The 93,529-nt window shown below is 57.1% G+C and carries 90 protein-coding genes and 1 pseudogene; 30 read left to right on the forward strand and 61 right to left on the reverse strand.

The window, feature by feature from the left end:
- Positions 1-7: 7 nt before the first annotated feature.
- The 5 genes from hemG to SPL01S_RS19860 form a co-directional block, all read right to left on the reverse strand.
- Complete coding sequence (hemG, locus tag SPL01S_RS19840) at positions 8-541, reverse strand: menaquinone-dependent protoporphyrinogen IX dehydrogenase (protein WP_063202411.1); 534 nt, start codon at positions 539-541, stop codon at positions 8-10.
- Between the two features lie 22 nt (positions 542-563).
- Complete coding sequence (trkH, locus tag SPL01S_RS19845; RefSeq protein WP_004951050.1) at positions 564-2,015, reverse strand: Trk system potassium transporter TrkH; 1,452 nt, start codon at positions 2,013-2,015, stop codon at positions 564-566.
- 34 nt (positions 2,016-2,049) lie between these two features.
- Positions 2,050-2,664, reverse strand: a complete 615-nt coding sequence (locus SPL01S_RS19850) for an IMPACT family protein (protein ID WP_004951048.1) — start codon at positions 2,662-2,664, stop codon at positions 2,050-2,052.
- Positions 2,664-3,995, reverse strand: coding sequence for a Xaa-Pro dipeptidase (pepQ, locus tag SPL01S_RS19855; protein ID WP_006323112.1), 1,332 nt, complete (start codon positions 3,993-3,995; stop codon positions 2,664-2,666). The genes SPL01S_RS19850 and pepQ overlap by 1 nt, the downstream gene beginning before the upstream one ends.
- Positions 3,996-4,108: 113 nt before the next feature.
- Complete coding sequence (locus tag SPL01S_RS19860) at positions 4,109-5,305, reverse strand: MFS transporter (RefSeq protein WP_062869248.1); 1,197 nt, start codon at positions 5,303-5,305, stop codon at positions 4,109-4,111.
- A gap of 234 nt (positions 5,306-5,539) precedes the next feature.
- Between SPL01S_RS19860 and fadB the strand changes: the two genes are divergently transcribed.
- Positions 5,540-7,729 carry a fatty acid oxidation complex subunit alpha FadB gene (fadB, locus tag SPL01S_RS19865; protein WP_063202413.1) on the forward strand — a complete coding sequence of 730 codons (2,190 nt, stop codon included), beginning with the start codon at positions 5,540-5,542 and terminating at the stop codon, positions 7,727-7,729.
- A 10-nt stretch (positions 7,730-7,739) separates the two neighbouring features.
- Positions 7,740-8,903, forward strand: coding sequence for an acetyl-CoA C-acyltransferase FadA (fadA, locus tag SPL01S_RS19870; RefSeq protein ID WP_004951042.1), 1,164 nt, complete (start codon positions 7,740-7,742; stop codon positions 8,901-8,903).
- A gap of 172 nt (positions 8,904-9,075) precedes the next feature.
- Here the strand turns inward: fadA and fre are convergent, their stop codons facing one another.
- The 3 genes from fre to pepE all read right to left on the reverse strand — a co-directional run bounded on the left by fre (position 9,076) and on the right by pepE (position 12,137).
- Entirely contained in the window at positions 9,076-9,777 is a 702-nt protein-coding gene (fre, locus tag SPL01S_RS19875; protein WP_004951041.1) for an NAD(P)H-flavin reductase, read from the reverse strand.
- 49 nt (positions 9,778-9,826) lie between these two features.
- On the reverse strand, positions 9,827-11,323 hold the full coding sequence (ubiD, locus tag SPL01S_RS19880) for a 4-hydroxy-3-polyprenylbenzoate decarboxylase (RefSeq protein ID WP_111738389.1): 1,497 nt from the start codon (positions 11,321-11,323) through the stop codon (positions 9,827-9,829).
- Between the two features lie 88 nt (positions 11,324-11,411).
- On the reverse strand, positions 11,412-12,137 hold the full coding sequence (pepE, locus tag SPL01S_RS19885; protein ID WP_063202415.1) for a dipeptidase PepE: 726 nt from the start codon (positions 12,135-12,137) through the stop codon (positions 11,412-11,414).
- A 245-nt stretch (positions 12,138-12,382) separates the two neighbouring features.
- Between pepE and rfaH the strand changes: the two genes are divergently transcribed.
- Entirely contained in the window at positions 12,383-12,871 is a 489-nt protein-coding gene (rfaH, locus tag SPL01S_RS19890; protein ID WP_004951038.1) for a transcription/translation regulatory transformer protein RfaH, read from the forward strand.
- A 47-nt stretch (positions 12,872-12,918) separates the two neighbouring features.
- Here the strand turns inward: rfaH and hemB are convergent, their stop codons facing one another.
- The 12 genes from hemB to udp all read right to left on the reverse strand — a co-directional run bounded on the left by hemB (position 12,919) and on the right by udp (position 23,148).
- Positions 12,919-13,941 carry a porphobilinogen synthase gene (hemB, locus tag SPL01S_RS19895; RefSeq protein WP_062869245.1) on the reverse strand — a complete coding sequence of 341 codons (1,023 nt, stop codon included), beginning with the start codon at positions 13,939-13,941 and terminating at the stop codon, positions 12,919-12,921.
- Positions 13,942-13,955: 14 nt separating this feature from the next.
- On the reverse strand, positions 13,956-14,738 hold the full coding sequence (tatD, locus tag SPL01S_RS19900; protein WP_063202474.1) for a 3'-5' ssDNA/RNA exonuclease TatD: 783 nt from the start codon (positions 14,736-14,738) through the stop codon (positions 13,956-13,958).
- A gap of 204 nt (positions 14,739-14,942) precedes the next feature.
- The gene (gene tatC / locus SPL01S_RS19905; RefSeq protein WP_004951035.1) at positions 14,943-15,713 is read right to left on the reverse strand and encodes a Sec-independent protein translocase subunit TatC; all 771 of its coding nucleotides are present in this window, start codon (positions 15,711-15,713) and stop codon (positions 14,943-14,945) included.
- Between the two features lie 3 nt (positions 15,714-15,716).
- On the reverse strand, positions 15,717-16,295 hold the full coding sequence (gene tatB / locus SPL01S_RS19910; RefSeq protein WP_062790056.1) for a Sec-independent protein translocase protein TatB: 579 nt from the start codon (positions 16,293-16,295) through the stop codon (positions 15,717-15,719).
- A 3-nt stretch (positions 16,296-16,298) separates the two neighbouring features.
- Positions 16,299-16,562 (reverse strand): Sec-independent protein translocase subunit TatA, encoded by a 264-nt coding sequence (tatA, locus tag SPL01S_RS19915; RefSeq protein ID WP_006323098.1) that lies wholly within the window; start codon positions 16,560-16,562, stop codon positions 16,299-16,301.
- Positions 16,563-16,641: 79 nt separating this feature from the next.
- On the reverse strand, positions 16,642-18,273 hold the full coding sequence (ubiB, locus tag SPL01S_RS19920) for a ubiquinone biosynthesis regulatory protein kinase UbiB (protein ID WP_006323097.1): 1,632 nt from the start codon (positions 18,271-18,273) through the stop codon (positions 16,642-16,644).
- Positions 18,270-18,878, reverse strand: coding sequence for a ubiquinone biosynthesis protein UbiJ (ubiJ, locus tag SPL01S_RS19925; RefSeq protein WP_013811105.1), 609 nt, complete (start codon positions 18,876-18,878; stop codon positions 18,270-18,272). The genes ubiB and ubiJ overlap by 4 nt, the downstream gene beginning before the upstream one ends.
- 13 nt (positions 18,879-18,891) lie before the next feature.
- A complete protein-coding gene (gene ubiE, locus SPL01S_RS19930; protein ID WP_004951027.1) occupies positions 18,892-19,647 on the reverse strand; it encodes a bifunctional demethylmenaquinone methyltransferase/2-methoxy-6-polyprenyl-1,4-benzoquinol methylase UbiE in 756 nt (251 codons plus the stop codon).
- A gap of 79 nt (positions 19,648-19,726) precedes the next feature.
- Positions 19,727-21,274 (reverse strand): DNA recombination protein RmuC, encoded by a 1,548-nt coding sequence (gene rmuC, locus SPL01S_RS19935; RefSeq protein WP_062869244.1) that lies wholly within the window; start codon positions 21,272-21,274, stop codon positions 19,727-19,729.
- Between the two features lie 131 nt (positions 21,275-21,405).
- Positions 21,406-21,936: a DedA family protein gene (locus tag SPL01S_RS19940; RefSeq protein WP_063202418.1), complete on the reverse strand. Its 531-nt coding sequence runs from the start codon at positions 21,934-21,936 to the stop codon at positions 21,406-21,408.
- A gap of 96 nt (positions 21,937-22,032) precedes the next feature.
- Positions 22,033-22,176, reverse strand: a complete 144-nt coding sequence (locus SPL01S_RS25345; protein ID WP_155729012.1) for a hypothetical protein — start codon at positions 22,174-22,176, stop codon at positions 22,033-22,035.
- Positions 22,177-22,386: 210 nt separating this feature from the next.
- Positions 22,387-23,148 carry a uridine phosphorylase gene (gene udp / locus SPL01S_RS19945; protein WP_063202420.1) on the reverse strand — a complete coding sequence of 254 codons (762 nt, stop codon included), beginning with the start codon at positions 23,146-23,148 and terminating at the stop codon, positions 22,387-22,389.
- Between the two features lie 510 nt (positions 23,149-23,658).
- Between udp and SPL01S_RS19950 the strand changes: the two genes are divergently transcribed.
- Positions 23,659-24,495, forward strand: coding sequence for a dienelactone hydrolase family protein (locus SPL01S_RS19950; protein ID WP_004951018.1), 837 nt, complete (start codon positions 23,659-23,661; stop codon positions 24,493-24,495).
- 129 nt (positions 24,496-24,624) lie between these two features.
- On the opposite strand, the gene metE is transcribed toward SPL01S_RS19950, so the two are convergent.
- Positions 24,625-26,901 carry a 5-methyltetrahydropteroyltriglutamate--homocysteine S-methyltransferase gene (gene metE, locus SPL01S_RS19955; protein WP_063202422.1) on the reverse strand — a complete coding sequence of 759 codons (2,277 nt, stop codon included), beginning with the start codon at positions 26,899-26,901 and terminating at the stop codon, positions 24,625-24,627.
- A gap of 105 nt (positions 26,902-27,006) precedes the next feature.
- Between metE and metR the strand changes: the two genes are divergently transcribed.
- The gene (gene metR, locus SPL01S_RS19960) at positions 27,007-27,957 is read left to right on the forward strand and encodes an HTH-type transcriptional regulator MetR (protein ID WP_004951014.1); all 951 of its coding nucleotides are present in this window, start codon (positions 27,007-27,009) and stop codon (positions 27,955-27,957) included.
- Positions 27,958-27,993: 36 nt separating this feature from the next.
- Here metR and SPL01S_RS19965 read toward each other — a convergent pair whose 3' ends face one another.
- Positions 27,994-28,854, reverse strand: coding sequence for a carboxylate/amino acid/amine transporter (locus SPL01S_RS19965; protein WP_004951012.1), 861 nt, complete (start codon positions 28,852-28,854; stop codon positions 27,994-27,996).
- 237 nt (positions 28,855-29,091) lie between these two features.
- On the opposite strand from SPL01S_RS19965, the gene SPL01S_RS19970 reads away from it, so the two are divergent.
- From SPL01S_RS19970 to SPL01S_RS19985, 4 genes are all read left to right on the forward strand, one after another.
- On the forward strand, positions 29,092-29,937 hold the full coding sequence (locus SPL01S_RS19970) for a YPO3983 family protein (RefSeq protein WP_063202425.1): 846 nt from the start codon (positions 29,092-29,094) through the stop codon (positions 29,935-29,937).
- Positions 29,937-30,401: a DUF943 family protein gene (locus tag SPL01S_RS19975; RefSeq protein ID WP_062869240.1), complete on the forward strand. Its 465-nt coding sequence runs from the start codon at positions 29,937-29,939 to the stop codon at positions 30,399-30,401. Before SPL01S_RS19970 ends, SPL01S_RS19975 begins: the two co-directional genes overlap by 1 nt.
- Before the next feature lie 70 nt (positions 30,402-30,471).
- The gene (locus tag SPL01S_RS19980; protein WP_063202427.1) at positions 30,472-30,948 is read left to right on the forward strand and encodes a DUF943 family protein; all 477 of its coding nucleotides are present in this window, start codon (positions 30,472-30,474) and stop codon (positions 30,946-30,948) included.
- Between the two features lie 86 nt (positions 30,949-31,034).
- Complete coding sequence (locus tag SPL01S_RS19985; RefSeq protein WP_062790073.1) at positions 31,035-31,364, forward strand: hypothetical protein; 330 nt, start codon at positions 31,035-31,037, stop codon at positions 31,362-31,364.
- On the opposite strand, the gene SPL01S_RS25865 is transcribed toward SPL01S_RS19985, so the two are convergent.
- From SPL01S_RS25865 to SPL01S_RS20045, 12 genes are all read right to left on the reverse strand, one after another.
- Complete coding sequence (locus SPL01S_RS25865; RefSeq protein WP_063202429.1) at positions 31,345-31,530, reverse strand: hypothetical protein; 186 nt, start codon at positions 31,528-31,530, stop codon at positions 31,345-31,347. The two genes, SPL01S_RS19985 and SPL01S_RS25865, sit on opposite strands and share 20 nt — an antisense overlap.
- 103 nt (positions 31,531-31,633) lie before the next feature.
- Complete coding sequence (gene ugpQ, locus SPL01S_RS19995; RefSeq protein ID WP_063202431.1) at positions 31,634-32,380, reverse strand: glycerophosphodiester phosphodiesterase; 747 nt, start codon at positions 32,378-32,380, stop codon at positions 31,634-31,636.
- Positions 32,377-33,453 (reverse strand): sn-glycerol-3-phosphate import ATP-binding protein UgpC, encoded by a 1,077-nt coding sequence (locus SPL01S_RS20000; protein ID WP_063202433.1) that lies wholly within the window; start codon positions 33,451-33,453, stop codon positions 32,377-32,379. Before SPL01S_RS20000 ends, ugpQ begins: the two co-directional genes overlap by 4 nt.
- A 16-nt stretch (positions 33,454-33,469) precedes the next feature.
- Entirely contained in the window at positions 33,470-34,315 is an 846-nt protein-coding gene (gene ugpE / locus SPL01S_RS20005) for a sn-glycerol-3-phosphate ABC transporter permease UgpE (protein ID WP_006323078.1), read from the reverse strand.
- Entirely contained in the window at positions 34,312-35,199 is an 888-nt protein-coding gene (gene ugpA, locus SPL01S_RS20010; RefSeq protein ID WP_004950999.1) for a sn-glycerol-3-phosphate ABC transporter permease UgpA, read from the reverse strand. Before ugpA ends, ugpE begins: the two co-directional genes overlap by 4 nt.
- A 149-nt stretch (positions 35,200-35,348) precedes the next feature.
- Positions 35,349-36,668 carry a sn-glycerol-3-phosphate ABC transporter substrate-binding protein UgpB gene (ugpB, locus tag SPL01S_RS20015; RefSeq protein ID WP_063202435.1) on the reverse strand — a complete coding sequence of 440 codons (1,320 nt, stop codon included), beginning with the start codon at positions 36,666-36,668 and terminating at the stop codon, positions 35,349-35,351.
- A 190-nt stretch (positions 36,669-36,858) separates the two neighbouring features.
- On the reverse strand, positions 36,859-38,046 hold the full coding sequence (locus SPL01S_RS20020) for an aminotransferase-like domain-containing protein (RefSeq protein ID WP_004950993.1): 1,188 nt from the start codon (positions 38,044-38,046) through the stop codon (positions 36,859-36,861).
- Positions 38,047-38,180: 134 nt separating this feature from the next.
- A complete protein-coding gene (gene livF, locus SPL01S_RS20025) occupies positions 38,181-38,882 on the reverse strand; it encodes a high-affinity branched-chain amino acid ABC transporter ATP-binding protein LivF (RefSeq protein WP_004950991.1) in 702 nt (233 codons plus the stop codon).
- Between the two features lie 2 nt (positions 38,883-38,884).
- Positions 38,885-39,652 carry a high-affinity branched-chain amino acid ABC transporter ATP-binding protein LivG gene (gene livG / locus SPL01S_RS20030; RefSeq protein WP_004950989.1) on the reverse strand — a complete coding sequence of 256 codons (768 nt, stop codon included), beginning with the start codon at positions 39,650-39,652 and terminating at the stop codon, positions 38,885-38,887.
- Complete coding sequence (locus SPL01S_RS20035; protein WP_063202437.1) at positions 39,649-40,920, reverse strand: high-affinity branched-chain amino acid ABC transporter permease LivM; 1,272 nt, start codon at positions 40,918-40,920, stop codon at positions 39,649-39,651. Before SPL01S_RS20035 ends, livG begins: the two co-directional genes overlap by 4 nt.
- Positions 40,917-41,843, reverse strand: coding sequence for a high-affinity branched-chain amino acid ABC transporter permease LivH (gene livH, locus SPL01S_RS20040; protein WP_004950984.1), 927 nt, complete (start codon positions 41,841-41,843; stop codon positions 40,917-40,919). Before livH ends, SPL01S_RS20035 begins: the two co-directional genes overlap by 4 nt.
- Before the next feature lie 116 nt (positions 41,844-41,959).
- Positions 41,960-43,075 carry a branched-chain amino acid ABC transporter substrate-binding protein gene (locus SPL01S_RS20045; RefSeq protein ID WP_013811084.1) on the reverse strand — a complete coding sequence of 372 codons (1,116 nt, stop codon included), beginning with the start codon at positions 43,073-43,075 and terminating at the stop codon, positions 41,960-41,962.
- Between the two features lie 407 nt (positions 43,076-43,482).
- On the opposite strand from SPL01S_RS20045, the gene panM reads away from it, so the two are divergent.
- The 3 genes from panM to SPL01S_RS20060 are packed head-to-tail and all read left to right on the forward strand — an operon-like array spanning position 43,483 to position 47,157.
- Positions 43,483-43,875 (forward strand): aspartate 1-decarboxylase autocleavage activator PanM, encoded by a 393-nt coding sequence (gene panM / locus SPL01S_RS20050; protein WP_006323076.1) that lies wholly within the window; start codon positions 43,483-43,485, stop codon positions 43,873-43,875.
- Positions 43,872-45,089 (forward strand): DUF3142 domain-containing protein, encoded by a 1,218-nt coding sequence (locus SPL01S_RS20055; RefSeq protein WP_063202440.1) that lies wholly within the window; start codon positions 43,872-43,874, stop codon positions 45,087-45,089. The genes panM and SPL01S_RS20055 overlap by 4 nt, the downstream gene beginning before the upstream one ends.
- Positions 45,076-47,157, forward strand: coding sequence for a hypothetical protein (locus SPL01S_RS20060; RefSeq protein ID WP_063202442.1), 2,082 nt, complete (start codon positions 45,076-45,078; stop codon positions 47,155-47,157). The genes SPL01S_RS20055 and SPL01S_RS20060 overlap by 14 nt, the downstream gene beginning before the upstream one ends.
- 65 nt (positions 47,158-47,222) lie before the next feature.
- On the opposite strand, the gene rpoH is transcribed toward SPL01S_RS20060, so the two are convergent.
- From rpoH to ftsY, 4 genes are all read right to left on the reverse strand, one after another.
- Positions 47,223-48,080 carry an RNA polymerase sigma factor RpoH gene (gene rpoH, locus SPL01S_RS20065; protein WP_004950979.1) on the reverse strand — a complete coding sequence of 286 codons (858 nt, stop codon included), beginning with the start codon at positions 48,078-48,080 and terminating at the stop codon, positions 47,223-47,225.
- Positions 48,081-48,395: 315 nt separating this feature from the next.
- The gene (gene ftsX, locus SPL01S_RS20070) at positions 48,396-49,349 is read right to left on the reverse strand and encodes a permease-like cell division protein FtsX (RefSeq protein WP_006323072.1); all 954 of its coding nucleotides are present in this window, start codon (positions 49,347-49,349) and stop codon (positions 48,396-48,398) included.
- Positions 49,339-50,010: a cell division ATP-binding protein FtsE gene (gene ftsE, locus SPL01S_RS20075; RefSeq protein ID WP_004950974.1), complete on the reverse strand. Its 672-nt coding sequence runs from the start codon at positions 50,008-50,010 to the stop codon at positions 49,339-49,341. Before ftsE ends, ftsX begins: the two co-directional genes overlap by 11 nt.
- A gap of 5 nt (positions 50,011-50,015) precedes the next feature.
- A complete protein-coding gene (ftsY, locus tag SPL01S_RS20080) occupies positions 50,016-51,569 on the reverse strand; it encodes a signal recognition particle-docking protein FtsY (protein WP_063202444.1) in 1,554 nt (517 codons plus the stop codon).
- Positions 51,570-51,790: 221 nt separating this feature from the next.
- Here ftsY and rsmD point away from each other — a divergent pair, with 221 nt between their 5' ends.
- Complete coding sequence (gene rsmD, locus SPL01S_RS20085; protein ID WP_062791193.1) at positions 51,791-52,411, forward strand: 16S rRNA (guanine(966)-N(2))-methyltransferase; 621 nt, start codon at positions 51,791-51,793, stop codon at positions 52,409-52,411.
- A complete protein-coding gene (locus SPL01S_RS20090; protein WP_006323063.1) occupies positions 52,401-52,673 on the forward strand; it encodes a DUF1145 family protein in 273 nt (90 codons plus the stop codon). The genes rsmD and SPL01S_RS20090 overlap by 11 nt, the downstream gene beginning before the upstream one ends.
- A gap of 1 nt (position 52,674) precedes the next feature.
- Here the strand turns inward: SPL01S_RS20090 and SPL01S_RS20095 are convergent, their stop codons facing one another.
- Entirely contained in the window at positions 52,675-53,028 is a 354-nt protein-coding gene (locus tag SPL01S_RS20095) for a DUF2500 domain-containing protein (RefSeq protein ID WP_063202446.1), read from the reverse strand.
- Between the two features lie 161 nt (positions 53,029-53,189).
- On the opposite strand from SPL01S_RS20095, the gene SPL01S_RS20100 reads away from it, so the two are divergent.
- Positions 53,190-53,816 (forward strand): lysoplasmalogenase, encoded by a 627-nt coding sequence (locus SPL01S_RS20100; protein ID WP_006323060.1) that lies wholly within the window; start codon positions 53,190-53,192, stop codon positions 53,814-53,816.
- 37 nt (positions 53,817-53,853) lie between these two features.
- Here the strand turns inward: SPL01S_RS20100 and SPL01S_RS20105 are convergent, their stop codons facing one another.
- Both SPL01S_RS20105 and SPL01S_RS20110 read right to left on the reverse strand, forming a co-directional pair.
- A complete protein-coding gene (locus SPL01S_RS20105; RefSeq protein WP_063202448.1) occupies positions 53,854-54,231 on the reverse strand; it encodes an AprI/Inh family metalloprotease inhibitor in 378 nt (125 codons plus the stop codon).
- Positions 54,232-54,286: 55 nt separating this feature from the next.
- Positions 54,287-55,750 carry a serralysin family metalloprotease gene (locus SPL01S_RS20110; protein ID WP_062869227.1) on the reverse strand — a complete coding sequence of 488 codons (1,464 nt, stop codon included), beginning with the start codon at positions 55,748-55,750 and terminating at the stop codon, positions 54,287-54,289.
- A gap of 682 nt (positions 55,751-56,432) precedes the next feature.
- Here SPL01S_RS20110 and SPL01S_RS20115 point away from each other — a divergent pair.
- The gene (locus tag SPL01S_RS20115) at positions 56,433-58,748 is read left to right on the forward strand and encodes a zinc/cadmium/mercury/lead-transporting ATPase (RefSeq protein WP_063202476.1); all 2,316 of its coding nucleotides are present in this window, start codon (positions 56,433-56,435) and stop codon (positions 58,746-58,748) included.
- Positions 58,749-58,808: 60 nt separating this feature from the next.
- Here SPL01S_RS20115 and SPL01S_RS20120 read toward each other — a convergent pair whose 3' ends face one another.
- From SPL01S_RS20120 to tusA, 3 genes are read right to left on the reverse strand one after another with little or no spacing between them, the layout of a single operon-like run.
- The gene (locus SPL01S_RS20120; protein WP_063202450.1) at positions 58,809-59,084 is read right to left on the reverse strand and encodes a type II toxin-antitoxin system RelE/ParE family toxin; all 276 of its coding nucleotides are present in this window, start codon (positions 59,082-59,084) and stop codon (positions 58,809-58,811) included.
- Positions 59,085-59,282: a type II toxin-antitoxin system RelB family antitoxin gene (gene relB, locus SPL01S_RS20125; RefSeq protein ID WP_062869225.1), complete on the reverse strand. Its 198-nt coding sequence runs from the start codon at positions 59,280-59,282 to the stop codon at positions 59,085-59,087. It lies immediately after the preceding gene.
- 60 nt (positions 59,283-59,342) lie between these two features.
- Positions 59,343-59,588: a sulfurtransferase TusA gene (gene tusA, locus SPL01S_RS20130; RefSeq protein WP_004950955.1), complete on the reverse strand. Its 246-nt coding sequence runs from the start codon at positions 59,586-59,588 to the stop codon at positions 59,343-59,345.
- A 220-nt stretch (positions 59,589-59,808) separates the two neighbouring features.
- On the opposite strand from tusA, the gene SPL01S_RS20135 reads away from it, so the two are divergent.
- The 3 genes from SPL01S_RS20135 (at position 59,809) to SPL01S_RS20145 (ending at position 61,595) form a co-directional block, all read left to right on the forward strand.
- Positions 59,809-60,474: a 7-cyano-7-deazaguanine/7-aminomethyl-7-deazaguanine transporter gene (locus tag SPL01S_RS20135; RefSeq protein WP_006323048.1), complete on the forward strand. Its 666-nt coding sequence runs from the start codon at positions 59,809-59,811 to the stop codon at positions 60,472-60,474.
- A gap of 42 nt (positions 60,475-60,516) precedes the next feature.
- Entirely contained in the window at positions 60,517-60,951 is a 435-nt protein-coding gene (locus SPL01S_RS20140) for a GNAT family N-acetyltransferase (RefSeq protein WP_063202452.1), read from the forward strand.
- Between the two features lie 80 nt (positions 60,952-61,031).
- Positions 61,032-61,595: a DcrB family lipoprotein gene (locus SPL01S_RS20145; RefSeq protein ID WP_004950949.1), complete on the forward strand. Its 564-nt coding sequence runs from the start codon at positions 61,032-61,034 to the stop codon at positions 61,593-61,595.
- 48 nt (positions 61,596-61,643) lie between these two features.
- Here the strand turns inward: SPL01S_RS20145 and glpC are convergent, their stop codons facing one another.
- From glpC to glpA, 3 genes are read right to left on the reverse strand one after another with little or no spacing between them, the layout of a single operon-like run.
- A complete protein-coding gene (glpC, locus tag SPL01S_RS20150; protein WP_063202454.1) occupies positions 61,644-62,843 on the reverse strand; it encodes an anaerobic glycerol-3-phosphate dehydrogenase subunit GlpC in 1,200 nt (399 codons plus the stop codon).
- Positions 62,840-64,093: a glycerol-3-phosphate dehydrogenase subunit GlpB gene (gene glpB, locus SPL01S_RS20155; protein WP_063202456.1), complete on the reverse strand. Its 1,254-nt coding sequence runs from the start codon at positions 64,091-64,093 to the stop codon at positions 62,840-62,842. Before glpB ends, glpC begins: the two co-directional genes overlap by 4 nt.
- Positions 64,083-65,726 (reverse strand): anaerobic glycerol-3-phosphate dehydrogenase subunit A, encoded by a 1,644-nt coding sequence (gene glpA / locus SPL01S_RS20160; protein WP_063202458.1) that lies wholly within the window; start codon positions 65,724-65,726, stop codon positions 64,083-64,085. Before glpA ends, glpB begins: the two co-directional genes overlap by 11 nt.
- A gap of 362 nt (positions 65,727-66,088) precedes the next feature.
- Between glpA and glpT the strand changes: the two are divergent.
- Both glpT and glpQ read left to right on the forward strand, forming a co-directional pair.
- A pseudogene (gene glpT / locus SPL01S_RS20165) lies at positions 66,089-67,455 on the forward strand (glycerol-3-phosphate transporter).
- Positions 67,456-67,697: 242 nt separating this feature from the next.
- A complete protein-coding gene (gene glpQ / locus SPL01S_RS20170) occupies positions 67,698-68,777 on the forward strand; it encodes a glycerophosphodiester phosphodiesterase (RefSeq protein ID WP_062869220.1) in 1,080 nt (359 codons plus the stop codon).
- A 175-nt stretch (positions 68,778-68,952) separates the two neighbouring features.
- Here glpQ and yigL read toward each other — a convergent pair whose 3' ends face one another.
- Both yigL and pldB read right to left on the reverse strand, forming a co-directional pair.
- Positions 68,953-69,750 (reverse strand): sugar/pyridoxal phosphate phosphatase YigL, encoded by a 798-nt coding sequence (yigL, locus tag SPL01S_RS20175; protein WP_063202460.1) that lies wholly within the window; start codon positions 69,748-69,750, stop codon positions 68,953-68,955.
- Between the two features lie 11 nt (positions 69,751-69,761).
- On the reverse strand, positions 69,762-70,799 hold the full coding sequence (gene pldB / locus SPL01S_RS20180; protein ID WP_062869218.1) for a lysophospholipase L2: 1,038 nt from the start codon (positions 70,797-70,799) through the stop codon (positions 69,762-69,764).
- Positions 70,800-70,935: 136 nt separating this feature from the next.
- Here pldB and rhtB point away from each other — a divergent pair, with 136 nt between their 5' ends.
- Positions 70,936-71,556 (forward strand): homoserine/homoserine lactone efflux protein, encoded by a 621-nt coding sequence (gene rhtB / locus SPL01S_RS20185; protein WP_063202463.1) that lies wholly within the window; start codon positions 70,936-70,938, stop codon positions 71,554-71,556.
- A 50-nt stretch (positions 71,557-71,606) separates the two neighbouring features.
- Here rhtB and rhtC read toward each other — a convergent pair whose 3' ends face one another.
- From rhtC to pldA, 3 genes are read right to left on the reverse strand one after another with little or no spacing between them, the layout of a single operon-like run.
- On the reverse strand, positions 71,607-72,233 hold the full coding sequence (gene rhtC / locus SPL01S_RS20190; RefSeq protein WP_004950932.1) for a threonine export protein RhtC: 627 nt from the start codon (positions 72,231-72,233) through the stop codon (positions 71,607-71,609).
- Positions 72,234-72,245: 12 nt separating this feature from the next.
- On the reverse strand, positions 72,246-74,078 hold the full coding sequence (gene recQ / locus SPL01S_RS20195; protein ID WP_037433859.1) for an ATP-dependent DNA helicase RecQ: 1,833 nt from the start codon (positions 74,076-74,078) through the stop codon (positions 72,246-72,248).
- Positions 74,079-74,126: 48 nt separating this feature from the next.
- A complete protein-coding gene (gene pldA, locus SPL01S_RS20200; protein WP_004950930.1) occupies positions 74,127-75,005 on the reverse strand; it encodes a phospholipase A in 879 nt (292 codons plus the stop codon).
- 204 nt (positions 75,006-75,209) lie between these two features.
- Here pldA and SPL01S_RS20205 point away from each other — a divergent pair, with 204 nt between their 5' ends.
- Positions 75,210-75,680: a thioesterase family protein gene (locus SPL01S_RS20205; RefSeq protein WP_004950929.1), complete on the forward strand. Its 471-nt coding sequence runs from the start codon at positions 75,210-75,212 to the stop codon at positions 75,678-75,680.
- A gap of 64 nt (positions 75,681-75,744) precedes the next feature.
- Positions 75,745-76,632, forward strand: a complete 888-nt coding sequence (gene rarD / locus SPL01S_RS20210) for an EamA family transporter RarD (RefSeq protein WP_063202465.1) — start codon at positions 75,745-75,747, stop codon at positions 76,630-76,632.
- On the opposite strand, the gene SPL01S_RS20215 is transcribed toward rarD, so the two are convergent.
- Together SPL01S_RS20215 and corA are read right to left on the reverse strand one after the other, a co-directional pair.
- Positions 76,624-77,682, reverse strand: a complete 1,059-nt coding sequence (locus tag SPL01S_RS20215) for an AbrB family transcriptional regulator (RefSeq protein ID WP_020438293.1) — start codon at positions 77,680-77,682, stop codon at positions 76,624-76,626. The genes rarD and SPL01S_RS20215 overlap by 9 nt on opposite strands.
- 109 nt (positions 77,683-77,791) lie before the next feature.
- On the reverse strand, positions 77,792-78,742 hold the full coding sequence (gene corA / locus SPL01S_RS20220; protein ID WP_004950926.1) for a magnesium/cobalt transporter CorA: 951 nt from the start codon (positions 78,740-78,742) through the stop codon (positions 77,792-77,794).
- Positions 78,743-79,189: 447 nt separating this feature from the next.
- Between corA and SPL01S_RS20225 the strand changes: the two genes are divergently transcribed.
- Complete coding sequence (locus SPL01S_RS20225) at positions 79,190-79,663, forward strand: WbuC family cupin fold metalloprotein (protein ID WP_006323026.1); 474 nt, start codon at positions 79,190-79,192, stop codon at positions 79,661-79,663.
- Positions 79,664-79,705: 42 nt separating this feature from the next.
- Here SPL01S_RS20225 and uvrD read toward each other — a convergent pair whose 3' ends face one another.
- From uvrD to lptM, 6 genes are all read right to left on the reverse strand, one after another.
- Positions 79,706-81,868 (reverse strand): DNA helicase II, encoded by a 2,163-nt coding sequence (gene uvrD, locus SPL01S_RS20230; protein ID WP_006318315.1) that lies wholly within the window; start codon positions 81,866-81,868, stop codon positions 79,706-79,708.
- Between the two features lie 78 nt (positions 81,869-81,946).
- A complete protein-coding gene (gene yigB / locus SPL01S_RS20235; RefSeq protein ID WP_020438291.1) occupies positions 81,947-82,663 on the reverse strand; it encodes a 5-amino-6-(5-phospho-D-ribitylamino)uracil phosphatase YigB in 717 nt (238 codons plus the stop codon).
- The gene (gene xerC / locus SPL01S_RS20240; RefSeq protein ID WP_063202468.1) at positions 82,663-83,574 is read right to left on the reverse strand and encodes a tyrosine recombinase XerC; all 912 of its coding nucleotides are present in this window, start codon (positions 83,572-83,574) and stop codon (positions 82,663-82,665) included. The genes yigB and xerC overlap by 1 nt, the downstream gene beginning before the upstream one ends.
- Positions 83,571-84,275, reverse strand: coding sequence for a DUF484 domain-containing protein (locus SPL01S_RS20245; protein WP_004950917.1), 705 nt, complete (start codon positions 84,273-84,275; stop codon positions 83,571-83,573). Before SPL01S_RS20245 ends, xerC begins: the two co-directional genes overlap by 4 nt.
- On the reverse strand, positions 84,272-85,096 hold the full coding sequence (gene dapF / locus SPL01S_RS20250; RefSeq protein ID WP_004950915.1) for a diaminopimelate epimerase: 825 nt from the start codon (positions 85,094-85,096) through the stop codon (positions 84,272-84,274). Before dapF ends, SPL01S_RS20245 begins: the two co-directional genes overlap by 4 nt.
- Before the next feature lie 96 nt (positions 85,097-85,192).
- On the reverse strand, positions 85,193-85,372 hold the full coding sequence (gene lptM, locus SPL01S_RS20255) for an LPS translocon maturation chaperone LptM (protein WP_283936129.1): 180 nt from the start codon (positions 85,370-85,372) through the stop codon (positions 85,193-85,195).
- 78 nt (positions 85,373-85,450) lie between these two features.
- Between lptM and cyaY the strand changes: the two genes are divergently transcribed.
- On the forward strand, positions 85,451-85,771 hold the full coding sequence (gene cyaY / locus SPL01S_RS20260) for an iron donor protein CyaY (RefSeq protein WP_006318320.1): 321 nt from the start codon (positions 85,451-85,453) through the stop codon (positions 85,769-85,771).
- A 35-nt stretch (positions 85,772-85,806) separates the two neighbouring features.
- On the opposite strand, the gene SPL01S_RS20265 is transcribed toward cyaY, so the two are convergent.
- Positions 85,807-88,359 carry a class I adenylate cyclase gene (locus tag SPL01S_RS20265; RefSeq protein ID WP_063202470.1) on the reverse strand — a complete coding sequence of 851 codons (2,553 nt, stop codon included), beginning with the start codon at positions 88,357-88,359 and terminating at the stop codon, positions 85,807-85,809.
- A 315-nt stretch (positions 88,360-88,674) separates the two neighbouring features.
- Between SPL01S_RS20265 and hemC the strand changes: the two genes are divergently transcribed.
- Genes hemC through hemY form a run of 4 tightly spaced genes read left to right on the forward strand, consistent with a single transcriptional unit; the run spans position 88,675 to position 92,698 of the window.
- On the forward strand, positions 88,675-89,616 hold the full coding sequence (hemC, locus tag SPL01S_RS20270) for a hydroxymethylbilane synthase (protein WP_063202472.1): 942 nt from the start codon (positions 88,675-88,677) through the stop codon (positions 89,614-89,616).
- Positions 89,613-90,353, forward strand: a complete 741-nt coding sequence (gene hemD, locus SPL01S_RS20275; protein WP_004950904.1) for a uroporphyrinogen-III synthase — start codon at positions 89,613-89,615, stop codon at positions 90,351-90,353. The genes hemC and hemD overlap by 4 nt, the downstream gene beginning before the upstream one ends.
- Positions 90,354-90,376: 23 nt before the next feature.
- Positions 90,377-91,501: a uroporphyrinogen-III C-methyltransferase gene (gene hemX / locus SPL01S_RS20280; RefSeq protein ID WP_020438290.1), complete on the forward strand. Its 1,125-nt coding sequence runs from the start codon at positions 90,377-90,379 to the stop codon at positions 91,499-91,501.
- A 3-nt stretch (positions 91,502-91,504) separates the two neighbouring features.
- Positions 91,505-92,698, forward strand: a complete 1,194-nt coding sequence (hemY, locus tag SPL01S_RS20285; RefSeq protein ID WP_004950900.1) for a protoheme IX biogenesis protein HemY — start codon at positions 91,505-91,507, stop codon at positions 92,696-92,698.
- Positions 92,699-93,529 lie beyond the last annotated feature (831 nt).

Here is a 93,529-nt window from a genome sequence, read left to right on the forward strand (position 1 = left end):
ATTTCCGTCACTTTTCATACTGAATTTGACCAAACTCTTGAGTAAAACGGTCCACCTGATGCCAATCGGTATACTCCACTTCTTTACTGGTATCCGTTTCTCCTCCCGTCATACGCATAATAAATTGAATCATGACGCGATCAAACCAACGATAACGCGGGTAGCGCAGCGCGCCGGCAAACACCACGCACTGTTTTGGCTGCCACGGAGAGGAAAGCAGGAACTTACGGGTATAGGCATTGGTCTGCGGCGAACGTTTGTCCGCCTTGCGGGCGGTCAAGTTAACGGAAAAGAACGCACTCGGCATCCGGTTCAACTGGTCGGCATGCTGCTTAACGAACTTTTCCAGCACCGGATGGAAATGGCCGTAACGCACTGAAGCGCCAATCAACACCTGTTGATACTGGCTGAGATCGATATTCTCTGCCTGCAACAAGTCAATCACGTCACAACCCAATGTATCCTGCAATTTACTTGCTATATAAGAAGCGATAGAACGCGTTTGCCCATCACGGCTCGAATAAAGAATCAGTGCCTTCACGGCGTTACTCCTTCTATCAGGATCATTCACGCCAGAACGTTGGCGTAAAGAGAACCAGCAACGTAAAGACTTCCAGTCGTCCGAACAGCATGGTCAATACCAGAATCCACTTCGCCGCCGCAGGCATAGTCGTAAAGTTATCCGCTACCACGCCCAGTCCCGGCCCGAGGTTATTCAGCGTTGCCGTTACGGCGGCAAAGGCGGAGAAGTCATCAACGCCGGTGGCGATAATCGCCAACATGCTGACGATAAAGACCAGGGCGTAAGCCGAGAAGAACCCCCACACCGCCTCCAGGATCCTTTCCGGCAGAGCACGGTTACCCAGCTTAATGGTATAAACCGCATTAGGATGCACCAACCTTTTCAGCTCCCGCGAGCCTTGCAGATACAGCAACAGAATACGGATAACCTTCAGACCGCCGCCGGTCGAGCCTGCACAGCCGCCAATAAAAGCAGAACACAACAGCAACATAGGCAGGAATAGCGGCCACTTGGAAATGCTGTCAGTGGTAAAACCCGCCGTCGTCGCCATAGACACCACCTGGAAGAAAGCCTGATTAAGTGTCTCCATGCCGGTTTTATAGACACCATGGCCCCACAGGACCGCAGTACAGACCACAACCAGCGTAAATTGCACGGCAATGAACATGCGGAACTCAGGATCGCGCCAGTACACTTTCAGATTGCGACCGCTTAACAGGGCGAAGTGCAAGCCGTAGTTACAACCAGAGATCAACAGGAAAATAGCAATTATGGTGTTGATGGTCGGACTGGCGTAATAACCGATGCTGGCATCGTGGGTAGAGAAACCACCGATGGCGATGGTTGAGAAGCTGTGGCCAATAGCGTCAAAGACTGACATCCCCGCCCCCCATAACGCCAGCGCACAGGCAATCGTCAACAGAACATAGATCAGCCACAAGGTTTTGGCCGTTTCGGCAATACGCGGGCGCATTTTGTTATCTTTCAGCGGGCCGGGCATTTCCGCGCGATACAGCTGCATGCCGCCGACGCCGAGGATCGGCAATATTGCTACCGCCAACACGATGATCCCCATCCCGCCCATCCACTGCAGCATCTGCCGGTAGAACAAAATGGCTTTAGGCAACGAATCCAACCCCACCAGCGTCGTCGCGCCGGTGGTAGTCAAGCCGGAAAACGACTCAAAAAAAGCATCAGTAAGCGACAGATTAGGCCGCTCCGAGAACAAAAATGGCAGTGCCCCCACGCTACCCAGTACCGTCCAGAACAGCACTACAATCAGGAAACCTTCACGTGGCTTCAGCTCATGTTTTTGTTTGCGATTAGGCCACCACAGGATCAGGCCAATCGTCACCGCCACAAAGAAGGTCTGGCTGAAAGCCCTGCCTGCCCCATCGCGATATATCAACGCCACCAGACCAGGAATAAACATCGTCCCGGAGAATAAGATGACCAGCAAACCTACGATACGGGTTATGGCGCGAAAATGCATTTCAGCACGATCCTTAGCAATTCAGTTGGGGGAATTATTGCGAAACAGGGATCAATTGCAAATTACCGCGACTGAGATCACGTAATTTTTTCCCAAAGGTCTCAACGACGGTTACCGGCAAAGCCAAGTGCAGCATGACGCAAGCGCCATATTCACCCTGAACGATCCGCCCTTCAGTTTGCTGTAACAGATTCTCGACCAGCGCCAGCTGCGCATAGTCACATTGCAAAGTATATTCGGCCTGCGGAACCTTGTTGCTCACAATCAACTGCTTTAGCGCCTGCTGCACGCCGCTGCCATAGGCTCGCACCAAGCCACCGGTGCCCAGCTTGATGCCGCCGTAATAACGTACCACTACGGCGGTGATTTCACCTATGCCGCTGCCCATAAGCTGCGCGAGGATCGGTTTACCCGCGGTGCCGGAAGGCTCACCGTCGTCGGAGAAACCCAACTGCTGTGAATCATTCGGTGGCCCGGCGATAAACGCCCAACAATGATGCCGTGCCGCCGGGTGCTCATCACGGGTCTGTTGGATAAATGCCTTTGCTGCATCCGGCCCGCACGTCGGCGCCAACAAGGTGATAAAACGACTCTTCTTTATCTCCTCGCTGACGCTGACGGGCCCCGCAGGGATCGGATAAGGCTGCATCAGGCCAGATTCAGATCGCGCGTCATGTTCTCGATACGCTTCTCGTGGATCACGATATTGTCTTCAATACGCATTCCCCCATAAGGTTTCAGCGCATCAATGCGATCCCAGGCAAAGTGCTTGCTAAACTCACCACTACGCCACGGCGCCAACAATGACTCAATAAAATACAGGCCAGGTTCGATAGTCAGCACCATACCGGGCTGCAACACTCGGGTACAACGCAGGAACGGATATTTAGACGGCGCTGCCAGATGCGTACCCTGCTCGTCCTGCATAAAGCCGGCGGCATCGTGCACCTGCAAGCCCAGAGGATGGCCAAGGCCATGCGGCAGGAATGGGGTGGTGATCCCCTGTTCCACCATGGCTTCTTCACTGATACCGCTCACCAGCTTGTGGTTCTTGAGCAATTTGGCGATACGTTGATGCATCTGCACATGGTAGTCGGTGTAGCGCACTCCCGTTTTGATGGTACCCACCAGCGCCAACATCTCGGTATTGAGGTCCTTCACCAACTGTGCGAAATCACTGCCGCTCTGGCCTGCATAGGTACGCGTCAAATCGGCGGCATAGCCGTTGTATTCCGCACCGGCGTCAAGCAGGAAGCTCAGCGATTCGGCTGGCGGCTGATGGTTCAGCTTGGTGTAATGCAACACTGCCGCATGTTCATTCAGCGCCACAATATTGTCATAAGGCACATCGGTATCGCGGTGACCTGTAGCAGTGAGGTAGGCCTGATTGATGTCAAACTCGCTCATGCCGGACAGGAAGGCTTCATGGGCCGCACGGTGCCCCATAACGGCCGTCTTTTGCGCTTCGCGCATGCAGGCCTGCTCGTAACCGGTTTTGATTGAACGATGGAAATCCAGGTAGTTCAGCACCGCTTTCGGGTTCACGTTTTCCGCTGGGATACCGAGATCGCGGGCGCGTTGCTGCCCGTAACCGATATAGCCCACGCGCTCACGCTGAGCAGGAAGCTGCTGAGCGATATCATCCGCATTGGCCAGCGGCAACAGATCGATAGACTTGGTCCAGAAGCTGTCCGGCAGCGGCTCAACGCTGTGCCAGTAATCAACTGGCGAATAGAACCACAGCTTCGGTTTGTTAACGCCATCCACCCACAACCAGCAGTTCGGTACCGATGTGACGGGCACCCAAGCCTTGAAGTGCGCATTCACTTTGAACGGATAGCTATGGTCGTCCAGAAAAACCCGTTGCAGTTCTCCGGAGTGAATCAACAGAGCATCCAGTTTGTTGCGCGCCAATACCTCACGCGCCCGTTTTTGCAGCTCTGCCAGGTGGTCGTTATACAATGAAGCCAGCGTTTCCATCACAATACCCTTATACCCTTAAAACGGAATGCGCCATCTTAACACACCGCTCTGGCGCACCAACCCCATCACTTCTGGCATGCGGGGCAGTTCGCAAATCAGCGTAAACGTCGTTACATCCGCCGCTGAACCATCAACCAACCAAGTAAACCAAGCAGTGCAATTGCCACCGTCCACAGACCACCATGCTCCAACAAAACAGCACCGGCAGCGGCCACACCCGCCAGGCATTGCTGCAGAAAACCGCATAACGCCATAGCATAAGCACCCTGTTCTTTAGCGTCGCTGACCGCCATCGCCATGCTATTCGGGAACAGCACCGCCTGGCCAAAAATCGTCAGGCAATACAAGGTAATGAATATCGTCATGCCGGAAACTCCCACCAACATGCCGCTCCACCACAACAGCATAATCGCGACGGTCGCCAATGCGACCATGCTCGTTCCCACCTGCATCAGCCGTTTGCCGCCCAAACGGGCCACCGTGCGGTTCACCGCCATCGCTCCGGTAAAGTAAGCCACGCCGATCACCAGCCCCAACGCACCAAAGGCGGTAACGTTGAGGCCAAAGCCCTGCTGCATCACAAACGGGCTCACCTCCTGTAAGGTTACCGTCGTAGCAAACCCCACCCCGCCCACGCAGGCCGGCCAGAAAAAGCCCGGACGAAGCAGGATACGCCAATAGGTCGCCGCCATTGCAGGCCGTTGCCCCACCGCACGGCCCGCCTCCAACGGCAACGTCGCCATTAACAGCAGGATCGCCAGCCCGGTTAGCCCCATTAACACAAAACCCATTTGCCAGTGCGAATACCGGCTGAGCAGCCCGCCAATAAACTGCCCGCCGCCCAGTGCAGTGATGAAGGCTATCGACAGCACCGAGAGACGCCGCGCCAGCTCATCCCCGCTCCAGTTGTCGCGCACAATAATGCGCGCGATGATCGCCGCCCCACCGGCAGCAGCGCCCTGCAGAGTGCGCAGCACCAACAATTGGATGCCATTGTGACAAAACGCCAACAGCGCGCTGCAACCGATAAACAACACCAGGGAAAGCGTCAGCGGCAGACGGCGGCCAAAACGATCGGCCGCGGCCCCCCAGAACAGCACTGGCAATGCAGCGCCAATCACGAACAGGGATATGGAAAGCTCAGTGGCGCGGCGCGTCATCGCCAGTTCCTGCATCACCGTCGGCAAAGAAGGCAAATACACCGTTGTCGCCATCTGCGCCATAAAGACCAGCAAACACGACAGCGTCATGGTTCTGGCGGGAATACTCCAAAATCCGCTCTGTCTTGCACATATCGCTTTAGTCATCCAGCACCTCTGCGTGGGTAGCACTCTATCTCGGGCAAGTGTATTGAGCCTTTTGGCTCCCGGCAAATGACAAGAACGCCTAAAATATAATTTCATATAAAATCAATACCTTAAACTTAGCTCATGTGATCCGCTTTGCAAAAACGCAATCTCTGGTTTGCATATTGTTAACATAAAAACCACACTCCTCATCATCTGGTCATACCAGATCAAACGCTGATTCAGGAGATAGACATGCTCTACCAAGGCGAAACATTACAACTGCACTGGCTCGATAACGGCATCGCCGAGTTGGTGTTCAATGCCCCAGGCTCGATAAACAAGCTGGATACCCGCACCGTTGCCAGCCTGGGCGAAGCGCTCGACGTACTGGAAAAACAGACCGGGCTGAAAGGGCTGCTGGTGCGTTCCAGCAAGGCCGCATTTATTGTCGGTGCCGATATCACCGAATTCCTTTCGCTGTTCGCGGCTCCGGCTGAAAAACTGCACCAATGGCTGGCCTTCGCCAACGCGACCTTTAACCGACTGGAAGATCTGCCGGTACCGACCATTTCGGCCATTAACGGCTATGCGCTCGGTGGCGGCTGCGAATGCATTCTGGCAACCGACTTCAGGGTCGCCTCTCCCGATGCGCGCATTGGCCTGCCGGAAACCAAGCTGGGCATTATGCCGGGCTTCGGCGGTTCCGTTCGCTTGCCACGCCTGTTGGGTAACGACAGCGCGCTGGAGATTATCGCCGCCGGTAAAGACGTCAGCGCCAAAGACGCACTGAAGGTCGGTCTGGTGGATGCGGTGGTCGCACCGGAGAAATTGGTAGAAGCCGCGCTGAAAATGCTGCAACAGGCTATTGACGGTCACTTGGACTGGCGTGCCTATCGTCAACCGAAACTCGATCCGTTGAAACTCAGCCCAATCGAAGCGGCCATGAGCTTCACCACCGCCAAAGGCATGGTGCTGCAAACCGCAGGCAAACATTATCCAGCGCCGATGACCGCGGTTAAAACCATCGAAGCCGCCGCCAAATTGGGCCGCGATGAAGCCTTGAAATTGGAAACCGCCAGCTTTGTGCCGTTGGCGCGTTCCAACGAAGCGCGCGCACTGGTCGGTATCTTCCTCAACGATCAGTTTGTGAAAAGCCAGGCGAAAAAGCTGGCCAAAAACGCGGAAGCGCCGAAGCAGGCTGCGGTATTGGGCGCAGGCATTATGGGCGGCGGCATCGCTTACCAGTCAGCGCTGAAAGGCGTGCCGGTGATAATGAAAGACATCAGCGACAAATCCCTGGCGCTCGGCATGAACGAAGCCGCCAAACTGCTGAACAAACAGCTGGAGCGCGGCAAGCTGGACGGCATGAAGATGGCGCAGGTGCTGTCGACCATTCAGCCGACGCTGGATTATGCCGGTATCGAACGCGCACAGGTGATCGTTGAAGCCGTGGTCGAGAATCCGAAGATCAAAGCAGCAGTGTTGTCCGAGGTGGAAGGTCTGATCGGTGAAGACACAGTGCTGGCATCCAATACCTCGACCATTCCGATTAATCACCTGGCAAAATCACTGAAGCGCCCGCAAAACTTCTGTGGCATGCACTTCTTTAACCCGGTGCATCGCATGCCGCTGGTGGAAATCATCCGTGGCGAGCAGACCAGCGACAACACCATCGCCGCCGTAGTGGCCTACGCCACCCGCATGGGCAAAACGCCGATCGTGGTCAACGACTGCCCGGGGTTCTTCGTCAACCGCGTACTGTTCCCCTATTTTGCCGGCTTCAGCATGCTGCTGCGCGATGGGGTGGATTTCCGCCAAATCGATAAGGTAATGGAAAAACAGTTTGGCTGGCCAATGGGCCCGGCTTACCTGCTCGACGTGGTGGGGATCGATACCGCGCACCATGCCCAGGCGGTGATGGCTGCCGGTTTCCCGGAGCGTATGGGCAAAGATTACCGCGACGCCATTGACGTGATGTTCGACAACCAACGTTTTGGTCAGAAAAACCAGTTGGGCTTCTACCGTTACAGCCAGGACAACAAAGGCAAGCCGCGTAAAGATAACGATGAGCAGACCGATGCGCTGTTGGCCGCAGTCTCCCAGCCGCGCCAAACCATCAGCGATGAAGAAATTATCGCTCGAATGATGATCCCGATGATCAACGAAGTGGTGCGCTGCCTGGAAGAGAACATCATCGCCAGCCCGGCTGAAGCCGATATGGCGTTGGTTTACGGCATCGGGTTCCCTCCGTTCCACGGTGGGGCGTTCCGTTACCTGGATACGCTTGGCACCGCAAACTATGTCGAACTGGCCCAGCGTTACGCGCATCTTGGCGCTCTGTATCAAGTGCCCGCCGGCCTGCGCACCAAAGCTGAACGCAATGAAAGCTACTACCCGGTGGCGACGCCATTGTCCGATATCGCCACTGGCCAACCGGCATGAGGTCATAAAGATGGAAAACGTAGTTATTGTTGACGCCGTACGCACGCCGATGGGCCGCTCCAAGGGCGGCGCTTTCCGCCAGGTACGCGCTGAAGATCTTTCCGCTCACCTGATGCGTGCCGTGCTGAGCCGTAATCCGGCTCTGGACGCCGCCGAAATTGACGATATTTACTGGGGCTGCGTGCAACAAACGCTGGAACAGGGGTTTAACATTGCCCGTAATGCCTCGCTGCTGGCCGAAATCCCGCATAGCGTACCGGCCGTTACCGTCAACCGACTGTGCGGCTCGTCCATGCAGGCTCTGCACGACGCAGCACGCGCCATTATGGTCGGCGATGCGCAGGTTAGCCTGATTGGCGGCGTTGAACACATGGGCCACGTGCCGATGAATCACGGCGTCGATTTCCACCCTGGCCTGAGCCGCAGCGTAGCGAAAGCCGCCGGTATGATGGGTCTGACCGCCGAAATGCTGGCCAAGATGCACAATATCAGCCGCCAGATGCAGGATGAATTCGCGGCACGCTCGCACCAACGTGCGCACGCCGCCACCCTGGCCGGTTACTTCAAAAATGAAATCATCCCCACCACCGGCCATGACGCCGATGGCGTGCTCACCCGTTATGACTACGACGAAGTCATTCGCCCGGAAACCACCGTTGCCAGCCTGGCGGCGCTGCGCCCGGCGTTCGATCCGGTCAATGGCACCGTAACCGCCGGCACCTCTTCGGCCTTATCCGACGGCGCATCCGCCATGTTGCTGATGAGCGAGTCACGCGCCAAAGCGCTCGGCCTGAAAGCCCGTGCCCGCATTCGTTCTATGGCGGTGGTCGGTTGCGATCCGTCCATTATGGGTTATGGCCCGGTACCGGCCAGCAAACTGGCGCTGAAGCGCGCCGGCCTGAGCATACAGGACATCGATCTGTTTGAATTGAATGAAGCCTTTGCCGCCCAGTCACTGCCCTGCATCAAGGATCTGGGGCTGTTGGACAGCATCGACGATAAAATTAACCTGAACGGCGGCGCCATTGCCTTGGGCCACCCGCTGGGCTGCTCGGGTTCACGTATCTCCACCACGCTTTTGAACAACATGGAACGCCGTGACGTGCAATTTGGTCTGGCGACCATGTGTATCGGCCTGGGTCAGGGGATTGCCACCGTATTTGAACGCGTTTAGCTGTGTCTATCTTGGGATGACTGCGTAACTCATTCAAACCGCAGCATCCCGACAAGTTTAGTTGCCGTACTTCCCGCCTGTCAGGGGCGGGTTTTTTTATGCCTGAAATCTACAGGCGCCTCAATAAAAAAGGGCAGCCACCGGCTACCCCACTTTATGCCAACTTTACGCCTCAGATGAACGAGAAGGCGTCGCCAAACATATGCGCTTCCTGCGCACCGCGTTCAACGCAGAAACGCTCGCGGGCAATTTTGGCCATCTCGAACCGGCCGGCAATATAAATATCGTGTTCCGCCAGCGTGCCGAAATCCTGCAATACCGCACTGAGCACCGTGCCGCTGCGGCCACGCCACTCGTCTTCCGGCTGTTCGACCACCGGGATCACCTTCAGGTTCGGGTGCTGCAACGACAGCGCTTCCAGCTCACTCAAATCATACAGGTGCTTCAGTTCGCGCCCGCCCCAATAGATAGAGATATCGCGGTCCGGTTGTTGCTCCAGCGCAGTCAGCAGAATTGAGCGTGCATAGGAGAAACCGGTACCGCCGGCGATCAACACCAACGGACGGCTACCGTTTTCACGTAGCCAGGCATCGCCATGCGGAATATCAACGGTAATCGCCTGCTCTTTCAGGATGCGATCCATCACCGCCATAGCGTACAGATTCAGCTCCGAAGCACCGATATGCAGCTCGATATATTCTTGCTGTGAAGGCGTCGATGCCAGTGAGAAAGGACGCTTGTCGCGCTCATCCATCACCACCATCAGATACTGTCCTGCCTTGAAAGAAAACGGCGCTTCTGGCACCAAACGTACCCGATAAACCGTATCGGTAATGGCCTCTACGGAGGTCACTTTACAGCTCAATATTGTCATGCGTTCCCTCTGTCGGGTCATCAATGCAAAACTGAGAACAGAGCCTGCGCTACAGCGTCGGTTCTCTGTCACTGAAAATTGCGAGCTCATCCCAGATTTCATCGACGCGCGCACGCACCTTTTCATCCATCTGAATTGGACGGCCCCATTCGCGCTGGGTTTCACCCGGCCATTTATTGGTGGCATCCAGCCCCATCTTCGATCCCAATCCGGAAACCGGGGAAGCGAAGTCCAGATAATCGATCGGCGTGTTTTCCACCATTACGGTATCCCTTGCCGGATCCATTCTGGTGGTGATCGCCCAAATCACATCATTCCAGTCACGTGCGTTAATGTCATCATCACAGACGATAACAAACTTGGTGTACATAAACTGACGCAGGAACGACCAGACGCCCATCATCACGCGCTTGGCGTGACCGGCATACTGTTTCTTGATAGTCACCACCGCCAGGCGGTAAGAGCAGCCTTCTGGCGGCAGATAGAAATCTACGATTTCCGGGAACTGCTTTTGCAAGATGGGAACAAAGACTTCGTTCAGCGCCACACCCAAGACCGCCGGCTCATCCGGCGGACGGCCTGTGTAGGTCGAGTGATAAATTGCGTCGCGACGCTGGGTGATGTGGGTAATGGTGAATACCGGGAAGTGATCTATCTCGTTGTAGTAACCGGTGTGATCGCCATACGGACCTTCTGGCGCCATTTCACCCGGCTCAATGTAGCCTTCCAACACGATTTCCGCACTGGCGGGCACTTCCAGATCGCAGGAAATGCACTTGACCACTTCGGTTTTATTGCCGCGCAACAACCCGGCAAAGGCATATTCAGACAGGTTGTCCGGCACCGGCGTGACGGCACCGAGGATAGTGGCGGGATCTGCACCCAATGCGACCGCAACCGGGAAACGCTCACCGGGATGCGCCTGGCACCATTCCTGGTAATCCAACGCGCCGCCGCGGTGCGACAGCCAACGCATGATCACTTTATTCTTGCCCAGCACCTGCTGACGGTAAATGCCCAGGTTCTGCCGCTCTTTTTGCGGCCCGCGGGTAACGGTCAACCCCCAGGTGATGAGCGGTGCGGCGTCTTCAGGCCAGCAGTGCATCACCGGAATGCGGCCGAGATCGACGTCATCGCCCTGCCATACCTGCTCCTGGCAAGGTGCGGAGCCCAGCACCTTGGTCGGCATATTCAGCACTTGCTTGAACTTCGGCAGCTTGTCGAACAGATCGCGAAACCCCTTCGGCGGCTCCGGCTCTTTAAGAAACGCCAGCAGTTTGCCGACCTCGCGCAAGGAACTGACATCCTCCTGGCCCATGCCCATCGCCACGCGATTGGCCGTGCCGAACAGATTGCACAGTACCGGCATGTCATACCCTTTCGGGTTTTCGAACAGCAACGCCGGGCCGCCCGCACGTAAAGTACGATCGGCAATTTCTGTCATTTCCAGATAGGGATCAATCGGCTGGCTGATGCGTTTTAGTTCTCCTCTCTTTTCCAGCAACGAGAGGAAATCGCGTAAGTCACGGTATTTCATGCTGATCATTATAACGGCCAGTGAGGAGGGCATTATAAGCCCTCTTCACGGTTGTTGCTGCACTTTTGTTAAACACCGGTAAAGACATCGCCGGTTCTCAGTGGCACGTGAATGGCACCAGCGGGCGTAGCGCCTGCGTATTGTCATACTCCCGGGCCTCCACGCCGTGGCGGAACACCTTGAAGCCTTGATCTCTGGCGCTGAAATAGCGCAAATCATTGCCCTCAATGTGCAGCAGGCTGCCCTCGCGCAGCGCCACAACCGATTCGCTCGGATTGACCGCGCAGAACTCCGCCAAACGTTCATCGCGGGTTTCGCCCATGTGGCCGCTGATATGCGCATCAATATAGTGCGGGTTAATCTGTACCGGGAACAAACCCAATGCCGGCAACACTACGCTGTTGCGCACCGGCATATCATTAGTGGTGCGAATGCTTGGCGTAGCGACGTTGCAGCCGGCGCTCCAACCAACATAAGGTACACCACGTTCACGAACCGCCCGCTGGATGGGGACGATCAGGCCCTTTTCATGCAGCATCTGGTTCAGCATCCAGGTGTTGCCGCCGCTGACCAAAATGCATTGCGCCTGATCAATCGCCGCCGCCGGAGATTCGGCGTGATGAATGCTGGTCACCTGGATACCCAAGGTCTGCGCCAGTTCCTGCGCACGCTGATCGTAGTCAGTGCGGATCAAGGCATAAGGGACGAATACGGCAGACGTAATCCCGTGGCGCTCGATCATCGCCAGCAGTCGGCTTTTGGCATAACCCAACAATTCATCCTCGCCGGACAGCTTGCCGTTGCTCAACAGAAATAACTCCATGTCTTCCCCTCAATCAAAAACGATGAATAACGTCACATCAGGCCGTATCAGGCCAGGGCATACTTGCGACGGTAACAAATTTTCAGCCCTCTGTTATACCCAAGCCGTGCGAATAAGTGTGTGACTCTCCGCTAATTGCCGTCGATTCATGCAGATAGCGGCTGTTACAAGCGGAAACTTGCATCACTATGTATCCGTACCGGCTTTTGATATGCTTACCGGCTGACAGAAAGGCATGTGAAATTATGGAATCTTGGTACTTACTGTATTGCAAACGCGGCCAACTTTTACGGGCGCAGGAACATCTGGTGCGACAGGAAGTGAACTGCCTGAGCCCGATCATCACGCTGGAAAAAGTCGTGCGCGGCAAACGCATTGCGGTCAGCGAGCCTCTGTTCCCCAACTACCTGTTTGTGGAGTTCGACCCGGAGCGCATTCACACCACGACCATCAGTGCAACGCGTGGTGTCAGCCATTTCGTGCGCTTTGGCTCGCTGCCGACGACCATCCCGCAGAAGGTTATCGAAGAGCTGCAGACTCATACCTGTGAAACCTACTTCGACCCGGAAACCCCTCAGCCGGGCGATACCGTGCTGATCGTCGACGGCATGTTCGAAGGACTGAAAGCGATTTACACCGAGCCGGACGGGGAAGCGCGTTCGATGTTGCTGCTGAACCTGATTAACAAGCAGGTCAGCCAAAGCGTCGATAATCGGCAGTTCCAAAAGTTATAAAGCGAAAAGGCGCCCAAATGGCGCCTTTGTTATTGGATACTCACGCCTTAGCGCTGCATCGCTTCATCGTGCATCCACTGGGCTACCCGTTTGGCGAAGTAGGTCAGCACGCCATCAGCCCCGGCGCGCTTAAAGCACATCAGCGACTCCATCACCGCCGGTTGCTCCTGCAACCAACCGTTCTGAATCGCCGCCATGTGCATCGCATATTCACCAGAAACCTGATAGGCAAAAGTCGGCACGCCAAAGGTGTCTTTCACCCGACGCACCACATCGAGATAAGGCATACCGGGTTTCACCATCACCATATCCGCGCCTTCCTGGAGATCTTGCGCAATTTCCTGCAGCGCTTCGTCACTGTTGGCAGGGTCCATCTGATAGGTTTTCTTGTTGCCGCCTTTCAGATTGCCGCTGGAACCGAGCGCATCGCGGAACGGGCCATAGTAGCAGGAGGCATATTTGGCGGAGTACGCCATGATCTGGGTATTAATCAGCCCCTGATGCTCCAGACGATCGCGGATCGCGCCGATACGGCCGTCCATCATATCGCTCGGTGCCACGATTTCCGCTCCGGCTTCCGCATGGGATAACGCCTGACGCACCAGAATATCTTTGCTGATATCGTTAATGACGTAGCCGTGCTCATCAATCACGCCATCCTGGCCGTGAGTGGTGTAAGGATCCAGCGCCACGTCAGTCAGAACACCCAGCTCTGGCACCGCGTCTTTCAACGCACGCACCGTACGCTGCACCAAACCGTCCGGATTATAAGCTTCTTCCGCATGCAATGACTTCAGGCCAGGTTCAATCACCGGGAACAGGGAGATCACCGGCACGCCAAGCTTGGCGATGGCTTCCGCTTCCTTAATCAACAAATCGATGCTCATGCGCGATACGCCGGGCATGGATGCTACCGCTTCCTGACGGTTACTGCCTTCCATGACAAATACCGGATAAATCAGGTCGTTAACCGTCAGTTGATTCTCCGCCACCAGACGACGGCTGAAATCATGACGGCGCACACGGCGCATACGGCGGCCTGGAAAGGTGCCCGGAAATGCATAGCTCATAGTTTTCTCCTAACTCATACCAGCCGGAACAGCCGGCGGGCGTTCTCATCGGTTTTCTGTCCCAACCATTCAGGATCTTCTTGCCGCCAGGTGGCCACCTGCCGGACGATATGGGGCAAAAAACAGGGTTCGTTGCGGCGAGATGCGGGTTTAGGGTGTAAATCCCGGGGCAACAGATAGGGTGCGTCAGTTTCCAGCAATAAACGGTCCGCCGGGATCTGCGGCAACAGCGCTCGCAGCTCCAGGCCACGCCGTTCATCACAGACCCAACCGGTAATGCCGATCGAAAGACCCAGCGACAGACAGCTGTCTAATTCCTGGGCGGTGCCGGTAAAACAGTGCACCACAGCCGCAGGCAGTTTATCCAACCACGGCACCAACAGCGCGGCAAAACGTGCGTGCGCATCGCGGCAATGAAGAAATACCGGCATCCCCAGCTCTGCGGCCAGCGCCAACTGGGCGCTGAAAGCCTCTTCCTGCTGCGCCGGGGTGGAGAAATTGCGGTTGAAATCCAACCCGCATTCACCGATAGCGACCACCTCTGGCCGGGAGGCCAAGGCGTGAATTTGCTCCGCAACCCGGTCGTTCCAACTGCTGGCCTGATGCGGATGCACACCGGCAGTAGACCAACAGTAGCCGGCATGTGACTGCGCCAGTTCACTGGCGGCCTGGCTCTCCTGCAGGTCGGTACCGGTAATCAGCACCCCCTTCACCCCTGCGGCGCGTGCGCGCTCCACCACCGCTGGGCGGTCTTTGGCAAACTGTGAGCTGGTAAGATTAACACCGATATCAAACATGGTTTTTCCAAAGCAAAAGCCGCCCATCGGGCGGCTTGATACGGCCGACAAAGTCCTCTGCGCTTAAAAGTAATGATCTTGGTGCAATTAAAAACAAAGGATTATGTTTTACGGGTTACCCCAAACATCCGAAAACCACGTTTTTCGGGTGTTTGCCATCAATCTAAAGCCGCCCATCGGGCGGCTTTAGAGACACAACGCGGATTAAGCCGCCGGGGGTTCGTCACCCTCGTCTTCTTCTTCCGGTCGCGGGCGGCGTTTGCCGGTGTAGAACCGGGCAAAGAACACGCCCACTTCAAACAGCAGATACATCGGGATCGCCAGCAAGGTCTGCGAGAAGACATCCGGCGGCGTTAACAACATGCCAACCACAAAAGCCCCGACCAGGACGTAAGGACGTTTCTTTTTCAGGTCTTCCGGCGAAGTGACGCCACTCCAGCACAGCAGAATAATGGCAACCGGCACCTCAAACGCCACGCCAAACGCCATAAACAGCGCCATGACAAAATCGAGGTAGTTATTGATGTCGGTGGCTATCATGACCCCAGCCGGTGCGGTCTTGGCAAAAAAACCGAACGCCAGCGGGAACACGATAAAATAGGCAAACGCCATGCCGAGATAAAACAGCAGGCTGCTGGAGACCAGCAAAGGCATCATCAGGCGACGTTCATGCTTGTACAGCGCCGGGGCGATAAAGGCCCAGACCTGATACAGGATCACCGGCGCAGAAACAAACACCGAGACGATCATGGTCAGCTTGATGGGGGTAAAGAACGGTGACGCCACGTCGGTGGCGATCATGCTCGCCCCGGCAGGCAGCTGTTTGATCAGTGGCGCAGACACCAGTTGATAAATGTCGTTGGCGAAATAAACCAGCACCAGGAAGATCACCAGCACGCTGATAATCGAGTTTAACAACCGCTTACGCAGTTCTATCAGATGACTGATAAGGGGTTGGGTATCTTCAACAGCCATGTTTTAACGATCGCCACTAGGTTGGTGAGACGCTGGGGTTTTATCCGCAACAGGTTCTGGGGTTGCCTCCACGGTCACCGCAGCAGGTTGCTTAACCGGCTGCGCGGCCGGCGCTTGCACTGCCTGCGGCGTTGCCGCAACGACAGGCTCCGGCGCTACCGGTTTCGGTACGGCGGCCGGTGAAGCGGCGGTGGTCGCAGCCTCCGCCGGGGTCACACCGTCATGAATGGCTTCCGGGTCTGTGACCAGAGGGTTATGAATGGTGTGCGCAGGTTCGTCTTTGTCTTCGCCATGATAGGAGCGCTTCAGCGATTCCGCCGCGTCTTTCAGTTCATCCATTGACGCCTTCAACTCTGGCGACAAATTCTGCAGGCCCGCCTTCTCAACCTTTTTCAGGCTGTCTTGCAGTTCCTGCAGTTTCAGTTCCTGAGAGAGTTCATTCTGCACCGAAGCCGCCAACGAACGGAGGGCACGGATCCAACCCGAAACTGTTCTAACCGCTACCGGCAACCGTTCTGGCCCAAGTACCACCAGGCCAATGACCAGAACCAGCAACAGTTCACTAAACCCTATGTCAAACACGGTTTATACCTGCTCTTTGTTCTTCGACTCTTCCGTTTTCACTTCCGGCTGCTTATCGGTAATAGGCTTTGCCGTGAAGTCAGCGTCATCCAGGCTGCTTTTCTCAGCCGTGTTGGTCGGAGGCGTATTGTCGTCGCCGATCGCCTTTTTAAAACCCTTGATGGATGCGCCGAGATCGGAACCCAGCGTACGGAGTTTTTTGGTACCAAACAGCAGCACCACGATCACCGCGATGATCAACAATTGCGTAATACTAATACCGCCCATTGCAGTTACCTCTATTTTTACAGGGTTTTTCAAAATCTACCGCATTATACGGCAGTTTTTACCAGAGTTTTGAATCAATTCAGGTGGTTCGCTTCCAGCCAATCACCCAGGATACGATGCCGGCAGCCATCAGCCACGCGGGGAAAATCTCAACCTTCCCTAACAGCAAAATCGTACCGCTTACTAACAGTGTAGCGCCAACGCCGAACAAATAACGCGATTGCCCCTGACGAACACGCTGGCCCTGCATCTGATGGGTCAGCTTATCAACGCTTTGTTGCAACCGTTTATGCTGCTGCAAACTATCGTAAAATAATTCAGGCAGTTCAGGCAGTTTCTCCGCCCAAAACGGCGCTTTTTCCTTCAGGGCGCGAATCACCGCCGGTATGCCGACCTGATCGCGCATCCAACTTTCAAGAAACGGCTTGGCAGTGGTCCATAAATCCAACTTCGGATAGAGCTGCCGCCCCAAGCCTTCAACATACAGCAAGGTCTTCTGCAATAACACCAGTTGCGGCTGCACTTCCATATTGAAGCGGCGTGCGGTATTGAACAGGTTCAACAGCACGTTGCCAAACGAAATTTCCTCCAACGGCTTCTCGAAGATCGGCTCGCACACGGTGCGGATGGCGAACTCGAAGTCCTCTACGTTGGTATCACGCGGTACCCAGCCCGAATCGACGTGCAGCTCAGCCACTTTGCGGTAATCGCGGTTGAAGAAGGCGATAAAGTTTTCCGCCAGATAGCGTTTGTCGTCTTTGTTCAACGAGCCGACGATGCCGCAGTCAATGCCGATATAACAGGGATCTTCAGGGTGATCGTAGCTGACAAAAATATTACCGGGATGCATGTCCGCATGGAAAAAGCTGTCGCGAAATACCTGGGTAAAGAACACCTGCACCCCACGCTCCGCCAACAATTTCATGTTGGTGCCCTGTTTTTCCAGCGTAGCGATATCCGAAACCGGGATACCGTAGATGCGCTCCATCACCAGCACGCTTTCACGGCAGTAATCGGAGTAAACCTCCGGTACGTACAGCATCGGGCTGCCATCAAAATTACGGCGCAGCTGGATGGCATTTGCCGCTTCACGCAGCAGATTCAGTTCGTCCAGCAGGGTTTTTTCGTACTCGCGCACCACTTCACGCGGCCGCAAACGACGCCCATCCGGCATCAGTTTCGGCACCCAGCCGGCCAAACGATACATCAGGCGAACATCGGCCTTGATGATAGGCCCAATATCCGGCCGAATGACCTTCAGCACAATTTCCTGCCCGGTAGTTTTCAGGCGTGCAGTATGCACCTGTGCTATCGATGCAGATGCCAGCGCCTGCTGGTCAAAATCGTCGAACCAGGTTTCCAGCGGGCCACCCATCGCCAATTCGATGTGCTTGCGCGCCAACGCGCCGTCGAACGGCGCAACCCGATCCTGCAGCAAGGTCAGTTGATCGGCAATCTGCGGAGGGAACAGGTCGCGGCGAGTGGACATCATCTGGCCGAACTTGATCCATACCGGCCCCAGCTCTTGCAGAGCCAGGCGCAAACGCTCGCCCAGAGGCTTATCTGCATGGCGGTTTGGCATCCAAAACAGCAGACGGCGGCCAAAACGCAACGGCAACGTCAGGCGCATCTTGGGGATCAGCTCATCCAGGCCATAGCTGAGAAAAACGCGGACGATCAAATACAGGCGGCGTAGTTCGCCAGGGGTCATCGTTTACCCTCCAACTTGTCCATGCGGGCAATCAGCGCTTCGGCGCTGCGAACGGTGGCGTCAACTTCCTCGTTGAACCACACCACTTCCAGCGGCCCCGGCGCCACGCGCCACTCTTCGGTCAGGGTTTCCGCCACGTAATGCTGTTGACGCTGCAACCCCGATCTCAACAGGCTTGCGCCTTTACCGAGCACCTGGGTAATACCCTGCGCGGCGATATCACCGATATAGGGCGCCAGCCATTCCGCCGGATCCCACTCTGCCAGATCAAGCAGCCCCACCAGTTGCTGCACCACCTGAATATCGCCCTCGACGATCAACTCGCCGCTGCGCATCAATGGCGAAAGCTGCTGACGATCGCGCAACTTCAACAACACCGATACCCGACTGCGCACCGTGCAATCGGCGGTATCTTCAGACTGGCCAAGCACGTCCACCCGCTGTTCGCTGAATATCAACACCAGCGGCGAAGCAAGTTCCTGCAACTCAATACGCAGTATTTTCCCGGCCAACCGCAGACGGGCGGCCTTCATACTGCGATCGCGGAACAGCAGGCTATTGAGCGATGTCTCCAGCGCGCCGGTCAACAAGGGGGTTAGCAGCATCGGCATGTCCATATCAGAACTTGAAGCCACGATGCAGGGCCACGATACCGCCGGTCAGATTGAAATAGGTCACGTTGTCAAAACCGGCGGCTCCCATCATACCTTTCAGCGTTTCCTGATCGGGGTGCATACGGATCGACTCGGCCAGATAACGGTAGCTTTCCGGATCCTTCACCACCAGCTCGCCGATTTTCGGCAGCACGTGGAACGAATAGGCATCATAGGCTTTGCTCAGCGGGGCAAGCAGCGGTTTGGAGAACTCCAGCACCAGCAGGCGGCCGCCTGGCTTCAGCACGCGGAACATCGAACGCAGCGCTTTGTCTTTGTCGGTGACGTTGCGCAGGCCGAAGGAAATGGTGATGCAATCAAAATAGTTATCCGGGAACGGCAGCGCTTCGGCATTAGCCTGCACATAGCTGATGTTGCCGATAATGCCGCGATCGCGCAGCTTCTCGCGGCCCATCTTCAGCATGGAGTCGTTAATGTCCGCCAGCACTACCTGCCCTTGCTCACCGACCATGCGGGAGAACTTGGCGGCCAGATCGCCGGTGCCGCCGGCCAGATCCAGTACGCGCTGCCCACGGCGCACGCCGCTGCAGTCAATGGTAAACCGCTTCCAGATACGGTGGATGCCAAACGACATCAGGTCGTTCATCACGTCATACTTTGCCGCTACCGAATGAAAAACGTCTGCCACCATGGCCTGTTTTTCGTCTCTAGCTACGGTGCGAAAACCGAAATCTGTGGTTTCCTGCGATTGATCTGCCATTGTCCTGCCTGCTATTCAGTCAATTTTGTGTGGTCGAGTGTACCAGAACCCCACGGAATACCCCACCTCAAGGCGGCTGTCATGCCTGCGAAGCGGAGCGTGGTTCTTCGGCGGAATCATCGTCTTCCGCCTGCGGCAACGCGCTGACGTCATCGTCATCCGCTGCCTCATCTTCATCATAATGCTGCGCGCCGGCTTGCTGTGCCAGCAACGGATTGATCGGTCGTTTCACCTCAACCCCCAGCGCGCGGAACCCTTCGGTTTGGCCGATAAGATTACCACGGCCTTCGCTCAGTTTGTTCATCGCCTGGCGATAACTCCCCTGGGCCTTGTCCAGGCTCTGCCCCAGCGCCGACATGTCGTCGACAAACAGCCGCATCTTGTCATACAGCCGTGCCGCCCGGTCGGCAATGCGCTGAGCATTCTGGCTCTGGTGCTCATAGCGCCACAGGTTGGTGATGGTGCGAAGCGCCACCAACAGCGTGGTCGGGCTGACCAGCATAATATTGTGTTTAAGCGCTTCGCTTATCAATTCCGGCTCCCGGTCGATGGCCAGCAGGAAAGCCGGCTCCACCGGAATAAACATCAACACATAGTCCAGTGAACGCAGGCCGGGCAACTGTTGATAATCTTTGCGCCCCAGCAAGCGGATATGGCCGCGCAACGAGGCGATATGCTCGCTCAGCGCCGCCTCGCGTTCCGCGTCGTCTTCACTGTTGAAATAACGCTCGTAGGCGACCAGCGACATTTTCGCATCGATCACAACATCCTTGCCCTGCGGCAGACGCACAATAACGTCAGGCTGCATACGGCTTTGATGATCCAGCCGCACATTAACCTGAGTTTCATACTCGTGCCCCTCGCGCAAACCCGAGGCTTCCAGCACCCGACTCAGCACCACCTCCCCCCAATTGCCCTGGGTTTTATTGTCGCCTTTCAGTGCCTTGGTGAGGTTAATCGCCTCGCGCGCCATTTGTGCGTTGAGTTGCTGCAGGTTACGTATTTCATGGGTCAGAGTATGACGTTCGCGGGCTTCCTGGCCAAAGCTGTCCTGCACCTGACGGCGGAAACCGTCCAGTTGTTCGCGCAACGGCAGCAGCAGGCGATCCAGGCTTTGCTGGTTCTGTTCGTTCACCTTGCGCCCGCTGTGTTCGAAGATGCGGTTGGCCAGGTTTTCAAACTGGGTGGTGAGCCGTTGTTCGCTGTTGATCAGCAAACGCTGCTTCTCTTCCGCCGCCATGCGGGTCTCTTCCAGACGGATGGTCACTTCCCGCAGTTCGGCTTCCTGAGCGCTGTTGACCTCGCGTTGGGCGCGCAGCTCCTGATTAAGCAGTTCGCATTCGGTGCGCCAGTGATTGAGTTGTTGCAGCTTTTCGTGCCCGGCCGCCAATTGGCTGTGCAAATTGCGCAGTTCCAAATCGGTTTGCCGCATTTGCTGTTCATTGCGTTGCAGAACGTCCTGCCGGGCCGCCGTTTCCTGCTGTGCCTGCTGCAACGACTGTTCCAGCAGCCGCAGCTCGGTTTCATGCTGCGCATGGGCCTGCTGCATGCGCAGGCTGGCGATCAACCACCCCAACAGTATGCCGACCACTACCCCGCCCACACCGTAAACCAAACTGGTATCCACCCTGCCTCCTGTTAAGCCTTGCCGTTTATGCGCCCGTTGCACGTCACGTTAAGGGGATGCTGTATGGATGTCCAGTCTGATTTTGCACCGGCAACGCAATATTGCGAAACGCCGCGCAAGTCAGGCAAAAACTAGCCAAACCACTGGGTTAACCACTTGATGCCAAAGGCTCCCGGCGCAAGAATGCCGAACGCCCAGATCATCGCTGAAGTGATATTCGCCAGTTGGAAGTAACGTTGGGGCATGCCACAGATACCGCCGACCAGCGGCACCACCGCGCGCAGCGGCCCGAAGAAGCGGCCGATAAAAATGCCCAGCACGCCCCAGCGTTCAAAAAACGCATGGCCGCGGTCCAGCAATTGCGGATTACGCGATAACGGCCACATGTGCGCCACGCGGTCTTGATAGTGGTAACCGATCCAGTAAGAAAGCCAGTCGCCAAAAAATGCCCCTATGGCGGCGGCGGCCCAGATAGGCCAAAAAGCGATACCGCTCTCGCCAATCAATGCGCCCAACGCCAGCAGGATAACCGTGGCCGGCAACAGCAGGGACAAGAACGCCAGCGATTCGCCGAATGCCAGGAAGAAAATAATGGGGATGGCCCAGCCTTCGTGCTGACACACGGCATCGCTGACCCAGTTGATAATGTCGTTGAGGCTCAATACGGGCTCCTGATACGAGGTTTCCTGTGCCAAGGATACGCAATGCCGGCCGGGGCAGGTTAAACTCCGGCTAAACGCGTAGCGGTTTACTCGAGGTTAACGCCAGTTGCACTTCGCGCTGACGTCGACCCAGGCCGGATTGCGCTTCCAACCAGCGGCCGGTAAACCGTATTGATCGCGGACGTTAATGCCGCCATCAGGCAGAGTTTGTGAAGGAAGAAGCAGAATCTGGGCTGTCATAGACGTCCTCGCCGTTATTGTCTAAAAAATCGCCACCTGGGCAGCAAAGCCGAAATCAACAGGTAAAAAGGGGGCGCTGATAGCTAGATACACCCTGGCTTTCACGTTGCTGCCAACCGCAGTTTGAAAGACGACGGGTATCACCGTAACAGATTAGGGCTGAATGGAAAAACGGACCGCGTTGGCGGCCCGTTGAAGGGAGGAAGGCTACTACAGTAGGCGGCGCGCCGCTTCAACCACGATCTGCACCGCTTTGCTTTCGGTGTTTTTCATGGTTTCTGCGTTTGGAATTTCCTGCTGGGTGCGGTTGACGATCACGCCGGCAACCATACCGGCACGCAGGCCCTGGCTTGCACACATGGTCAGCAGAGTGGCGGATTCCATTTCATAGTTCATCACGCCCATCGCCTGCCATTCTGCCATCGAGCCCTTAAAACGACTGACGACGCGGCCGGAATAGGTATCGTAACGTTCCTGGCCCGGATAGAAGGTATCAGAAGACGCGGTCACGCCAATATGCGTGGTGGCGCCGCTGGCCTTGGCGGCCTCGACCAGTGCGGTGGTGCAGGCAAAGTCGGCCACGGCCGGGAATTCCATCGGCGCAAAGTGCAGGCTGGCGCCGTCAAGGCGAACCGCCGCGGTAGTGACCAGCACGTCGCCGACGCTGATGTTCGACTGAATAGCCCCGGTGGTGCCGATACGCAGGAAGGTACGGATCCCCAGTTGCGCCAATTCTTCAACGGCGATCGAGGTAGACGGGCCGCCGATGCCGGTGGAGCAGACGATCACCGCCTTGCCGTCCAGCTCTGCGCGCCAGGTAGTAAATTCACGATGGGAAGCCAGGTGCACCGGGTTTTCCATCAGCTTGGCAATTTTCTCTACGCGCTGCGGATCGCCCGGAACGATGGCAAGCTGGGCCCCTTGTAAATCGTTTTTAGTGAGGCCGAGATGAAAAACATCAGATTGAGACATACGAGACTCCTCATAGATCATGTTTATTGGGAGGAACAAAAAAGTACTCTACTGAAAATCGCCATCCAATTTCGTGATGGCCATCACCATGAATAAAGAAACAAAGATCAATCTACATAATTTTTGTGACAAAAGTCACATTAAATAACCCAAAGACGCCGTAAACGCCGCACTTGCCACAAGTCTAGCCGACAAAACAGCCCGCCGTTTACCGCCTTTCCTCTTGGCGACAGGCCCCCCTTTCCCACCACGAGGCCACTTATGTCGCCACCGAAAAATAGCCTTATTTTATCGGCGACTTAGCAACAAAAAATGGGGCTAACGTACCTTATGACGCTAATGCAGGCCAAAATGCGCAATATCCTGATAAAAAGATAACAAAAATGCACTAAAGCCAGATAATTAATCGTTTTTTACAGACTTGACCGAAAATGCTCAACCGGGTGCCAATAACGGGTAATCTTTCCTATAGTTATTCTCAGCGCTTTTTTCTATTGCACGGAGACCGCAATGAAAACCGACCATGTGATGACATTAAAACAGGCTCAGGGGGGATTCGCCCCGGCCGTAACGCCGTTGGCCGCTTCTACTGTATTTACCGACGAACAGGGCATTCATGCCGGGGAAACCACCATTCCCTCGCAGGGTGACAACCTGCCGGCCTATATTGCCAAACCAGCGAACCACAACGGCCCCTTCCCCGTGGTGCTGGTGGTACAAGAGATTTTTGGCGTTCACGAGCATATTCAGGATCTGTGCCGCCGCCTGGCGAAACAGGGCTACCTGGCGATAGCGCCAGAGTTGTACTTCCGACAGGGCGATGCCAAAGATTACCAGGAGATTGGCGACATCTTGCAAAAGCTGGTGAGCAAGGTGCCGGACCGTCAGGTGCTGGCCGATCTCGACCACGCAGCCCATTGGGCCAGCCGCCACGGCGGCGACGCCGGCAAGCTGGCGATTACCGGTTTTTGCTGGGGGGGCCGTATTACCTGGCTGTATGCCGCGCATAACCCGCAACTGAAGGCAGCGGTAGCCTGGTACGGCAAGTTAGTGGGCGAAAAAACGCTGAACTCGCCAAAACACCCGGTCGATGTGGCTACGCAGCTGTCTGCGCCGGTGCTGGGATTATACGGCGGCCAGGACAGCGGAATTCCACTGGAAACGGTGGAGACCATGCGCCAGGCGATTCGCGCAGCTAACGCCGATGCCGAGATCGTGGTCTACCCCGAAGCGGGTCATGCTTTCAATGCCGATTATCGCCCAAGTTACGATGCCGAAGCGGCGACGGACGGCTGGCAACGCATGCTGGCATGGTTCGCTCAACACGGCGTGGTCGGCGTCAAATAATCCCCTCTCACGGCTGCCTTCACTGGTGGCCGCCTGCAATGTAAAAAAGGGCGCCGAAGCGCCCAAAATAATCACACCAGAACCTTATTGATTGCACGCCGGCATCAATGGCCGGGCAACGCACTCCGGTCAGGCTTGCTGCTCGCGCAGGCGCTGAGCCGCCAACACCATGTTGGCCAGCGACTGACGGGTTTCCGGCCAGCCACGGGTTTTCAGACCGCAATCCGGGTTAACCCACAGGCGTTCCGCCGGGATGTTCTGCGCCGCTTTACGCAGCAGCGCTTCGATCCATTCCACGCTTGGCACGTTTGGCGAGTGGATGTCGTACACGCCAGGGCCAATTTCGTTTGGATACTCGAACTCTTTGAAGGCTTCCAGCAGATCCATATCGGAACGCGAGGTTTCGATGGTGATCACGTCGGCATCCAGCGCCGCGATGGAATCCATGATGTCGTTGAATTCGCAGTAACACATGTGAGTGTGGATCTGCGTATCGTCCTGCGCCACGGCGGCATTCAGTTTGAAGGCATCCACTGCCCAGTCCAGGTAAGCGGCCCAGTCGGATTGACGCAGCGGCAACCCTTCACGCAGTGCCGGTTCGTCAATCTGGATGATGCCGATACCGGCTTTTTCCAGATCTTCCACTTCGTCGCGCAGCGCCAGGGCGATCTGCCTGGCGATCACTTCACGGGTTACGTCTTCGCGCGGGAACGACCAGCAAAGGATGGTCACCGGCCCGGTCAACATGCCTTTTACCGGCTTGTCGGTCAGCGATTGCGCATACTTCGCCCACTCCACGGTAATGGCTTCAGGACGGCTGATGTCGCCAATAATGACCGGCGGTTTTACGCAGCGGGAACCGTAGCTCTGTACCCAGCCATTTTGGGTGAAGACGAAGCCGTCGAGGTTCTCGCCGAAGTATTCCACCATGTCATTACGCTCGGCTTCGCCGTGCACCAGCACGTCCAGGCCCAGACGTTCTTGTTCAACGATCGCCTGTTTGATGTGCTCGCTAATGCTGGTTCGGTAATTGTTGCCGTCCAGACGCCCCTGTTTGAAATCCAGGCGCAGGCCGCGGATTTCGGTGGTCTGCGGGAATGAGCCGATAGTGGTGGTCGGCCAGGCCGGCAGGTTGAAGCGATCGCGCTGCGCCTGAGCGCGCTGAGCGTAAGGGCTCTGGCGCTCGCTGTCTTGTGCGGTAATGGCGGCCAGACGTTGGCCTACCTGCGCATTATGTACGCGGCTGGACTGACGACGAGCGCGGATTGGCGCGCTGTATGCGTCCAGTTCTGCCTGCTTTTCTGCCCCTGGCGCGTTCAGCGCTGCGCTTAGCAAAGCCACTTCGGCGCATTTTTGCAGAGCGAAGGCGAACCAGCTCTTCACTTCTTCATCCAGGCGGGTTTCCACGCTCAGATCGATGGGGCTGTGCAGCAAGGAACAAGAGGTGCCAATCCACAATGAACGGCTGTTAACCAGCGGTTGCAGGCGGTCGAACCAACTGCTCAGGTCGGCACGCCAGACGTTACGGCCATTGATGACGCCCAGCGACAGCAGCCACTCTTTTGGCAATGCCTCGTGCAATACGGCGATATCGTCGTGACCGGCCACCAGATCGACATGCAGACCCTGTACCGGCAATGCGCGGATAGCGTCGAGGTTGTGACCAACGCTGTCGAAATAGGTGGTCAACAGCAGTTTTACCTGGCCCTGCAACGCGTCGTAAGCCGGTTTGAAAGCGTCGAGCCATGCCTGCGGCAGCTCCAGCACCAGTGCAGGTTCGTCGATCTGCACCCACTCTACGCCGCGCTTCGCCAGTTCGGCCAGAACCTGCCGGTAAACCGGCAGAATGTCCTTCAGCAACGACAGTCGATCAAACTGCTCGCCCTTCACTTTGCCCAACCACAGGTAAGTGACCGGCCCCAGCAGCACAGGCTTGATGTTGTGGCCCAGCGCCAGCGCTTCGTCAACTTCATCCAGCAATTGAGTCCAACCCAGTTTGAACTGCTGGCCCTTCTGGAATTCAGGCACCATGTAGTGGTAGTTGGTGTTAAACCACTTGGTCATTTCTGCCGCTGCCGCCGGTTCACCGGTCGGTGCGCGGCCACGGCCCAGACGGAACAGCTGGTCCAAATCGATTGAGCCATCCGCATTTTGATGACGTGCTGGCACGTTGCCCAGCAGCAAGCTGGTGGTCAAAACATGGTCGTACCAGGCGAAATCGCCGACCGGCACCAAATCCACCCCGGCCTGCTGTTGCTGTTGCCAATGGCGAGCGCGCAGCTCGCGGCCAACCGCCAGCAGTTCTTCCTGCGTTGAATTGCCTGCCCAGTAACTTTCCTGAGCTTTTTTCAGTTCACGTCGCAGCCCAACGCGTGGAAAACCCAGTGTGTGATTTAGAATTGCCATCGTCATATTCCCCATTTAGCCGTCCAGATGTTTACACATCCATAATCCGCAGGTACTGTATTAACCACAAGCGCAATTTATTCACTGTCACTGTGAAGGACTCTCATGATCGAACTGAAACACTTACGGACGCTGCAGGCTCTGCGCAACACCGGCTCTCTGGCGGCCGCCGCGGCCCAACTCCATCAGACGCAATCGGCCCTGTCGCATCAGTTCAGCGATCTGGAGCAGCGTCTGGGCTTCAAACTGTTCGTTCGAAAAAGCCAACCGCTGCGCTTTACCGTGCAGGGAGAAATCCTGTTACAGCTGGCAGAACAAGTACTGCCGCAAATCCAGCAGGCGTTGCAGGCGTGCCACGAACCGCATCAGGCCACGCTGCGCATCGCCATCGAATGCCACAGTTGCATTCAGTGGCTGACGCCCGCGTTGGACAACTTCCGCCAGAGCTTCCCGCAGGTGGTGATGGACTTTAAGTCCGGCGTCACTTTTGATCCGCAACCGGCGCTACAGCAGGGGGAATTGGATCTGGTGCTGACCTCAGACATTTTGCCGCGCAGCGGCCTGCACTATTCGCCGATGTTTGATTTCGAGGTGCGTCTGGTGCTGGCGCCGGATCACCCGCTGGCCGGCAAACTGCAGATTGAGCCGGAAGATTTGAGCGATGAGACGCTGATGATTTATCCGGTGCAACGCCAACGGCTGGATATATGGCGGAATTTCCTGCAACCGGCCGGCGTCAGCCCGGCGCTGAAAAACGTCGATAACACCTTGCTGCTGATCCAGATGGTGTCGGCACGGATGGGGATTGCGGCGCTGCCGCATTGGGTAGTCGAAAGTTTCGAACGCCAGGGGCTGGTGGTGACAAAAACCCTGGGCGATGGCCTGTGGAGCCGCCTGTATGCCGCGGTACGCGACGGCGAGCAGCGCCAGGCGGTGACCGAAGCCTTTATCCGCTCGGCGCGTCAACACGCCTGCAATCACCTGCCGTTCGTACGCGACGCTGCGCGCCCGGGCACCCTCGCCGCCAGCATCAAGCCGCTGTCTTCACAAGCCTGATTTTGCGGGCTGCCTGCGCTTGGGTAGCCCGTGGTCTCAATTAGTCGGCTTTGGCGCCACCCAACGGCGGTGCACCCACAGCGAAGCGACAATCACCGCCCCGCCGATAATAAAACTCGGCCAGTGCGGTTGCTGCTGCCAGATAGCCAAATTCACCAGCAACCCGGCGGGCACGTGCATGTTATTCATGATGCCGAGCGTCCCGGCATCCACCTGCGTTGCACCGTAGTTCCACATGAAATAGCCCAGCCCGGAAGCCACCACGCCCAGCCACACCAGAATGCCCCATTGCAGGTTAGTGGTCGGCAACTGTTGCGGGTTACCCCACAGGCACCAGGCGACCACCGCGACCACCAAGGCTCCGAGGTAGAACCAGGAAAACGCCGTATGTTGCGGCAACGGGTGCACTTCCATCAGGCGCTTGTAACCGACCATGCCGATGGCGAAGCTGATATTCGCCGCCTGCACCAGCAACAGCCCCCACCAGAAATGCTCGCTCAATTGATGGTAACGGATGATCGCCGCGCCCAGTACCGCCAGCAACGCGCTGAACACATAGGCCCAACGCAGGCGCTGACCGCTGATCAGGTCGTAAATCAGCGTGACGTACAGCGGCGTAAGCACGGTAAACAGCAGGAATTCCGGTACCGTCAGGTACATGTAGGCACGGAAGCTGAACAGGTACATGATGCCCAATTGGCAGGCGCCCACCAGCATGTACATCAGGATCACTTTCGGTTTGATATTGCGCCAGCGCAGGAAAGGCAGGAATACCAACGCCGCCAGCCCGATACGCATCAGCACCGAGAACCAACTGTCGACCTGGCCCGCCAGATATTCGCCAATCAGGCTGAAAGAGAACGCCCATAAGACGGTAGTAATCACCAGAAGCAGCACGTCGGGTTCACCCTAAACAATCAGAAAAGGCGATTGTAACGGAAGGCGAAATGCCGCGTGATGAAAAGGCGGTTTACAGCTGTGCAAAATATAAACTTTTCGGCAATTTTTCACCGGTGGGTTAGCAAATCGGCCAAAAATCCGAATTTGGGCAAGAGCGCTATGCAATACTGCTCGTTATGCCATAGCATTCCTTGCAAGGAGCAACATTGACGACGACACAAGGAAAGTTTGACTATGTCAGCACTAGAGTTCCCCTGCACGATATTTAAAACCCAAAAACAAATGGATGATTACGGTGCAAGCGATATGCACTTTGGTGATTTATCCGAAACACAGTTAAAAACGCATTTTCATCTGACCGATGTATCGACCCGGTTTTCCCCTTATTCACTGACGAAAATAGCTCAGCCCAGCAAGCCTATGGCTTATAGCTACGGTTATGCTAACAATATCAATAATAAAAATGAAAGAATCACCCGTCAGGAATGCGCCAAAATTCTGTTCGATGAATTCCGCCAACTCTCAAAGCCTTTCGCCCTCTACGGCCCCTACAAAAGCCTGATCGTGAAGATGATCACCCATATGCAGAACGGCAAGGGCTCGGCATTTAGCGATATCTCTCTGAATACTGCTTTGAAAGAGCAAATATTGGGTGACAACTCTAAAAACAGCACACGGCTTCTTTTAAAAGAAGCAATTAATGAAAAAATAGACTGGGTAAACAAGTCTTATCCACCTGAAGAGAAGGACAGACTAAGGGATGCAATACTTAGTGGTAAACTACCTAAGTTTGATAGACCCCAGGATAGCTTTAATGGAATGGGTATTACCATTCACGATACCTGGGCAACCCATATCACCCTAAAATCGTTGCAAATAGCTGACAATCGCTATCGTGCGGTTGTGCATTACAAAGTACAAGATCACTTCGGTCTGGATAATGAGGATATTTTAAAGCCCAAGTTTAAACAATTCCTTTTCTTCCGTATCTGGTTTGTGCTCCAACGCTATAATCAGTTTGGTTTTAAACCCTTTATCACCAATATGGAAGCCACAGTAGAAATTACCGGGGAAGCATAATGAAAGAAAAAATCAAGAAATCTCTCTGTATGCTAACACTGGCGACTTGTGTTCCTCTCGGTTACGTCCTCTGGTTGTCACTTCGTCCGGTGGAAATTATCGCTGTTCATCAGAGAAATAATTACAGTGATGTACTGGTAAAAAACTTCCCTTTTACTGAGAAAGAGAAAATAAACTGGTGGATGGAAAACAAATCCCTGTTAAAAGATAAATACAATATTCCCAAACCTGCAAAAGATGGTTTTTTTTCTGTAATATTTTGGGATTTTGGCGATGGATACAAAAAAGAGGAAAAGTATGACAGACTCTGTTTTGATGATATGAAAACAAAAATTAATTGCATTGATAAAAACTCTCTTATTATGGTGAGGTACAGTAAAAATACAGGATTGTCTTTTCGCCTGGATAGTGGGGTATATCGAATGCAGGAAAACGGCGAGATGGTAAAAAATAAATATCAATGAAACAGTTGTTCAAATGGGTGATCCTGCAAGAGAAATATAGGCGCCACAATAGAGATCATCGGAGGATCTAGTGAAAGCAAAAAAAAAGAAAACGCTTCGTGCACTATCATTAGCTGGCTGTGTTCTGCTTATTTATTTCTTCTGGTTTTCGTTGCGCCCAGTGGAAATCGTTGCCATTCATGATGATGGCAATTTCAGTGCTGTTTTAGTGAAAAACTTCCCTATTACTGACAGAGGAAAAATAGCTTGGTGGCTGAAAAACAAAGATATGTTAAAGACAAAATATGACATTCCAAAACCAGCATCTTATGGTAATTTTAACATTACGTTCTGGTTATTCGGTGATGGATATAAAGCAGAAGATAAGCATGACAGACTCTGCTTTGACGATATGAAAACAAAGATAAATTGTATCGAAAAAGATGCTGTTTTTTCTGTTAATAATGACAGTGAGAACAGGATATATCTCACAGTATATAATGGTACATACCTACTACAAAAAAACGGCGAAGTAGTTGAATACGAAAGTAAATTCGAGGCTAAGTAGTTTACACTTATTTTCACCCAGAATTTGCTACAATTGAAAGGCTCGCTTGATTAGCCATACTTAATTGAAAAAAGAGGGTAAATATCATGAAGAGTTATCGCATTCTGTACGGCCTGCTGTTGCTGTCCGGGCTGGCAACGGCGGCCAATGGCGTAACCGAGCTCAGTTCGCAACAGCAGTTCCTTAACCAGCGCAATCAGCAGACGCAGCAACAGCGCATGCTGAATAACCAACAGCTGGATCAACGCCGCCTGCAACAACAGCGGCAATTCGACGACAATCAGCAAAAGTTGCTGCGAAATGCGCCAAACGGCGGGCAATTGCTGCCAAACGGCAACCAACCGCGCAATCCGTTCAACCGCACGTCGCCGACGGTGCCGCAAACGCAGATGCCGGTTACACCCGCACGCCCATAATGGTGAGGATCAGCGGCGTAGTGACCGCCGCCAGCGCGGTGGACATCACCAGACTGGTGGCCGGCCACTTACTCCAGCGGATAAAGCCATACCCCAGCACGATCAGAACAAATAGCGGCAAAGACAGCGCTATCTGGTGCCACAGCGAAACAATAAAAACAGACATCAGATCCCTTCCGTTAGCGCAGCGGCAAGGGGCTGACGTCGCAAGAATCAACAGGCGCCGGCGAATTCACGGGCGCAGCAGACTGCGCCCGTAGCAACGGAGGTTATTCGTTGGGAAAATCCGGGCCGATCAAATCTATCCGGTCGGTACAAATACAGTCAACGCCCCAGTTCAACAACAGGCGCGCACGCGCCGGCTGGTTAACGGTATACACCAGAATGCGCAGGCCGGCCGCCTTCAGCGTCGCGACCCGCTCAGCGGTCAGCTCTTTGTGGTTGATATGCAACGACACGCAGCCCAACCGCTCTGTCAGCGCCTGCCAGTTGTCATCCCATTCATCCAGCAACAGGCCGCGCGGCAGGTCCGGCACCGTACGCTGTGCCGCCTCAAGCGCTTCAACCGAGAACGAAGAAAGCAGCGGTTCGGTCTGGCCTTGCCACAACAGCCGTGCTGCCAGCGCCACCACGCGGCCGGTTTCATCGTCAGTGCCGATGGTGGGTTTGATTTCGATATTCGCCATCATGCCGTGCTGCCGGCAGCGCTCTGCGACCTCCAACAGCAACGGCAGACGCTCGCCCTTGTAGGCGGAGTTGTACCAGTTGCCGGCATCCAGCTGCACCAGTTTGTCCCAGGGCAATTCGCCCGCCACGCCCCAACCGTCGCTGGTGCGATCGAGGGTATCGTCATGCAACAAAAAGATCTGTCCGTCCTGCGCCAGCTTGACGTCGAACTCAATCATTTTGTGGCCGTGTCGCGCGCCAACGTCGATCGCCGCCAGGGTATTTTCCGGTGCCAGGGAACCGCCGCCGCGGTGGGCGACGATATGAGGATAAGGCCAGGCTGTGGTCATTGTTCCATCCGTAATCCGCTGTTTGAATCAAAAAAGTGCAGCGCCTGTGCAGGCAGTTGCAAATATAGCGTGCTGCCCGCCGTCGGCATAGTTTCATGCGACAACCGCGCAATTACGCCGTGGCCGCCCCATTGCCCGTGCGCCAGATTATCTGCGCCCAGCAATTCCAGCGTTTGCAGCTCCAGCGGCACGCCGCCTTGTTCAAGGGTGGTCAGCTGAATATGCTCCGGGCGGATGCCGAGCGTCAACGGGCGGCCGCCCCACTGTGTTTTGGCCTGAGGTAAATTCAGCCTCATCCCGCCGGCCAGCAACAGTTGGCTGCCGTCGGCGCTCAACGTGCCGGGCAGCAGGTTCATCGCCGGAGAGCCGATAAAGCTGGCGACAAACAGCGACGCCGGGCGCTGGTAAACCTCGCTCGGGGTGCCAATCTGTTCCGCTACGCCCTTGTTCATCACAATCACCCGCTGCGCCAACGTCATTGCCTCAACCTGATCGTGCGTGACGTACAGGCTGGTGGTTTTCAGCCGACGATGCAGCTGTTGCAATTCCAGGCGCATCTGCACGCGCAGTTTGGCATCCAGGTTGGACAAAGGTTCATCGAACAGGAATACCGCCGGTTCACGCACGATGGCGCGCCCCATCGCCACCCGCTGGCGTTGCCCGCCGGAAAGCTCGCGCGGCTTGCGCTGCAACAGCGGCTCCAGCTCCAGAATGCGCGCGGCTTCTTCCACCCGCTGCTGGATATGCTGTTTGCCGAAACCGCGAATTTTCAGGCCATAGGCCATGTTGTCGTACACGCTCATATGCGGATACAGTGCGTAGTTCTGAAACACCATCGCGATGCCGCGATCTTTCGGTTCCATATCGGTCACGCGCTGGCTGTCGATATAGATATCGCCGCTGGTGGTGCGTTCCAGCCCGGCCACCATGCGCAGCAGCGTCGATTTTCCGCAGCCTGAAGGGCCGACCATCACGATAAACTCGCCGTCCGCCACGTCGAGATCGATTTGCTTAATCACCGGCGTTTTACCGTCGTAGGATTTGGTGACTGCCTGTAGTTTTAAACCTGCCATGTGGACATTTCTCTCGTTACTTCTCGCTGTCGACGAGACCGCGCACAAACCAGCGCTGCATCAGAAGAACCACCGTCAGCGGTGGAATTAAGGTCAGAATCATCGCCGCCATTACCTGATTCCACTGGGTCGGCGCGCCGGAGGTGGAGATCATGCTCTTGATGCCCGCCACCGCGGTCCCCATCGAGGCGTCGCTGGTGATCAGGATCGGCCACAGGTACTGGTTCCAGCCGTAGATAAAGGTGATGACAAACAGCGCCGCCAGATTGGTTTTCGACAGCGGCAGCACGATGTCCCAGAAAAAGCGCATCGGCCCGGCACCATCGATGCGCGCCGCTTCCAGCAGCTCATCCGGCAGCGTCATGAAGAACTGGCGCAGCAGGAAGGTCGCGGTCGCCGAGGCCATCAGCGGCAGCGTCAGACCGGTGTAGCTGTCCAGCAGGTTCAGGGTGGAGATCACCTCCACCGTCGGGAAAATACGCACTTCTACCGGCAGCATCAGGGTGAGGAAAATCAGCCAGAAAAACAGGCTGCGCAACGGGAAACGGAAATACACGATGGCGTAAGCCGACAACACCGACACCACAATTTTGCCGAAGGTAATCGCCAGCGCCATGATCACGCTGTTCAGCAGCAGCAGCGAGAACGGCACCTTGAGGTTGCCCACGCCGCCCTGCCAGATATTGCGGATGTTTTCCCACAGATGGCCGCCCGGTATCAGGGTCATCGGCACCTGAAACACCTGCTTATCGTCCAGCGTCGCGGCGACAAAAGCCACGTACAGCGGGAACAGCACCACCAGCACGCCGATAATCAGCATTACGTGGCTGAAGATATCCAGCCCGCGTCGGTTCTCAATCATTGGTAGCGCACCTTACGTTCGACAAAGCGGAACTGGATCACCGTCAGGCCAATCACCAACAGCATCAGGATCACCGACTGCGCCGCTGAGCTGGACAGATCCAGACCGGCAAAGCCTTCGCGGTAGATCTTGTAGATCAGCGTGGTGGTGGACTGTACCGGGCCACCGCCGGTGGCGGCATCAATCACCGGGAAAGTATCGAAGAAGGCGTACACCAGATTAACCACCAGCAGGAAGAAGCTCACCGGGGTGATCAACGGCAACACCAGGTTGAAGAAACGCCGCACCGGGCCGGCGCCGTCGATAGCCGCCGCTTCCACCAGCGAACGCGGGATCGATTGCAGCGCCGCCAGGAAAAACAGGAAGTTATAGCTGATTTGCTGCCACACCGAAGCCAGCACCACCAGGAACATCGCCTGCCCGCTGTTCTGCGCGTGGTTCCAGTTGTAGCCCAGTCCACCAAGGAAATGGGTGATCAGCCCCAGGCCGGGGTTAAACAGGAAGATCCACAATACCGCCGCCACAGCGGGGGCCACGGCGTAGGGCAAGATCATCAGCGTCTGGTAAATCCGGCTGCCGCGCAGCACGTAATCCACCAACGCGGCGAAGAACAGCGACACCACCAGCCCGATACCCGCCACCAGGAAGCTGAAAACCAGCGTGGTGTAAAAAGAATCGAGGTAGTACGGATCCTGGAACAGTTGGCTAAAGTTATCCAACCCGACGAACTGGCTGGACAGGCCAAAGGGATCGAGGCTCTGGACCGAATACCACAGCGCCTCGCCGGCGGGCCACAGGAAGAATATTGCGGTTATCAGCAACTGCGGCAGCACCAGCGCATAGGGCAGCCAGCTGCAGCCGAAACCGGGACGATGTGAGCTCATAATAGGGACTCATGAAGACGAAAGACGGGTGGGCTCGCGAGCAAAGCCAGCCTGGGTGCGAACAGCGCACGGCTCCCGGAACGGACACAAAGTCCATGAGGAGAGCGAGCACTGCCCAATCCCAGACTGGCGAAGCGCAGTAACCGTTATTACTTGGTCTGGGACTCGAAGCGACGCAGCAACACATCACCACGTTGTACGGCAGCGTCCAGCGCCTGCTGTGGCGTTTTCTTGCCGGTCCACACGCCTTCCAGTTCTTCATCCACCACGCTGCGGATCTGCGGCATATTGCCCAGGCGCAGGCCCTTGGTGAACGGCAATGGCGGCTTGTTCAGCATCTGACGCGTCGCAACGTCGGCACCCGGGTTCTTGTCATAGAAGCCCTGTTGCTTGGTCAGATCGTACGCGGCGGTGGTAATGGGCAGGTAACCGGTTTTCTGATGCCATTCGGCGGCAATTTCCGGCTGCGCCAGATATTGCAGGAACTCGGCTACGCCCTTGTAGGTGGCGGTATCTTTGCCGTTCATCACCCACAGGCTGGCACCGCCGATGATGGCATTCTGCGGCGCATTCTTGGCGTCGGCGTCGTAAGGCATCATACCCACGCCGTAGTTGAATTTGGCATAGTGTTTGATGTCCGCCAGCGAACCGGAAGAGGCGGTAGTGATGGCGCAGTCGCCGCTGTAGAACTTCTCGGTCGATTCGTCCTTACGACCGAAATAGGTGAAATCACCCTTCTTGTTCATGTCCGCCAGCAGTTGGATATGCTTGACCTGCAACGCTTTGTTGAACTCCAGCTTGGTATTCGCACCGCCGAAACCGTTGTTTTCGGTAGCGAACGGCACGCCGTGCCAGGCGCTGAAGTTCTCGAGTTGGATCCAGCCCTGCCAGCCGCTGGCGTAGCCGCACTTCATGCCGGCCTCACGCAGTTTGGCGGTGTCCGCCGCCAGCTCTTGCCAGGTTTTTGGCGGCTGATCCGGGTTCAGGCCGGCTTTTTTGAAGGCATCTTTGTTGTAATACAGCACCGGGGTGGAGCTGTTGAACGGTTGGGACAGCAGATGGCCGCTCTTGTTGTCGGTGTAGTAACCGGCCACCGTCGGCACGAACACCGATTCGTCAAAGTTGATGCCGGCGTCTTTAAACACCTGATACACCGGTTTGATCGCTTTGCTCGCCATCATGGTGGCGGTGCCCACTTCGTAAACTTGCAAAATCGCCGGCGCCTTGCCGGAGCGGTAAGCCGCAATGCCCGCCGCCAGGCTCTGTTCGTAGTTGCCTTTATAAACCGGAACGATTTTGACGTCGCTGTGCGACTGGTTAAAGCGGTCCGCCAGGGAGTCCACTTCTTTCCCCAGTTCACCTTCCATCGAATGCCAGAACGGGATCTCGGTCGCCGCCAGTGCCTGAGTGCTGACCGCCAGGGTCAACGCAACGCACAGCGTAGTTTTGCGAATAGCGTAGGTGAGCATGCCTAACTCCTGAAAAAGCTGGTGTAATAAGCGCGTGAGCGAAAAGAATCAGTTTTTTGTTCGGAAGCTAACATGCCATGCTCGGATGACAGAAAAATAACCGTCAGATGACAGCCATGTGACTAAAAGGTGAAGTGCAGGTTGCGGTTTGATGTCGGCGACGAGGAAATTTCCCCCGCCGCCGCGGGGATTACAGAGAACGACGCAGGCGGGCGACCGCTTCTTGCATCTGTTGCTCAGTGGCGGTGGCGAACGACAGGCGGAAGGTTGAACGATCCGGGTTATCGGAGAAGAAATATTCCCCCGGCACGAACACCACGCCCTGTTGCAGGGTCGTTTTCAGCCATTCGGTGGCGTTGAACGGTTGGCGGAAACGCGCCCACAGGAACATCCCCCCCTTCGGCATATCAAAGGTGATGTGATCACCCAGCTCTTTCTCCACCAGCGCAGCCAGGATCTCGCCCTTTTGCTTGTAAGCGGCGCGGATCTTTTCGATCTGCCCCGGCAGACGATCCAGGCCCAGGTAACATTCGACGATGCTCTGCGACAGCGCGCTGGCGTGCAGATCCGCCGCCTGCTTGATGATCGCCACTTTATGCAGCAGGAACTCAGGCAGAATAGCCCAGCCCAGACGCAAGCCCGGCGCCAGGATCTTGGAGAAGGTCGAGGTGTAGATAATGTTATCGGTATGGCCCAGCACCCGCTGCGAAACCTGATGCAGCGTGGCATTGCGCTCTTCGGTAAAACGCAGCTCGCCGTACGGATCATCTTCGATAATCAGGAAATTGTGCTCGGCCGCCAATTTCACCAGCAGTTCGCGGCGCGGTGCGCTCAGCGTGAGGCCGCTTGGGTTGCCAAAGTTCGGCACTACGTACACGCCCTTGATGCGCTGAGTTTTCAGCAGCTCGGCAAGCTCTTCAACCACCATGCCGTCGCTGTCGGATGACACCGACATGATGTTGGCTTCCGCCAGTTCCAGCGTCTGCAGCGCCGCCAAATAGGTCGGACGCTCCACCACAAACACGTCGCCTGGATTGACGATAGCGCGCATCACCAGATCCAGCGCCTGCTGGGAACCGGCGGTCACCATCACTTCTTCTGCCGTGGCGACGACGCCGCGCTCGGCGCACAGCTCGCAAATGCGTTCGCGCAGCAACGGGCTGCCTTCGGTCAGGCCATACTGGAAGGCGCTTTTCGGCTGTTCGGTGATCGCCTGATGGGTGGCAATGCTCAGCCCTTCGAAATCAAACAGGGCATCAGAGGGGATGCCGCCCGCCAGCGAAATGACGTTTTCCATCTTACTGTGCTTGAGCAATTCACGGATTGCCGAGCTTTTTACGTTGACGATGCGCTGCGCGAGTAACCCTTCTGTCTTCATTTCTTATTCTCGTAATCGTTATAAATTTTGTAGGGGCAAGGTACGCGGCGACCAAGTGACTCGGGCCCCCCTATTCGCCCCCACAGGGAAGTGAGTGCAGCCAACAACGCTGTAGCCTGAAAGACGACGGGTATTTAGCCGCCCAGATACGCCGACCTTACTGCTTCGTTTGCTAACAATGCGGCTCCCGTATCTTCCAACACCACGCGCCCGTTTTCCAGTACATAACCGCGATCCGCCAATTTCAGCGCCTGATTGGCGTTTTGCTCCACCAGGAAGATGGTCATGCCCTCTTCACGCAGCTGCTGAATAATGTCGAAAATCTGCTGGATGATGATCGGCGCCAGCCCGAGGGACGGCTCGTCGAGCAACAACAGCTTCGGCTGGCTCATCAGCGCGCGGCCGATCGCCAGCATCTGCTGTTCACCGCCGGACATGGTGCCGGAGCGCTGGTTGCGGCGTTCCAGCAGGCGCGGGAACAGGCCGAACACCCGCTCGATACGCTGCTGGTACTGATGACGATCGGCAAAAAAGCCGCCCATCGCCAGATTCTCTTCCACCGTCATGCGCGAGAACACCCGGCGCCCTTCCGGCACTATCGCCACCGCCTCACGCATAATGCGCGAGGTCTGCCACTGGGTAATGTCCTGATCGAGGAAGGTAACGCTGCCTTCGGTGGCGCGCGGCTCACCGCACAGCGTGCCAAGCAGCGTGGTTTTACCGGCACCGTTGGCGCCGATCAGGGTGACTATCTCGCCCTGCTTGATATTCAGGCTAACCTGATGCAGCGCCTGGATTTTGCCGTAATGGGCGGAAACCTGATTAAATGACAACATAATTATTCGCCCAGATAGGCCCGGATAACGTCCGGGTTGTTACGAATTTCTGCCGGGGTGCCCTGCGCCAACGGCGTGCCCTGATTCACCACGTAGATACGATCGGAAATGCCCATCACCAGCTTCATGTCGTGCTCGATCAGCAACACCGACACTTTATGCTGGTTGCGCAGCTCGACGATCAAGTGGTCCAGCTCGTCGGTTTCCTTCGGGTTCAGGCCGGCCGCGGGTTCGTCCAGCATCAGCAGCTCGGGGCGGGTCACCATGCAGCGCGCAATCTCCAGCCGCCGCTGCTGGCCGTAGGCCAGATTGCCCGCCGAACGGTTAGCCATCTCAAGCAGCCCAACGCGTTGCAGCCACACGGAGGCTCGTTCCAGCGCATCGGCTTCGGCGCGGCGGAAGGCCGGGGTTTTCAGCAGCCCGGCGAATACGCCGCTTTTCAGGTGCTGATGCTGGGCGACCAGCAGGTTCTCGATCACCGTCATTTCGCGGAACAGCCGCACATGCTGGAAAGTGCGCACCACGCCCATGCGGGCAATCGTCTGACCAGGCAACCCTTCCAGATGGCGATCGCGCAGTTTGATGGTGCCGCCAGTGGGGCGGTAGAAGCCGGTCAGGCAGTTAAACACCGTGGTTTTTCCCGCGCCGTTCGGGCCGATCAGCGAAACAATTTCGCCTTCGTTCAGCTCAAGCGCCACGTTATTCACCGCCAGCAAGCCGCCGAAACGCATCGACAGCCCTTCAACTTTCAACAGAGGTTGCGAGCTCATGCCTGTTCCTCCTTGCCGGCCGTTTTCAACTTCAGCTGCGGGCGCTTCATCGGCAGCAACCCTTGAGGCCGCCAAATCATCATCAACACCATCAAGGCACCGAGCAGCAGCATGCTGTATTCGTTCAGATCACGCATCATCTCGCGCGACACCACCAGCAGGATAGCCGCCAGGATCACCGCGAACTGCGACCCCATGCCGCCCAACACCACAATCGCCAGCACGAAGGCCGACTCGACGAAGGTGAAGGACTCCGGGCTCACGAAGCCCTGGCGTGCGGCGAACAGCGTGCCGGCAAAACCGGCGAAGGCGGCGCTGATGGTAAAAGCGGTCAGTTTGATTTTGGTCGGGCTCAGGCCCAGCGAGCGACAAGCGATTTCATCTTCACGCAGCGCTTCCCAGGCTCGGCCCAATGGCATGCGCAGCAGGCGATTGATCACAAACAGCGTCAGCACCACCAGCAGCAGCGCCACCAGATACAGGAACACGATGCGATCGCTCGGATCGTATTTCAGGCCAAAGAAGTTATGGAAAGTATCCCAACCGCCGTCACGCGCGCTGCGGTTGAACTCCAGCCCGAAAAAGGTCGGTTTCGGGATCTGGCTGATACCGTTCGGCCCGCCGGTGATCTCGGTGTTGTTCAACAACAAGATACGCACGATCTCGCCGAAGCCCAGCGTCACAATCGCCAGATAATCACCGCGCAAACGCAGCACCGGGAAACCGAGCAGGAAACCGAAGATGGCGGTGACGATGCCCGCCAGCGGCAGGCTTTCCCAGAAGCCGAGGCCGTAATAGTGATTCAGCAACGCGTAGGTATAGGCACCGATGGCGTAGAAGCCGCCGTAACCCAGTACCAGCAGGCCGGACAGCCCAACCACCACGTTCAGGCCCAGACCGAGCATCACGTAGATCAACGTCAGGGTGGCGATATCCACCGTACCGCGCGACACCAGAAATGGCCAGGCGATCGCGGCAACAATAATCGCCGCCGCCAGCAGTTTCTGGCGTGGGGTGGTGCCGTCAAAGCTCGGTAATACAAAAGAGGGGCCGGAGAGTTTTTTCAGCCCCTGCTGCATCAGCGGGCGCAACAGTTGGAAGAAGAAAACGATGACGCAGCCGATACCGACCCACATCCAGCGCACTTCCGCCGCGCCGTGGACCACCAGCTTGGTACCGTCCAGGCTCAGTTGCATCCCCATCAGGAACGACGCCATGACAAACAACACTACCGAGGCTATCAGCGCGTTAAGCAGATTGAGTTTCATACCTTCTCAACCTCCGGGCGCCCAAGAATGCCGGTTGGCATGATCAGCAACACCACGATCAGCAGCGCGAAGGACACCACGTCCTTATATTCGGTGCTCAAATAGGCCGAGGTCAGCGCTTCTGCCACCCCCAGCACCAGGCCGCCGATCATCGCGCCGGGAATGCTGCCGATGCCGCCCAGTACCGCCGCAGTAAAGGCTTTCATGCCGGCCATAAAGCCGATGTACGGGTTGATTACGCCATAAAACTGGCCCAACAGCACGCCGGCCACCGCCGCCATCACGGCGCCGATCACGAAGGTCAGTGAAATCACCCGGTCGGTATTGATGCCCAGCAGGCTGGCCATCTTCAAATCTTCCGCGCAGGCGCGGCAAGCACGGCCCATGCGGGAATAACGGATAAACAGCGTCAACGCCAGCATCGCCAGGAAGGTGACGACCCAAATAATCAGCTGCATGGTACTGATGGTAGCGGCGAAGCCATTGCTTTCACCCAGCACCCACTGGCCGGTTACCAGGCTTGGCAACGCCAGATCGCGCGAGCCCTGCGTCAGGCTGACGTAGTTTTGCAGGAATATCGACATGCCGATGGCGGAAATCAGCGCTATCAGGCGCTTGGAGTTGCGCACCGGCTTGTAGGCCACCCGCTCGATGCTCCAGCCGTAGGCGCTGGCGATCACGATCGACACCAAAAACGCGGCGCCAATCAGCAGCCAGCCGACGTCGATGCCAAGCATCATCAGGGCGGCGATAACAATAAAGGAGACATAGCTGCCGATCATATACACCTCGCCGTGGGCGAAGTTGATCATGCCGATAATGCCGTAGACCATGGTGTAACCGATGGCGATCAATGCATAGGTGCTGCCCAACGTGACGCCGTTGAACATCTGCTGCAGAAAATAGAGAACCTGCTCTGACATACTCGAACCCTTGGCTGCGCTGTATAGCAAACCTGAAAAAACTCAGGTAAAGGGGGACGGGCCGGCTTACCGGCCCGCGGACGCAGCATGCTGCGCCCTACCCTGATTATTATGGCTTATTTAATCGGTGTTGATGTGCCGTCCGCATGCCACTCAAACACGCCGAACTCGAAACCTTTCAGATCGCCCTTCTCGTCCCAGCTCAGCGGCCCCATCACGGTGTCCACCGGCTTGCCGGTTTTCAGATCCTTGACGATGTCGGCTGGCTCCTGGCTGCCGCTACGCTCCATTCCGGTAGTCAGAGATTGCAGCGCTGCGTAAGTGGTCCAGACGAACGGCCCGGTCGGATCCAGCTTCTTGGCTTTCAGTGCATCCACAACAGGTTTGTTGGCAGGTACCTGGTCATAGCGTTTCGGCAAGGTCACCAGCATGCCTTCTGAGGCGGCACCGGCAATGTTGGACAGCGAGGAGTTGCCCACGCCCTCTGGCCCCATAAAGCGGGTGGTCAGGCCGGCCTGTTTTGCCTGGCGCAGGATCTGCCCCATTTCCGGGTAGTAGCCGCCGAAGTAAACGAAATCGACGTTTTCTTTCTTCAGGCGCGCCACCAGAGTGGAGAAATCTTTATCACCGGCGGTGATGCCTTCAAACATCACCACGTCGGTACCCTGTTTTTTCAGGCTGTCGCGTACCGAGCGCGCCAGGCCTTCGCCATACTGTTGCTTGTCGTGAACCACGGCAATGCGTTTCGGCTTGATCTCGCTGAGGATGTATTTCGCCGCGGTCGGGCCCTGATCGGAATCCAGCCCGGTGGTGCGCATGATCATCTTGTAACCACGGGTGGTCAGATCGGCGTTGGTGGCCGCCGGGGTAATCATGATCACGCCTTCGTCTTCATAAATATCGGAGGCCGGTTGAGTCGAAGACGAGCACAGGTGGCCGATCACATAGCGAATACCGTCGTTAATCACCTTGTTGGCAACCGCAACCGCCTGTTTTGGGTCACAGGCGTCATCGTATTCCACGCCGACCAGTTTATCGCCCTTGATGCCGCCCTTGGCGTTGATATCGGCAATCGCCTGACGGGCACCGGTGAACTCCATATCGCCATACTGCGCGACCGGGCCGGACATCGCGCCCACAATCGCCACCTTGATGTCTTTCGCCATTGCCGAATGACCGATAGCCATCGCGATACAACCCGCCAACAGCGCCTTACCTTTTGTTAATTTCATTCGCAAATCCCCATCTGTCGTTGTGAACGTACCTGTTGTGTTTGCCTGCACCTGAACCCTTATTTACTGCTTTTATTCATAAGTAATAATGATTTAGGTGTTTTCGTGGCAATATTTTCTAATAAGACTTTATTTTTCATACCATTAAACAGGAATTTTCTGCTGCAAATCAACTTGAACAATCAGAAACAAGCGGTGTAAACAGGATAAAATCCGGATTAAATCTGCGCTGTTTTGCATCAGGCGCAGCGCGTTATGCTGGTTATTGATCCATTAACAATCTATTTACTCGGAAAATGCGTCCTGCAAAAAACATTTTGCGCAGTAATCGTACAGAAAAACTTACACAACGCTCTGTGCAAGATCTATTACACTGTCGGCATCGATTAGCCGTTCGGAAATTCTGCATGAAACTGACTATTGAGCGATTAACCACGTTGTCCCCGCAAGACCTTATCGACCTCGGTAAAATCTGGCCGCAACAACAGCCGCAGCAATGGCAGAGCTGGCTGGACGGCGATAAAGCCCTGTTCGCCGCGCGCTTCAACGAACGGCTGCTGGGTGCAGTGAAAATTGCGCTGGATGGCGATAACGCCCAACTGCAGGATTTGCTGGTGCGTGAAGTCACGCGCCGTCGTGGCGTCGGGCTGTATCTGGTACAGGATGCGCAGCGCCAACTGCCGCAAGTCGCGCACTGGCAGCTTTCTACCGCCGGCCTGACGCCGCGCGAACGCGGTGAAGTGGATAACTTTATGCGCGCCTGCGGTTTCACCCAACAAGGCGATCTCTGGCAAAAATGACACGCGGGCTGATGGCGTTGCTGCTGTTGGCGCTGGCGTTAACGGCCTGGTTCGGCGGCCGTCACCAGGCGCTGCGGCTACCACAGCCCCAGGACAACCAGGTTTATATCTGGCAACGGGTCTGGACGCCGCAACACGCCACTGCGCTGGCGCAAAGCCGTGACCTGTTCTCTACCCTGCGTGTATTGGGTGCGCAAGCGCATCCGCGTGAAGGCTGGCGCGAAATCCCGGTCAATCTGCCGCAGTTGCAACAGGATGGCCGCCCGCTATGGCTGGTGGCCCGTTTGGATGGGCAACTGGCGCAACTCGATGCACCGGCTATTCGCCAACGCCTGGTAAAACAGGTTCAGCAATGGCAGGCCGCCGGGTTGCAGGTGATCGGCGTCGAAATAGATCATGACGCCGCCACCGCTCGCCTGCCTGACTATCACCATTTCTTGCAACAGCTGCGCCGACAGCTGCCTTCCTCCTTACAACTCGGCATTACCGCATTACCGGCCTGGATCGGATCACCGGCACTGCCCGGCGTGTTGCAACAGGCAGACAGCTCGGTGTTGCAGGTGCACGCGGTGCTCTCGCCGCAGCAGGGGCTGTTCGCTGCCCCGCTGGCGCTGCGCTGGGTAAAACAGTACGCAAACATCACGTCCAAACCTTTCAGGGTGGCGCTGCCGGCCTACGGCATGGGCCTGCTGGGCGTTGATGCGCAGGGCGCGCAGGTCGAGAGCGAAGCCTCACTGCGCGTGGCGGGCAATCCCCGCGAACTGACGGTAGCGCCGCAACAGGTGGCCGATTTTCTGCAACAGTTGAAGGTTCAAGCCACACCGCATCTGCGCGGCATTATCTGGTTCCGGCTGCCGCTGGCGGGCGATCGCCGCGCCTGGTCGCTCAATACGCTGCGGGCGGTGATCGAGCAACAGCCGCTCAGCGTCAGTTGGCAGGTAAAATTTAGCCCTCAGCCACAGCAAAATGGGCTGTATGATCTGATAATTCATAATAACGGGCCGGTTGATGCCCCGCTGCCTCGTGAAATCACCGTCGCCGCCACGGACTGTCTGGCGGCGGACGCGGCGGGCAACTATCGGCTGGAAAGCGGGCCTCAGCGGCAGCGCTTTGTCCTCATCAGCGGCGATCAGCTGCGCGCCGGGCAATCCCGGCCGCTGGGCTGGTTGCGCTGCCAACAATTGACGCCAGGAGGCACTCTTGTCATACCCTGATGCACACGCGGTGCGCAACCGCCACGGCCGGTATCTCCCACTCGCCGCCCTGATCGGCTCAGCGCTGGCGATGCCCATTAACAGTTTCGCCTGCGGGCCGGACTTTCCCAACCGATTGCTGACCGATCGCAACGGTACCCTGCTGTATATGCCGGAAGGTAATTTTGCTTTTGAGGCCAGCCGCCTGGTCGCGGTAGATAACCAACTGCCGTTGTGGAAAGCGCCACCACCAGCGACACCGCCGAAACCGATGCCGCTGTCACCGGAAACGATCATTATCGGCAAAATGCGCGCCGCCAAGACCGTCGAGGAGGCCGATGCGGTCAATTCTCAGGGGTTGTCAGACGCCGCACGCCTTTATCAACTGGGTGCCGTGGCCTTTGCCGGTTCTGATCCGCGTGCCGCTGAGTATTTCCAGCAGGTCCTGGCCCTGCCCGCAGCACAACAGGGCGACTGGGGACTGCGGGCGCAGTATTCGCTCGGACGGGTTCTGATGGACGACCACGGCACGCCGGAAAATGAGTCCGATACGCCGGCTACGGCGGTTAAACGCCCTGCAAAACCGCAGTTAGAGCAGGCGCAGGCGGCTTTTCAGCAGGTGATTGACCGGGTTAAAGCCGGCGCGGCCGATCCTGATCAACTGGCGCTGAGCAGCCTCGGGCAGCAAGCGCGCATCCAACTGTGGCTGGGCAATATCGCCCCGGCAGCGCAACTGTACGCCCAGCAGGCGGCGCAGGGCGATCAAAACGGTGGGTTGTCGTTGCAGTACATCTCCAGCTATCTAGTCAATCCTGACCACTTTGCAGCGCTGAAACAGGCCATTAGCGATCCGGTGATCCAACAGCTGGTGACCGTCGAACTGTTTGCGCGCGGCAGCAATTTGCAAATGTCGGATACCGATGCCACCGGCACCCGTTCGAAACAGATAGTCAGCCAAATTCTGACGCTGCTGAACGCCTCGGTGAAAAGCGGTTTCAGCGGCAGCGATCGGCTAGCGGCACTGGCTTATCGCGCCGGGCAATATCCCATGGCGGCCAGCCTGTTAAAACATGCCGGTGACAGCGGGCTGGCGTGGTGGTTGCGCGCCAAGATGGCGCTGCGCGACGGGGATGTTAAAGCCGCTACCGCCGCCTATGCCAAAGCGGCGGCAGCCTTCCCCTCCAGTGAAAGTTGGGGCGAGCAGCGCAATGCGGACTTTACGCCGGAAACCATCGTGCCCGAATGCCGGGTAGCCGGGGAGCAGGCGATCCTTGCCTTGGATCGCGGCGACTACCTGCAGGCGATGGATTTTCTGTATCGCGGCAAAGAGATTTATTGGGCAGATGTCGCCGACGTGGCCGAACGGGTGCTGACGATCGACGAACTGAAAGGCTTCGTTGATAAACATGTGCCGGCGCCGGCAACGCCGCTGAAACCCGTTAATCCCGATGAGTACAACGGCCAGCAAATCACGCCGGATATCCAATTGCGGGAACTGCTGGCACGGCGGCTGATGCGCGCCGGGCGGGCCCAGGAGGCGATGGGTTACTTTGATATTCCGAACTACCGCCAGGTGGCGCAAGGGTATGCCGATACTCTGAAAACCGCGCAGGACAAAACCGCCGACAAACTGGTACGGGCCAAAGCTTATTATCAGGCGGCGACGCTGCTGCGTACGCAGGGGCTGACGTTCACCGGCTATGAGATGACGCCGGATTACGCCATTTATGACGCGGGTTATTCGTACCTGGGGGATGCCTTTGATACCCGCGAGCTGAAACACAAGAGTTGGATCAGCAACGCCGAGGCGGCGCGGGCCAAAGCGGCGCTACCGGCACAAGACAATCGCTTCCTGCATTATCGCTGGCAGGCCGTCGACCTTGCCCAACAGGCCGCCGACTTGTTGCCGCCCAAAAGCCAGGCGTATGCTGCCGTGCTGTGCAATGCCGCCGGCTGGGTTATTAAACGCGACGCGAAAACCGGCCAGGCGCTGTATCAGCGCTATATCAACACCGGCACCCGTTATTCCTGGGCCAGCAAGTTTGGCTACGACTGCCCTGCACCGGATTTTGCCGCGGCAGGCCAGTAACACCTAATTTCAGGCACAAAAAAACCCGTTCAGCAATGAACGGGTTTTTTAACGCTGACGCGGGATCAGGCTTCGATCGCCATTTTCAGTTTCTTCATGGCGTTCTTTTCCAACTGGCGTACGCGCTCGGCGGAAACGCCGTACTGATCGGCCAGTTCCTGCAAGGTGGATTTGTTGTCATCATCCAACCAGCGGGCACGAATGATATGCTGGCTGCGCTCGTCCAGACCTTCCAGCGCGTAGGCCAGTTTGTCTGCGGCGTTGCTTTCCCAGTTATCTTCCTCGATGCCTTCGGCGAAGTCCGAGCTTTTGTCCTGCAGGTACAGAACCGGCGCCATCGACTGACCGTCGCGCGCATCGTCGTCCGGCGTAGGATCGAAGGTCATATCCTGCGCCGCCATACGCGACTCCATCTCACGCACGTCTTTGCTGGTCACGCCCAACTCGCGAGCCACCAGCTCCACCTCGTCTTGATTGAACCAGCCCAGACGCTGTTTGGTTTTACGCAGGTTAAAGAACAGCTTGCGCTGTGCTTTGGTGGTGGCAACCTTGACGATACGCCAGTTGCGCAGCACGTATTCGTGAATTTCTGCCTTGATCCAATGCACCGCAAAGGACACCAGACGCACACCCACTTCCGGATTGAAGCGGCGTACAGCTTTCATCAGGCCGATATTACCTTCCTGAATCAGGTCTGCCTGCGGCAGGCCGTAACCAGAGTAATTACGGGCAATATGAGCGACAAAGCGCAGGTGAGACAGGATCAGCTGCTTAGCGGCTTCCAGATCGCCCTGATAATGCAGCCGTTCAGCCAGCTCCCGCTCTTCCTCTGCCGTCAGCATCGGATAGGTGTTGGCGGCCCGGATATAGGCTTCCAAACTGCCCTGGGGCACTAAAGCTAAAGTTTGCATTTCTTTGGTCATTCAAACCCTCTCTTGAGAAAACAGGTCATGCAGGTGATGATTCACGGCGGGGAAAGATTGATTTTACGGCAGTTGCTGTTGCAAAAGCGGTCCACACGCCGGGCACCCTAACATTTTGCTGCAAATTTTGACCGTGTTCCGCCCTATAAGTTCACTGTTTTTCGACAGCATTGCACATGACAATACGTGACGAAGGTTGAGACCGATAGGGAATTTGTGCGCTAAGAAGAGACTGGATGGTGCTTGCTTTACTGCCGGTAACTCTTCTCCCGCAACACGCTCGGAGCAGCAGAAGAAGAGTATACCAAAAAAACTTTATTGTGGTGTAAATCGGCGTAAATGTTGCACCGTCGCCAGCCAGGCGGCGATCCAGCCGATCATCGCGGAGATAATCAGCAGCAACAGCGCCTCATCCCACCCCAGCCCATGCAGGGTAAAGGTGGTGCCGAACACTTTTGCCACGCCGGTCACCACCGACTCCAGTTTCCACACCAGCGCCCCGGAGAGCAGCAGCGACAGCAGCGCGCCGAAAAAGCCGAGCATCGCCCCGCCGTTCAGGAACGGCCGCAGGATGAAGCCGTCGGTCGCGCCTATAAGCTTCATCACATTGATGGTGTCACGGCGGCTGAAGATGCTCAGACGCACGCTGTTGCCGATCACCAGGAAGACCGCCACAATCATCAGAACGCCGATCATCGCCGCCACCTGGCCAACCAGCCCGGTGAGCGCCGCCAGACGGGCAAACCAACTGTCATCCATCCGCACTTCGTCCACCCCTTGAACCGCCGCCACGCGATCGCGCAGGGTATTGAGGGTTTCCGAGCTCTGGAAGCTCATCTTCGGCGTGATGATGGCCACGGCCGGCAACGGGTTCTCTTCCAGCATATCCAGCGCACCGCCAAAGCCGGACCAGTTGCGGAATTCGCCCCGGGCCTCTTCGCGCGACAGGTAATTCACCTTCTCTACGCCGGCTTCCGCCTTGATGGCGTCGAGCACTTTCACTGCGGCGTCATCATCGAGAGATTTATCCAGATACACCGTCAGCTGCGGCGTCGGATACCACTGGGTAGCCGCAGTGCTGACGTTTTTCCAGACGATGTAACACACGCTCGGCAGCGTCAGGGAGATGGCGATCACCATCACCGTCAGCAGCGTCGCCAACGGTTGACGCAGCATATCCTTGATGGCGTTCATCCAGGCATAGCGCCATTGTTCACGCCAGCCGCCGCGCAGCGCCTTGCTCTTGGCGTTTTTTGCATTATTCGCCATGATGCGCTCCTCCAGCCATACGGCCCTGGCTCAGGCTCAGAATGCGGTAATTGCGACGGGCGATAAGCCCGGTGTCGTGAGTGGCCATCAGCACGGTAACGCCAACACGGTTAAATTCTTCGAACAGGCGCAAAATGCCCTCCGACAACGCATCATCCAGGTTACCGGTAGGTTCGTCCGCCAGCAGCACCGCCGGTTTGTTCACCACCGCCCGGGCGATGCCCACGCGCTGCTGCTCACCGCCGGACAGCTGAATCGGGAAGTTTTTCGCTTTATCCAGCAGCCCGACCTTGTCCAGCGCGGCGGATACGCGGCGGCGGATGTCTTCCGTGCTGGCACCGGCGATGATCAGCGGCATTGCCACGTTGTCGTAAACCGTGCGATCCAGCAGCAGATGGTGATCCTGGAAAATCATGCCGATCTGACGACGCAGGAACGGCACCTCACTGTTTTTCAACCGGCTGATATCGTGGCCACCAAACCAGATATGGCCGGCGCTTGGTCGTTCGATACCACAAATCAGTTTCAGCAGGGTACTCTTCCCCGCGCCGGAATGGCCGGTCAGAAACGCCATCTCCGCCGGGCGCAGATGGAAATCTACCCCCTGCAGCGCCTGCCGTCCGCCCAGATAAGCTTTACTGACCTGTTCAAAGCGAATCATCCGTATTAATCCTCTCGGGCAAAAAGTGCCTCAATAAAATCGTCAGCCTTAAATGGCCGCAAATCTTCGATACCTTCCCCAACGCCAATATAGCGAATCGGGATTTCGAACTGATCGGCAATGGCGAAGATCACCCCACCCTTGGCGGTACCGTCCAGTTTAGTCAGCGTGATACCGGTTAAGCCTACGGCTTCATTAAATAATTTAGCCTGGCTGACAGCATTCTGTCCGGTGCTGGCATCCAGAGTCAGCATAACCTCATGGGGGGCCTGGTCGTCCAGTTTTTTCATGACGCGGACGATCTTCTTCAGCTCTTCCATCAGGTGCGCCTTGTTCTGCAAGCGGCCGGCGGTATCTGCGAGCAGCACGTCAATGCCACGCGCCTTGGCGGCCTGCACCGCGTCGTAGATCACCGAAGCGGAGTCTGCACCGGTATGCTGCGCCACCACCGGAATACGGTTGCGCTCGCCCCACACCTGCAGTTGCTCCACCGCCGCCGCACGGAAGGTATCCCCCGCCGCCAGCATCACCGATTTGCCTTCCGCCTGGAACTGACGAGCCAGCTTGCCGATGGTGGTGGTTTTACCCACGCCGTTCACCCCAACCATCAGAATGACGTAGGGATTTTTACCGCCAACATCCAGAGGTTGTTCAACTTTAGTCAGAATTTCAGACATTTCCTCCTTCAGCTTGCCGTACAACGCCTCGGCGTCTTTCAACTGCTTACGGCTGGCGTGCTGGGTCAGGGAGGTAATGATTTTACTGGTGGTTTCCACGCCGACGTCGGCAATCAGCAGCTGTTCTTCCAGCTCTTCAAACAGATCGTCGTCGATTTTCTTGCCACGGAACAGGCCGATAAAACCGGAACCCAGGTTCTGCTTGGTTTTCACCAGACTGCGCTTCAGGCGGGCGAAGAAGCCTTCTTTGGTCGGGCGTTCCTGCTCTTGAGTTACCGCCGGGGCCGGCAAGTCCGCTTCCGTCGATTCAGGTTCTTGCTCTTCTATTATTTCAACCGCGGCCGGGGCGATGATAACCGGCTCCAGCACAACATTGGCCGGCAGAGGCTCTGGCTCTGGCTCTGGCTCACTCGCAGTTTCAACCACTTCCGGCTCAGGCTCAACGATCGGCTCAGGCTCGACAGCAGGCGCAGATGCGATGGGTTCAGGTTCAACGGCTGGCTCAGGGACCATGATCGCAACCGGCTCGGCGACCGCTTCAATAACCTGCTGCTGCTGCGCCGCCACCTGCTCGGTGAGGGTGACAACCTCTTCCGCCAACGCTTGCGCCGGGGTGGAATGCTCAGCGACGACAGGTACGCTTTCGGCGATATGCTCGCCGGTCAGGCTGCCGTCCCATTCCCCTGGGGTATCGACGGAGGCGGCAGGTTCAGATTCCTGGGCGGGGAGCTTGTCGTCCAGCGGGGCGGCAACCGGTTCAGCCGGTGTCTCCACGGCCTGATTTTCCGTCTGCTCTACCGACGGTTCAGGTTGCTGTTGCTCTTCTTCCTTCTGGCCGAAGCCCAGCCAGGAGAAAAACCCACGTTTCTTATCTTTTGCCATGTGATGACTCTACTCCGTACCTAAGGCTTGCTTATGCTGACAATAATCCGCCGAGTCTATCACTTTCCCTCGCGCAGCAACACGCATCCGGTATGCTTTCCACTGTGAAATCAGGCAACAAAGTTTTACCGTTCCCCCCGGTGCCTCTCACCGGTAGAATAGGTGCAACTTTTCGTTAACTCGTGCGGCCTCACGGCCAGAGAAAGAAACAAAGCAAACCTATGACAAGACTAACGCCACGGGCGTCGGCCAAAAAACCGCCCCAGGCCGCAGCCGGGCAGATCCGCATTATCGGCGGCCAATGGCGCGGGCGTAAACTGCCGGTGCCGAACAGCCCAGGGCTTCGCCCGACCACCGATCGCGTCCGCGAAACCCTGTTCAACTGGCTGGCGCCGGTCATTCAGGGCGCACGCTGCCTGGACTGTTTTGCCGGTAGCGGCGCATTGGGCCTGGAAGCGCTGTCACGCTATGCCGGCAGCGCCACGCTGCTGGAGTTTGAACGCCCGGTAGCGCAGCAACTGGAGAAAAACCTGGCACTGCTGCAGGGTAAAGGCACGGTGGTCAACACCAACACGCTGAGCTGGTTGGCAGGCAATGGCCAGCCGTTTGACGTGGTGTTTCTCGATCCGCCGTTCCGCAAAGGGCTGCTGGCAGAAACCGTCACCCTGCTGGAACAGCAGGGCTGGCTGGCCGATGAGGCCTGGATTTACGTAGAGGCCGAAGCGGAAAGCGCTGCGGCTGACGTGCCGGCCAACTGGCAATTACACCGGGAAAAAGTCGCCGGTCAGGTGGCTTACCGGCTTTATGTTCGTTCGCAAGAGAAAACCAACAATGCTGATTAATCTGGGCCGCCTGCTGATGCTGTGCGTATGGGGCTTTCTGCTCTCCAATCTGTTCCACCCTTTTCCCAAGCCGCTGAAATATTTCATCGACGTGGCGCTGTTCTTTATGGTGGTGATGCACGGGCTGCAACTGGTGTTGCTGAAGTCCACCCAGCCGAAAGATCAGCCGATAAGCTATTGGCAGGAAGCCAAGATCTTCGTCTTTGGCGTCTTCGAACTGCTGGCATGGCAGAAAAAACAGCCGCCGATCAAAAGGAAATAGGTTATTGGGCGGTAAAGGAGACGAAGCGCGTGCCCTGCATGCTCAACGTGCCCTGCACGCCCTTTTCGATCGGGTTATACTGCCACTGTTTCAGCCGTAGCCGAATGTCCTCGCCGCCGCGCAACGGGCTGAACACCACCTCATAATGCATCGGCTCATTGGCCCTCTGTTCGCGCTGGCGCGAACGGGTGGTAGCCACGGGATATTCGCGCTTGTCGCTAACCTTGACCTGCAAGCTGCGCACCGGCGCGCGGTCATTTTCCGCCTCAGCCCGGCGCTGGTTAAAGTAACGGTGCGTCGCCAGAACGGCGATCAACGCAATCACGGCGACAAAAAACAGCGGCGGCTTACTCATCTTTCTTCCCATTCCCTTCGCGGCTAAATCAGCGTAAACATAGCATTCTCAAGAAAGCATTGTCGATTGCAGGTGCGCTGCCTACACTGCACATAGGAAGTGACACTGGTGACAATTTGGAGCCGGACTCTGCGGTTCCCATAATGAATAAGGAAGACACAATGAGTTGGCCGTTCCTTGCCGTATTCTTTTCCGGTTGGTTGTTCGTAGACGCCTCCTATCGCGGGCCACGCTGGCAGCGTTGGGTGTTTAAACCGCTTACTCTGCTGCTACTGCTATTACTGGCCTGGCAAGCGCCGGTGCTGGGCGCCGCAGGGTATCTGATCGTCCTCGGCCTGGTGGCGACGCTGCTCGCCGACGCCCTGCTGCTGCTGCCGCGTGAGCGTGTGCTGTACGCCATCGGCGCATTTTTCCTTTCGCACCTGCTTTACACCCTGAGCTTCGCCAGCCAGATGAGCTTCAGCCTGTTTTGGCCGCTGCCGCTGGCGCTGCTGATTATCGGCGCGTTGCTGCTAGCGACTATCTGGACCCGGCTGGAAGAAATGCGCTGGCCAATTGCCACCTACGTGGCGATGACATTGCTGATGGTGTGGCTGGCGGGTGAGCATTACTTTATGCGCAGCACCGATTTCAGTTTCTCGCTGTTGGCGGGCACCTCATTGCTGCTGCTGGCCAACGTGGTATGGCTGATTAACCGCTACCGTTTTAGTTTCCGGGCGGCGGATGCGCTGGTGGCGTTCTGCTACTTCTCTGGCCATTTCCTGATCGTACGCTCGTTGTACCTGTAAATATCCAGAGCGGGTTCGGGCGACCGAACCCGTTTTATTACACCAGCGCTTTCAGAATCAGGCCGTCATCCGCCCCAAGTTGATTGCGGTAACTCTCGCCGTCGCGCGAAAAGAACGCCAGCGTACTGCCATCGGCCTGCAGCAGAGCGATGCCATCCGGCGCCGGGCGCCAGCCGACCACCTCCGCCGTAAACACCTTTTTCAGACAGTGCTGACTGTCCACCAACTGATAACCGTTGATTTCGCTTTGTTCGCTAGCCAAAAATTCAATCTGGCACTGTCGTTGGGCATCGGCGATCAGCCATTGCCCCGCCAGCGACTTCGCGGAGGGAAGAACCAAACTGCCGGCCATAACGGCTCCCGTCACCATCATGCCCCCCGCCACCACGGCGGCGCGCGCTAAACTGCCTTTCATGTTAACTCCTGCATAACGCCCGGCCAGACTGCGCCGGGCGTTATGATGTTCACTGTTACACGATAAAGTCGGTGGCGACGTCCGCCTGCCCGACAATTTTCACCAGGAAGTCCGGCGTCTGATGCCCGCCAATGTTCAGCGCCAAATCGCTGACGTTGCTCGAGCTATCGTAGGTTAACAATGCTTCACCCGCCGCACCGCTGAAATGATCGACGAAGTGGATCGCATCGCCGCCCTGCGCCCCTTGATTAAAGAACGACAGGTCGATTTTATCGGTACCTTTCTGGAAGTCGCGGATCCAGTCAGCAGCGCCAGGCTTGGAATCGCTGACGGCGGCGAAGACAAAGGTATCTTTGCCGACGCCGCCCCACAGTTCATCGGCACCTGCGCCGCCGAACAGAATGTCGCTGCCCGCGCCGCCTTTCAATACGTTGTTGGCCGCATTACCGACGATAACGTCGTTGCCTGAACCGCCAATGGCGTTCTCAATGGTGACGCCGGCAGCGATCGACACGTTACCTTTCAGCCCACCTACGTCCGAGAAGGATTTCTCGTTCAGATTGATGCGCTGGTTGGCCGTGTAGCCGGAGAAATCGAAGGTATCATTGCCGCCCGCGTCCCAGGCCGCAAAGATCACTTTCTGCGCGTTGCCGGAGGTGCTGAGGAAATCGCGGCCGGTATTGGAGTTGAAGCCATACACGGTATCGCCGGTGCGGGTGGACAGGTTGGCGCCATACAGATGCTGAATGGCGGAAATGTCATCCAGCAACGGTGCCGCGGCATAGTGGCCGCCGTTGTCACCGCCGGTATTGGTTTCACTCCAATAGCTCATCAGGCTGAACTCGCGAGTGTCTTCGGCATAGCTGGCGTCGTTGTAGGTTGGGTTGCCTTCCCCGGCGTTATAATCGCCCGGATGGCTCAGCCCCAACGCATGGCCAATCTCATGAGTGAACGTCTGGCGACCGTAATCTTCGCTTGCCGGATGTTTAACATTGGACTGATTGACGTTGTACCAGGTTTGGCCGCCCAGGTTCTGCCCCTGATAAATCGTGTTAGGCAGGAAAGCGTAAGCCTGAGTGTCGTAGTCGTAATGGCCGGGACGATCCTGGCTGTAATTGCCGAAGGTGATATTGGCCTTCTGGCTGGGGGCGACTTCGGTAAAGGTAATATTGGCCACATCAGACCAGGATTGCAGCGACAGTTTAGCTTGCTGTTGCTGTTCGGCGCTGAACTTACTCAGCCCGGTATCGCCGGCGACATTGGTAGAAGAGAATTTATAATCCGGGAAAGAGAAAGTTAATTTAGCCGGTTGACCAAAAACCTTATAACCGTTCCAGGTTTGATTCTCACGGGTAATAAACAGCCCAGCTTGTTCGGTAGAAAATGAATCCTTGCCATTAACCTGAATCCCGTTGCCACGCTCGTGGTAATGCAACAGATCTTCTACAGCATTATAGCCGGAGCCGGTAGCGGCGAGGCTGGATTCAGTAACTTCAATTGCCTTTTTAGTTGATTGCATTGGTTCGATTCCACTCATTAGCTGATTGTTATCAATCAGGCAGATAGACATAACCTGCCAGAAAGCCACGGCAGACGAATCACCGGCTTGCTGGAAGGGGTTTATGCGCCGTTACCGGCAGTGTGTTAGATAGAATTAATGCATATATATCAGTAAATAATATTACCAACAGAAATGGTAATCGATTCCAATTATAGGCAGGCACTTAAAATTGAACACAAAATAATCAACTATATATTTTTATAACGAAAGATATTTATGCTATTTTTTGATCATATTTACAAATCAAAGGCAATCAAGTACGCATAATTCAGTCACAAACTTCAATAAGAATGCGGCCTGCAGACACAAGAGAATCATGCTGGCTGTTTTTATAAAAATAATTAAATTTAACTACACCGTTATAGATTAATAACTCTTTATTATTAGCTGGCAGGCATTTTTAGTCCCTGCGGGAATAACATTTTCTTTTTTTGCCTAATGGCCCCTGCGTCACCCCGCCGATTAACACTCACCGGCAACGCCGATAAAGTGAAATCGGCATGATTGGCAGAAAGAAACGGCCGATTTCCCCTCAGCCTTACAGTTAACAATAATTCTCATCCGGCGCTTGACTCTGGAGTTGACTCCAGGGTGTAGAGTCAGCGCAATGAACATCATTAACTGCCCGGAGGGGGACGTTATGCATACCCATAAAAATCATAATCATCAGGAACATAACCCTGCAGAAGGTACCTGCGGCTGCAATCACAGCCACGGTAAAACCCAGCACGGTTGCAGCAGCGAACAAAAAATCGGCACCGTTGAAACCGGCCATGCTCATTCGCACGATCATGGCGCCAGCTGTTGCAGCACGGACGATCATGAGGATCCGGATGAGGAAAGCCACAGTCTGGCTACAGCCCCTCCTTCCGGCAGCCAGCGTTACAGTTGGAAAGTCACCGGCATGGACTGCCCAAGCTGCGCAAAAAAAATAGAGAACGCCGTTACGGGCATTCCCGGCGTAGAAAACGCACGCGTGCTGTTCGCCACTGAAAAACTGGTGGTCGACGCCCAATCCGATGTCAGCCTGCGCATCCAGGACGCGGTGCAACAGGCCGGCTTTACCCTGCTCGGCACCCAGGCAACCAAAGCCGAGTCGCCCCAGGCATCGCGCCTGAAGGAATTCGGCCCGCTGCTGTTGCTTACCACGCTGATGGTGGTCAGTTGGGTGCTCGATATGGTCAATCCCGAACTGGGCCGCATTGCGTTTATCGCCACCACGCTGGTCGGTCTGGCGCCGGTCGCGGCCAAGGCGCTGCGACTGATCCGCTCCGGTACGCCGTTTGCCATTGAAACGCTGATGAGCGTGGCGGCAATAGGCGCGCTCTTTATCGGTGCCACCGCCGAGGCGGCCATGGTGCTGCTGCTGTTTATGGTTGGTGAGCTGCTGGAATCCTACGCCGCCAACCGCGCCCGCCGTGGCGTGACGGCACTGATGGAGCTGGTGCCGGAAGATGCGCTGCTGCTGCAAGGTTCGGCGCGTAAACGCGTGCCGGTCGCCAGCCTGCGCCCCGGCGACGTGATTGAAATTGCCCCCGGCGGCCGCCTTCCGGCCGATGCCGAACTGCTCAACCCGTTCGCCAGTTTCGACGAAAGCGCCCTGACCGGCGAATCGGTGCCGGTCGAACGTCAGCAGGGCCAGAAAGTCGCGGCGGGCAGCCTGTCGGTCGATCAGGCCGCACAGATGAAGGTGATTTCCGAGCCGGGCAAAAACGCCATCGACCGCATTCTGCAGTTGATCGAAGAGGCCGAAGAACGCCGAGCGCCTATCGAACGTTTCCTTGACCGGTTCAGCAGTTACTACACGCCAGCGATTATGCTGCTGGCCGTTGCGGTGATCCTGGTGCCGCCGCTGCTGCTGTCACAGCCCTGGGATATCTGGATTTACCGCGGCCTGACCCTGCTGCTGATCGGTTGTCCTTGTGCGCTGGTCATATCCACTCCGGCGGCAATTACCTCCGGGCTGGCGGCGGCCACTCGGCGCGGCGCCCTGATTAAAGGCGGCGCGGCGCTGGAACAGCTGGGCCAGGTGCAAACCATCGCCTTCGATAAAACCGGCACGCTGACGGAAGGCAAGCCCAGGGTCACGGATGTACTGCCGATCAACGGCATCAGCGAACAGCAGTTGCTGACCCTGGCCGCCGCGGTAGAAACCGGCTCCCATCATCCGCTGGCGCAGGCGATTATCAAACGGGCCGAGCAGTATGGTGCGCCTCTGCCGCCGGCTCAGGCGCGTCGCGCTCTGGCGGGAGTTGGGGTGGAAGGCGTGGTTGACGGCAAAACTCTGTTGATCAGCGCGCCGGGTAAACTGGCGGCAGGCCAGCTCGACGCCTTGTTGCAAAGCCAGGTAGAAAAACTGGAAAACGCCGGCAAAACGGCGGTGGTGGTGTTGGAAAACGGCGTAGCGATCGGCCTGCTGGCACTGCGTGATACGTTGCGCAGCGACGCTAAACAGGCCATTGCCGAATTGAACGCGCTGGGGATCCACGGGGTGATGTTGACCGGCGATAACCCGCGTGCGGCGGCGGCGATTGCCGCGGAACTGGGGATCGATTACCGAGCCGGGCTGCTGCCGGAAGATAAAGTGAAAGCGGTCATCGAACTGAGTGAACTGCGCCCGACGGCGATGATCGGCGACGGTATCAACGATGCGCCGGCGATGAAAGCCTCAAGCATCGGTATCGCCATGGGCAGCGGCACCGACGTGGCGCTGGAAACCGCCGACGCGGCGCTGACCCATAACCGGTTGCTCGGTGTGGCAGAAATGATCCGCATCTCGCGCGCTACCCATGCCAATATCCGGCAGAACATCACCATTGCGCTGGGGTTGAAAGGGATATTCCTGATCACCACACTGCTGGGGATGACCGGGTTGTGGCTGGCGGTGCTGGCGGACTCGGGCGCTACCGCGCTGGTCACCGCCAACGCACTGCGCTTGCTGAAGAAACGTCAGTGATGCTCTGCGCCGGAGCCCATCCCTGGGATCCGGCGCTACTTTACATCAGCGACAGTGCCTTCAGGGATAGCGTCGGCGTGCATGCAGGACTCGCATCACCCGGATGCGATCGGCAACCACTTGGTAGATCAGAAGATAATTGGGATGAACAATGATTTCGTGCGTGCCATCAACTCTGCCACGGCGAAAAATATGAGGATGTTCAGCGGCAGGAAGAATTGCTTCTGAAATTAACACCTTCATTTTTCTGGCTGCCCGAGGATTGTCATTGGCAATGAAAAGCAGTATATCCGCCAAGTCCTGGCGAGCAGATCGACTCCATTCGATGACGAGCATTTATACCTGCTTGGTTTTCTTCCTTGCTTCCGCTACAGCGATAAGAGCATCCATCTCGGCCATTACCTCGTCATGGGAAATGCCAGGCAGGGGATCATCCATGGCTTCCCGAACCTTTTCCCGAAACCAGCGATCGTAGATTTCCGTCTGCTCTTGTGTCTCATATTCTGAGACAACAGGCGAGCGTAAGATAACCATTGCTTACCCCTTTTTCCTGTAGCCCATTTCAAGCAGCTTACCGCACAAAACGGTCAAAAACTATACGCCCTTGCGTAACAGGTAGCGGTACGGCGCCTTGTCGGTTTCCTGCGCCACCAGCGTGTGCTCCATAAAGCGGCAGAAGCCCGGAATGTCGCGGGTGGTGGCCGGATCATCGGCAATAATCAGCAGGGTTTGACCGTCATCCATATGGCGTACGGTCTTGCGCACCATCATCACCGGTTCCGGACAGCGCAGCCCCAGCGCATCAAGCGTCTGGTCTGCCTGGGCAAATAAGTCAGTCATGCAATTTTTCTCGATCAAAAGCGATCGGCGAACGCCCGCCGCATCTCATTGGCGCCTAGTTTACGCCGGTAGTTTTTCTGCGCAAGATACGTTAACGTTTGCGTTAAATTTAGCCATTGCATTGGTTGCGCAAACACGTATCATGCCGCCGCGCAGCGCATTTTGCTGTTGCGACAAGAAACCCTGGGTTCCCTCACCCCACGACTAAAAAGGCTACAACATGTATTCGTTTACCGCTCAGCAGCGCCTCACCGCGTTGGTCTGGCTATCGCTGTTCCATATTGTCATCATCACCTCCAGTAACTACCTGGTGCAGTTGCCGATTACCGTTTTCGGCTTCCATACCACCTGGGGGGCCTTTACCTTTCCGTTCATCTTCCTGGCAACCGATCTGACGGTGCGTATTTTCGGTGCCCCGCTGGCACGGCGTATCATTCTTTCGGTAATGGTCCCGGCGCTGTTCATCTCGTACGTGATTTCTACCGTGACCTATCAGGGCGAATGGCAGGGCTTTGCCGCGTTGGGCAGCTTTAACCTGTTTGTGGCACGTATCGCCATCGCCAGCTTTATGGCTTACGTGCTCGGTCAGATCCTCGACGTACACGTTTTCAACCGGCTGCGCCAACGCAGCGCCTGGTGGGTTGCTCCTGCTGCGGCCATGTTCCTCGGCAATATCAGCGATACCCTGTCGTTCTTCTTTATTGCGTTTTATAAGAGCAGCGATGCCTTTATGGCCAATAACTGGGTGGAGATCGCACTGGTGGATTACAGCTTCAAGGTTCTGATCTGCCTGCTGTTCTTCCTGCCGATGTACGGCGTACTCCTGAATATGCTGCTTAAGCGCATTGCTGTCCGCCGCAATGACGGCAGCCTGCAAGCGAACTGAGCCGTGTTATCATTGGCGGCCTGCACCCTACGGAGGCCGCCAATGACAGTAATCACCCGCCACGCTACCTTCAACGAAATCCACGCCCTGTACCGGCAAATCCCCGAATTCGGTGGCCTGCATAGCCTGGCCGATTTACAGCAACGCGTCGGGCCGTCCGCCTGCCACCTGCTGATCGCCGAGGTTGACGGCCAACCCGCCGGTTTCAAACTGGGTTATCAGACGCAAGAAAAAGTATTTTACAGCTGGCTGGGCGGCGTGCTGCCGGCGTTTCGCCGCCACGGCGTGGCGCGGGCACTGTTGGCCGAGCAGGAGCGCTGGGCGAGAGCACAGGGGTATCGGTGGTTGACGGTGAAAACACGCAATCAATTCCGCGCGATGTTGACGATGCTCATCGGCCATCACTATCAGATTGTTCAGCTGGAAAAGAAAGGCGAAGTGGCTGATTATCGGCTATTACTTGAAAAAACCTTGTGACAACATCTGCCTTGCATTTCAACGTGGAATAGGTTGCGATACGGCAGTAAAAACCTACCTGAAAGGAAGAAGGAAGCCCAATGCGTAAAGTAGCAAAATTGATGGGTATCAGCCTGTTAGTGCTTGGCCTGGCGGCCTGTGACGGCGACACCAAAGACACCAAGGCGCCGGCGGGCGGTGCTGCGGCCAGCGCACCGGCCGGGCAACAGGTGAGTTTACTGGACGGAAAACTGGCGTTCACTCTGCCGGTCGGCATGGCGGACCAAAGCGGTAAGCTGGGCAACCAGGCGAACAACATGCACGTTTACGCCGACAGCACCGGCCAGCGCGCGCTGATCGTGATCCTCGGCGACAAGACCGCCGACAACCTGGAAACCCTGGCCAAGCGTCTGGAAGACACCCAGCGCTCGCGTGACGCCAATCTGCAGGTGATTACCAACAAAGCCATCGACGTTAACGGCGTCCCTCTGCGTCAACTGGACAGCATCATCACCAGCGGCGGCGAGAAAGCCTACTCTTCGATCCTGATCGGCACACTGGATAACAATATGCTGACCATTCAGGTCACGCTGCCGGCAGATAACCAGCAGCAGGCGCAAAGTGAAGCCGAAGGCATCATCAGCACCTTGAAACTGAAGCAGTAACCTTAGGGGGGTCGGCATGCCGGCCCCGTTTCGCCACCCCATCACCGATTATGCCAACGCCTGCGCCAGCAGGGTGATCGGATGTTCGCAGCTTTTACTGGTCGACATCTCGATTTGCCACTTGCAGGTTTCGCAGTCGGTCACCACCAGATCCGCACCGCTTTCCTCTATCTGGCGAAACAGCGAAGCGCCAATCCCCTGCGAAGTCGCATAGTTCTCCGATTTAAACCCGTAAGTGCCGGCAATGCCACAACACTGCGAATCCAGCACCAGCAGCTCCACCCCCGGAATTTGCCGCAACAGCTCCAGCGTATAGGCGGTCCAGCCCATTTTCTCCATATGGCACGGCGTATGATAGGCCACCCGCAACGGCGTGCGCTTCAGCGGCAGAGTGCGGCCCTGATTGATCAGTCGATACAAATAGCGCGTCGCCAGTTCTACCCGCTCGCGCACCGCCGAGGTGTCCACCTCCAACAGATGCGGATATTCATCACGTAAGGTAAAGGTACAGCTCGACGAGGTCGCCACCACAGGAATTCCGCGCTCCAGCACCGCCTCATGCAGCGATTCGGCATTCACTTCGGCCTGCTTTTTAGCCTGGGCGATAAAGCCGTTGGCGATCAAAGGCACGCCGCAACATTTCTCGCGCTTCAGCAGTTGCACGCCGATATCCATCGCGTTAAAGACCTTGATCAGATCCTTGCCCAACTGCGGATGGTTGTAATTGACGAAGCAGCCGTGAAAAAACGCCACCTGTTCGGCATAGCGCTGCTGGGCCTGCGCCTGACGGCGATACCAGCGGCGGAAGGTGCCGAACGAGTATTTTGGCAACTCGCGGCGGTGGTCAATTTTCAGCGCTTTGTCCAGCAGCGCACGCACCGGTTTCAGACCGGTGGCGGCATTGACTATGGGCGCGAAGGGTGTCGACAGCGACCCCATGATGTCGGTATGGCTGAGGATAGCGTCGCGCAGCGTCGGTTTGTTCTGGGCGTAATCGGCGCGGGCGCGCTGAATGATATCGCCGATTTTGACGTCGGACGGGCAGGCGACCTCACAGCGCTTGCAGTTGGTGCAATACTTCAGCGCTTCATCGTACAGCGCCGGATCCTTCAACCGCAGGCGTTCACCATCCGGCCCCGCCTGTTTTGGCCCCGGATAGAGCGGATTGACTTTGGCGACCGGACAATAGGTGGTGCAGACGGTGCATTTGATGCAGTTTTCAAAGCTGTTGTCTTTCTGCAAGCTCATGGTCGCTCCTCCTCTGCGGCAATCTGTTGCGCGACGTGCAGCGCCCCGATCAGCGAAACGCCGGCGCCGCAGCCCTGCCGTAGCGGATCGTACCCGCCGGTTACCGCACCGATGGCATACAGGTTGGTCAACGCCTCCCCGTGTCTTAACGCACGCAGCCGGCCATCGGTGCGCACGCCGAACTGCAAATAGGGTTGCGGAGCAAACAGATCGCTGCGGCTCCAGTCGGCGCGATCCGCCTGGCTGTCTACGTCCAGCCCAAACACCGGCTCGCGCACGCCGTCGAAATCCGCCGCCAACCCATTGCTAAAAAAGCTGCCGCTGGCCAGCACCACCTGCTGCGCCTGCAACGGAATATCGCCGTGGTTGCGGGTATAAAGGCCGGTAACACGCCCGGCGTCGATATCCGCCCGCAGCACGCTGTCCCCCGGCATAAAAACACCACCCAACTGTTGCAAGCGCCGGCGCAATGCCTGGTGCAAGCGCATGCCCAACACCGAAGGCGGTAACGTCGGCAACAGACGTACCGGCTTGCCCACCGCCGCCTGTAACGCCAGCAGCGGGGCATCCTCCTCCAGCCCCAGACAGGCCGGCAGGAAAATCGCCTCGGCATCGCCGGCCAGCCGGCGCAGCTCGTCCGCCATCGGCATCCGATTTTCCGGCAAATCCAGCACTCTGGCGATATTCACCGCCCGGAACTCGCTGGGATTGTTGCGCAACCGGTCCAGTGCAGGTAAATGCAACCAATTGACCTCGGTGCGTACTCCCAGTGCCTGCATGAGTGAATCGGCGGCCAGCTGCGGCTGAAAATCCAAAAAGCCCTCGATGCCAATCACCGCAACGCTTTCCCACGGCAATTCACCAATGGCCTGTGGGCTGAGCCAGGTGGCCCGCCGCGTGCCGAGCGGCGTAATGCGCAGATGATTCCTTTCATTGCTGCCTTGCAGGTTCAGGCCACAGCGCTGCAACAGCTGGGCCGCCTGATCAGATAACGGTGCCACCCGCTCTGCGCCAATCAAGGAATAAGGGTGCCGCGGCGCCTGTCGCACCAGTTCTGGCAATGCAGCCAGCGGCGCGTCGACCGGCGTGCCGTCGGGCAGTTGCGCCAACAAATCAAGCGAGCCGGAGGAGAAATAAAGCGCGCTCTGGCCTGAGCTGACCACGGCACAGCGCTTGCCCTGTTCCGCTAACCCGATGGCGCAAACCATACCCGCCAGGCCGCCACCAATCACCACCACGTCAAATCGCATCATCCGCCTCCTGTTTCTCCCGAGCATCCAATCCGCACAATCCCTGATAAACCCAACTGGTGAACTCGCTCTCGCGCAGCGCATCACCCCAGGCGATCGGGCGTACGCCCTTCCAGCGTTCGTTGAGGAAATGCGACAACTGATCGATCGACTGCTGCGGGGTGACGACGTTAAAGCGCGTCAGCAGCCCGGCGGCACGACAGGCGCACAGTTCACCCTGGCAGGTGCCCATGCCAACACGGGTGCGGCGGCGGAGATCCACCAGATTATTGACGGTGAGAGAATTCACCGCATAGCGCACCTCGCCGGCGGTAACCGCCTCGCATTCGCAGACCAGGCTGTTGTCCAGCCGATTACCGGCCGGCACCAGGCTGGCGCGATCGCCATGGCGATACACTGCCGAACCACGAATACTGGCCGGCAACGCCACCACGCTACGCACCGTTTCCTCCGCCGTTTGCCGGGAGCCGGGCAGCGGTTCCACCGCGGTAGTGCATGGGCTATCCAGCCCAAGCTTTTCACACACTTTATCGGTCGCCCACTGCGCCATCAGGCGATAGGTCATTAGCTTGCCGCCGGTGATGGTGATAAATCCCTCCAGCCCATCGCGGCTGGCGTGATCGAGCAGCACGATGCCGCGGCTGACGTTACGGCCGCTGGGATCGTCGTCACTGGCCACCAGCGGCCGCACCCCGGCATAGGCACGCAAAATGCGGGTTTGCGCCAGTTCCGGCGCCAGCAGCGCACCTTCGCGGATCAGAATGTCCACTTCCTGCGGCGTCACCACCATGTTGTCGATCTGGTCGTAGTCGATATGGGTGGAGGTGGTGCCAATCAGCGAGATAGTGTCGCCCGGCACCAGAATGTCGGCGTCTGCCGGTTTGCGGCAACGGTTGATGACCATGTTGTTGATGCGGTGGCCGAGGATCAGCAATGCGCCCTTGGCCGGGAACATGCGGATGCGCAGATCGGCGTATTCCGCAATCTGCTGGCCCCAGATGCCGGCAGCGTTGACCACCACCTCGGCGTGGATATCGTAGCGGCGCGCAGCTTGATGGTCGAAAACGCGCACGCCGGTCACGCGATCGCCCACGCGCAACAAACCGACCACCTGGTGATAGGTCAGGATTTGCGCGCCGTGCTCGCGGGCATCGAGCATATTGGCGGCGGTCAGACGGAACGGGTCGACGGTGCCATCCGGCACCCGCACGGCGCCGATCAGCGCCGGGTTAGCCGCGGGCTCCAGGCGCAACGCCAATTGCGGATCAATGGCTTCGGCGTTGATGCCGGCACTGTGGCAGGCAGCGATAAACTGTTGTTGGTAGGCCAGCGAATCCTGCGGCAGGGTAATGAACAACCCATCGGTACGCTCGATGCAATGATGCGCGATGTGCTTGAGGATGCGGTTCTCTTCTATACACTCACGCGCCGACTCGCCGTCGGTCACCGCATAACGCGCTCCGCTGTGCAACAAACCGTGGTTACGGCCGGTGGCGCCGGTGGCGATATCATGGCGCTCCAGCAGTATGCAACGCAGGCCACGCCGCGCGCAGTCACGGGCAATACCCGCTCCGGTCGCACCGCCACCAATGATTATCACATCCGTTTCACTGTCCGGTGAATGGCTGCTCATTACGCTTCCTCAGGATCCGTGGTGATTACCCTATTGGGCCACAGTTACTGGGGTCTTTGTTTGATAAGGAACAATAACGAACTCGAAACGAAAACAAAATGTCCATAAAAAACCATGAATGTGATCGAAATCACGATTTTTAGCCGTTTTTCTATTTCATAACGTTAACGAATCGCTCAAAATCCGCCGTAGTTTCATAAAAGTGTAACATTTGCGCCATTCATCACAGCGACACCAGGCTGTTTTGACTAGGATGATGCTCGTTATGGAACAAAAAAACACCACATTCTCTATCCGCTCAATCATCAAATGAACGTAGACGATCATATTGATGTGATAACTAAAAGCCATCGGAGGCGCTCATGTTGAGTATTTTTAAGCCGGCAGCACACATTTCCCGTGTGCCGGTCGACAAAGTCGACCCGCTCTACCGTAAATTGCGCTGGCAAATTTTTATGGGGATTTTCTTCGGTTACGCCGCCTACTATCTGGTGCGCAAGAACTTCACTCTGGCGATGCCTTACCTGATCGATCAGGGCTTCAGCCGCGGCGACCTCGGTTTCGCGCTGTCGGGTATTTCCATCGCCTACGGTTTCTCCAAGTTCATCATGGGCTCGGTTTCCGACCGTTCCAACCCACGCGAATTCCTGCCCGCCGGCCTGATACTGGCCGCCGCGGTGATGCTGTTCATGGGCTTCGTGCCGTGGGCGACATCGAGCATCGCGGTCATGTTCGTGCTGCTGTTCTTGTGCGGTTGGTTCCAGGGCATGGGCTGGCCGCCTTGTGGCCGCCTTGTGGCCGCACCATGGTGCACTGGTGGTCGCAGAAAGAACGCGGCGGTATCGTTTCGGTCTGGAACTGCGCCCATAACGTGGGTGGCGGCCTGCCGCCGCTGTTGTTCCTGCTGGGGATGGCCTGGTTCAACGACTGGCACGCGGCGCTGTATATGCCGGCCTTCGGCGCCATTCTGGTGGCCCTGATCGCCTTTGCGCTGATGCGCGATACGCCGCAATCCTGCGGCCTGCCGCCGATCGAAGAATACAAAAACGATTATCCGGACGACTACAGCGAGAAAGCGGAAGAAGAGCTGACCGCCAAGCAGATCTTCATGCAGTACATTCTGCCGAACAAATTGCTGTGGTACATCGCCGTGGCCAACGTGTTCGTTTACCTGCTGCGTTACGGCATTCTGGACTGGTCACCGACCTACCTGAAAGAAGTGAAGCATTTCGCGCTGGATAAGTCTTCCTGGGCCTACTTCCTGTACGAATACGCCGGTATTCCGGGCACCCTGCTGTGCGGCTGGATGTCGGACAAAGTGTTCAAAGGCAATCGCGGCGCCACCGGCGTGTTCTTTATGACGCTGGTGACCATCGCTACCGTCGTCTACTGGCTCAACCCGGTCGGCAATCCTGGCATCGACATGGCCTGCATGATCACCATCGGCTTCCTGATTTACGGCCCAGTGATGCTGATCGGCCTGCACGCGCTGGAACTGGCACCGAAGAAAGCGGCCGGCACCGCAGCAGGCTTCACCGGTCTGTTCGGTTACCTGGGCGGCTCCGTTGCGGCCAGCGCCATCGTCGGTTACACCGTGGACTACTTCGGTTGGGACGGCGGCTTTATGGTGATGATTGGCGGCAGTATCGGCGCGGTAGTGCTGCTGTTGCTGACCATGCTGAGCGAGAAAAAGCACCACGCAGAAATCGCAGCCAACAAACGCGGCTAAGCGTCATACAAATTTCGCATTATTTAAAGGTCGCGCTGCGGCCTTTAAGACTGCTGACAAAGCCCGTTATTAGGGAGAGCGTGCCGAAGGGGTCGTAACGGCCTTGGCCGTCGGAGCGCCCCTCGGTGCGCTAGGCCCGGGTATCTCAGGTTTAAAGACAACTTTGTCATCAACCTCCAAGGCCGCGCTGCGGCCTTTTTACTACTTTATTACCCTGCACCTACAATATGGAGAATTACAGAATGCGGACTCACGTCAAAGCCCTGCTGACAGGGATCATCCTGGCCACCTCAATGGTTAGCGCCGTCCAGGCGGCGGACAAGGTGGTAATTGCCCACCGTGGCGCCAGCGGCTATCTGCCGGAACACACGCTGCCGGCGAAGGCGATGGCCTACGCGCAGGGTGCGGACTTCCTCGAGCAGGATCTGGTGATGACCAAGGACAACGAGCTGGTGGTACTGCATGACCATTACCTCGATCGCGTTACCGACGTGGCCGAACGCTTCCCGAGCCGGGCACGTAAAGACGGCCGTTATTACGCCATCGACTTTACCCTGGCGGAAATCAAATCGCTGAAGTTCACGGAAGGCTTTGAGATCGAAAACGGTAAAAAGGTGCAGGGCTACCCTGGCCGCTTCCCGATGGGCAAATCGGACTTCCGCGTCCATACCTTCCAGGAAGAGATCGAGTTTGTGCAGGGGCTGAACCATTCGACCGGCAAAAACATCGGTATTTACCCGGAAATCAAGGCGCCGTGGTTCCACAAGCAGGAAGGCAAGGATATCTCCAGCAAAGTGCTGGCGGTGTTGAAGCAGTATGGTTATACCGGCAAGGGTGACAACGTTTATCTGCAATGCTTCGACGCCAACGAACTGAAACGGATTAAAACCGAGCTGGAACCGAAGATGGGCATGGATCTGAAACTGATCCAACTGATCGCCTACAACAAGTGGCAGGAAACCTATGAGCAGAAAGCCGACGGCAAATGGGTGGAATACGACTATGACTGGATGTTCAAGCCGGGCGCGATGAAGCAGATTGCCCAGTACGCCGACGGTATCGGGCCGGACTACCACATGCTGGTGGAAGCAGAGAAATCCAAGCCGGGCCACGTGGTGCTGACCGATATGGTGAAAGAAGCCCATGCAAACAAGCTGGCGGTGCATCCGTTCACCATCCGCGCCGATGCGCTGCCAAACTACGTGACCGACGTGAATCAACTGTATGACGTGATTTACAACCAGGCTGGCGTTGACGGCGTGTTCACCGACTTCCCCGACAAGGGCGTGCAGTTCCTGCAAAAGCAGGGTCAGCACAAGTAACCTGGACAAGGCGCCCTCAAACTACTGGCAAAGCCCGTTATTAGGGAGAGCGTGCCGAAGGGGTCGTAGCGGCTTGCCCGCCGGAGCGCCCCTCGGTGCGCTAGGCCCGGGTATCTCGGACTCAAAGACAACTTTGTCATCAAACTCAGGGGCGCCGCAAGGCGCCCTTGTTATTTCAGAGGTACATCTTGCGCAGGTAATGCGGCACTGCGTCGTCGGCATTGGAGCCAATCACTTCCAGCTCCGGCAGCTTGTCTTTCAGGCGCTGGTGCGCATCGCGCATAATGCAGCCCTTGCCGGCCATCGCCAGCATTTCCAGGTCATTCATGCCGTCACCGAAGGCGACGCACTCTTTCAGCGAATAGCCGATGATTTTGGCCACTTCTTCCAGCGCATGACCTTTGGATACGCCGCCCGCCATCACTTCCAGACAGGTCGGAAACGAGAAACTGACGTTAACCCGATCGCCCCAGCGCGCATTGATGGCATCTTCCAGCGGCAGCAGCTTTTCATGGTCGTCACAGGTGAAGTACACCTTGCACACGCCGTCGGTTTCCAGCAGGCCCGGCTCAAACAGCTGATACTGGAAGATCGATTCCCGGAAGAACTCTTCCTGCTCCGGGCTTTCCCGGTTGATGAACCAGTCGTCGTTGCGGTAGACATTGGTGGTGATGTCCGCATCGTCATGCAGCATGCCGTAGAGATCGCGGGCAATGTCTTCTGCCAGGTTGTGGCTGAAAATCAGCTCGCCGGCGGTGTTATGCACGCGGGCGCCGTTGGAGGTGATCATAAAGGCGCTGATATCGAGGTTATCGCGGATCTGCGAAACGTCGATGTGATGCCGGCCAGTGGCAAACACAAAGTGCACGTCGCGCTGGGTCAGCAGCTTCAACGTCTCTTTGGCATAAGGCGACAGGGTATGGTCAGGTGATAGCAGCGTGCCATCTAAATCGGAAGCGACGACGTGATACATAAGGATATGTTCTAACCTCTGATGGAGTGGTCGGCGGCAGGGGCGCCACCTAAGTGTTGAGCAAAGAAACGCAGGATTGCGTTCAATGCTTCGGCGCGCATCGCGTCCCGCTCGAACAGGATCTCATGGCGTGCGCCTTGGATAACCCGCGGTTTCCCCCCTTCGCAAGGGTGCCCCGCGTCTGACAGTGCCTGACAAAAAGCCTGCTGGGAACGGTTGTCGACCACCCGTTCCTCACCGGCCTGCAATAATAACAGCGGTGTGGTGATTTTAGCCGCCTGCGCGACAATCTGCCGCCCGGCCTGAATGCTTTCTCTTACCCAGTGATAGGTAGGGCCCCCCACCTGCAACTCGGGATAATCGGCGTAATAACGCAAACAGCGGCGATAGCGTTCACGGCTGTGGGTCAATACGTTGACCACATAGGGCAGCGGCCGCCACTGGCCGGTGCCTATCGCATAGTAATCGCGTACCGCCGGGTGTTTCTCCACCCAGTTAAGGATGCGGTCCGCCATCCAGCCCGGCATCGGCAGATGAATGCCGAACATCGGCGCGCAAAACGCAGCGGCATCAAACGCCTGCGGCTGACGCGCCAGAAATTGAGCCAGTATCGCGCCGCCCATCGAATGCGACAGCGCAAAGTGCTGCCGGTAACAGTGCGGCACCACTTGCTGCTGATAAAACTGAGCGAAATCGTCAATATAATCGGCAAAGTTTACCACATGACCGCGGTGCGTATCAGCCAGCAAGCGGCCAGAACGGCCTTGCCCGCGATGATCGATAATCATCACATCAAAACCGCAATGGAACAGATCGTAGGCAACTTCTGGATATTTAACGTAACTTTCGATGCGCCCGGGGCTTATCACCACCACCCGCTGATGGCGCGATGAGCTAAAACGCACGAAGCGGATCGGCACGCCGCCCACGCCACTGAACTCGCCCTCCTCCCGCCGCCGCCAAAAATCCAGCAGCGGGCCGGTAGCGAAAGCAGCGAACTGCGTTTCACGCATTAACCAGTCATCGGTGCCTTGAGTGAAAGACGTCATTGAGAGCTTTTCCCTGAGCCGCCAGCGGCAAAAATGTGGCCTCTGGCACAAGAAATAATACTAGCGTATTGTGATTCAATTCTTACAAGAACCGAGCCCATTTTGGCACAAGTTGGTACTTTCAGGGAGCTTTACGATGACCTTGGACTGGTGGTTAACCTATCTGCTGACAACCCTTATCCTCAGCCTCTCACCCGGCTCAGGCGCAATCAACACCATGAGCACCGGTATCAGCCACGGGTATCGCGGCGCGGCGGCATCGATCGCCGGCCTGCAGGTTGGGTTGAGCCTGTACATCGTGCTGGTGGGTATTGGCCTGGGCGCGTTGATCTCACAGTCGTTGATGGCATTTGAAGTGCTGAAATGGCTCGGCGCCGCCTATCTGGTGTGGCTCGGAATTCAGCAGTGGCGCGCTGCCGGTTCGTTGGATCTGCATACGCTGGCGGGTACCATGCCGCGCCGCCGTTTGTTCCGCCGTGCCGTCCTGGTGAATCTGACCAACCCGAAGAGCATCGTGTTTCTGGCCGCGCTGTTCCCGCAGTTTATTTTACCTAACCAGCCGCAAACCAAGCAGTATCTGATACTCGGCGTGACCACCGTGGCGGTGGATATTGTGGTGATGATTGGCTACGCCACACTGGCGACCCGCATTGCCGGCTGGCTGAAGACGCCGCGCCAGATGCAGTTGCTGAACCGCATCTTCGGTTCGCTGTTTATTCTGGTGGCCGGATTATTGGCTACGGCCAGAAAGGCCTAATGCAAAAGGGCCGAACATCACTGTTCGACCCTCTCGATATCTTCCTGCGATTAACGGGTAAAGATCAGGTGCAACCCGAAACCGGTGAACAGCACGCCCGCCAGCCCGTCGATCCATTTAGCCAAACGCTGATAGCCGCGGCGCATTGCCGGCAACGCAAACACGACCGCTACCAGGCTGAACCAGACAAAGGTCTCGGCGATAATCAGCAGGAACAAGCCCCAGCGCGCGCCGGCGCCCACGTCGTCACCGACAAACAGCGAGAACACGCTGCCGAAATAGATAACCGCTTTCGGGTTTGAAAGGTTGGTCAGAAAACCGCGGATAAAGCTGCGTCCGGCCTTTGGCAACGCCACTTTCACTTCGTCCGCCGGCACCGATTGGGCGTTCTGGGAGCGTGCGGAACGCAGCAGTTGCCAGCCCATCCAGCATAAGTAAATCCCACCGCCGACCATGATGATCTGGTGCAGCCAGGCCATTTTCTGCAAGATCAGGTGCAGACCCATCAGCGCAACCCCCGCCCACACCACGATACCCAGTGAAATGCCCACTACGCCCATCATCGCCTCGCGGCGCGAACGGCTGGCGGCGGTTTGCGAAACAAAAAAGAAGTCCGGCCCCGGGCTCATCAGCGCGATCAAGTGCACCAGCGCCACGGTCAGAAACAGCATCAACATGATTTATTGCCCTTATTCTTCGTCATTATCGAGGTGATCGCGGATCATCGCCATAAACGGGGCACCGAAACGCTCCAGTTTGCGCTGGCCAACGCCGTTAACGCTAAGCAGGTCGCCGGCCTTGATCGGCATTTGCTCCGCCATTTCCAACAGAGTGGCATCGTTAAACACCACGTAAGGCGGGATATTTTCTTCGTCGGCAATCGATTTACGCAGCTTGCGCAGTTTGGCAAACAGCTTGCGATCGTAATTGCCGCCGTAGGATTTCTGATTGGCGCTGCCACGCGACTTCAGGCTTTGGATGCGCGGCACCGCCAGTTGCAGCTCCAGCTCACCACGCAGCACCGGGCGCGCGGCCTCGGTCAATTGCAGCGCCGAGTGCATGGCGATGTTCTGGGTAATAAACCCCAGGTGGATCAGTTGACGCAGCACGCTGGTCCAGTGTTCGGTCGTTTGCTCACGACCTATGCCGTACACCGGCAACTTGTCGTGCCCGTATTCGCGGATGCGCTGGTTATTGGAACCGCGCAGCACTTCGACAATATAGCCCAGGCCGAACCGCTGGCCGACGCGATACACGCAGGACAGCGCCTTGCGCGCGTCTTCCAGACCGTCATAGCGCTTGGGGGGATCGAGGCAGATATCGCAGTTACCGCAATTTTGCTGCTTGCCCTCGCCAAAGTAGTTGAGCAACACCAAACGACGGCAGGTTTGCGCTTCGGCGAAAGCCCCCATGGCGTTCAGCTTGTGGCGCTCGATATCCAGCTGCTGCCCGGCCGGTTTCTCTTCCAGGCAACGGCGCAGCCAGGCCATGTCGGCCGGGTCATACAACAAGATCGCTTCGGCCGGCAAGCCATCACGCCCGGCGCGGCCGGTTTCCTGATAGTAGGACTCGATATTGCGCGGGATATCAAAGTGCACCACGAAACGCACGTTGGGTTTGTTGATGCCCATGCCGAAGGCGACGGTGGCTACCACCACCTGCAAATCGTCACGCTGGAACGCTTCCTGCACCTGCGCGCGGCGATCGTTGTCCAACCCGGCATGATAGGCGCCCACGCTCAGCCCGCGGCTCTGCAAACGCGCGGTAGTGTCTTCCACCTTGGCGCGGCTGTTGCAGTAAATGATACCGCTCTTGCCGCGTTGGTCCTGCACGAAGCGCCACAGCTGATCGAGCGGTTTGAACTTCTCCACCAGCGTATAGCGAATGTTTGGGCGGTCGAAGCTGCTGATCTGCACCAGCGGATCGTGCAGCGCCAACAGGCGCACGATGTCGCCACGGGTAGACTCGTCGGCGGTAGCGGTCAGGGCAATCACCGGCATCGTCGGGAAGCGCTGCTTCAACTGACCCAACGCGCGGTATTCAGGGCGGAAATCATGGCCCCACTGCGAAATGCAATGCGCCTCGTCCACCGCCAATAGCGCCGGCGGACAGTGATCGAGCAGATCGAGGAAGCTGTCCATCATCAGCCGCTCGGGGGCGATGTACAGCATTTTGATCTGCCCGCTGCGGCAACCCGCCATGACCTCCAGCTGCTGCTCGCGCGTCTGCGTCGAGTTATAGCAGGCGGCGGAAACGCCGTAGGCCAGCAGTTGATCGACCTGATCTTTCATCAGCGAGATCAACGGGGAAACCACTAACGTCAGGCCATCCATCACCAGCGCCGGGATTTGATAGCACAACGATTTACCGCCGCCGGTCGGCATGACCACCAGACAATCCAGCCCGCCGATCGCCGCGTTGATAATCGTTTGTTGACCCGGTCGGAATTGCTGGTAGCCAAAGGTATCGCGCAATACCTGCTCTGCCAGCAACTCTTTGTTTATCACTGCTGCGGTTGACACACACTTCCCCACTTTTTGCTGCATAGCGCCGCCATCATGACGGCCGTATTACATAATATCGTTAAGCATGACACCAACGCCAACCCGTGTCTGCCGGAAGTTGTAATCAATCAGCGATTCGCCGTAGCCGCTGAACACCTGAGTGTAGAAACGCACGTGCTTGGAGATCGGATAGCTCCAACCCAGTTCCGCGCCGCCGTAGCCGCTGTTCCAGTTGTAATGGCTGTCGACGCTGAACACGCTGTCGCCCCAGGCGTAACCGACTTTCAGACGGTAATACCCCATGTATTTGGTGATATCCGGGTTGTCATCGCTGCTGTCGCTTTCCGAGAAGCGGAACCAGGGTTTCAGATCCACCTGCCAGTTGCCGTTCTGCGCCATAAAACGCGCGTAACCGCGGTTCCAGCTGCGGGAGGTTGGATCCGAACGCCCATTGGACTGGTGGTTGAGGCCCACTTCAACGTCGCGCAGCGTCCAGCCGGCAAAGCGGTAATCCGTCGCCCAGCCGAGGAATACCTGCGGCTCGTAGTTGGTTTCGCGAAACGGCGACGATTCCCCGTGGTTGGAAAGCTGCCACCAGGAACGCTGAGTATAAGAGGCGCCGAGCACCGAGTTGTCGCCCAGAATGCCGCGCCACAGCGGGAAGGCCAGGCTGAGCTGGTATTTCACTTCATCCTTGCGCGCCTTCTCGGCCCAGTTGTAGGTCTTGATGGCTTCTTTATTGATATTGCTGGTATCGGTGTACAACACATAGTTGGTGTCGTACGGGTATAGCGTAAACGGGTTGTCGTGATCCTGCAGCATGTTGGCGATAATGCTGCCGCGCACCGCGGGTTTATCATGAATTTGCTGCTCTTTGGCCTCTTCCGCCTGCACCAGCAATGGTGCCGCCAACATGGCCAAAACGATCCCTGACAAAATGCGCATAACGTTCCCCACTCCAACAAAAATGACAAACTCTGAAATAAAAACAGGCCATTTTACACACAAAGGCGGTTTTGCAGCAGTGCGGTGTGCATTTATTGGATTAGTCTGGCAAGCAACAAAATATAGGCATAAAATCAACAAACGATTAACCTGGACTGACCAGTTAATAACCTCCTCACTCTATTGAATAAAGAACGGGTATTTATGTCCACTACACCACTGACACTCGATGCTGCACGCCAGAAAATCGGCGAAATCTTTGTTTACCACATGCCGTTTAACCGCGAACTGGGCCTTGAACTGCGCCGTTTTGAAGATGACTACGTTGAACTGAGCTTCACCAATCAGCCCAAACTGGTGGGCAACGCCGCCCAGAAGATCCTGCACGGCGGCGTGATCGCTTCAGTGCTGGACGTTGCCGCCGGCTTGGCCTGCGCCGGCAGCGTGCTGATGCGTCTGGACCCGCTTATCGAAGAGGAAGTGGCCTCGCGCCTGTCGCGCATGGGAACCATAGATCTGCGCGTTGACTACCTGCGCCCCGGCCGCGGCGAGCATTTCGTCGCCTCTGCCAGCGTCTTGCGCAGCGGCAACAAAGTGGCGGTCGCCCGCGTCGAACTGCATAACCACGATGGCCTGCATATCGCCAGCGCCACCGCCACCTACCTGGTCGGGTGATTGTGTGCGGTGAGCGTCTTAAGTACACTCACCGCATCTCCGTTTTACCCATCCGAGTATCGTCATGGACGCACAGCAAACGCGGCAGGGCATCTTCTTTGCTCTGGCCGCCTATTTTATTTGGGGCATCGCCCCAGCCTATTTCAAACTGATTCAACAGGTGCCCGCCGATGAGATCCTCACTCATCGGGTCATTTGGTCCTTCTTCTTTATGCTGGCGCTGATCACGCTGGGCCGCAACTGGCCGCAGGTTCGCGCCACCTGCCGCAACCGCAAACGGCTGCTGCTGCTGGCGGTGACCGCAGTGTTGATCGGCGGCAACTGGCTGTTGTTTATCTGGGCGGTGAATAACCACCACATGCTGGAGGCCAGCCTGGGCTATTTCATTAATCCGCTGGTTAACGTGCTGTTGGGGATGCTGTTCCTGGGCGAGCGTTTCCGCCGCATGCAGTGGTTGGCGGTGGTGTTGGCGTTTGCCGGCGTGTTGATTCAGCTATGGCAATTCGGCTCGCTGCCGATTATCGGCCTGGGGCTGGCGTTCAGCTTTGCCTTCTACGGCTTGCTGCGCAAGAAGATCGCCATCGACGCGCAGACCGGCATGCTGATTGAAACCCTGTGGTTATTGCCGGTAGCGGCGGCGTACCTGTTCCTGTTCGCCGACAGCCCGACCAGCCATCTGAGCGCCAACCCGTGGTCGCTGAACCTGCTGCTGGTCGCCGCCGGCGTCGTCACCACCATACCGCTGCTGTTCTTTACCGCCGCGGCGACCCGCCTGCGCCTGTCGACACTCGGCTTTTTCCAGTATCTCGGCCCGACGCTGATGTTCCTGCTGGCCGTCACTTTTTACGGAGAGACCATCGGCCAGGATAAACTGGTGACCTTCGGCTTTATCTGGGCGGCGCTGCTGCTGTTTATCCTCGACGCGCTTTACACTCAACGCAAATTACGTTGACGCAGGCGAGGCCCGATTGGAAATGAAGCGGGCCATCGCCGGGCCGGTCAGCAGAATGGTGAACAACCGCAGCGTCTGCATCGCCATCACAAAGGACATATCCACCCGGCTGCCCGCCGCAATGATCGCCACGGTGTCCAGCCCGCCCGGGCTGGTCGCCAGATAGGCGGTCATCAGATCCACCGGCAGGAAGCGCGTCAGCATCCACGCCAGCAGCCCGCAAAACAGCATTAGCGCCGCTATCGACGCCACCATCTGCGGCAAGGTACGCAACGCCAGCAAAAATATCGGCCGGGTAAAACGTAGCCCTACGCTCCAGCCAATCAGGGTATAAGCCAGCGCCAGCAACCATTCCGGCACCTGTAACGCCATCGCGCCGCTGGAATGCAGCGCGGCGCCGATAATCATCGGTAAAAGCAGCGCGCCGGAAGGAATACGCAGCCGGGGGCCCAGCCAGGCGCCGGCAACGGCGATACCCAGCGTCGCGAGAAAACGCCAATCCAGCGGAGGGAACCATTCCAGCGCGGCGCTGCCGTGGCCCGCCTCATCCCCCAGCCCAATCCGCGCCACCATGGCCGCCGCCGTGGCGACAAACAGCACCCGCAGGTACTGCATGAATGCCACTAACCGGACATCTGCACCGAAATCCCCGGCCATCGCCACCATCGCCGAAGCGCCGCCGGGCGATGAACCCCAGGCACCGGTCGGCCCCGGCAGCCCGCTGAAACGTACCAGACACCAGCCGGAAACGCCGCTGGCCGCCAGCGTGGCAAAGAGTACCAGCAGCACCAGTGGCCAGTCGTCGAGTAACGGCGTGAGGATAGCGGGGGAAAGACTTTGCGCAATCATGCAGCCCAGCACCGCTTGGGCGACGATAAACAGGCGCGTGGGAATGCGCACCGTGGCACCCAACAGCCCCATCGCTACGCCGACGATCATCGGCCCCAGCAACAGCGCCGCGGGAATATGAAATGTTTGCAGGCCAAACCCCAGCGCCAGCGAAGCCAGCAGCAGGAGCAGCCATTGAGACCAGCGGGGCAACTTCTCCATCAAACTCACGCCTTACGGGCAGATGAGACGAGGCGTCATTGTACCCCTATTTAGCAGGCTAAGCGTTGAGGTAACGCAGAAATAACGGGCGACCGGGTCGCCCGCCGGCTTACAGCCAGTTCTTGCGCTTGAAGTACAGGTAAGGAGCCAGCCCCGCGAGGATCATCAGGCTAATGGCGCCCGGATAACCGAACGACCACTTCAGTTCCGGCATGAACTCAAAGTTCATCCCGTAGCTGGAAGCCACCAGCGTCGGCGGCAGGAACACCACCGAGACCACCGAGAAAATCTTGATGATGCGGTTCTGCTCGATATTGATAAAGCCCATCGCCGCTTGCATCAGGAAGTTCACCTTCTGGAACAGCGATTCGTTATGCGGCAACAGGGATTCGATGTCGCGCAGCACTTCACGCGCCTGTTCCAACTGGCCGGTCGGCAGGCGCGCCTTGCGCACCAGGAAGTTAAGCGCGCGTTGGGTATCCATCAGACACAGGCGCACTTTCCAGCCGATATCTTCCAGCTCCGCCAAGGTTGACAGCGCTTCATCGTATTCGTCGCCCTGATGGCCTTCCATGATCACCCGGCTGAGCTTTTCCAGATCGCTATAGATATTTTCGATCTCGTCTGCCAACTGCTCAATCTTGGTTTCGAACAGATCCAGCAACAGCTCATAGGCATTGCCGTCGACCATCGTCAGATTGCGGGCGCGCATGCGGTACAAGCGAAACGCCGGCAGTTCGCGCTCACGCAGGGTATACAACCGGCCATCGCGAATGGTGAAGGCCACGGTCGAGTTGCCGGCGTGATCTTCCGCATCTTCAAAATAGAAGAAGGAGTGAATATGCAGGCCATCTTCGTCTTCGAAGAAACGCGCGGAGGCTTCGATGTCGTCCAGCTCCGGGCGTGTCGCCAGGCTTTGGCCCAGCTCGTTTTGCACGCGCTCACGCTCGCCCTCTTCCGGCTCAACCAGATCAACCCACAGTGACGAGGTGAGATCATCCGAGTCATCCAACTCCAGACGGGAAAGGCGACTGTTATCTAATTTAAACGCGCTTAGCATGTGCCAAAACTCCCTATCGGTGACAGGTGCAGACAACGCGTGGAAGCACAGAAACAGAGGGGTGTTGCATCACCAGCTTGTTTCAGACCATGAAGGATCTGACTCGTAGCGACGCTTTGCGGGGTCGCCGACAACCACGAAGGCCATCAGCTCAATGGGATAGCCTTAGAAGTTGTACCTGTTGTTGTCCAGGTCAGTGAGCCAGTATCTACTGGGTGTGTCCAAGGCGTATGTCCTCATTGATAATCGTGCGCGCATGTTACGCCGAGAAGAAAAAGCCTGTCAACACGTTAGACAGGATAATTGCGCAACAACTCATCACCATGACAAATGACCAAAAGCGCGCTTAACCCGAAGTAAAGCGTGCAGAAAAAGTCTGCGGCGATCTCTCACCGCATCCGGGAAAGTTGCTAAGATTAGGCCACTATAAACCTGCGGATTTAGCCGATGAAACAGATTACCGCCCACGACCTGACCGCGATGAGCGAACAGGCTGCCAAAGTGGCGCGCCTGCGCGCGCACCGTACATTACACGAAGAGTTAAGCGATCCGGTACAGCGCTTGGCGATTGCCATGGAGCCGGGCACCTATATCCGTCCGCACCGCCATCCGCAAACCTGGGAGCTGCTGACGCCGCTGCGCGGCCGTTTTGTCGTGCTGCAGTTCAACGATGACGGCGTCGTCACCCAGCGCACGCTGCTCGGCGAAGAAACCAAAGTGCTGGAGATGCCGGCGTTTACCTGGCATGCGGTGCTGTCGGTCGATGCAGGCGGCGTGGTGTTTGAAGTGAAACAAGGGCCGTATCAGCCGCTGGCGGAAGAAGACTGCATGTCATGGGCGCCGGCGGAAGGCGGTGAGGGCACCGAAGCGGTGATGCGTTGGTATGCGACCGCACAAATCGGCGACAGTTACGCTCACTGATTTGGCTGATTGCAGGGGGATTTCCCCTGCAACTCGCCTGCCTTATACCGTCTCCAGCCGGGCGTAAGCCGCCACCAGCCACTTGATGCCTTCGCCCGGAAACGCAATTTGCAACCGGCTGTGTTCGCCGCTGCCTTCCAGATTGACGATGGTACCCTCGCCAAACTTGGGATGGCGCACCCGCTGGCCAAGCTTGTAGCCGGTGTCGTTTTCGCTGATCGGCGTGCCCATCCGGCGATGATTCACCGGCCGCGATACGCTGGCGCGCAGCCGCACTTCTTCCACACAGTCTTCCGGCAGTTCGCCGATAAAACGCGAAGGCCGGTGATAAACCTCTTTGCCGTACAAACGGCGCGTTTCGGCATAGGTCAGCGTCAATTTCTGCATGGCGCGCGTCAGGCCAACGTAGGCCAGCCGGCGCTCTTCTTCCAGTCGGCCGCCTTCGTCCAGCGACATCTGGCTCGGGAACATCCCCTCTTCCATACCGACGATAAACACCAGCGGAAACTCCAGCCCCTTGGCGGAGTGCAGGGTCATCAGTTGCACCGCATCCTGATAGGCATCGGCCTGCCCCTCGCCCGCTTCCAGCGCGGCATGTGACAAAAACGCCTGCAGCGGCATCAGATCCTGATCTTCATCCTGATAGCTGTACTGCCGCGTTGCCGTCACCAGCTCCTCAAGGTTTTCGATACGCGCCTGACCTTTTTCACCCTTTTCCTGCTCATACATGATGAACAGCCCCGAGTCGCGGATCACCCGGTCGGTCTGCACATGCAGCGGCATATCTGCGGTTTCGTGCGCCAGGGAATCCACCAATTCGGTAAAACGTTGCAGCGCGGACGCCGCACGCCCGGCCAGCACTTTGTCCTGCAACAGCGCACGGGTAGCCTGCCACAGCGTCAGTTGGCGATCGCGCGCCGTGCGGCGCACTTCGTCCAGCGTTCGGTCGCCAATGCCGCGCGTCGGGGTATTCACCACGCGCTCAAACGCCGCGTCGTCGTTACGGTTGGCGATCAGCCGCAAATAGGCCAGCGCATCCTTGATTTCCTGACGTTCGAAGAAGCGTTGCCCGCCATAAATGCGGTACGGCATGGCGGTTTGCAACAGCGCCTCTTCCAGCACGCGCGACTGGGCGTTGCTGCGGTAGAGTATCGCGCAGTCATTCAGCGCACCGCCGTTTTCCTGCCAGGTTTTGATGCGGCCAACGACAAAGCGCGACTCGTCGAGCTCGTTGAACGCGCAATAGATGGAGATGGGTTCGCCTTCGGCTCCCTCGGTCCACAGGTTTTTACCCATGCGCCCGCCGTTGTTGGCGATCAGGGTATTGGCGGCCTTCAGAATATTGCTGGTCGAACGGTAGTTCTGTTCCAGGCGCACGGTTTGCGCGCCGGGGAAATCCTTCAGGAAACGCTGGATGTTTTCCACCTGAGCGCCGCGCCAGCCGTAGATCGACTGGTCGTCGTCGCCGACGATCATCACGTTGCTGTTATTGCCGGACAGCAGGCGGATCCAGGCGTACTGGATGCTGTTGGTATCCTGGAACTCGTCCACCAATACGTTGGTGAAGCGCTCACGGTAGTGATTGAGGATATGCGGCTTGTTCAGCCACAGCTCATGGGCGCGCAGCAGCAGCTCGGCAAAATCCACCAGCCCGGCGCGGTCGCAAGCTTCCTGATAGGCCTGATAGATACGCAACCAGGTCGCTTCCACCGGGTTGTTATAGGTTTCAACGTGCTGCGGGCGCAGGCCCTCGTCTTTTTTGCCGTTGATGTACCACATCGCCTGACGCGGCGGCCATTGTTTTTCGTCGATATTCAGCGCCTTAACGATGCGCTTCAGCAGGCGAAACTGGTCGTCGCTGTCGAGGATTTGGAAATCCTGCGGCAGGTTGGCGTCCATATGGTGAGCACGCAACAGCCGGTGAGCCAGGCCGTGGAAAGTACCTATCCACATGCCGCCCTGGCTGGTGCCAATCAGGTGTTCGATACGATGGCGCATTTCCGCCGCCGCTTTGTTGGTGAACGTCACCGCCATAATCGAATACGGCGAACAGTTCTCTACCGACAGCAACCAGGCGATGCGATGCACCAGCACCCGGGTTTTACCGCTGCCCGCGCCGGCCAATACCAACAGGTTGCAGCGTGGCGCCGCCACGGCTTCGCGTTGTTTTTCATTCAGGCTGTCGAGCAGATCGGAAACGTCCATAGGCACCATTAATTGGTAAGGGAAAACGCGCCTGGGACGCGTTTTCCACTGGGAATTTATACAGAGTTCTGGCAGGGATTATAACAATGCTGTCAGCGATGCCAACTGCGAAATCTCAATATGTGGCAGCAGGCGGCTGTCCGCGACCTGCATCAGGTTACGTTGGCGGTCGTTGATCCAGCAGGCCTGCAGACCTGAGCGCAGCGCCCCGGCGACGTCGGTGGTCAAATCATCGCCAACGTGCAGAATGCGTTCGGCGGGGACCCCTAACCGTTCCGCGGCCAACCGGTACATGTCCTGATAGGGTTTGGCGCGACCATCCGGCCCGGAACGCAGCACAAACTGGAAGTAACCGTCCAACCCGCACAGCGCCGGATCGGCATTGCCATTGGTGATCGCCACCAGTGGGAAACGCTCCCCCAGCGCTTTCAACGTGGCGTGAGTCGCCTCCGGCACCTCGATGCGGCTGCGCCACAGCGCAAAGTTCTGCATTGCCGCGTCGGCGCCGAGGGCAGCCTCGGCATCCCGCAACCCCTGACGGCTCAGCGCCAGATGAATGGCGCGCCAGCGCCACTGGGTGACGTCATGATAAATCTCCGGATCCTGCTCGCGCAGCTCCTGGCGCAGGCGGTGAAAATCCGCCGACTGAAAGTGATTCAACCCCGGATGATAATTCTGCAGAAAGGCAACCGACTGCAGCTCGGTCTGCCTGATCACTGGGCGGTTGTCGTACAGCGTGTCGTCCAGATCGAAGGTCAGCGCCGCCAGCGGGCGCAGCGGACGATAAAAATGCATCAGGATTTCCCCCGTTTGGCGCGCGGATGCGCAGCATCGTACACGTTCGCCAGATGTTGAAAGTCGAGGTGGGTATAGATTTGGGTGGTGGTGAGATTGGCGTGGCCGAGCAGTTCCTGCACAGCACGCAGATCGCCGCTCGACTCCAGCATATGGGTCGCAAACGAGTGACGCAGCTTGTGCGGATGAATATGGCTGTTGACGCCCTGCTTGACGCCCCACTCGGCAAAACGCTTTTGCACGTTGCGGGTCGAGATGCGTTTTCCCTGATTGGACAGGAACATCGCGTCGTCTGCCGGGCCGAACAGGTCACGCATCGCCAACCAGTGCTCCAGCCAGGTAACGGCGGTGCGGCCAATCGGCAGTTTGCGTTCTTTGCTGCCCTTGCCCAGCACCCAGATATCACCGGCGGCCAGATCGACATGGCGGCAATCCAGCCCCACCAGCTCCGACAGACGCAACCCGGCGCCGTACATCACCTCCAGCATGGCGCGATCGCGCACCGCCAGCGGATCGTTAAGATCGATATTCAACAGCTGATTCATTTCATCGACATCGATATTTTTCGGCAGATGACGACCGCTGCGTGGCGTTCGGATACCTTTGGCGGGATTGGCGATCAACGCGCCCTGGCTAACCTGCCAGTCGAGAAAACTGCGCAACGCCGACAAGCGCAGCGCAAGGCTGGAAGACTGCAGGCCCGCACGTTTACTGCGTGCCGCCAGCATGCGGACTTTGGCGGCGTCCAGCGCCGGCCATTCGGTCACGCCCATCTCCTGCGCCAGCGCCATCAGCGCCTGCAGTTGGCGAGAATAGCTGAGCTGAGTGAGCGGGCTGAGCTGACGCTCAACCTTCAGATAGCGCAGGAAAGCGTCCACCGGCCGTTGCAGGCTGGCCGCTACCGGGGTCATGCTCGTTCTATCCAGCGTTCCAGCAGTTCAGGCAGCATGCGCGCCAGCTGATTGAGCATCACGGTACCCATGCCCTGCTGATAGTGTTGCGTATCGCGGCTACTGAAAATCACCATGCCCAGTTCGCCGTCTTCGCCCAACATCGACAACGCGACCGAGCCAACCAGCTTGGCCTGCGGCAACAGCAGCAACAGTTCGGGGCCATTCAGGCTACCGAGGTAATGCTGTTGGTCACCCAGGCGCTGAATGCGCAGCGGTTCAAACGACGAACGCGTCAGGGCGAGATGGGTGAAGTCGGAAGGCGCGCCGATTTTCCAGCTTTCGGAAAACAGGCGGATGTTGGCGCCGGCCAAACCGAAACCACGCGCCCAGCGTTGCAGGCGGTTGAGCATGTCTTGCAGACTGCTGGCGGTAGCCAGATTGGCCTGCAGATGCAGCAAGCTGGCAAACAGCGTTTCATTGGCGCTGGCCTGCTCCATCAATAGGGTGATCTCTTCTTCGAGCCGGCCAATATGGTTGCGCTGGCGGGCCAGATGCCACTCGACCAGCGACACGGTTCCGCGAACGGGATGGGGGACGCGCATCTGTTCAACCAAACGCGCGTTGCGAATAAAGAAATCCGGGTTTTGCAGCAAAAACTGCATTACGGCGTCGTCATCAAGCTCAATGCCCGTGACAGCCTGGTCCTCAACACTCTTCATAGATGAATAAATCCGTCATATACATGGGTTGCCGGACCGGTCATAAACAGCGGATTGCCCGGCCCTTTCCAGCGAATATGCAGGCTGCCGCCCGGCAGTTCTACATGCACCTCTTCTGACAGCAATTCTTGTTGAATCCCCACTGCCACTGCCGCACAAGCGCCGCTGCCGCAGGCCTGCGTTTCACCGGCGCCGCGCTCATAAACCCGCAGCTTGATATGTTCACGACTGACGATTTGCATAAAACCGATATTGGCCCGTTCCGGGAAACGCTCGTGCCCTTCCAGCACTGGCCCAAGCAGCTCTACCTTGGCGGTTTTTACATCATCCACCTGTAAAACACAATGCGGATTGCCCATCGACACCACGCCGCACAGCACCGTATGTTCCGCCGCACGCATGATGTATGTCCTTTCCTCTTTGGTGGCACGAAACGGCACAGCCTGAGGATCAAAATTCGGTTCGCCCATATTCACGCACACCAGATCGTCGTCGGTGACGCTGAGCACCATGCGTCCGGTTTGGGTGCTGACGCGGATGTCGCGTTTGTTGGTCAACCCTTTCAGCCGCACAAAGCGGGCGAAACAGCGGGCGCCGTTACCGCACTGCGCCACTTCACTGCCGTCGGCGTTGAAAATGCGATAGTGGAAATCAAGTTCCGGATCGTAAGGCGGTTCTACCACCAGCATCTGGTCAAAGCCAACGCCCAAGTGCCGATCGGCCAATCGGCGGATCAGTTCAGGTGAAAAATAGACATTCTGTGTAACGGCATCGACCACCATAAAGTCGTTGCCCAGACCGTGCATTTTGGAGAACTGCATATCATACTCCGCTATCTGGACGCGCTATCCGTCTTGGGTTTGCGGTGACGCCCCGCCACCGCAAATCAGGTGTTACTGGTCGCTCATCGACGGTTTTTACTGAGAGACAGAGGTTTCCTGCTGATTTTTCTGTACCTGATCGCCCGTTTGAACCTGAGAGGCGGGTTTCTTAGTACCCGGTTCATCCGAAGGGAAATACAACGGGCCTTTCAGACCGCAGCCAGAGAGCCCGGCAAGCAGAACTGCCATCAGCGCATAGCGTAGTTGTTTTTTCATTTGCATTAATGCCTGTAATTCATGCGTCCAAGATCTCTATAATCGCAGGTGGATCATGAAAAGCAATAGGAATTGATTATGAACGACAGTGAGTTTCACCAGTTGGCTGACCAACTGATGCTTAATATTGAAGAGACACTGGACGATTTTGACGGCGATGCGGACATCGATTACGAAACTAACGGCGGCGTAATGACGTTAAGTTTCGAAAATGGCACCAAAATTGTGATCAACCGTCAGGAGCCGTTGCATCAGGTGTGGCTGGCAACCAAAACCGGCGGCTATCACTTTAACTACCGGGACGGCGCCTGGTTCTGCGATCGCAGCGATCGCGGATTCTACCCGTTGCTCAGCGAAGCGGCCAGCGCACAGGCCGGCGAAGACGTGCATTTTGCCTGATAAGCCGCTGATTCCGTGGGGCCTGCCCTACGGAATCAATGCAACTGGAATTGCTGTTTCAGCGGCTGAGCGGCGCCATCGGCCAAGGTAACGCACAGGCTCGACAGGACATTGCTGCGGAACGGGATCACCTGGGTACGACCATCCAGCTGAACTATCTGGTAGAACTGCGGCAGGTTGAAGTTGATAAAGCTGGAACCGTAAGTGAAGCGATCGTGTGAAGAAGAATAGAAACGGCTCACGTCACGCACCAACTCCTCTTTACTGCCTTCACAATGGTGGTAAACCTCCACCCGGTTAGACTCATCCAGAATATAGATGTTAAAGCCTTTATCGTCCGACGTGTCTTCGAAGAAGAACTGAATGATCCCCTCACTGGCGAAACCATCCACTACCGGCGGCAAGTGCACCTGATCGGTTTCCACTTTGATCGACAGGCCGTGCAATTTGTTGTTGGAAATGGCGCCGTAGAATTCCACCGCGTTCTCCAGCTTTTGCACCGATACGCTCAGGCGCTCAAAGAACAGGCCCCAGGTCTGGCCGGCGACGCGCACCGCTTTGAAACGGCCCGGTTCCAGGCGTGTGCTGGACAAACGCAGCTCTATGCATTCCGACACCAGTTGCTGTATGCGGGTACGGATAAGACCGCGCAGGTGCTGGCTGTAGCAGAACACTTCTACCGATTCCGGTGGCGCGGCGTCCTGATGCATTTTACCGAGAATGGTCTTCAGCGCTTCCAGCACCGATTGCTCGCCGCTGAAATGCAGGGTACGCACTTCGTTCCATGAGTTGCGGTACAGCAGATCGATACTGCCCACCAGGCATTGCTGCTGCTGGCCGAAGCTGAACACGTCGAGCTTGCGGAAATCGAAATGCACCACCTGGTTGCGGAAGGCGGCGGTTGGATCGTTTTCCAGATTGACGATAATCGCCAGATGGCGAATTTCGCACGGGCTGTACAACGCTTTCGGTGTCGGTGCCGCCAGGCGCAGCGGGAAGTGATGCGATACGTCGGCTACCAGTTCCTGCAGTTTGGCCGTGTCGCACAAGTTGCCGCTCTTGATGTGCAGGCGGGTCTGCGGCGTCAGCAGGCCGTTGAAATAGGCCCAGGCCACCAGCTTGTTCAGGTAGCGGTTATATTCCAGCGGTTGGTGGCTGACGATGGAATCCATCGCCGGCGCCTGATTGTACAGATACCAACCGGTGCGGTTGGCGCGGCCAATCGGCACATGAATAAAGGTTAAGTCGTTTTCCGACAGGTCCGGTGAGATCTGCGGATTCACCAGCGTTACCTTGCCGGGCAGGGCTTCAAACGCCGCATACAGCTTGCGGGTGAGCACACCGATATCCTGCGGGCTGGCGCTGACGCTGAGGTTGTTACGCCGCGCGAAGCGGATCAGGTTGCGGTAACTTTGCATCATCGCATCCAGCAGCTCGTTGTGCGCTTCACGCACCCGTTCGATCTTCCAGTTGGCGCGGTTATCCAGGATAGCCAGGCGCTCTTCGTCCCAGCCCCATTCGCTGACCAACTGGCTAAGGATTTCGCGGCGCCAGCCGACGCAGGCGTTAGCGCGCGACAGTTTTTCGCAGACTTTCAGATAGAAACAGCGGCGGACGAGATCGAGGCGGGTGGTGTCGTTGATTTGGTTCAGATAATGCGTAACGCGTTCGAGCATCATGCAGTAGGAGTCGAGCCCGAAGCAGACGATCTCGCCTTCATGCAGGCGGTGTTTAATGTCCATCGCCAGCAGTTGGGTATTCGGGTATTCCCAGGAATAGGCTTCCAGCAGCAAGGTCTTCAGCACGGCCTTGTAAGGCGAATCGATGCTCTTGTACAACTGCCACAGGCTGGCGCCAAAATATTCTTCCGCCGACAGCGTGCTCAGGCCGCCGAGATCCAGCCATTCGTTCGGCGTCAACGCGCCTTGCGAATACAGCGACAGCACATACTCATCGTAATGCGCTTCTTCTTCGCCCGGCACCATGTTCCACAAAATACGTTTGCCGGCCAGGCGCACCGCGGTGCGGTAAAACTCGTCCAGCAGCAGGATATGTTGGGTGGATCCGCAGTTTTCGCCACCCAGGCTGCCGCTTTCGTTATGGCGGAAGCGGTTTTCATCGATCAGGAAGAAGCTGACTTCTACGCCCATCGACGCCGACCATTTTTCCAGCAGGCTGCATTTTTCCTGCAGACGGCTACGCTCTTCGTTATCCAGCCAGGACTGATGGCACACCCAGATGTCGAGATCCGAGCTGCAGCTTTGGCCGATAGACGACGTGCTGCCCATGGAGTAAACGCCGGTAATCGGCAGCTCACCGCTGGCCAGCTTATCAAACGGGCTGCCCCATTTGTCTTCTAAATCGTTGAGGTAATCTTGCTGGGTTTCATCAGGCGTGTAGAGGCAAACGCCGTGGGGAACGTTACCGTTCAGATAGCCCGGCATCAGTGGGTGATGGTGGTGCAGTAAGGTAGGCAGCAGACTGTATACCCGTTGAAACGCGGGCTTCATGGCCGCTAGGGCGCGATCGACTCGTAATTGGTTGATCGCATCCAGTCTCTGCTTCAGTGTCTCGATGTAGAGGTACAAGACGTCTCGCCTGATTATCCCGGTGTTTAGAAAAAACCCGTATTCCATAAGCGCCGTTAGTGTTGGAAGAATATTTGGCAACTTATTGTTGGAAACGTGATCAATTTAACACCTTGCTGATTGACCGTAAAGGAGGTAACGCTCCACTATTATTGTAGCGCTTCTCTAAACGATTTACCCGCAGTGTCAACTGCCCCAAAATACATCACACGTCCCGTTGATTCCGTTGTCCTTTCTTCGCCTGTGGCTTCTTGCACTGACAGTTTTCGCACTCAGTGGTAGGATGAACGGCGAATTATAAAAACGGTAACAAGCATGTTAGACAAAATTATTCGAATTGCCACCCGACAAAGCCCGCTAGCACTCTGGCAAGCACATTATGTGCAACAGCGCCTGATGGCCAGCCACCCCGGCCTGCAGGTTGAACTGGTGCCAATGGTCACAAAGGGCGACATTATTCTGGATACGCCGCTGGCGAAAGTCGGCGGTAAAGGCCTGTTTGTTAAAGAACTTGAGTTGGCGTTGCTGGAAGGCCGCGCCGATATCGCCGTCCATTCGATGAAAGACGTCCCGATAGATTTCCCCACCGGCCTGGGCCTGGTGACCATTTGCGAGCGTGACGATCCGCGCGACGCCTTTGTTTCCAATCGTTTCGCCTCGTTCGATCAGTTGCCGCAGGGCAGCGTGGTTGGCACCTCAAGCCTGCGCCGTCAGAGCCAGTTGCGCGAACGCCGGCCGGATTTGATCGTGCGCGATTTGCGCGGCAACGTCGGTACCCGCCTGGCCAAGCTGGATAACGGTGATTACGACGCCATTATTCTGGCGGTCGCCGGGTTGAAACGCCTGGGGCTGGAGCAACGTATCCGCAGCCCATTGAGCCCCGAAGAGTGCCTGCCGGCCGTCGGTCAGGGCGCGGTGGGCATCGAATGCCGCCTCGACGATGACGCCACGCGTGCGCTGCTCGCACCGCTCAATCACGCCGCAACCGATATCCGCGTGCGCGCTGAACGGGCGATGAATACGCGGCTGGAAGGCGGCTGTCAGGTACCGATCGGCAGCTATGCCGAACTGGAAGGCGACAGCCTGTGGCTGAGAGCCTTGGTCGGCTCACCGGACGGCAGCCAGATGGTGCGCGGCGAACGTCGCGGCCCGGCGGCCCTGGCCGAACAAATGGGCGTTGAGCTGGCGGAAGAACTGCTGGCGCGTGGCGCACGTGAAATCCTGCATGACGTTTATCAGGGAAATCCCCCGGCATGACGATTCTGGTAACCCGCCCTTCTCCTTTTGGAGAACAACTGGTGAGCCGCCTGCGCGCACTCGGCCGGGTTGCCTATCATGCCCCGTTGATCGATTTCGCCCCTGGCCGCGATCTGCCCAAACTGCCGCAGGCGTTGCAGCAACTCAATGATGGCGATCTGGTATTTGTCGTGTCGCAGCATTCGGTGAACTACGCCAATTCGGTCATTGGCCGTGCCGGGCTGACATGGCCGGCGCGCCTGACCTATTATGCCATTGGCCGGGCAACCGGGCTGGCGATGCACCGCATCAGCAGCCTGCCGGTGGAGTACCCGCGCGAGCAGCAGATCAGCGAAACGCTGTTGCTGCTGCCGGCGTTGCAGAAGCTGGACGGCAAGCAGGCGCTTATCCTGCGCGGCAACGGCGGGCGCGAGTTGCTCGGCGACCGGTTGAGCGAGCGTGGTGCCAACGTCAGCTATTATGAATGTTATCAACGCAGCCCGGTGCACTATGATGGCAGTGAGCAAAGCGCCCACTGGCAACGCGCCGGTGTTGATACGCTGGTCGTCACCAGCGGTGAAATGTTACAACAGCTCTATACTTTAGTTCCTGACTACTATCGTTCTTCGTGGCTATTACGTTGCCGCCTGGTCGTAGTGAGTGAACGCCTGGCTACCCTCGCCCAGGAATTGGGCTGGAGCATGATTCGGGTAGCTGATAACGCCGATAATGACGCGCTGATCCGCGCGCTACAATAAACCTGACTATGGGATGTACCACTATGACGGAACAAAATACCCCATCCGCCCCGGTTGAAGAACCCACCCCAGCGGTTGAGACCTCCCAGCAGCCAGACGCTGACCGCCGCAAAGGGAAAAATAGCGGTCCTGTGCTCGGCGCGATCGCTATCGTGCTGGTTATCGCACTGGGCGCGGGCGGCTATTACCACACACATCAGCAGGCACAACGGCTCATCGCCGCCAACCAAGCACTGCAGCAACAGCTTGACGGGCTGAAACAGAGCCAGCAGCAGGAAAGAAGCGCGCTGGAAGGTCTGTTGCAACAACAGGGCAAAACGCTGGACGCCGCCGACCGCGAGCAAGCCACTCTGGCACGGCAACTTAACGAGCTGCAGGAAAAGGTCGCGACCATCTCCGGCAGCGATGCCAAAACCTGGCTACTGGCGCAGGCCGATTTCCTGGTGAAAATGGCCGGGCGCAAGCTGTGGAGCGATCAGGACGTGACCAGTGCGGCGACGCTGTTGAAAAGTGCCGATGCCAGCCTGGCGGACATGAATGACCCCAGCCTGCTCGAGGTTCGTCGCGCCATCACCGAAGATATCAGCACGCTGTCCACCCTGACCCAGGTCGATTTCGACGGCATCATTCTCAAGACCAATCAGCTGTCTAACCAGGTCGACAACCTGCGTCTGGCGGATAACAACAGCGACGAAGCGCCAATGGATCAGGACAGCAGCGAGCTTTCCAGTTCGATTGGCGAATGGCGGCAGAACCTGGCCAAAAGCTGGCACAACTTTATGGCCGACTTTATTACCGTCCGCCGCCGCGATGCCAGCGCCGAACCGCTGCTGGCGCCGAATCAGGACATCTATCTGCGCGAGAATATCCGTTCGCGCCTGCTGGTGGCTGCGCAAGCTATCCCGCGCCATCAAAATGAGACGTACAAACAGTCGCTGGAAACCATCTCCACCTGGGTACGCGCCTACTTCGACACCACCGACCCCGCCACCAAAGCTTTTCTGGAAGAGTTGGACAGCCTGAGCCAGCAGTCGATCGCCATGGACGTGCCGGATCACTTGAAAAGCCAGCCATTGCTGGAAAAACTGATGCAGACCCGGGTGCGCAATCTGCTGACCCAGTCCCCTGCCGCTCACCAGGAGGGATAAGCCATGTTACGCGTGCTATTTCTGTTCCTGGTACTGATCGCAAGCGTGGTGGTCGGGCCGATGCTGGCCGGCCATCAGGGCTATGTGCTGATCCAGACCGATAACTACAATGTCGAAACCAGCGTCACCGGCCTGGTGATCATGGCAGTCTTGCTCTTTGTCGTGCTGCTGGCGATCGAATGGATCCTGCGCCGCATCTTCCGTACCGGCGCCCGTACCCGCGGCTGGTTCCTTGGCCGCAAACGCAGCCGGGCACGTAAACAAACCAAAGCCGCGCTGATCAAACTGGCTGAAGGGGATTACAAGCAGGTTGAAAAACTGCTGACGCGCAATGCCGACCATGCCGAACAGCCGGTAGTGAACTATCTGCTGGCTGCCGAAGCCGCACAGCAACGCGGTGATGATTTCCGCACCAATCAGTATCTGGAGCGCGCCGCCGAGGCCGCCGATACCGATCAGTTACCGGTGGATATCACGCGCGTACGCATTCAACTGGCGCAGGGGGAAAACCATGCGGCACGTCACGGCGTCGATCGTCTGCTGAACCAGGCACCGCGTCATCCGGAGGTCTTGCGTCTGGCAGAGCAGGCTTATCTGCGCACCGGCGCTTTTGCCTCATTGCTGGAAATTCTGCCGTCGATGGGCAAAATCAATTTGCACACCGAAGCTGAGCTGCAAGCGCTGCAACAGCAGGCTTACATCGGCTTGATGAATCAGGCGATGGCGGACGAGGGCAGCGATGGCCTGAAGCGCTGGTGGAAAGATCAGAGCCGTAAAACCCGCCATGAAGTCCCGCTGCAAATCGCGATGGTGGAACACCTGATCGAATGCAATGACCACGAAATGGCGCAGGAAATCGTGCTCGACAGCCTGAAGCGCCAGTATGACGAACGTTTGGTGCTGCTGATCCCGCGCCTGAAGTCCGGCAACCCGGAACAGTTGGAAAAAGCGCTGCGTCAGCAGGTCAAACAGCATGGCGCTACACCCTTGCTGAACAGTACGCTAGGTCAGTTGTTGATGAAACACGGTGAATGGCAACAGGCCGCCGATGCATTCCGGGAAGCGCTGAAACAGCGTCCGGATGCCTACGACTACGCATGGCTGGCAGATGTGCTGGATAAGCTGCACCGTTCGGACGAGGCCGCTCAAATGCGACGTGAAGGGCTGATGCTGACGTTGAAGCATAACGGCGAGTAACGCCGGCAATGTATTGTCCTCAAGGCGCGCCCTCTGGTCGCGCCTTTTTTATCCAACGTTGCTTATACCCAAGATAGTTGGAGTCACAGCAAGGCGGCAAGCTCACGAATCCCCAGTCACTTGGTCAACCAAGTGACTGGGGTGAGAGCGCGCAGTCAACGCGGCTGTGGCTTCAAATATGATGGGTATTAGGCAAAAAAAAACACTTGCCGCAGTGGCAAGTGTATAAAAAGCAATCAGGTCTAGGACAACAGGGGCGGTGCCTCACTCAACGTTATGCCCGGAGTGTGATGTCAGCAGTTACAAGCAACGCTGTCATCGTTCTGGTGGACAATAGGCACCCTAAATCGGCTCTGCATCATTCCCAGGGTTTATGAAGCCTAAGGCGAACATAAGAGGTGGAATGAGCATCTACGGAATAGATATTGCACAAGGCGTGCCAACTTCTGGCAGATGCTCGCCGGACTTTGCATAAAAACAACTATTCTATTGAATTACAAAACATTTAATTATTTTCACACCGATAACGCGGTTCGCACTCCTGCGCCATTCTCTTGGCCTCTCGCAGTAAACTATGTCGCCTTAGAACGACGACTTAAGCCAAAGTAATTTTTATCAAACAAAATCATCATGTTATATGTCTCAACCTGACGACAATGCATGATACCCATGTCGCTGAAACCCAACGATGAGCCAAAACCCGCAGACAGGAAGGACAAGGACAGGAAGGACAAGGACAGGAAGGACAAGGACAAGGACAAGGACAAGGACAAGGACAAGGACAAGGACAAGGACAAGGACAAGGACAAGGACAAGGACAAGGACAAGGAC

This window comes from Serratia plymuthica NBRC 102599 (assembly GCF_001590925.1).
GTDB classification, from domain to species: domain Bacteria; phylum Pseudomonadota; class Gammaproteobacteria; order Enterobacterales; family Enterobacteriaceae; genus Serratia; species Serratia plymuthica.

Coding starts and splice junctions, on each gene's coding strand:
- trkH (WP_004951050.1), bottom strand. CDS start 2,015: ATGCATTTTCGCGCCATAACCCGTATCGTAGGTTTGCTGGTCATCTTA.
- SPL01S_RS19850 (WP_004951048.1), bottom strand. CDS start 2,664: ATGCAGCCTTATCCGATCCCTGCGGGGCCCGTCAGCGTCAGCGAGGAG.
- pepQ (WP_006323112.1), bottom strand. CDS start 3,995: ATGGAAACGCTGGCTTCATTGTATAACGACCACCTGGCAGAGCTGCAA.
- SPL01S_RS19860 (WP_062869248.1), bottom strand. CDS start 5,305: ATGACTAAAGCGATATGTGCAAGACAGAGCGGATTTTGGAGTATTCCC.
- fadB (WP_063202413.1), top strand. CDS start 5,540: ATGCTCTACCAAGGCGAAACATTACAACTGCACTGGCTCGATAACGGC.
- fadA (WP_004951042.1), top strand. CDS start 7,740: ATGGAAAACGTAGTTATTGTTGACGCCGTACGCACGCCGATGGGCCGC.
- fre (WP_004951041.1), bottom strand. CDS start 9,777: ATGACAATATTGAGCTGTAAAGTGACCTCCGTAGAGGCCATTACCGAT.
- ubiD (WP_111738389.1), bottom strand. CDS start 11,323: ATGATCAGCATGAAATACCGTGACTTACGCGATTTCCTCTCGTTGCTG.
- pepE (WP_063202415.1), bottom strand. CDS start 12,137: ATGGAGTTATTTCTGTTGAGCAACGGCAAGCTGTCCGGCGAGGATGAA.
- rfaH (WP_004951038.1), top strand. CDS start 12,383: ATGGAATCTTGGTACTTACTGTATTGCAAACGCGGCCAACTTTTACGG.
- hemB (WP_062869245.1), bottom strand. CDS start 13,941: ATGAGCTATGCATTTCCGGGCACCTTTCCAGGCCGCCGTATGCGCCGT.
- tatD (WP_063202474.1), bottom strand. CDS start 14,738: ATGTTTGATATCGGTGTTAATCTTACCAGCTCACAGTTTGCCAAAGAC.
- tatC (WP_004951035.1), bottom strand. CDS start 15,713: ATGGCTGTTGAAGATACCCAACCCCTTATCAGTCATCTGATAGAACTG.
- tatA (WP_006323098.1), bottom strand. CDS start 16,562: ATGGGCGGTATTAGTATTACGCAATTGTTGATCATCGCGGTGATCGTG.
- ubiB (WP_006323097.1), bottom strand. CDS start 18,273: ATGACCCCTGGCGAACTACGCCGCCTGTATTTGATCGTCCGCGTTTTT.
- ubiJ (WP_013811105.1), bottom strand. CDS start 18,878: ATGCTGCTAACCCCCTTGTTGACCGGCGCGCTGGAGACATCGCTCAAT.
- ubiE (WP_004951027.1), bottom strand. CDS start 19,647: ATGGCAGATCAATCGCAGGAAACCACAGATTTCGGTTTTCGCACCGTA.
- SPL01S_RS25345 (WP_155729012.1), bottom strand. CDS start 22,176: ATGACAGCCCAGATTCTGCTTCTTCCTTCACAAACTCTGCCTGATGGC.
- udp (WP_063202420.1), bottom strand. CDS start 23,148: ATGTCTCAATCTGATGTTTTTCATCTCGGCCTCACTAAAAACGATTTA.
- SPL01S_RS19950 (WP_004951018.1), top strand. CDS start 23,659: ATGAAAACCGACCATGTGATGACATTAAAACAGGCTCAGGGGGGATTC.
- metE (WP_063202422.1), bottom strand. CDS start 26,901: ATGGCAATTCTAAATCACACACTGGGTTTTCCACGCGTTGGGCTGCGA.
- metR (WP_004951014.1), top strand. CDS start 27,007: ATGATCGAACTGAAACACTTACGGACGCTGCAGGCTCTGCGCAACACC.
- SPL01S_RS19970 (WP_063202425.1), top strand. CDS start 29,092: ATGTCAGCACTAGAGTTCCCCTGCACGATATTTAAAACCCAAAAACAA.
- SPL01S_RS19975 (WP_062869240.1), top strand. CDS start 29,937: ATGAAAGAAAAAATCAAGAAATCTCTCTGTATGCTAACACTGGCGACT.
- SPL01S_RS19985 (WP_062790073.1), top strand. CDS start 31,035: ATGAAGAGTTATCGCATTCTGTACGGCCTGCTGTTGCTGTCCGGGCTG.
- SPL01S_RS25865 (WP_063202429.1), bottom strand. CDS start 31,530: ATGTCTGTTTTTATTGTTTCGCTGTGGCACCAGATAGCGCTGTCTTTG.
- ugpQ (WP_063202431.1), bottom strand. CDS start 32,380: ATGACCACAGCCTGGCCTTATCCTCATATCGTCGCCCACCGCGGCGGC.
- SPL01S_RS20000 (WP_063202433.1), bottom strand. CDS start 33,453: ATGGCAGGTTTAAAACTACAGGCAGTCACCAAATCCTACGACGGTAAA.
- ugpE (WP_006323078.1), bottom strand. CDS start 34,315: ATGATTGAGAACCGACGCGGGCTGGATATCTTCAGCCACGTAATGCTG.
- ugpA (WP_004950999.1), bottom strand. CDS start 35,199: ATGAGCTCACATCGTCCCGGTTTCGGCTGCAGCTGGCTGCCCTATGCG.
- ugpB (WP_063202435.1), bottom strand. CDS start 36,668: ATGCTCACCTACGCTATTCGCAAAACTACGCTGTGCGTTGCGTTGACC.
- SPL01S_RS20020 (WP_004950993.1), bottom strand. CDS start 38,046: ATGAAGACAGAAGGGTTACTCGCGCAGCGCATCGTCAACGTAAAAAGC.
- livF (WP_004950991.1), bottom strand. CDS start 38,882: ATGTTGTCATTTAATCAGGTTTCCGCCCATTACGGCAAAATCCAGGCG.
- livG (WP_004950989.1), bottom strand. CDS start 39,652: ATGAGCTCGCAACCTCTGTTGAAAGTTGAAGGGCTGTCGATGCGTTTC.
- SPL01S_RS20035 (WP_063202437.1), bottom strand. CDS start 40,920: ATGAAACTCAATCTGCTTAACGCGCTGATAGCCTCGGTAGTGTTGTTT.
- livH (WP_004950984.1), bottom strand. CDS start 41,843: ATGTCAGAGCAGGTTCTCTATTTTCTGCAGCAGATGTTCAACGGCGTC.
- SPL01S_RS20045 (WP_013811084.1), bottom strand. CDS start 43,075: ATGAAATTAACAAAAGGTAAGGCGCTGTTGGCGGGTTGTATCGCGATG.
- panM (WP_006323076.1), top strand. CDS start 43,483: ATGAAACTGACTATTGAGCGATTAACCACGTTGTCCCCGCAAGACCTT.
- SPL01S_RS20055 (WP_063202440.1), top strand. CDS start 43,872: ATGACACGCGGGCTGATGGCGTTGCTGCTGTTGGCGCTGGCGTTAACG.
- rpoH (WP_004950979.1), bottom strand. CDS start 48,080: ATGACCAAAGAAATGCAAACTTTAGCTTTAGTGCCCCAGGGCAGTTTG.
- ftsX (WP_006323072.1), bottom strand. CDS start 49,349: ATGGCGAATAATGCAAAAAACGCCAAGAGCAAGGCGCTGCGCGGCGGC.
- ftsE (WP_004950974.1), bottom strand. CDS start 50,010: ATGATTCGCTTTGAACAGGTCAGTAAAGCTTATCTGGGCGGACGGCAG.
- ftsY (WP_063202444.1), bottom strand. CDS start 51,569: ATGGCAAAAGATAAGAAACGTGGGTTTTTCTCCTGGCTGGGCTTCGGC.
- rsmD (WP_062791193.1), top strand. CDS start 51,791: ATGACAAGACTAACGCCACGGGCGTCGGCCAAAAAACCGCCCCAGGCC.
- SPL01S_RS20090 (WP_006323063.1), top strand. CDS start 52,401: ATGCTGATTAATCTGGGCCGCCTGCTGATGCTGTGCGTATGGGGCTTT.
- SPL01S_RS20095 (WP_063202446.1), bottom strand. CDS start 53,028: ATGAGTAAGCCGCCGCTGTTTTTTGTCGCCGTGATTGCGTTGATCGCC.
- SPL01S_RS20100 (WP_006323060.1), top strand. CDS start 53,190: ATGAGTTGGCCGTTCCTTGCCGTATTCTTTTCCGGTTGGTTGTTCGTA.
- SPL01S_RS20105 (WP_063202448.1), bottom strand. CDS start 54,231: ATGAAAGGCAGTTTAGCGCGCGCCGCCGTGGTGGCGGGGGGCATGATG.
- SPL01S_RS20110 (WP_062869227.1), bottom strand. CDS start 55,750: ATGCAATCAACTAAAAAGGCAATTGAAGTTACTGAATCCAGCCTCGCC.
- SPL01S_RS20115 (WP_063202476.1), top strand. CDS start 56,433: ATGCATACCCATAAAAATCATAATCATCAGGAACATAACCCTGCAGAA.
- SPL01S_RS20120 (WP_063202450.1), bottom strand. CDS start 59,084: ATGCTCGTCATCGAATGGAGTCGATCTGCTCGCCAGGACTTGGCGGAT.
- relB (WP_062869225.1), bottom strand. CDS start 59,282: ATGGTTATCTTACGCTCGCCTGTTGTCTCAGAATATGAGACACAAGAG.
- tusA (WP_004950955.1), bottom strand. CDS start 59,588: ATGACTGACTTATTTGCCCAGGCAGACCAGACGCTTGATGCGCTGGGG.
- SPL01S_RS20135 (WP_006323048.1), top strand. CDS start 59,809: ATGTATTCGTTTACCGCTCAGCAGCGCCTCACCGCGTTGGTCTGGCTA.
- SPL01S_RS20140 (WP_063202452.1), top strand. CDS start 60,517: ATGACAGTAATCACCCGCCACGCTACCTTCAACGAAATCCACGCCCTG.
- SPL01S_RS20145 (WP_004950949.1), top strand. CDS start 61,032: ATGCGTAAAGTAGCAAAATTGATGGGTATCAGCCTGTTAGTGCTTGGC.
- glpC (WP_063202454.1), bottom strand. CDS start 62,843: ATGAGCTTGCAGAAAGACAACAGCTTTGAAAACTGCATCAAATGCACC.
- glpB (WP_063202456.1), bottom strand. CDS start 64,093: ATGCGATTTGACGTGGTGGTGATTGGTGGCGGCCTGGCGGGTATGGTT.
- glpA (WP_063202458.1), bottom strand. CDS start 65,726: ATGAGCAGCCATTCACCGGACAGTGAAACGGATGTGATAATCATTGGT.
- glpQ (WP_062869220.1), top strand. CDS start 67,698: ATGCGGACTCACGTCAAAGCCCTGCTGACAGGGATCATCCTGGCCACC.
- yigL (WP_063202460.1), bottom strand. CDS start 69,750: ATGTATCACGTCGTCGCTTCCGATTTAGATGGCACGCTGCTATCACCT.
- pldB (WP_062869218.1), bottom strand. CDS start 70,799: ATGACGTCTTTCACTCAAGGCACCGATGACTGGTTAATGCGTGAAACG.
- rhtB (WP_063202463.1), top strand. CDS start 70,936: ATGACCTTGGACTGGTGGTTAACCTATCTGCTGACAACCCTTATCCTC.
- rhtC (WP_004950932.1), bottom strand. CDS start 72,233: ATGTTGATGCTGTTTCTGACCGTGGCGCTGGTGCACTTGATCGCGCTG.
- pldA (WP_004950930.1), bottom strand. CDS start 75,005: ATGCGCATTTTGTCAGGGATCGTTTTGGCCATGTTGGCGGCACCATTG.
- SPL01S_RS20205 (WP_004950929.1), top strand. CDS start 75,210: ATGTCCACTACACCACTGACACTCGATGCTGCACGCCAGAAAATCGGC.
- rarD (WP_063202465.1), top strand. CDS start 75,745: ATGGACGCACAGCAAACGCGGCAGGGCATCTTCTTTGCTCTGGCCGCC.
- SPL01S_RS20215 (WP_020438293.1), bottom strand. CDS start 77,682: ATGGAGAAGTTGCCCCGCTGGTCTCAATGGCTGCTCCTGCTGCTGGCT.
- corA (WP_004950926.1), bottom strand. CDS start 78,742: ATGCTAAGCGCGTTTAAATTAGATAACAGTCGCCTTTCCCGTCTGGAG.
- SPL01S_RS20225 (WP_006323026.1), top strand. CDS start 79,190: ATGAAACAGATTACCGCCCACGACCTGACCGCGATGAGCGAACAGGCT.
- uvrD (WP_006318315.1), bottom strand. CDS start 81,868: ATGGACGTTTCCGATCTGCTCGACAGCCTGAATGAAAAACAACGCGAA.
- yigB (WP_020438291.1), bottom strand. CDS start 82,663: ATGCATTTTTATCGTCCGCTGCGCCCGCTGGCGGCGCTGACCTTCGAT.
- xerC (WP_063202468.1), bottom strand. CDS start 83,574: ATGACCCCGGTAGCGGCCAGCCTGCAACGGCCGGTGGACGCTTTCCTG.
- SPL01S_RS20245 (WP_004950917.1), bottom strand. CDS start 84,275: ATGAAGAGTGTTGAGGACCAGGCTGTCACGGGCATTGAGCTTGATGAC.
- dapF (WP_004950915.1), bottom strand. CDS start 85,096: ATGCAGTTCTCCAAAATGCACGGTCTGGGCAACGACTTTATGGTGGTC.
- lptM (WP_283936129.1), bottom strand. CDS start 85,372: ATGAAAAAACAACTACGCTATGCGCTGATGGCAGTTCTGCTTGCCGGG.
- cyaY (WP_006318320.1), top strand. CDS start 85,451: ATGAACGACAGTGAGTTTCACCAGTTGGCTGACCAACTGATGCTTAAT.
- hemC (WP_063202472.1), top strand. CDS start 88,675: ATGTTAGACAAAATTATTCGAATTGCCACCCGACAAAGCCCGCTAGCA.
- hemD (WP_004950904.1), top strand. CDS start 89,613: ATGACGATTCTGGTAACCCGCCCTTCTCCTTTTGGAGAACAACTGGTG.
- hemX (WP_020438290.1), top strand. CDS start 90,377: ATGACGGAACAAAATACCCCATCCGCCCCGGTTGAAGAACCCACCCCA.
- hemY (WP_004950900.1), top strand. CDS start 91,505: ATGTTACGCGTGCTATTTCTGTTCCTGGTACTGATCGCAAGCGTGGTG.